The sequence below is a fragment of the Bradyrhizobium sp. SRS-191 genome (genome assembly GCF_024586915.1).
Classification (GTDB): domain Bacteria; phylum Pseudomonadota; class Alphaproteobacteria; order Rhizobiales; family Xanthobacteraceae; genus Bradyrhizobium.
In genome coordinates this window covers 57,672-158,653 of the sequence record NZ_JANBVS010000019.1, presented here as the reverse complement: position 1 = coordinate 158,653, position 100,982 = coordinate 57,672, and the positions used below count along the sequence as shown (strand labels likewise).

General features: G+C 63.9%; 85 protein-coding genes and 1 pseudogene. 55 read left to right on the top strand and 31 right to left on the bottom strand.

Annotated elements, in window-relative coordinates:
* Positions 1–433 precede the first annotated feature (433 nt).
* The 9 genes from NLR35_RS27830 to NLR35_RS27790 all read right to left on the bottom strand — a co-directional run bounded on the left by NLR35_RS27830 (position 434) and on the right by NLR35_RS27790 (position 11,984).
* On the bottom strand, positions 434–2,188 hold the full coding sequence (locus tag NLR35_RS27830) for a hypothetical protein (RefSeq protein ID WP_257169731.1): 1,755 nt from the start codon (positions 2,186–2,188) through the stop codon (positions 434–436).
* Between the two features lie 328 nt (positions 2,189–2,516).
* Positions 2,517–4,136: a benzoylformate decarboxylase gene (mdlC, locus tag NLR35_RS27825; RefSeq protein ID WP_257169730.1), complete on the bottom strand. Its 1,620-nt coding sequence runs from the start codon at positions 4,134–4,136 to the stop codon at positions 2,517–2,519.
* Positions 4,137–4,308: 172 nt separating this feature from the next.
* Entirely contained in the window at positions 4,309–5,157 is an 849-nt protein-coding gene (locus tag NLR35_RS27820) for a MaoC family dehydratase N-terminal domain-containing protein (RefSeq protein WP_257169729.1), read from the bottom strand.
* A 2-nt stretch (positions 5,158–5,159) separates the two neighbouring features.
* Positions 5,160–6,272, bottom strand: a complete 1,113-nt coding sequence (locus tag NLR35_RS27815; RefSeq protein WP_257169728.1) for a CaiB/BaiF CoA-transferase family protein — start codon at positions 6,270–6,272, stop codon at positions 5,160–5,162.
* 9 nt (positions 6,273–6,281) lie between these two features.
* Positions 6,282–7,448, bottom strand: a complete 1,167-nt coding sequence (locus tag NLR35_RS27810; protein WP_257169727.1) for an acyl-CoA dehydrogenase family protein — start codon at positions 7,446–7,448, stop codon at positions 6,282–6,284.
* Between the two features lie 159 nt (positions 7,449–7,607).
* On the bottom strand, positions 7,608–8,207 hold the full coding sequence (locus NLR35_RS27805) for a thiamine pyrophosphate-dependent enzyme (protein WP_257169726.1): 600 nt from the start codon (positions 8,205–8,207) through the stop codon (positions 7,608–7,610).
* Positions 8,189–8,734 carry a thiamine pyrophosphate-binding protein gene (locus NLR35_RS27800; RefSeq protein ID WP_257169725.1) on the bottom strand — a complete coding sequence of 182 codons (546 nt, stop codon included), beginning with the start codon at positions 8,732–8,734 and terminating at the stop codon, positions 8,189–8,191. Before NLR35_RS27800 ends, NLR35_RS27805 begins: the two co-directional genes overlap by 19 nt.
* A 307-nt stretch (positions 8,735–9,041) precedes the next feature.
* Complete coding sequence (locus tag NLR35_RS27795) at positions 9,042–10,313, bottom strand: cytochrome P450 (RefSeq protein WP_257169724.1); 1,272 nt, start codon at positions 10,311–10,313, stop codon at positions 9,042–9,044.
* A gap of 375 nt (positions 10,314–10,688) precedes the next feature.
* Positions 10,689–11,984 carry a cytochrome P450 gene (locus NLR35_RS27790; protein ID WP_257169723.1) on the bottom strand — a complete coding sequence of 432 codons (1,296 nt, stop codon included), beginning with the start codon at positions 11,982–11,984 and terminating at the stop codon, positions 10,689–10,691.
* 226 nt (positions 11,985–12,210) lie between these two features.
* Here NLR35_RS27790 and NLR35_RS27785 point away from each other — a divergent pair, with 226 nt between their 5' ends.
* From NLR35_RS27785 to NLR35_RS27775, 3 genes are all read left to right on the top strand, one after another.
* Positions 12,211–13,383 carry an isovaleryl-CoA dehydrogenase gene (locus tag NLR35_RS27785; protein ID WP_257169722.1) on the top strand — a complete coding sequence of 391 codons (1,173 nt, stop codon included), beginning with the start codon at positions 12,211–12,213 and terminating at the stop codon, positions 13,381–13,383.
* Positions 13,384–13,576: 193 nt separating this feature from the next.
* Positions 13,577–14,716: a DUF898 family protein gene (locus NLR35_RS27780; RefSeq protein ID WP_374940866.1), complete on the top strand. Its 1,140-nt coding sequence runs from the start codon at positions 13,577–13,579 to the stop codon at positions 14,714–14,716.
* Complete coding sequence (locus NLR35_RS27775) at positions 14,691–15,845, top strand: M48 family metallopeptidase (RefSeq protein WP_257169721.1); 1,155 nt, start codon at positions 14,691–14,693, stop codon at positions 15,843–15,845. The genes NLR35_RS27780 and NLR35_RS27775 overlap by 26 nt, the downstream gene beginning before the upstream one ends.
* A 238-nt stretch (positions 15,846–16,083) precedes the next feature.
* On the opposite strand, the gene NLR35_RS27770 is transcribed toward NLR35_RS27775, so the two are convergent.
* Complete coding sequence (locus NLR35_RS27770; RefSeq protein ID WP_374940865.1) at positions 16,084–16,926, bottom strand: DUF2927 domain-containing protein; 843 nt, start codon at positions 16,924–16,926, stop codon at positions 16,084–16,086.
* A gap of 17 nt (positions 16,927–16,943) precedes the next feature.
* Positions 16,944–17,516, bottom strand: a complete 573-nt coding sequence (locus tag NLR35_RS27765; RefSeq protein WP_257169720.1) for a L,D-transpeptidase — start codon at positions 17,514–17,516, stop codon at positions 16,944–16,946.
* Between the two features lie 280 nt (positions 17,517–17,796).
* On the opposite strand from NLR35_RS27765, the gene NLR35_RS27760 reads away from it, so the two are divergent.
* Both NLR35_RS27760 and NLR35_RS27755 read left to right on the top strand, forming a co-directional pair.
* On the top strand, positions 17,797–19,344 hold the full coding sequence (locus tag NLR35_RS27760; RefSeq protein WP_257169719.1) for an acetolactate synthase large subunit: 1,548 nt from the start codon (positions 17,797–17,799) through the stop codon (positions 19,342–19,344).
* A gap of 137 nt (positions 19,345–19,481) precedes the next feature.
* Positions 19,482–19,997, top strand: a complete 516-nt coding sequence (locus NLR35_RS27755; protein ID WP_257169718.1) for a hypothetical protein — start codon at positions 19,482–19,484, stop codon at positions 19,995–19,997.
* Between the two features lie 107 nt (positions 19,998–20,104).
* Here NLR35_RS27755 and NLR35_RS27750 read toward each other — a convergent pair whose 3' ends face one another.
* Positions 20,105–20,302: a hypothetical protein gene (locus NLR35_RS27750; RefSeq protein WP_257169717.1), complete on the bottom strand. Its 198-nt coding sequence runs from the start codon at positions 20,300–20,302 to the stop codon at positions 20,105–20,107.
* Positions 20,303–20,575: 273 nt separating this feature from the next.
* The gene (dinB, locus tag NLR35_RS27745; protein ID WP_257169716.1) at positions 20,576–21,682 is read right to left on the bottom strand and encodes a DNA polymerase IV; all 1,107 of its coding nucleotides are present in this window, start codon (positions 21,680–21,682) and stop codon (positions 20,576–20,578) included.
* 347 nt (positions 21,683–22,029) lie between these two features.
* Here dinB and rnz point away from each other — a divergent pair, with 347 nt between their 5' ends.
* Positions 22,030–22,935 (top strand): ribonuclease Z, encoded by a 906-nt coding sequence (gene rnz / locus NLR35_RS27740; protein WP_257169715.1) that lies wholly within the window; start codon positions 22,030–22,032, stop codon positions 22,933–22,935.
* A 72-nt stretch (positions 22,936–23,007) separates the two neighbouring features.
* Here rnz and NLR35_RS27735 read toward each other — a convergent pair whose 3' ends face one another.
* From NLR35_RS27735 to NLR35_RS27720, 4 genes are all read right to left on the bottom strand, one after another.
* The gene (locus NLR35_RS27735) at positions 23,008–23,292 is read right to left on the bottom strand and encodes a hypothetical protein (RefSeq protein ID WP_257169714.1); all 285 of its coding nucleotides are present in this window, start codon (positions 23,290–23,292) and stop codon (positions 23,008–23,010) included.
* Between the two features lie 860 nt (positions 23,293–24,152).
* Positions 24,153–24,488 carry a helix-turn-helix transcriptional regulator gene (locus NLR35_RS27730; RefSeq protein ID WP_257169713.1) on the bottom strand — a complete coding sequence of 112 codons (336 nt, stop codon included), beginning with the start codon at positions 24,486–24,488 and terminating at the stop codon, positions 24,153–24,155.
* A gap of 15 nt (positions 24,489–24,503) precedes the next feature.
* Positions 24,504–25,031 (bottom strand): GNAT family N-acetyltransferase, encoded by a 528-nt coding sequence (locus NLR35_RS27725; protein WP_257169712.1) that lies wholly within the window; start codon positions 25,029–25,031, stop codon positions 24,504–24,506.
* Positions 25,019–25,333, bottom strand: a complete 315-nt coding sequence (locus NLR35_RS27720) for a DUF1778 domain-containing protein (RefSeq protein WP_257169711.1) — start codon at positions 25,331–25,333, stop codon at positions 25,019–25,021. The genes NLR35_RS27725 and NLR35_RS27720 overlap by 13 nt, the downstream gene beginning before the upstream one ends.
* 863 nt (positions 25,334–26,196) lie before the next feature.
* On the opposite strand from NLR35_RS27720, the gene NLR35_RS27715 reads away from it, so the two are divergent.
* Positions 26,197–27,528, top strand: a complete 1,332-nt coding sequence (locus NLR35_RS27715; protein ID WP_257169710.1) for an integrase arm-type DNA-binding domain-containing protein — start codon at positions 26,197–26,199, stop codon at positions 27,526–27,528.
* On the opposite strand, the gene NLR35_RS27710 is transcribed toward NLR35_RS27715, so the two are convergent.
* The 7 genes from NLR35_RS27710 to NLR35_RS27680 form a co-directional block, all read right to left on the bottom strand.
* Positions 27,473–27,841 (bottom strand): hypothetical protein, encoded by a 369-nt coding sequence (locus NLR35_RS27710; protein WP_257169709.1) that lies wholly within the window; start codon positions 27,839–27,841, stop codon positions 27,473–27,475. The genes NLR35_RS27715 and NLR35_RS27710 overlap by 56 nt on opposite strands.
* 737 nt (positions 27,842–28,578) lie before the next feature.
* Positions 28,579–31,884 (bottom strand): exodeoxyribonuclease V subunit beta, encoded by a 3,306-nt coding sequence (locus NLR35_RS27705; RefSeq protein ID WP_257169708.1) that lies wholly within the window; start codon positions 31,882–31,884, stop codon positions 28,579–28,581.
* Positions 31,881–34,541 (bottom strand): PD-(D/E)XK nuclease family protein, encoded by a 2,661-nt coding sequence (locus tag NLR35_RS27700; protein WP_257169707.1) that lies wholly within the window; start codon positions 34,539–34,541, stop codon positions 31,881–31,883. Before NLR35_RS27700 ends, NLR35_RS27705 begins: the two co-directional genes overlap by 4 nt.
* A gap of 180 nt (positions 34,542–34,721) precedes the next feature.
* Positions 34,722–37,943, bottom strand: a complete 3,222-nt coding sequence (locus tag NLR35_RS27695) for an ATP-binding protein (protein ID WP_257169706.1) — start codon at positions 37,941–37,943, stop codon at positions 34,722–34,724.
* Positions 37,943–38,986: a hypothetical protein gene (locus tag NLR35_RS27690; protein WP_257169705.1), complete on the bottom strand. Its 1,044-nt coding sequence runs from the start codon at positions 38,984–38,986 to the stop codon at positions 37,943–37,945. Before NLR35_RS27690 ends, NLR35_RS27695 begins: the two co-directional genes overlap by 1 nt.
* 482 nt (positions 38,987–39,468) lie before the next feature.
* Entirely contained in the window at positions 39,469–39,975 is a 507-nt protein-coding gene (locus NLR35_RS27685) for a hypothetical protein (protein ID WP_257169704.1), read from the bottom strand.
* Positions 39,976–39,978: 3 nt separating this feature from the next.
* Positions 39,979–41,043 carry an XRE family transcriptional regulator gene (locus NLR35_RS27680; protein ID WP_257169703.1) on the bottom strand — a complete coding sequence of 355 codons (1,065 nt, stop codon included), beginning with the start codon at positions 41,041–41,043 and terminating at the stop codon, positions 39,979–39,981.
* 215 nt (positions 41,044–41,258) lie between these two features.
* On the opposite strand from NLR35_RS27680, the gene NLR35_RS27675 reads away from it, so the two are divergent.
* From NLR35_RS27675 to NLR35_RS27620, 13 genes and pseudogenes are all read left to right on the top strand, one after another.
* Positions 41,259–42,203 carry a CBASS oligonucleotide cyclase gene (locus NLR35_RS27675; protein WP_257169702.1) on the top strand — a complete coding sequence of 315 codons (945 nt, stop codon included), beginning with the start codon at positions 41,259–41,261 and terminating at the stop codon, positions 42,201–42,203.
* Between the two features lies 1 nt (position 42,204).
* Entirely contained in the window at positions 42,205–42,705 is a 501-nt protein-coding gene (locus NLR35_RS27670) for a hypothetical protein (protein WP_257169701.1), read from the top strand.
* Positions 42,702–43,598 (top strand): ATP-binding protein, encoded by an 897-nt coding sequence (locus NLR35_RS27665; RefSeq protein ID WP_257169700.1) that lies wholly within the window; start codon positions 42,702–42,704, stop codon positions 43,596–43,598. Before NLR35_RS27670 ends, NLR35_RS27665 begins: the two co-directional genes overlap by 4 nt.
* On the top strand, positions 43,595–44,764 hold the full coding sequence (locus NLR35_RS27660; RefSeq protein WP_257169699.1) for a hypothetical protein: 1,170 nt from the start codon (positions 43,595–43,597) through the stop codon (positions 44,762–44,764). The genes NLR35_RS27665 and NLR35_RS27660 overlap by 4 nt, the downstream gene beginning before the upstream one ends.
* Positions 44,761–45,327, top strand: coding sequence for a 3'-5' exonuclease (locus NLR35_RS27655; RefSeq protein WP_257169698.1), 567 nt, complete (start codon positions 44,761–44,763; stop codon positions 45,325–45,327). The genes NLR35_RS27660 and NLR35_RS27655 overlap by 4 nt, the downstream gene beginning before the upstream one ends.
* Before the next feature lie 183 nt (positions 45,328–45,510).
* A pseudogene (locus tag NLR35_RS34365) lies at positions 45,511–45,861 on the top strand (tyrosine-type recombinase/integrase); the annotation flags it as partial.
* Positions 45,862–46,229: 368 nt separating this feature from the next.
* Complete coding sequence (locus NLR35_RS27650) at positions 46,230–47,186, top strand: ArdC family protein (protein ID WP_257169697.1); 957 nt, start codon at positions 46,230–46,232, stop codon at positions 47,184–47,186.
* Positions 47,187–47,292: 106 nt separating this feature from the next.
* Positions 47,293–49,419: a ParB/RepB/Spo0J family partition protein gene (locus NLR35_RS27645; protein WP_257169696.1), complete on the top strand. Its 2,127-nt coding sequence runs from the start codon at positions 47,293–47,295 to the stop codon at positions 49,417–49,419.
* 209 nt (positions 49,420–49,628) lie between these two features.
* Positions 49,629–53,942 (top strand): strawberry notch family protein, encoded by a 4,314-nt coding sequence (locus tag NLR35_RS27640; RefSeq protein ID WP_257169695.1) that lies wholly within the window; start codon positions 49,629–49,631, stop codon positions 53,940–53,942.
* Positions 53,942–54,994: a toprim domain-containing protein gene (locus tag NLR35_RS27635; protein WP_257169739.1), complete on the top strand. Its 1,053-nt coding sequence runs from the start codon at positions 53,942–53,944 to the stop codon at positions 54,992–54,994. The genes NLR35_RS27640 and NLR35_RS27635 overlap by 1 nt, the downstream gene beginning before the upstream one ends.
* 339 nt (positions 54,995–55,333) lie before the next feature.
* Complete coding sequence (locus NLR35_RS27630; RefSeq protein ID WP_257169694.1) at positions 55,334–56,266, top strand: DUF2493 domain-containing protein; 933 nt, start codon at positions 55,334–55,336, stop codon at positions 56,264–56,266.
* Positions 56,267–56,436: 170 nt separating this feature from the next.
* Positions 56,437–56,901 (top strand): hypothetical protein, encoded by a 465-nt coding sequence (locus tag NLR35_RS27625; RefSeq protein WP_257169693.1) that lies wholly within the window; start codon positions 56,437–56,439, stop codon positions 56,899–56,901.
* A 548-nt stretch (positions 56,902–57,449) separates the two neighbouring features.
* Positions 57,450–57,770 (top strand): DUF736 domain-containing protein, encoded by a 321-nt coding sequence (locus NLR35_RS27620; RefSeq protein ID WP_006611602.1) that lies wholly within the window; start codon positions 57,450–57,452, stop codon positions 57,768–57,770.
* Between the two features lie 283 nt (positions 57,771–58,053).
* On the opposite strand, the gene NLR35_RS27615 is transcribed toward NLR35_RS27620, so the two are convergent.
* The 5 genes from NLR35_RS27615 to NLR35_RS27595 form a co-directional block, all read right to left on the bottom strand.
* Entirely contained in the window at positions 58,054–59,961 is a 1,908-nt protein-coding gene (locus NLR35_RS27615; RefSeq protein WP_257169692.1) for a UvrD-helicase domain-containing protein, read from the bottom strand.
* Position 59,962: 1 nt separating this feature from the next.
* On the bottom strand, positions 59,963–61,939 hold the full coding sequence (locus tag NLR35_RS27610) for an ATP-dependent endonuclease (protein WP_257169691.1): 1,977 nt from the start codon (positions 61,937–61,939) through the stop codon (positions 59,963–59,965).
* A 410-nt stretch (positions 61,940–62,349) separates the two neighbouring features.
* Positions 62,350–63,012 (bottom strand): SOS response-associated peptidase, encoded by a 663-nt coding sequence (locus tag NLR35_RS27605; protein ID WP_257169690.1) that lies wholly within the window; start codon positions 63,010–63,012, stop codon positions 62,350–62,352.
* 26 nt (positions 63,013–63,038) lie between these two features.
* Entirely contained in the window at positions 63,039–63,476 is a 438-nt protein-coding gene (locus NLR35_RS27600; protein WP_257169689.1) for a hypothetical protein, read from the bottom strand.
* A gap of 166 nt (positions 63,477–63,642) precedes the next feature.
* The gene (locus tag NLR35_RS27595; protein WP_257169738.1) at positions 63,643–63,900 is read right to left on the bottom strand and encodes a helix-turn-helix domain-containing protein; all 258 of its coding nucleotides are present in this window, start codon (positions 63,898–63,900) and stop codon (positions 63,643–63,645) included.
* Between the two features lie 178 nt (positions 63,901–64,078).
* Between NLR35_RS27595 and NLR35_RS27590 the strand changes: the two genes are divergently transcribed.
* The 22 genes from NLR35_RS27590 (at position 64,079) to NLR35_RS27485 (ending at position 84,567) form a co-directional block, all read left to right on the top strand.
* On the top strand, positions 64,079–64,357 hold the full coding sequence (locus NLR35_RS27590; protein ID WP_257169688.1) for a DUF2285 domain-containing protein: 279 nt from the start codon (positions 64,079–64,081) through the stop codon (positions 64,355–64,357).
* Between the two features lie 168 nt (positions 64,358–64,525).
* Positions 64,526–64,714: a transcriptional regulator domain-containing protein gene (locus NLR35_RS27585; RefSeq protein ID WP_306577761.1), complete on the top strand. Its 189-nt coding sequence runs from the start codon at positions 64,526–64,528 to the stop codon at positions 64,712–64,714.
* Positions 64,715–64,772: 58 nt separating this feature from the next.
* Entirely contained in the window at positions 64,773–65,294 is a 522-nt protein-coding gene (locus NLR35_RS27580; RefSeq protein ID WP_257169687.1) for a DUF2285 domain-containing protein, read from the top strand.
* A gap of 137 nt (positions 65,295–65,431) precedes the next feature.
* Positions 65,432–65,734 carry an AlpA family transcriptional regulator gene (locus NLR35_RS27575; protein WP_257169686.1) on the top strand — a complete coding sequence of 101 codons (303 nt, stop codon included), beginning with the start codon at positions 65,432–65,434 and terminating at the stop codon, positions 65,732–65,734.
* A gap of 2 nt (positions 65,735–65,736) precedes the next feature.
* The gene (locus NLR35_RS27570) at positions 65,737–66,618 is read left to right on the top strand and encodes a replication initiator protein A (protein ID WP_257169736.1); all 882 of its coding nucleotides are present in this window, start codon (positions 65,737–65,739) and stop codon (positions 66,616–66,618) included.
* 292 nt (positions 66,619–66,910) lie between these two features.
* Complete coding sequence (locus tag NLR35_RS27565) at positions 66,911–67,375, top strand: DUF2840 domain-containing protein (RefSeq protein WP_257169685.1); 465 nt, start codon at positions 66,911–66,913, stop codon at positions 67,373–67,375.
* Positions 67,372–67,884 (top strand): S26 family signal peptidase, encoded by a 513-nt coding sequence (locus NLR35_RS27560; protein WP_257169684.1) that lies wholly within the window; start codon positions 67,372–67,374, stop codon positions 67,882–67,884. The genes NLR35_RS27565 and NLR35_RS27560 overlap by 4 nt, the downstream gene beginning before the upstream one ends.
* 835 nt (positions 67,885–68,719) lie before the next feature.
* Positions 68,720–70,480 carry a DUF3363 domain-containing protein gene (locus NLR35_RS27555; RefSeq protein ID WP_257169683.1) on the top strand — a complete coding sequence of 587 codons (1,761 nt, stop codon included), beginning with the start codon at positions 68,720–68,722 and terminating at the stop codon, positions 70,478–70,480.
* 18 nt (positions 70,481–70,498) lie between these two features.
* Positions 70,499–72,487 carry a conjugal transfer protein TraG gene (locus NLR35_RS27550; protein ID WP_257169682.1) on the top strand — a complete coding sequence of 663 codons (1,989 nt, stop codon included), beginning with the start codon at positions 70,499–70,501 and terminating at the stop codon, positions 72,485–72,487.
* Positions 72,488–72,497: 10 nt separating this feature from the next.
* Positions 72,498–72,926, top strand: a complete 429-nt coding sequence (locus NLR35_RS27545) for a CopG family transcriptional regulator (RefSeq protein ID WP_257169681.1) — start codon at positions 72,498–72,500, stop codon at positions 72,924–72,926.
* Between the two features lie 153 nt (positions 72,927–73,079).
* Complete coding sequence (locus NLR35_RS27540) at positions 73,080–73,607, top strand: CopG family transcriptional regulator (RefSeq protein WP_257169680.1); 528 nt, start codon at positions 73,080–73,082, stop codon at positions 73,605–73,607.
* A 43-nt stretch (positions 73,608–73,650) separates the two neighbouring features.
* Positions 73,651–75,015 (top strand): MFS transporter, encoded by a 1,365-nt coding sequence (locus tag NLR35_RS27535; protein ID WP_257169679.1) that lies wholly within the window; start codon positions 73,651–73,653, stop codon positions 75,013–75,015.
* A 321-nt stretch (positions 75,016–75,336) separates the two neighbouring features.
* Positions 75,337–76,257 carry a P-type conjugative transfer ATPase TrbB gene (trbB, locus tag NLR35_RS27530; protein WP_306577765.1) on the top strand — a complete coding sequence of 307 codons (921 nt, stop codon included), beginning with the start codon at positions 75,337–75,339 and terminating at the stop codon, positions 76,255–76,257.
* A 2-nt stretch (positions 76,258–76,259) separates the two neighbouring features.
* The gene (locus tag NLR35_RS27525) at positions 76,260–76,577 is read left to right on the top strand and encodes a TrbC/VirB2 family protein (RefSeq protein WP_374940867.1); all 318 of its coding nucleotides are present in this window, start codon (positions 76,260–76,262) and stop codon (positions 76,575–76,577) included.
* A complete protein-coding gene (locus NLR35_RS27520; protein ID WP_257169677.1) occupies positions 76,577–76,840 on the top strand; it encodes a VirB3 family type IV secretion system protein in 264 nt (87 codons plus the stop codon). The genes NLR35_RS27525 and NLR35_RS27520 overlap by 1 nt, the downstream gene beginning before the upstream one ends.
* Positions 76,841–76,848: 8 nt before the next feature.
* Positions 76,849–79,290 carry a conjugal transfer protein TrbE gene (gene trbE / locus NLR35_RS27515; RefSeq protein WP_257169676.1) on the top strand — a complete coding sequence of 814 codons (2,442 nt, stop codon included), beginning with the start codon at positions 76,849–76,851 and terminating at the stop codon, positions 79,288–79,290.
* Positions 79,287–80,015: a P-type conjugative transfer protein TrbJ gene (gene trbJ / locus NLR35_RS27510; protein WP_257169675.1), complete on the top strand. Its 729-nt coding sequence runs from the start codon at positions 79,287–79,289 to the stop codon at positions 80,013–80,015. The genes trbE and trbJ overlap by 4 nt, the downstream gene beginning before the upstream one ends.
* 211 nt (positions 80,016–80,226) lie before the next feature.
* Entirely contained in the window at positions 80,227–81,450 is a 1,224-nt protein-coding gene (gene trbL, locus NLR35_RS27505; protein WP_257169674.1) for a P-type conjugative transfer protein TrbL, read from the top strand.
* 1 nt (position 81,451) lies between these two features.
* The gene (gene trbF / locus NLR35_RS27500) at positions 81,452–82,135 is read left to right on the top strand and encodes a conjugal transfer protein TrbF (protein ID WP_257169673.1); all 684 of its coding nucleotides are present in this window, start codon (positions 81,452–81,454) and stop codon (positions 82,133–82,135) included.
* Entirely contained in the window at positions 82,132–83,100 is a 969-nt protein-coding gene (gene trbG / locus NLR35_RS27495) for a P-type conjugative transfer protein TrbG (RefSeq protein WP_257169672.1), read from the top strand. Before trbF ends, trbG begins: the two co-directional genes overlap by 4 nt.
* On the top strand, positions 83,097–84,299 hold the full coding sequence (locus NLR35_RS27490; protein WP_257169671.1) for a TrbI/VirB10 family protein: 1,203 nt from the start codon (positions 83,097–83,099) through the stop codon (positions 84,297–84,299). Before trbG ends, NLR35_RS27490 begins: the two co-directional genes overlap by 4 nt.
* A gap of 10 nt (positions 84,300–84,309) precedes the next feature.
* Positions 84,310–84,567, top strand: coding sequence for a DUF2274 domain-containing protein (locus NLR35_RS27485; RefSeq protein ID WP_257169670.1), 258 nt, complete (start codon positions 84,310–84,312; stop codon positions 84,565–84,567).
* Positions 84,568–84,638: 71 nt separating this feature from the next.
* Here NLR35_RS27485 and NLR35_RS27480 read toward each other — a convergent pair whose 3' ends face one another.
* A complete protein-coding gene (locus NLR35_RS27480) occupies positions 84,639–87,050 on the bottom strand; it encodes a heavy metal translocating P-type ATPase (RefSeq protein ID WP_257169669.1) in 2,412 nt (803 codons plus the stop codon).
* A gap of 302 nt (positions 87,051–87,352) precedes the next feature.
* On the opposite strand from NLR35_RS27480, the gene NLR35_RS27475 reads away from it, so the two are divergent.
* From NLR35_RS27475 to NLR35_RS27450, 6 genes are all read left to right on the top strand, one after another.
* Positions 87,353–87,709: a hypothetical protein gene (locus NLR35_RS27475; RefSeq protein ID WP_257169668.1), complete on the top strand. Its 357-nt coding sequence runs from the start codon at positions 87,353–87,355 to the stop codon at positions 87,707–87,709.
* A 96-nt stretch (positions 87,710–87,805) separates the two neighbouring features.
* The gene (locus NLR35_RS27470) at positions 87,806–88,198 is read left to right on the top strand and encodes a FixH family protein (protein WP_257169667.1); all 393 of its coding nucleotides are present in this window, start codon (positions 87,806–87,808) and stop codon (positions 88,196–88,198) included.
* 82 nt (positions 88,199–88,280) lie between these two features.
* The gene (locus tag NLR35_RS27465; RefSeq protein WP_257169666.1) at positions 88,281–89,714 is read left to right on the top strand and encodes an efflux RND transporter periplasmic adaptor subunit; all 1,434 of its coding nucleotides are present in this window, start codon (positions 88,281–88,283) and stop codon (positions 89,712–89,714) included.
* Positions 89,711–92,902 (top strand): efflux RND transporter permease subunit, encoded by a 3,192-nt coding sequence (locus tag NLR35_RS27460; protein WP_257169665.1) that lies wholly within the window; start codon positions 89,711–89,713, stop codon positions 92,900–92,902. The genes NLR35_RS27465 and NLR35_RS27460 overlap by 4 nt, the downstream gene beginning before the upstream one ends.
* Positions 92,903–92,957: 55 nt before the next feature.
* Positions 92,958–93,413 carry a cupredoxin family protein gene (locus NLR35_RS27455; RefSeq protein ID WP_257169734.1) on the top strand — a complete coding sequence of 152 codons (456 nt, stop codon included), beginning with the start codon at positions 92,958–92,960 and terminating at the stop codon, positions 93,411–93,413.
* A gap of 12 nt (positions 93,414–93,425) precedes the next feature.
* Positions 93,426–93,908, top strand: a complete 483-nt coding sequence (locus tag NLR35_RS27450; RefSeq protein WP_257169664.1) for a DUF411 domain-containing protein — start codon at positions 93,426–93,428, stop codon at positions 93,906–93,908.
* Between the two features lie 86 nt (positions 93,909–93,994).
* Here NLR35_RS27450 and NLR35_RS27445 read toward each other — a convergent pair whose 3' ends face one another.
* Complete coding sequence (locus NLR35_RS27445; protein WP_257169663.1) at positions 93,995–94,237, bottom strand: hypothetical protein; 243 nt, start codon at positions 94,235–94,237, stop codon at positions 93,995–93,997.
* A 174-nt stretch (positions 94,238–94,411) separates the two neighbouring features.
* Here NLR35_RS27445 and NLR35_RS27440 point away from each other — a divergent pair, with 174 nt between their 5' ends.
* From NLR35_RS27440 to NLR35_RS27410, 7 genes are all read left to right on the top strand, one after another.
* Positions 94,412–95,068 carry a Spy/CpxP family protein refolding chaperone gene (locus tag NLR35_RS27440; RefSeq protein WP_257169662.1) on the top strand — a complete coding sequence of 219 codons (657 nt, stop codon included), beginning with the start codon at positions 94,412–94,414 and terminating at the stop codon, positions 95,066–95,068.
* A gap of 148 nt (positions 95,069–95,216) precedes the next feature.
* Positions 95,217–95,474, top strand: coding sequence for a DUF2933 domain-containing protein (locus NLR35_RS27435; protein ID WP_257169661.1), 258 nt, complete (start codon positions 95,217–95,219; stop codon positions 95,472–95,474).
* Entirely contained in the window at positions 95,474–96,148 is a 675-nt protein-coding gene (locus tag NLR35_RS27430) for an isoprenylcysteine carboxylmethyltransferase family protein (RefSeq protein WP_257169660.1), read from the top strand. Before NLR35_RS27435 ends, NLR35_RS27430 begins: the two co-directional genes overlap by 1 nt.
* Before the next feature lie 13 nt (positions 96,149–96,161).
* Positions 96,162–96,602, top strand: a complete 441-nt coding sequence (locus NLR35_RS27425; protein ID WP_257169659.1) for a hypothetical protein — start codon at positions 96,162–96,164, stop codon at positions 96,600–96,602.
* Entirely contained in the window at positions 96,599–97,306 is a 708-nt protein-coding gene (locus NLR35_RS27420) for an ABC transporter ATP-binding protein (protein WP_257169658.1), read from the top strand. Before NLR35_RS27425 ends, NLR35_RS27420 begins: the two co-directional genes overlap by 4 nt.
* A 4-nt stretch (positions 97,307–97,310) precedes the next feature.
* Positions 97,311–99,674, top strand: coding sequence for an ABC transporter permease (locus tag NLR35_RS27415; RefSeq protein ID WP_257169657.1), 2,364 nt, complete (start codon positions 97,311–97,313; stop codon positions 99,672–99,674).
* Positions 99,675–99,676: 2 nt separating this feature from the next.
* Positions 99,677–100,915 (top strand): efflux RND transporter periplasmic adaptor subunit, encoded by a 1,239-nt coding sequence (locus tag NLR35_RS27410; RefSeq protein ID WP_257169656.1) that lies wholly within the window; start codon positions 99,677–99,679, stop codon positions 100,913–100,915.
* Positions 100,916–100,982: the final 67 nt, after the last annotated feature.

The window sequence follows — 100,982 nt, the reverse complement described above, 5'->3', positions numbered from 1 at the left end:
TGGCAGGTAAGGAGCTCAGAGCGAGGTTCGTCGGACGAGCACAATGGCTCCTCATCGGACGGCAAGCGCGGAGCTGGTAGAAGTAGTTCGTAGCAGAGAAGCGGCACCGCCCTCGCGGCTGCCCCTCACCCCGACCCTCTCAGCGCGCGCTAAACTCGTCGCGGCCCCGTGAAGAACGGGGAGAGGGGGCGCACCGCCAGTTCGGCGAGCGCGACGCAAGCAAAAAAAAGCCCCGCAGGGGACGGGGCTGGAGGCAATGCATGTCGGCGGATGGGGGCCGGGGCGGGTCCCGCGACGGGGTGAGGTCAAGTCCCGTCTCATGATCCGTGATCCCCGGCCGGTCGGCATGCGGCTGGTGATGGCCTTGTTGTCGTTGTCGGGTCCGCGCCGCCCCCCGGGAGCAACCGGGAGAGCGGCGCGGAGCGCCGGGGCCTTATTGTTCGAGCGCGGCGAGCGCTGCGTTGCCGATCTTCTGCGCCTCGGCCCAGGCGGCCTGCGTCGCCTGCTGTGCGGCGGCGTAGCCGGCCTGGATCTGCTGCTCGGCAGCCTCCCGCAGCGCTCCCTCCTGCTGCTCGCCGGTGGCGCGCGCCTGAGTCAGCGCCTGGTTGTCCGCGTTGAGCGTCGCGTTGGCGGCGTTGAACGCGTTGGCGGTGGTCTGCGCCTTCGCCTGCGCGGCCGCCAGCGCGGCCTGGTTGGCGGCGTTGTTGGCGCGCTCGAGCACTTCGGCGGCCTCCTGCGCATCCTGCTTGGCCTGCTGCGCGGCCTGCCGCGCCTGCTCCAGCGCCTGACGGTCGGCATTGACCTTCTGCTCGGCCGCCTCGACCGTCGCATCGATCACGCCGATCTTCTGGTTCAGTGCAGCCTCGACTGTCTTCTGGTTCGCCGACGCGGCGGCGTTGGCGGCCTGGGTCTTCTGCTGGGCGACCGCGCGCGCCTGCTCGCCGGTCTTCAGCGCAGCCTGCAATGCGGCCTGCTCGGCCGCTTCATTGGCCTGCTGGTTGTTGTTGTTATTGTTGTTGCCGTTGCCGGCCGCTGCGCCGCCGCCATTGTTGGCATTGCCGCCATTGCCCGCGGCTGCGCCGCCGCCGTTATTGGCGTTGCCGGCGGCCTGACCGGCCTGCTGACCAGCCTTGGCCGCGGCTTCCGCCGTTTCGCGCGCGGTGTCCTTGGCGGCGTTGGCGGCTTCCTTGGCCTCGTTGGACACGTCGATGTCCTTGTCGAGCTTCTGGAAGGCGGCCTGCAGCGCGGCTGAGGCGGTCGTCAGCTTGGCGGCGTTGGCGGCCGCCGCAGCCTTGTTGGCGGCCGTCGGATTCTTCTCGGCCTGCTCCTGCGCCTCGATGGCTGCGCCCTTCGCGGTCTGCTCGGCCTGACGCGCGGCATCGATGGCCTTGCGGTCGGCGGCGACCTGAGCCTCGGCGGCAGCGGCCTTCTGGGCTGCGGCTGCCGCGGCGGCGTTGGCCTTAGCGACGGCGTCATTGTTCGCCGCCCCCGCAGCAGCGGCAGCCTTGGCCGGGGTTGCGGCAGCGGCAGCCGCCGGCGCCGCGGCGGCCTTGGCAACGGCGACGGTGGTCGTCGCCGCGGCCGGCTTGGCGGTGGTGGTCGTGGTGGTGGTCGCCGCAGCAGCGGCCTTGGCGGTACCGGTGGTCGTCGTTGCGGCCGCGGCGGCGGCGGCCGCCGGCTTGGCGACCGGGGTTGGGGTTGCGGCGGTGGCAACGGTGGTGGGCTTGGTCGCGGTGCCCGTCGTAGTAGTCGCAGCTGCGGCGGCGGCGGTCTTGGCCGCGGTGCTCGCAGCCGCAGTGGCGGCGGTGGTCGCGGCCTTCGCGGCGGCGTTGGCTGCCGCCTTGGCGGCCGAGTTCGCAGCGGCATTGGCGGCGGCCTTCGCGGCGGCGTCGCTTGCCGCCTTCGCTGCGGCCTTGGCGGCCGCGTCCTGGGCCGCCTTGGCTGCAGCCTTCGCGGCGGCGTCCTGCGCAGCCTTGGCGGCCGCCTGCGCCGCCGCCTTCGCTGCAGCGTCCTGGGCCGCCTTCGCGGCTGAGTTGGTGGTGGCCGAGGTGGCGAGCGCCATCGCCTGGGCATTGGCCTGATGCGGCAAGGCCGCGACTGCGAGCGCAGACATGAGGGCAAGCGCGCTGACGTGGCGATAGAGGTCGGTTCTCGATGTCGCCGTTTGAAGGTTCTTCTTGTCCGCCATCAGCTCAACTCCATTGGTACGCTGGATTGGATGGTGGAACCTTTTGATAATGATTTTGGCTTGCAGAATGGTCGGACCTTGCAAGCAGCATGGCGCCGGCCCGCAACCTGACGGCAGGATTTCGCGGTGTTTGCGGCGGAGCGGCTGCGTCGCGATGGCGCAGGGGCGCAGAAGGCTTTCGAAACAAACGCTTGCGGCTGAAACCGGCGGTTGCACCGATGCGGCGGGGCCGTGGGCATTTCGCGGCAGATCACGCCGTCGCCATTGAAGATGCGACGTATTATCGCATCGACAGCAGTTGACAGCGCGTCCGCTGAACGAACAGGGGCTAGCTCTTGGCGTAGAGCAGCGGCACCGCGGAATCGACCATCACCTCGACGAGGCTGGTGCCGTCATGCGCCAGGCTGCGCGCGAGCGCGGCGGGCAGATCGGCCGCGCGGCTGACGCGCACGGCATCGCAGCCCATGCCCTCGGCGAGCTTGACGAAATCGAGGCCGGGTAATTCGAGCCCCGGCACGTTGCGCACCTGCATGACCTGGCTGAACGAGCGCATCGCGCCGTAGCCGGAATTGTTGATCACCACGACCGTCACCGGCAGCTTGCGCTGGGCCGCCGTCCACAGCGCCTGCAGCGAATACATCGCCGAGCCGTCGCCGATCAGGCAGATGGTGCGATCCTTGGGACGCCCCAGCGCCATGCCGACTGCCGCGGGCAGGCTGTAACCGAGGCCGCCGCTCGACATCGTGTAGAACGAGTCCGCGCCCGGCATCGGCATGTATTTATGCATGACGGGGCGATGCGAGGGAATCTCTTCGACCAGCGCGGTCCGGGCGGGCAGGGCCTGCGACAGCGTGTGCAGAAGATAGTCGACAGGGATAGGATCAGCAGGCTTCGGCGCCTCCGGCAGCACGCGGCCGTTCGGCGCGGCGCGCTTCGTGTCCGGCAGCAGCTCGAGCAGCAAAGAGAGGGCGGGGCGCATCGTCGCGATGATGCTGGTGCCGATCGGCGGCACGGCCGCGCCCTCGGCGTCGTCGGTGATCTGATAGAGCGTGGTGGCGCCGTCGAAGATCGCGGCGTGGCCCTCGACATGGAAGGTGAACACCGGCGCGCCGATCACGACGACGAGATCGTGCGGCTTGAGCGCATCGGAGAGCTGCCCCGGCGAGGCGTGCAGAAAACCCTGGAATAGCGGATGCCGCTCCGGGAACGAGCAGCGCGCCGAGAACGGGCTGACCCAGACGCCGGCCTTGGTCTTCTCGGCGACCTGCACCATCAGCTCGACGCAGCCGGCGCGGTCGATGCCGGGGCCGACGACGAGGGCGGGATTTTTCGCCGTGGTGAGCGCGCTCACCAGGTCGTCCATTGCCGTGCGATCCGGGCCGAGCTCGCGGCTCAACTTGCGTGCCGCGATCGGCTGCGCGGGATGCATCCAGTCGTCGATCGGGATCGACACGAAGGTCGGGCCGCAGGGCGGCTGCATCGCGGTGTAGTAGGCGCGCGCGATCGCGCCGGGTACGTCCTCGGGCCGAGCCGGCTCGACGCTGTATTTGACGTAAGGGCGCGGAAACTCCGACGGGCGCTCGGCATAGAGGAACGCCTGCAGCGGCAGGATCGAGCGCGCCTGCTGGCCGGCGGTGATGACCAGCGGCGTCTGGTTGCGATGCGCGGTGTAGATGTTGCCGAGCGCGTTGCCGACGCCGGCGGCCGAATGCAGATTGACGAAGCCGGCATTGCGCGTCGCCTGCGCATAGCCGTCGGCCATGCCGACCACGGAGGCCTCCTGCAGGCCGAGCACGTAGTCGATATCGTCGGGCCAGTCGCTGAGGAACGGCAGCTCGGTGGAGCCGGGATTGCCGAACACTTTTTTGATGCCGAAGGCCCGCAGCAGTTCGAAGGTGGCCTGCTTGACGGTGATGGGCTTGGTTGTTGTTTTCGTTGTCTTGGCCAAAGGCGTTTCCCCGAGTGTCTTTGTGCGTCGTCATTCCGGGGCGATGCGCAGCATCGAACCCGGAATCTCGAGCGGTTCTTTTCCCTCATCTCGAGGTTCCGGGTTCGACGCTCCGCGCCAAATGGCTTCGCCATTGTGTCGCGGCGCGTCGCCCCGGAACGACGGGCTTATATCACCACGTCGCGGTGCCCTTCATCGTCGGCCGGCGCTCGGCGTTGGCGGTCCACAGCTCGAGGCCGCCGTCCTTGTCGGTGGCGTTGACGGAGAATTCGCTGCCTTCGAACAGCGGCTGGAGGCCGCGATAGGCGAATTTGGCGGGCGGCTTGCCCCTGAGCTTGGCGGCGAACTCGACCAGCAGCGCGGCCTGCAGCGGGCCGTGGAAGACGAGGCCCGGATAGCCTTCGACCTTGGTGACGTAGTCGCGGTCGTAATGGATGCGGTGGCCGTTGAAGGTCAGCGCGGAATAGCGAAACAGCAGCACGGGATCGGAGACGTGCGTCTCGCTGTGCTGCGCGACCGGCGGAGGTGGCGGCGCCTTGGGTGAGGCGGCCGGCGCGCCGCCCATGTCGCGATAGACGATGTCCTGGCGCTCGCGGATCGCGACACCGCGCGGCGTCGACACCACATGCTCGACCGCGACGAAGCAGAGCTGGCCGGTCGAGCCGCTCTTCAAGCTGACATCGGTGATGGTGGAGACGCGCGTGGCGACGTCGCCGACGCGCAGGGGATCGATGACCTGCACCTCGCCGCCGGCCCACATCCGCCGCGGCAACGGCACCGGCGGCAGGAAGCCGCCGCGGGTCGGGTGGCCGTCGGGGCCGAGCTGATCATGCGGAAACACCGGCTGGCCCAGGCACCAATGCACCGTGTAGGGCGCGATGTCGCCGGTGACCGGCTCGCCGATGTCCTGGAACAAGGTCGCGCGCAGCCCCTTGGTGAGTTGCGCGGTGACGATGTCGGTGGCCTCGGCGCTGCGGCCGACCCATTGCTTGAGGTGATCGAGATCGAGCGTGTCCGTCATGATCATCCCTTTCGCGGATGGGGCGAGGCGGCTTCGCCGATCGCCGGCACGGCACCATACGATCTGTCGTCGCCGACTACGATCGCCGCCGGCGCCGGGTAGCTGACAACGCCGTTCGGTGTTTCAACTTGGATACGCCTGAGATGCGGATGCGTTGCGAGATCCGCCATGCTGTTGACCTCGGCGAAGGCAATGTCCGCCGCCGCGAGTTTCGCCAGCAGTTCGTCGCGCGACAGCGCGGCGAAGCGATCGGCGACGATCTTGTCGGTGAGGGTGCGGTTGCGGACGCGCTCGACCATGTTGGCGAAACGCGGATCGTCGGGCAGCGCCGGCTGCTCCAGCACCTTGGCGCACAGTGTCTTCCACTCGCGCTCGCTCTGGATCGAGATCAGGATGTCCTTGCCGTCCTTCGAGGTGAACACGCCATAGGGCGCGATCGAGGGATGGGCGAGGCCGATGCGCTTCGGCGCATTGCCGGCTTCCGCGTTGAGCAGGGGCACCGTGAGCCAGTCGGCCATGACGTCGAACATCGAGATCCGGATGTCGGCGCCTTCGCCTGTCCGGCCGCGCCTGATCAGCGCCTCCAGGATCGCCGCATGCGCGGTGGCGCCGGTGGCGACGTCGACGATCGACATGCCGACGCGCGACGGGCCCTCGGGGCCGCCGGTGATCGAGGCGAGCCCGCTCTCGGCCTGGATCAGCAGATCATAGGCCTTGCGATCGGCGTAGGGACCGGTGTCGCCATAGCCGGTGATGGTGCAGCAGATCAGCTTCGGATAGTCCTTGCGCAGCCGCTCGCGGGCAAAACCCATCTTGTCCATCGAACCGGGCTTGAGGTTCTGCAAGAGCACGTCGGCGCCGGCGATGAGCTTCTCCAGCTCGGCGCGGCCGTCGGGTTTGGCGAGATCGACGATGCGCGAATCCTTGCCGCGGTTGAGCCAGACGAAGTAGCTGCTCTGCCCCTTCGCGGCGGCGTCATAACCCCGGGCGAAATCGCCCTCGGGCCGTTCGATCTTGATGACATGAGCGCCCGCATCGGCGAGGCGCGACGAGCAGAACGGCGCGGCCACCGCCTGCTCGACGGCGACGACGGTGATCCCTTCAAGCGGCAGCATCAGAGATCCTTAGTACGAGCGCGGCATGCCGAGCACGTGCTCGGCAACATATGACAGGATCAGATTGGTCGAGATCGGCGCGACCTGATACAGCCGGGTCTCGCGGAACTTTCGCTCGACGTCGTACTCCTCGGCGAAGCCGAAGCCGCCATGGGTCTGGATGCAGGCATTGGCCGCCTCGAACGAGGCGTCGGCGGCGAGCATCTTGGCCATGTTGGCCTCGGCGCCGCAATCCTGCCCGGCCTCGTATTTGCGGGTGGCTTCCCTCACCATCAGCTCGGCCGCGCGCATAGACGCATAGGCCTTGGCGATCGGGAACTGGATGCCCTGATTCTGGCCGATGGGACGGCCGAACACGACGCGCTCCTTGGCGTAGTTGGTCGCTTTCGCAATGAACCATTTCGCGTCGCCGACGCATTCGGCTGCGATCAAAATGCGCTCGGCGTTCATGCCGGAGAGGATGTAGCGGAAACCCTTGCCTTCCTCGCCGATCAGGTTCTCGGCGGGCACGCGCATGTCGGTGAAGAACACTTCCGTCGTGGCATGGTTCATCATGGTGCGGATCGGACGGATGGTCAGCCCGGCCTTCTTCGCCTCGCGCATGTCGACGAGAAACACCGATAGACCGTCGGTGCGCTTCTGCACCTGATCCTTCGGCGTGGTGCGCGCCAGCAGCAGCATCAGATCGGAATATTCGGCGCGGCTGGTCCAGATCTTCTGGCCGTTGACGACGTAGCTGTCGCCGTCCCGCTTGGCCGTGGTCTTCAGCGACGTGGTGTCGGTGCCCGACGTGGGTTCGGTGACGCCGAACGCCTGTAGCCGCAATTCGCCGCTCGCGATCTTCGGCAGCCATTTGGCCTTCTGCTCGGCCGAGCCGTGCCGCAGCACCGTGCCCATCGTGTACATCTGCGCGTGGCAGCCGCCGCCATTGCCGCCGGCGCGCTGGATTTCCTCCAGGATCGCGGCCGCTGCCGACAGCTTCAGCCCGGCGCCGCCATATTCCTCGGGGATTAGCACGGAGAGATAGCCGGCCTGCGTCAGCGCATCGACGAAGGCGGAGGGGTAGGCCATCTCGCGATCCAGCTTGCGCCAATATTCGCCGGGGAACTGGGCGCAGAGCTTGGCCACCGCGTCGCGGATGTCGGCGTAGTCGTCGTGCTGATGCTGGTCTGTCATGTCCTTGTTCCCCAGGCCGCTGTCACACCGCCTGTGGTCTCCCTAGGTTTGTTGCTGATAGCCTATGACGAAGCACGCGGCGCTTGGCAAGCGTGGCATGCCAGCGTTGCAGCGGGTGGTCCCCGCCGCGGTATGGGGATGGAGAGGCGCATCCATGCTCTAGCTGACGGGATAGCCGAGATGGCCGCGGAAGCGGTTCTTGAGGAACACGCCGTCGCGCGGCGGCAAAGCGCGGTCGACATGATCTGTCGAAATGACGACGCGGGCGAAATGCGGACCGGCGCGATCGTGCAGCTTCGGCCTGAAGGCATCGAGCGTCGCATGATCCGCAATCGTGCTGACCGAGGGGAAGCCGGCGCCCGTGGCCATCAGCTCCAGATTGGCGCCGAGACCCGAGTGGCTCATCTGCATTCCCGTTTCGCCGAAATGCGCGTTATCGAGCACCACCACCGAAAGGTTGTTCGGCTTCTTCGCGGCTGATGTTGCGAGGCTGCCGAGCCCCATCAGTTGCTCGCCGTCGCCGGTGATGACCACGACCGGGCGCGATGGCTGCGCCAACGCGAGGCCGAGTCCGATCATGAGGGCGCCTCCCATTGCACCCCAGAGATAGAAATTCGCAGGATGATCGCCGGCGGCGAACACGTCGTAGGACGACGAGCCGAGGCCGCTGACGACCAGTAGGTGTCCGCGATCTCTGAGCAGCGCCTGCACGACGGCGCGACGGTCGAGAGCTGATTTCGTCACTTGCCCTCCGTCCACTTCTTGGCGCCGATCATGCGCTGGGAGATCAGCACCGCGATCGGCTGATCGCTGTCGAAGGCGAGCTTTGCCGCTGCTGCCGCCAGCTCGCCGGCATCTTCAGGGCGTTCCAGCCGGAACACCGTGACGCCCATGATCTCGAACGCCGCCTGCGTCGCCTTGCCCATCGGCACCTGCCACGGATTGAACTCGGCCCACTCGCCGCGCATGGTCACGAAGGTGAGGAACGGGAACCGGCAGCTCGCCAGCAGCGACAGCATGTTGACGCAATTGCCGACGCCGCTCGACTGCATCAGCAGCACCGCGCGCTGGCCGCCGAGCCAGGCGCCGGCCGACAGCGCGACGCCTTCCTCCTCGGTGGTCAGCACGGTGGTGGCGATCGCGGGATCGTCATGCGCGAGGCGGATGAGGCGGGAATGGCCAGCGTCGGGCACGTAGCACAGCTGCCGGACATCGGCCGCCTTCAACGCTGCGTAGATGGCGAGCGGCCAGTCGGGAGCTGTCGTCGGCGTGTCGGAAGCGGCCATGGCGTCCTGCAGTTGGTGAGCACCGATGGTGCAGCGGATGATTTAGCCAGAAACGGCGGCGGTGGCCCATTGAATTTGGTTCACCCGGCCATGCCGGATTATTATAGGCAGCTGTCAACTTGATGGTCGTTCCGGGCCTCATGGTTCGAGACGCCGCTGCGCGGCTCCTCACCATGAGGGGTTGAGATCGGCGCACCTGCCGCCTGGTTCACGTGCCGCTCCGGGTTCGGAACCCGCCCCTCTTGGTGAGGAGCGCCGCAGGCGCGTCTCGAACCATGAGGCCCGGCGTGGGGCCGCGCCCTTTATTTCACCCGGGAATCCGCACCGGCAGCGACTCGTAGCCGCGGACGAAGCTGGAATAGACGCGCTTCGGCTCGCCCACGACCTCAATGCGGTCGAAGCGTTTGAGGATCTCCTGCCAGACGATGCGCAGCTGCAGCTCGGCCAGCCGCATGCCGACGCAGCGGTGGATGCCGAAGCCGAAGGAGAGGTGGATGCGCGGCCGCTTGCGGTCGATGATGAAGGCGTCGGGATTCTCGATCACCTCGCCGTCACGGTTGCCCGAGACGTACCACATCACGACGCGGTCGCCCTTCCTGATCTTCTGGCCGCCCAGCTCGGTGTCGACCAGCGCGGTGCGGCGCATATGCGCCAGCGGCGTCTGCCAGCGGATCACCTCGGGCACCATGGTCTCGATCAGCGCCGGATTGTCGCGCAGCTTCTGGTACTCGGCCGGATTCTCGTTCAGCGCCAGCACCGACGCGGTCATGGTGTTGCGCGTGGTGTCGTTGCCGCCGACGATGAGCAGGATCAGATTGCCCATCAGGTTGTCCGGCGTCATGTGCCGCGTCGCCTCGCTGTGCGCCATCATCGAGATCAGGTCGCGGCCGGGATTGGCCTGGCGCTCCTTCCACATCCGGCCGAACGTCTCGGCGCAGTCGGCCAGCTCGCGCCGGCGCTCCTCCTCGGAGGAGACGATGCCGCTCTTGGGCAAAGCGGTCGAGACGTCCGACCAGCGCGTCAGCTTGCGCCGCTCCTCGAACGGGAAGTCGAATAGGGTCGCCAGCATCTGCGTCGTCAGCTCGATCGAGACCTTCTCGACCCAGTTGAAGGTCTCGTTGCGCGGCAGCGAGTCCAGCACCTTGGCCGAGCGCTGCCGGATCAGCACCGCCATCTCGTCGAGATGCTCAGGCGTGAACATCGGCTGCACCGTCTTGCGCTGCTCGCCATGGCGGGGCTCGTCCATCGCAATGAAGCTCGGCCACTCGTAGCCGGGCGGCACGTCGCGGATCATGATGCCGCCATTGCTGACATCGGACGAGAACAGCGCGTGGCTGGTGTCGACATGCATGATGTCGTGATAGCGCGTCACCGACCAATACGGCTCGATCGGCGCCTTGGTGCAGTAATGCACCGGCGCTTCCTTGCGCAGCCGCTCGAACCACGGCCATATCGTGTCGCTCTGGAACAGCCGGGGCGCGCCGGGATGAAAGTCCTCGATCGGCGTCGAATAGGCCTCCAGCCGCGCCTGGCGCAGCAGATCGGCATGGTCGGAACGAAGCGCGGCCTGGGCGGTCATGGGGTGGTCCTTTTCTGAACAGTCGCTCAAAAATCGAATGACGTCTTCTCGCAATTAAGTCTGATCTATCTCGATGGTAAGAGCCGGAGGCGCCGCCACCGTTGCGCTCGTCTCCGCGTCCCCCTGGATCGGCAGGCACGGTGCACGTGAATGTGCCCTCTCCCCTTGCGGGAGAGGGCATGTAGGACGGTGCCGCGAACTCGGTTAGGTGAGGGGTATCTCTCCACAAGCGTCGCTCGCGGAGAGATACCCCTCACCCGACCGCATGCGTGGATGGGCCGGAGATGCCCTCTCCCGCAAGGGGAGAGGGCACTGTATCGCTCAGCCATTGCGCGGTTCGAGTCGCCCCCGATTCGATTGGTCTCCAAATACAACTTACGCCGCAATCCGCACCGGCAATGTCTCGTATCCCTTCACGAAGCTGGAATAGACGCGCTTCGGCTCGTCCATCACGTCGATATGATCGAAGCGCTTCAGGATCTCTTCCCAGATGATCTTGAGCTGCAGCTCGGCGAGCCGCAGGCCGACGCAGCGGTGGATGCCGAAGCCGAACGACAGGTGGGTTCGGGGGCGGGCGCGATCGATGATGAAGTCGTAGGGGCGTTCGATCGCGCTCTCGTCACGGTTGCCCGAGACGTACCACATCACGACCTTGTCGCCCTTCCTGATCTGCTTGCCGCGGAACTCGATATCCGCGAGCGCGGTGCGGCGCATGTGGGCGAGCGGCGTCTGCCAGCGGATCACTTCCGGCACGAAGCTGTCAAGCAACGCCGGATTGTCCTTGAGCTTGCGGTACTGATCCGGGTGCTGGGTCAGCGCATAGATGCTGCCGGACATCGTGTTGCGCGTGGTGTCGTTGCCGCCGACGATCAAGAGCACGAGATTGCCGAGGAAGTTCTTCGGGTCCATGTTCCGCGTGGCTTCGCTGTGCGCCATCATCGAGAGCAGGTCGCTTTTGGGCGGCTGGTTCTGCCGCTCCTGCCACAGCCGCGCGAAATAGCGCGCGCAGTCCATCAGCTCGGCCTGCCGCTCGTCCTCGGTTGCGACCAGGCCGCCGGGGCCGGGCAGTGTGGTGGCGATGTCGGACCAGCGCGTCAGCTTGCGGCGGTCCTCCCAGGGGAAGTCGAACAGCACCGCCAGCATCTGCGTGGTCAGCTCGATCGAGACGCGATCGACCCAGTCGAACACCTCGCCGACCGGCAGGTTGTCGAGGCATTCGGCGGAGCGCTTGCGGATGTTGATCGCGAGCTCGTCGAGATGCGTCGGCGTGAACATCGGCGCCACCGTCTTGCGTTGCGCGGCATGACGCGGCGGGTCCATCGCGATGAAGCTCTCGCGGCGCAGATCGGGCGGCACGTCGCGGATCGTGATGCCGCCGAGCGCAGACGCCGATGAGAACACCGCGTGGTTGGTCTCGATCTCCATGATGTCGTCGTAGCGAGTGATCGACCAGTACGGACCGAACATCGAATCCCGGCAATAGTGCACCGGGTCCTCGCGACGCAGCCGGTCGAAATAGGGCCAATGCGTGTCGGTGCGGAACAGCTCGGGATTGCCGGGATCGAATTCGGCCAGCGGCAGCGTGGCGGCGCGCCGGGCTGCTTCGTCGATCTCTGGCGTGGCTGCGGCGTCGTGCCGGCGTGCTTCGGCCGGTTTGGCGGTCCCGTGCATGGACGTCTCCCTCAGGCCGGCTTCTTGACGCGTCCGGCGATGTTTCACGCGATTACATCCTGCCCGGGAGCGATGGGCAAGCGCGGAGTTTGACCGGTGCCGAGCCCTCCGGTCTTGTGTCGCAAAGCTGGCATTCGGCCGGATGGAGGGCGTGACAAGCGCCACGGCACGGAATAAGGCTTTGAGCAATTGTTGCAAAGCAGAAGACTAGCAGGAGGCCGCCATCATGATCGCCAACGCGCAGCGCATGTTCAACTTCGACCTTGGCGAGACGGCGGATGCGATCCGCGAGACGGTGGCGAGCTTCTCGCAGGAGCAGATCGCGCCGCGTGCCGCCGAGATCGACCGCTCCAATCAGTTTCCGCGCGACCTGTGGCCCAAGCTCGGCGAGCTCGGCCTGCACGGCATCACGGTCGAGGAGGAGTATGGTGGTGCCGGCCTCGGCTATCTCGAGCACTGCATCGCCATGGAGGAGATTTCACGCGCCTCGGCTTCCGTCGGCCTGTCGTACGGCGCGCACTCCAACCTCTGCGTCAACCAGATCCGCCGCAACGGCAACGCGGCGCAGAAGCAGAAATATCTGCCCAAGCTGATCTCGGGCGAGCATGTCGGCTCGCTGGCGATGTCCGAGCCGCAGGCCGGCTCCGACGTGGTGTCGATGAAGACCCGCGCCGACAGACGCGGCGACCGTTTCGTCCTCAACGGCAACAAGATGTGGATCACCAACGGACCGGTCGCCGAGACGCTGGTCGTGTATGCCAAGACCGATCCGCAGGGCGGCCCGCGCGGCATCACCGCCTTCCTGATCGAGAAGGGCATGAAGGGGTTCTCGACCGCGCAGAAGCTCGACAAGCTCGGCATGCGCGGCTCCGATACCTGCGAACTCGTGTTCGAGGATTGCGAGGTGCCGGAGGAGAACGTGCTGGGCCAGGTCGGCCGCGGCGTCAACGTGCTGATGTCGGGCCTCGACTACGAGCGCGCGGTGCTCGCGGCCGGTCCCCTCGGTATCATGCAGGCCTGCATGGACGCGGTGCTGCCTTACGTGCACGAGCGCAAGCAGTTCGGCCAGCCGATCGGCACCTTCCAGCTGGTGCAGGGCAAGGTCGCCGACATGTACACCACGATGAATGCCGCGCGCGCCTATGTCTACGCCGTGGCCAAGGCGTGCGATCGCGGCGAGACCACGCGCGAGGATGCCGCCGGCGCCATTCTATTTGCAGCGGAGAAGGCGACGCAATGCGCGCTCGACGCGATCCAGCTGCTCGGCGGCAACGGCTACATCAACGATTATCCGACCGGACGGCTGCTGCGTGACGCCAAGCTCTACGAGATCGGCGCGGGCACCAGCGAGATCCGGCGCATGCTGATCGGGCGGGAATTGTTCGAGAAGACGTCATAAAGCTCAGACGGGCTCGCGCCGGCCGGCATTGCGTTCGCACACCGGCCGGATGCAGATATTTTGCGCCACGCCGCCCAGGCCGGTGTTTTTTTCCGGCCGACTTGCGTACAAAAGGAGTCGAACCTTGGAGTCGTCCCGGCGACGAATAACCGGGTCAATTTGTATGTTTTTGCGTAGTTCGGGGGCGTAAGCCGTGAACCAGATGAGTTATGTTCCGCAGCAGCCTCCGCCGCTGCCGTCTTTGCCCGCTACTTTTTCCGGAGCTCGCAGCGAGTTCTTCCGGCTGGTCAGCCGTGGCGCGGCCATCGAGTTGATCACGCTCGGCTTCTACCGGTTCTGGCTGGCGACCGACATCCGCCGGCATCTATGGGTCAACACCGCCGTGGACGGTGATGCCGCCGAATATACCGGGCGTGGCAAGGAGCTCCTGATCGGCTTCCTGTTCGCGATGGCGATCCTGGTCCCGATCTACCTTGCCTATTTCCTCATCACCGTCGAGGCCGAGCGCTTCAAGGCGTTCGCCAGCGTGCCGCTGCTGATCTCGTTCTACGCGTTCGGCCAGTTCGCGATCTATCGCGCGCGACGCTACCGGCTGACGCGCACGGTGTGGCGCGGCATCCGGTTCTGGATGGACGGCTCCGGCTGGGCCTATGCCGGACGCGCGATGCTGTGGACGCTGCTCGCCGTCGTCACGCTCGGTATCGCCTGGCCGTGGCGGACCGCGGCGCTCGAGCGCTACAAGATGCGGCATTCGCATTACGGCAATCTGCAAGGCGACTTCGAAGGCCGCGGCTGGGAGCTGTTCAAGCAGGTCTGGTATCTGTGGTTGATCGCGCCGTTCGCGATGGTGCTGTTTCCGCTGTATCCGTTCGTCTATGCCCAGCTCAAAGCGGTCGAGTGGCGCTGGTGGGTCTCGGGCATCCGCTTCGGCGGCGTCCGCCTGGATTCGACGCTGCCGAACAGCGCCTTCTACGGCCTGTATTGGAAGATCATCGGCTGGATGATGCTGCTGGTCGTGGTCTTCGTCCTCTACGTGGTCGGGGCGTTCGCGCTGGTCGCGACCCTGCTCGGCGGCGGCACCGGTGCGAAGCAGATGCAGGCCGTCGCCAATCATATCGGCCTCCTCGTGCCGCTGGGGATCGGCTACGTCGCGATCATTCTGGCGGCCAACGTCGTGATGCGGCTTTATCTGGTGCGTGACGTCTGGGCGACGGTGCTCGCCTCGGTCCAGGTGCACGGTATCGAGGCCATGGCTGACGTCGCCGCCAAGGGCGACCTGGCCAGCGCGCTCGGCGAAGGGTTTGCCGATGGACTCGACGTCGCCGGATTCTGATCCTGGTTCTGATCCTCGGCTCGACGCGCCGGGCGAGGCTCAAGCGGCGCCGGCTGCGCAGGCTGCTGCGCCCGGCGGTCCCGCCGTCTATTTCGACGGGCTGTCGAACCGGCGCCAGAACGTCATGATCGGCTTTGCCAATCAGCTCGTGATGCGCAGCGCCGACAACTTCGTGTCGTGGCCCTATGAGGACATCCGCCGTGTCGATGGCCCCAGCGGCACGCTCAGGGTCAGCTGCCTCTCGGCCTCGCCGCTGGCGCGGCTGGAGATCCGCGACGCAGCGCTGTCGGCCGAACTGATCGCGCGCTGCAGCCATATCGACCAGCACCGGCTGACGCGCGGCGGCATCGCCCGGATCGTCGGCTGGTCGCTGGCGGCCGCGGCCTCGATCATTGCGGTCGTGCTGTTCGTGATCCCGTTCGCCGCGGAGCGGCTGACGCCGCTCGTTCCGCCGAGCATGGAGAAGCATCTCGGCGATGCCGCCGTGGTGCAGATCCATTCCCTGTTCGGCGACAAGGAGTGCAGCGCGGCTGCCGGGCAGGCGGCGTTTGCCAAGCTGGTCACGGCGCTGCGCCGGCCAGCGGACCTCGACGACGGCATCGGCTCGCAGGTGCTGGATACGCCGATCCCCAACGCGTTCGCGCTGCCGGGCGGGCGCTTCTTCCTGTTTCGCGGGCTGCTCGACAAGGCGAACGACCCCGACGAGGTCGCGGGCGTGCTGGCGCATGAGCTCGGCCATTTGAAGCATCGCGACAATCTGCGGCAGCTCATCCACAACGGCTCGAGCTCGTTCCTGATCGGGCTTCTGTTCGGTGATATCACGGGTGCAGGTGCGGCGGTCTTCGCCTCCCGTTCCATGATCAACGCGTCCTACTCGCGCGAGGCGGAGGAGGCGGCCGACAGCTTTGCGATCGAGGTGATGCACAAGCTCGGACGGCCGACGCGGCCGATGGGCGAATTGTTGTTCCGCATCACCGGCAAGGAGGCGGGAAAGCAGCCCGCGCTGTGGTCGAGCCATCCGCTCACCGAGGACCGCCTCGCCCGCATGCGCGCCGCCGATCGCCCCGCCAGCGGCCCGCCGCTGTTGAGCACGGAGGAGTGGAAGGCGCTGAAGGGGATCTGCAAGTAGCTGAGTTGGCGATGCCGCTGCTGAGTTGCCGGCCCGTTTCGGCAAAACCGGTGTCGTCCCTGCGAACGCAGGGACCCATAACCACCGGCCCTGTCGAGGCAGGCGACTGGCAGCCACGTCCCTCGATAGCATCCGCGGTATGGGTCCCTGCGTTCGCAGGGACGACAGCGGAGTTTGAGGCGGCGTCACGGGCTCCCAGTGGAGCTATTGCCGACTTTGTCGATCAACCGCCTCCCACTCACTCCGCCAGATTGTTCGTCTTCTTCACCCAGGCGCGGACGTCCGTCAGGACGTCCGGCAGCACGGCCTTGACCTCGGCGAGCGTCATGCCCGGCTTGACGCGGGGGTCGTAGAGCAGGTTGAGGATGTACTGGTCGTAGACGTCGAAATAGCCCATCGAGACGTTGTCGTTGAACATCGTCCAGGGCACGCTCGACGTGTCGTTGATCGGCCCGAGCGACTGCAACAGCTCCTCATAGGCGCAGTCGAGGAAGACGAAGTCGCCATTGTCGACGGTCAGGATGACGTCGGAATGTTCGATCTCGAAGGCCTCGTTCTTGCGGAAGCCGGACAGGCATTGCGGATCGAGCGAGGTCTTGATCTCGCGGGCGCGCTCGCTGCCATAGGCCTGGCTGATGGTATGGTAGAGGTCGCGGTCGCGCACCAGCTTGACGCGGACATTGGCGTCGCCGTCGCTGTCGGTCATCGCGATGTCGAGGTTGCGGATGCGGGCGCCGATGTCGCCGACCACCTTGGTGAGCTGCGCCTTGCGGTCGGCCCGGCGGCCGTCGGCGTAGACCCGCACCGGGCCGCTGTATTTCCGGATGCGGTCGACGCGGCCGGCGAGGTGATACTCGGCGCCGAACGCGGTCTTGAAGAATCCGTCGATGATCTCGGCGTCGGTGAAGCTCTTCTTCTCGGCGCGCTGGCGCGCCGCGATGGCCGGGATTTCGGCCGTCGTGGCCGGCAGCGGGATCGTCATGACCGCAAGCCAGCCAAGCGCGACGGCGGCCAGCCGCACGGATCGCCGCCGAGAACCGGCTGGTCCATGATCGGCGAGAGCGGTCCGTCGTCGCGGCATCATCTCGTGCAGAATTGTCAGTTCTTCACGATCACAGTGGTGCCGACCGAAACGCGGTCGTAGAGATCGGCGACGTCGTCATTGGTCATGCGGAAGCAGCCCGACGACACCGCCTGGCCGATCGTCTCCGGCTCGTTGGAGCCGTGGATGCGGTACAGCGTGGAACCGAGATACATCGCCCGCGCACCAAGCGGGTTCTCGATGCCGCCGGCCATGTGGCGCGGCAGGTCCGGGCGGCGGCGCAGCATCTGCGACGGCGGCGTCCAGGCCGGCCATTCCTTCTTGGCGGTGATGCGGTGCACGCCGCTCCAACGGAACCCGTCGCGGCCGACGCCGATGCCGTAGCGCAGCGCCTGGCCGCCCTGCAGCACCAGATACAGCCGGCGCTCGGACGTGTTCACCACGATCGTGCCCGGCGCATACTGGCTCTGGAACATCACGGTCTCGCGCGGGATCGGGCTGACGCTGCTCTGATAGAAGTTCGGCCCGCCGCCGAAGATGTCCCTGGTGTCGAACATTTCCGCCCGCGCCATCCCGGCGCTGACCACTGACGCGACCGCAGCAATTCCCAAAGCAAAACAGCGCTTCATTTCCATCCCCTGGCAAACATCAAATTCCGTTCGCAGACAGGCCATAAACGGTTGCACTTCGCAACCCACGGCGCCGTGAGGCCGGTATGTGGCGGCGGTCCGTGGCCCAAATCCCACGGAATATCCCGCACCTCCCGCGCCCAGCATTCTGTTAGCCAATTCGGCGCATCGGCCGCGCCGTGATGGCAGCAATGCGGCCAGCCCCTTTGACGCCGCAGGCGAACAATGATTGATCTGACGACCATTGCAAATGGCGCGCGGATTCAAACGGGAGAACATGATGAACGGTGCGGAAAGCCTGGTACGGACCCTGGTCGCGGGGGGCGTTGACGTCTGCTTTACCAATCCGGGCACCTCCGAGATGCACTTCGTCGCAGCGCTCGACCGGGTCGAGGGCATGCGCTGCGTGCTCGGCCTGTTCGAGGGCGTGGTCACCGGCGCCGCCGACGGCTATTTCCGCATGAAGGGCACGCCGGCCTCGACGCTGCTGCATCTCGGCCCCGGCCTCGCCAACGGTCTCGCCAATCTGCACAACGCCAAGAAGGCGCGCTCGGGCATCGTCAACATCGTCGGCCAGCACGCCACCTACCACATCGGCTTCAACGCGCCGCTGACCTCGGACATCGAGGGCCTGGCGCGGCCGATGTCCGACTGGGTGCGGACCTCGCCGAGCGCCAAGGCGGTCGCCGCCGACGGCGCTGCCGCGATTGCCGCCGCCAAGAGCGCACCGCCGCAGATCGCCACGCTCATCCTGCCCGCCGACACCGCCTGGAACGAGGCCGACGGCATCGCCCAGGTTCCCACTGACGCGCAGCGCCCGAGCTATTCGGACGATGCGGTCGAGAAGGCCGCGAAGATCCTGCACGCGCACGGTCCCGAGACCCTGGTGCTGATGACCGCGGGCGCGCTGACCGAGCAGGCGCTGACCTTCGCCCAGCAGATCGCCGGCAAGACCGGATGCCGTGTGATGGGCCAGACCTATCACCCGCGCATGGCGCGCGGCGCCGGCCGCTTCTCGATCGACCGCATCCCCTACGTGATCGAGCAGGCGCTGCCGATCCTGAAGAACTACAAGCACATCGTGCTGGTCGAGGCCAACGACCCCGTTGCCTTCTTCGCCTATCCGAACAAGCCGAGCATGCTGAAGGCGGAGGGCACCGAGGTGCACCGCATGACCGCCTGGGGCGAGAACTCGGCCGCCGCGCTCGAGGCGCTGGCCGGCCATCTCGGCGCCAAGCCCGCCGACGTCAAGCCGCAGCCGCTCGCCGAGCTGATCAAGCCCACCGGCGCGCTCAACCACGCCACCATCGCCCAGGCGATCGCCTATGCGATCCCCGAGAATGCGATCATCGTCGACGAATCCATCACCACCGGCCGCGGCTTCTTCCCGCCGACGGCCGCCGCCAAGCCGCATGACTGGCTGCAGAACATGGGCGGCTCGATCGGCTTCTCGACCCCCGTGGCGACCGGCGCCGCGGTGGCCTGCCCGGATCGCAAGGTGATGTGCCTCGTCGGCGACGGCAGCGCGATGTACACGATCCAGTCGCTGTGGACCCAGGCGCGCGAGAACCTCAACGTCGTCACCGTGGTGTTCGCCAACAGGATCTACCAGATCCTGCGCGGCGAGTTCGATGGCGTCGGCGCCGGAGAGCCCGGCCAGCGCGCCCAGGACATGCTCAAGATCGACCGCCCGACGCTCGACTTCGTCGCCATGGCCAAGGGCATGGGCGTGCCGGCCCGCGCCGTCACCTCCGCCGACGAGTTCAACGTCGCGCTGGCCGAGGCCAATGCCGAATACGGCCCTCGCCTGATCGAAGTGCAGATGTAAGCCGTTCCGCCCGCAACCCGGCGGCCGCAAATCGGCCGCCGGCCGGTGGCAGCGTCATCGCCCGCATTTCTGGTTGGCGACTCAGCGCGATCGCGTGTTGATGGTGACGTCTCCATCGTCTGTTTTGTTTGGGCGGCATGCACAGCGAATTGAACCGGCTGATCTCCGCGCTGCAGGAGTTTTACGCGCGCGAACGCTACATCCTTGACCGTGATCTCGGTGAGCGCGCCTTGACGCACCGGCTGTCCGTGCACCTGGAGCGCAACTTCCTCGGCTGGGACGTCGATTGCGACTACAACCGGCTCGACGACCGCACGATGCTGCTGCCGCGCGGCTCGATCGTCTCGACCGACGACGATCTCGCGAAATCGATCTATCCCGACATCGTCGTCCACAAGCGCGCGGTGCCCGACAATCTGCTGGCGATCGAGGTCCGCAAGGCCAGCAACCACCAGCCGCTGGCGCATGACCGCCACAAGCTGATGGCGCTGACCGACCCGCATCTGTGGTTTGCCTATTGGATCGGCGTGCTGGTGATTCTCGACCGGCGCAGCGTGATCACGCCGGAGGTTTATGTCGGGGCGCGGATCGATCCTGTGCTGTCGGCCTGGTTCGCCGGGCGATTGCAGCAGATGGGCCTGGCCCCGGGCTGAGATGGTTTGGCCCGGTCCAAATGAACAAGGGCCGCCCCCGAAGGAGCGGCCCGATCTCGCGACGAAGCGGCGCGCCTGCGAACAGGCCGTGCCTCGTGTGCGGTGCCTTACTTCGACATCGCGTCGCCGGACGACTTCTTCGACGACTTCTTCTTCGTCTTGCTCATCTTCATGTCGTCGCCTCCGCCCATGGCGTCGCCGCTCTTGGCCGCCTGGCCGGTCGTCATCGGCTTCTCGGTCGACTGGGCAAGAGCAGCCGACGAGACGAACGCGAGGGCGGCGGTGGCGATGATCAGTTTACGCATGCGGAAAACCTCCGTGGGTTGGAAACGCCAGGACCTTAGGCGAATTTGCGCCGCGGCGTTCTGACGCAGGAATCAGGAAAACGTGAGAGTTCCGCCCCGCAAAAGTCGCCTTGAGCCGCCGCTGCGGGCGTGGCGGGGGCATTCTGTGACGAATGTGCTGGACGCAGGGAGGTCATGCGCGGACGAGCGAGGTCAAAATGGCCGGGTGCCGCCCTTCAGCTGAGACATCAGGATCGAGCTTGGCGCTGCGAGGGTCTTTTTGCAGTCCATCGCTCAGATCGGCATCGCGAGCTGCGTCGCAACACCGGCATCAGGCTCCTGCAGCGACGACAGCGACACGCCGAGCAGCCGCACCGGCTTGGGCAGCGGCATCTCGGCCTGGAGCAGCGCCAGGGACAGGCGCTCCAGTTCGTCGCGGCTGGCGACCGCCGCGGCAACCGACCTGCTGCGGGTGATGATGTCGAAATCGGCGAACTTGACCTTCAGCGTGATCGTCCGGCCCCTGTTGCCGGTCGCCTCGCAGTGGCGCCAGACCTTGTCGATCAGCGGCTGCAACTCGGCCGCCATCGGCTCGAACTCCGTCAGGTCGGCCGCAAAGGTGTTTTCCGCACCGATGGATTTGCGGATGCGATTGGCCCTGACCGGGCGATGATCGATCCCGCGCGAGATCCAGTAGTAGTAGTTGCCTGCTTTGCCGAAGTGCTGCTGCAGAAAGGGTAGGCTCTGGTTGCGGATGTCCAGGCCGGTATGGATTCCCAGCGCGTTGAACCTGGCAGCTGTTGCCGGACCGATGCCGTGAAACTTGCCGACCGGCAGCTCCTCCACGAACGCCGCGCCCATCTCGGGGGAGATCACGTATTGTCCGTTCGGCTTGCGATGGTCGGAAGCGAGCTTCGCCAGAAACTTGTTGTAGGAGATGCCGGCGGAGGCATTGAGGTCGGTCTCTTCCTTGATCCTGGCGCGGATCTGCAACGCGATGTCGCGCGCCAGCGGAATGCCCTGCAGATTGTCGGTTACGTCGAGATAGGCCTCGTCGAGCGACAGCGGCTCGATGATCGGCGTGTGCTCGGCGAAAATCGCGCGGATCTGCTGGCTGATCGCCTTGTAGACCTCGAAGCGCGGCTTGACGAAGATCAGGTCCGGGCACAAGCGCTTGGCGGTCACCGACGGCATCGCCGAGCGCACGCCGAATTTGCGCGCCTCATAGCTCGCGGCCGCCACCACGCCGCGCTCGCGCGAGCCGCCGACGGCCACGGGCCTGCCGCGCAGCTCGGCATTGTCCCGCTGCTCGACCGACGCATAGAATGCATCCATGTCGATGTGGATGATCTTGCGGATGACCGTCGGCGCGGCATCCGGATCCGGACCGGAGCTTGGCATGGCCGAGATGTATCAGAGCCCCGCGCCGAAGTCTGTCAGCAGGAGCGGCCGGCGCTCAACCGGCCTGTCGAACGAGCGTCGCCTGGAACGAACGTCCATTTGACCCGGTCGTTTGTCCGGCTGTGCCGCTATCGCCGCTCCAATCTCCGCCGTCGTCCCGGCCTCGAGCCGGGACCCATACCCCCAGGGAGCAGTTTGGGGCAGGCTGGTGGCGTCAGGCCGCCGGCGCGCTTGAGTTGCCAAGCGGAGAAGTGGAGCTTCGAATTGATCCCGATGAGACAGCCGGCGCAGGTGCCGTGGACAGAACCGCTGATGCGCCTGCAGCCGGCCGGAATGACAGGACGCCCATGTTCGAGCTGACCTTCCTCGGAACCTCGGCGAGCGTTCCGTCGCAGGACCGCAATCATCCGGGCCTTCTGGTCCAGGCCGGCGGACAGCGGATCCTGATCGATTGTGGCGAGGGCATTCAGCGGCAGCTGCTGGCGAGCGGGGCGGGCTTTCGGCGGCTCGACCGCATCCTGCTGACCCACGGGCATCTCGACCACATCCTCGGTGTTCCCGGATTGTTCTCGACCCTGCGGCTGCGCAGCAGCGCGGACATTATGCACGTCCACGGCGGCCCGGGCACGCTCGATATCGTCATCCGCATGCTCGCAGGGTTGTGGGGCGAGGGCCGCGCGCCGATCCCGCTGCAACTCGTTCCGCTCACGGCCGGGCAGGTCCTCGACACCGGGACGTTCGAGATCAACTGCTTCCCGGTCCGGCATCGCGACACCGACAGCCTCGGCTTCGCATTCGTCAGCCGAGCGCGCCGTCACCTCCTGCCGGAGCGCCTCGCAGATCTCGCCGTGCCGGATGGTCCGCTGCGGAAGACGCTGGCGGAGGGGCAGACGATCACGCTCGACGATGGTCGCAGCATCAATCCGGAGGATGTCCTCGGCCCCCCGCGCGGCGGCAGGAAGCTCGTCATCGTCGGCGACACCGAGACCACCGATGGTCTGCAGGAGCATGTCCGCGACGCAGATCTGCTGGTGATCGAGGCGACCTTTCTCCAGCGCGATGCCGCGACCGCGCGCGACTACGGTCACCTGACGGCTTCAGAGGCCGCTGCGCTTGCGGCATCCGGCAACGTCGGTCAACTCGTGCTGAACCACATCTCGGGCCGGTACACAGACGAGGAGATCCTGGACGAGGCGAGGGCGGTATTTCCGGCCACGCGCATCGCGTCGGACTTCGATCGAGTGACCGTGTAGCTGCTTCTCTGCCGGGCTCAGGGCGCTTCGCTTCCGGTCGGCGGCGGCTCGATCTCCTGATCAGCAATTCGATCAGGCAACACCCGTGCGGCTCGGCTTGATGAGGGCATGCTTGATCGCGCCGATGGCCCAATTCTCGTCGCTGGACGAGAGCCAGCGCCCGAAACGGGCGATGCCGATCGTAAACAGCGGCGGAAGACAGCTCAACAAAGGCATCAGCCAGAGCATGGGATTCTGGCAGTCCTTCAGCAATTCGAGCAGCGGACCATTAATGATGAGAATGAGCCGCACCGTTGTTTTATCTGTCATGCCCTCATGATTCGTCCAATAGAAATTGACTGCGCCAAATGATGCCAATCCTTCTCACTATTCGCTCGCGCGCTTTTCCCAATCGGGACCACATTCAGCGTCAGCGCAGTTGTGCCTTTCACAGTAAGAGCCATAGATTCGAATCGGTTGACCTCTCGGAAACTCCTTTACGTCGAGCGGAGGAATGTTGGCTGAATAGCAGTACTCAGTTAGGTGTCGATCACCAAAAACGTCCGTGTATTTGATGACTCCCATCGCGCCGATCGGGGCTTTCCTGCCGCTCAATGGTGTCAAGTTCAGCGGTCCCATGATAAGCCATCCTGAGGCCATCTGTGATCGCGGTCCGATTACACCCTGCGTAAAGCTTAGTTTATACGGATTTCTTTGTTCGAACGTTTCGCTAGTCGCATAACCCCCGATGAGCATATCAATCGAGAATTTAAGTTGGCTCGTCGGGGTATTCCCTACGTTCTCAATGATTGGATTGATCAGCCACCTAGGAGTCTCTTCATCGTTGGGTCCCTTACCGCCGTAGGTAATCAGTTGAAGGCTATTCGACAGAATGAAAGCGCGGCTTTGTGCGCTGTATGCTCTTTTGGCAGCATTGTATTGAAGGAGCGACACGAATGCGCTCGAAATGGCTACCGCAAGAGTTGTGATGCTTAGGAGAAGTGGAGGTTTTCCACCTCTTGCCTCTGATGCCGCTCTCTTACGGCGATGCTTTACGGAGATCCGTTTGGCCGTATTCCAAACTGAGCTAGGTCGGTTGACTAGCATCTCGCTAGGCCAGCTTTCTCGCCCCGGGGCGCCCATTCCGTTGGTTCATGACGCCTTGCGTTTCTTCGCGCGCGGTTGGGGTGCGTCGTCCCCGCTCGGCCCGGCCTGCACCAAAATATCTAGTGTCACTTTCAGCGCGTCCGCAAGCTTGCGCAACGTTGGAACGTCGCCGCTTTTGCGCCTACCTCGATCTCGGGCAGGTAGCCTTGCGTAGTACCAGCGCGCTTGGCAAGTTTATCTTGGCTCAAGCCGCGCTTCTGACGGGGGAATGCGAGCGGCCTTTTCGCTGCAAGGAATGCATCAAATTCGTCGCTGCTAAAGGTTTCTTCCTCGCCGCTCTCCACGCGAGCGATCGAGTGGCGCAGGGTTTCGGCGTTGGCGGTGTCTTCATTAGCTGCGGCGACCGGTTGATCGTATTCCTTTCGGGACAAGATGACGATGTCATCGCCTTGCGGGGGTTTGGTCATCACGGGTCGTGGACGTTAGCCTAGACCCTTTATTATGGTCTCCATCGGCAGAAACATCGTTTTCGAGCCGCCTGGAAATTCCAAAAAGCCATACTTAACATAAAATGCCATAGCGTTGCGGTCGATGGCATGCACTAATACACCGCGAGCGCCAGCAATTTGAGAGAGCTGCGCGCTTCTTTGTAGTGCGTCTCGTAACATGTTGCCGCCTAGGCCGGTTCCTTGGTGATTGGCGTCGACGGCGAGCCGGCCCAAGAGAATCAATGGCACGGACTCTGGCATATTGCGGCCGAGCCTAGGTGGAACGTCCTTGCGGACCGCGGCGCCGGTCGACATCGCATAATAGGAAATCACCTGGCGTCCCTGGGCGACGACGTAGGTTCTGGCAGATTTGCCCTCGCTTTTCAGCGCTCGAAACTTCAGCCAGTCGTCTAGTGCTTCATTCCCACAGCGGAATTGGCTGAGGTCATGAACCGACGATATCGCACTCGGGGGAGAGATTCTTCCCCCGAGCGCGTCAGATATATCTGTTACTTCTCCCATGGAGCCTTACTCGATAAGAGTTTTTTAAGTGCGGCGTTCGGCTTTGGTGGGTTGTTCAAGGCTTCCATGAAGGCGTCGTGCTGTTCAGGATTCAGCACAAACAAGCGCTGATCCAAAAGTACGTCGATCGCATGTTGCCTTGCGCTCTCCAACATGAACTCAGTACGGGACTTACCGATTGCGGCGGCTGCCGTGTCAATCAACTGGCGGGTATTCTGAGGCACTCGCAGGTTTATGGTGATGGATCGGGTTGTGGTCTCCGTGTCTGCCGAGCGTTGGCGGGCTGCTCCGGCGGCTGACATTGGCTTCGTCCTCTGGTGCGTGGCGGGTTGCTTTTTCTTGGATCTTTGGTTGTGGTTGGGCTTCTTGATGTTCGGAGTACGTGTACGGTTTCCTGTATTCACAACGTGTGTATAAGCTCATATCGTATATACATCGTCAATACGTAAAACCAATAGCGCGAGCGATGGTTCCTCGATGTGGTGAGATGGTTACTACGTTGTGATGGTGGCCGGTCATTGTGCTCTGATGGATGTGTGTACGGCAAATTTCTTCGTAAAATCAGTGATTTCAATCACTTTCCCAGCGGGTCCGCTGAAAGGAACTCGCCCGGTAGCTCGTTCTCGCGGTCTACGCATCGGGGTCAGTGGATCAAAGGTGCGACCCAGCGGGAGCAGCCGGCCGCCCTTCCGGACCAAGCGGCATGCCCTCTTTAGCTCGACTCTTTGTTCTCTTTATGTTCTTTTTCTCCAGAAAATGCGGAGAGGAAGAATGGGCGGATTTAGCGTCCATTCGTTGCACTCTCCTCGAAGCCGGCCGCAGAGATCGAGGGGGCTGAGAATTGAGCGCCGACTGGCTTCGATGGTGGGCGCACAAGGGATCGAACCTTGGACCTCTCCCGTGTGAACCACAATCTCTAGACCGCGGCCAACCCAATCCCGCCACAGTCAAAATCTAGAAAATGCACGTAATGGCAATGGCTTGTGGCGGTTTTGACCACAGTAGGCCATAGCGCGCCTTACTGCATTTTGTGTGCCCCTGTTGTGCCCCCTGAGGATTTTCCCCGGGGGCACACAAGAGAGGGAGAGTTTCAGACCCGGTTTGTTCTGGGGCTGTTTGGCGGTCTCGCGGGGCACACGACGAGACGTCGGAAGGACAGGGATTCATGGCAAAAGCAGCAAGCCAGCTGACACTCACGGACGCTCTCATTCGCGCCGCCTCGTTGCCCCCTGGGAAGGCGCAGCATTACCTCCACGACGACAAGCTGCCTGGTCTGGCCCTCCGCATGCGCGCCACCGGCGCCCGAACCTGGGTGTATCTTTTCACCAAGCCGGGCGTGAGGGGGACACAGCGCAAGACCCTTGGTCCTTGGCCCAAGTTCAATGAGAAGGCTGCGCGCAAGGCGGCGACAATCGCGGCGGGCGAGGTCATCAGAGGCGTTGATCCGAATGACGACAGGCGTGAGGCGAGGCGGCTGCAGGCTGAAGAGAAGCAGCGGACCACCCTGGCAAACCTGATCGCTGAAGAGGGACCCTATGAGACGTCGTTGACCGGGCGGCAGGTCGTCAATTGGCGACCGGCAATGTCTGCGTTGAGACGGGGGCTCAAGGGGCATTTCGACAGCAGCGCCGCGGATCTTACCCGCCGAGAGATCATGGCGGCTGTCGACAAGATCGCCAGGACCGGCAAGCGCGGAGCCGCCAAGGACTTCCGCAAGCACGTGCACACGTTCCTAGAATGGTGTGTCGGCGAAGGTTACGTCGAGCACAATGTGCTGGCCGGCTATCGCGCGCCGAAGGAAACCCGGGCGCAGCGGGTCGGGCGGCGCATGAAAGGGCGGGCACTGACCGACGCCGAGATCGTCAAGGTCTGGTGGGCATGCGGCAAGCTCGGGACATTCGGGCTTCTGACGCGCATGTGCCTGCTCGGAGGCGCGCGTCGCAGCGAGCCAACGATGATCGAGTGGAGGAGGCACGTCATGCAGGACCGCATAACCTTCGATGGCGCCTGGACAAAGATGGGCTTGCACCACGACGTGCCGCGCACTCATCTGGTCGACGAAGTACTGACGGCCGCCAAGCATTTCCAGCGGGCGACCTCGGATTATGTGTTTCCCTCGCCTAAGACCGGCGGGCAGATGTCGGGCTTTACCAAGATGGTGAAGCGCCTCGTCAAGGAAGCGGAAGTAGATAAGTTCACCATGCATGACCTGAGGCGCAGCCTGCGCACCATCATGTCACGCTGCGGCTACGACAACGAGATCCAGCGGCTCTGCGTCGGGCAGAAACCTGGCGGCATCGACCAAGTGTACAATCACGATGAGCAGTGGATCATCCGTAAGATGGCGTTCGAGGCGGCACACGACTACATCGCGGAATTGGTCGGAGCAGAGCGTGCCGGCAAGGTCGTGCGTCTTCAGAGGACGAATCCGCTCGATCCCATCAAGGCTGAGCTGCTTGGCCGTCTTCGCGAGCATTTTGCGGCTGGGGGTGTTTAGCCTCCGTGCGCCCGGATAGATACTCGCGCACCGCATCGACTCGATAAAGCGGGCGGCCGTCGACGTAACGCCATTTGAGCGGATGATCCGGATTGCGCCGCCACTGCTCCAGTGCGCCTGGCGTGCGCCGGATCGCCGCCGCGGTCTCCAGAGCCGTGAGGTTCGAGCTGCCCGGCAAGGCGTCGATATCGAAGCGAGCCGGTGGGGGAACGCCACGGTTCTTGCGCGGCCGCTTGGTGGTGGTCGCGATTTGATCGGAGCTCGTCGATCCAGTTGCGTCGACAGAGGAGGTCACGTCCGTCTTGCCGCCCATACCATTTTCCACAGCTGCAATCGATGCGGCCGATATGATCGTAGGCCGCTTGGAGAGCATAGAAGTGAGCGTTTGACGTAGGGCTGGCGGCGGCCTTGGCGTGCAAAAGGATGGATGGAGAGGGTAGGTGGTATCACAAAACCAGCGCGATAGGCCGGCAGCAGACTGGATCATGCAGTTGGCGGGCTGCTGCGGTCAGGAACGAGACCGTGGACATAATAGGCCGGCTGACCACGAATCTGAGGGTCGGACGTTCGAATAGTTCCGGGCGCGCCAGCTAACCTAGTAGAAAAATCATCAGTTTCTGCTTTGTTCAAAAATGTCCCCAGACCAAAATTCCTGTCTAGTCTGGGGAAGTTTTTGAAGGCCCTGGTGAAGGCTACTGCGCGGCCACAAGATCACCGCCACGATCGTCTTCGCCGTTCGTCAATATCTCTGCGTGCTGATATCCTATGACGCCGGCCTGCCGATGTTCTTCCCCTGTCGCTCTGCAACGTGGCGCAATGCTATTACCGCCGCAGCCCCGAGCGCATCGCCTGGGTCGATGACGGCCCGCTCGGGCGCGAGCTCGTCGCCTTGCCTGACGTCTACGTCGAGAACTTCGACTCGGATGTGCCCACGGTGTTGCGCCCGGCCTTCAATATGCTTTGGAATGCGTTCGGATTCCTACGACGCGTACGATGCCGGTTGGACAAGAACTAGCTGGTCAGAGTTCGGGCCGATGGGCAGTCGTCGGTTCAGCGCGGCTTCTCGACCCATTCGATGCGCCCCGCCGTCATGTAGACGACCGCGCCGCGTTCGGCGCCAAGCATATGGACATACTGGCCAAGCTGGTTGGCGTAGTCGGCGCGCGAGGCGGCGTCGGGATCGACATCGCTCTTCCAATCGAACACGATCTGTGGCCGCCCCGCGACGTAGCGAACCGCGTCGGCGCGCCCCGCTACAAGCCGCTCGCCGTCCTCGGCGAGCCGTCCATAGACCGGCACCTCGGCCATCAACCCCTCCCGGCTCGAGGCCAGCTCCGGCAGCGACCAGGTGCGGAGCGCCGTGTGTGCCAACTCATCGGCATCGAGTGCACTCTCTGGCGCGGCGGCGCCATAGAGTTGCTGCACGAGCAGCGTCGACCGTTGGCGGATCGCCTTGGCGCTGGCTTCGACTTCCCCCGTGACAAGTTCTTCCATGATCTTGTGCAGCACGATGCCGCGCGCCGAACCGGCCCCTTGCACGGTGATCGGCTCGGCGGGCTGATCCCATGCCGTGGCGGCCGGCCTGTCAAAGGTGACTAGGTCGGGGTCTGCATCGCTCGGGCGAATCCAGCGGATGCGTGCGAAGGCGCGCTCGACAACCGCTTGCTCCGTCTCGAATTGCGGGCGAGTCTGCGTGTTCGCCGTCTCGATCGGCCTCGCGAACGGCTTCCTCGCCAAATTCGCAATGTTGAGGTCGGCCACCTGGTCGAGCTGCAAATCAACGGTGCGCGCCCACGAGGCATTCGCGCTCCACGACAAGGCCGGCAAGACCAAGAGGTCCATCGCCCGCGTGCAGGCGACATAGAGGAGCCGCAGGCGCTCCTCGGCTTCCTCCTGCGCTTGCGAGGTCATCGCATCGGCAAGCGCGGGCGGGACGACGTCGCCCAGCATCCAGTGCAGCGTATCGTCGCTGCGCCGGTGCACGAACTGCTCGGGCGGCCGTGCGCCCGACGCGGTGTTGATCGGGATGACGACGGGCCACTCCAGACCCTTCGAGCTGTGGATCGTCACGATCTTGATCGAATGCTCATCGGCGTCGATCACGCCCTCATCGTGGGCAAAACGGCATGACCATTCCTCGTCGACATCGCGCGCAAACTGCCGAAATCCGCGCACCCCATACGCGCGAGCCTTCTCCAGCAGCGCATCGACATTGGCGAGTGCCCGCGACGCCTGGTCAGGGCTTCTCGTCATCAGAATGGCGCGAACCCGCAGACGCTCGACCGCTTCGCCGAGGAGCAACGCAGGCGCGGTGCTGCGGACCCGTCGTTGCAGGTCGCGAAGGATCGTCAGCGTTTCACGCGCGACGGGGTGCGAAACGATGTCCGGGTCGGTGAGTAGGCTCAGGCGCAGCGGCGGACCGTCGCCGTTGGCTTTTGAGGCCAGGGCTTCGGACAGATCGAGCAATTCTTCTTCGGTCAGTCCGACCAGCGGCCCTCGCATGAGTGCACCCAAGGCGATGGTGTCGCGGGAATCGCCAAGCGCGCGCACGAGCGCGACCAGGTCCTGTACCTCTTGCCGCCGATAGAAATTCTTGCCCGCTTGCGAGCTGAAGGGCAGCTCGGCTTCCTCCAAGGCACGTTCGTAACGCCATAGCTCCCGCCCGGTTGGCGCGAGCAGCGCAATGTCGCCCGGGGACAGGAGATGAACGCCGCGATCCGCCCGCCGGATTTTCAAGTTGCCGATCAGACGCGCGCAGGTCTCGGCGACAATCTTCGCTTCCTCGTCGCGAATGTCGTCGACGCGCGACTGCGGAATCACCTCGACTTTGACCTTGACCACGCCGGGCAGGCCATGCTCCGCGCCTTTGCGCGTCGGTTCGAGCGCGACGTAGCCCGACTCCTGACCCTGGAGTGGCGTCTGAAAGCACTGATTGATGTGGCGCAAGATGCCGTCGCAGGAGCGAAAATTCGCCGCTACGGGCACCAGATTGCCGGGGAACTGACGCTCGATCGCGGCGCGCGCCAGGCGGTAGGTCGCGATATCGGCGCCGCGGAACCTATAGATCGCCTGTTTCGGATCGCCGACCATGAAGAGGCGACCGGGCACCAGCCGCCGCTCGTGCCATTGCGGCGCCGGCGCATCAACGCTCGTCAAAAGGAAAATGATCTCGGCTTGGATCGGGTCGGTGTCCTGAAACTCGTCGACGAGCACGCGAGTAAACCGCTTGGCGGCCGCGGCGCGAACCGTCGTTTGGGTACGAAAAACCTCGCGCGTCAGATGCAGCAGATCGTCGAAATCAAGCACGGCGGCGCTGCGCTTGAAGCTCTCGAAGCGCCGGATCAGCTCATCAAGCTCGGCCGAGAAGACGCTGACGATCGCCGTCGCGAGCTGTCCCATGATTTCGCGAAACGCGGTGGCGCAAGCCTCGTAGTGCTCGCTTGCCATAGCAGCGAGCCGCTCGCCTTCGGCTTTTCCAGCTGCGCCCCGCCAGACCCCGAGGCGGCGATAGTCTAAGAGATCGAGGCCGCTTTTCCGCATGATGGCGACGCGAGCTGGATGCGCCAATTCCCACAAGCCCTCAAAATCGGGAACCGGCGCGAACTTGCCGCGAAAGTGCCGCGCTAATTGCTCCAGATCGAGCAGGTCCTGCTCGGCCTCGGCGGGTGCGCCTACGGAGTTGAACCACCGGCGGAATTCCGCCACGGCCTCGCTGAACGCCAGGTCCGAGTCGGTTTCGACCCGCGCCGGCAGCGGCCGCGCAGTCCGGTGCGCCCTCCGGAATTCGGCAAGCTCGCGCAACAGCTCCTCGGCGTGGATCGGATTCCTCTCGGCGGTTTGCGCGATCGGATCGCTGGCCGCCCTCATTCCCGACAGACGGTCCCGCAACCAGCGCTCAAAGATGTTTGCGAAGGCGAGGTCGGCTTGCCCGCGGTCGATAATCTCGGCGCCCGGATCGATTCCCGCCTCGACCGCGTAGATGCGTAGCAGCACATGGCAGAAGCCGTGAATCGTGGTGCAGGTTAGCTCGTCGAAGCGCTTGGCGACTTCCTGCAGCGCTTGAATCTGCTCGCGCGTCGGTCCGCTCGGAAAGGCGAGCCGTAACTCTTCCGGCACGTGCCCGGACAAAATTTCTTGGAGAAAGCGCGCAATGCGCTCCCGCAATTCACCAGCGGCAAATTCCGTGAAGGTGATCGCCGCGATCTCGCGCGGGGGTACGCCGGACGCCAACAGGCACAGCACGCGCCCCGCCAAGAGCGATGTCTTGCCCGTCCCCGCAGCGGCCTCGACCAGCAACGTCGATGCCAGCTCCATCAGCGCGCGAAGGCGTTCGGCTTCGTCCGGCAGATTCGTCATCGTGCGTCCCAGAATTTTGCAAGGCGTCCCGATGCCTTCGCCAGCGCCGATCTCTTGCGGCGCAGATAGGAGGGCGAGGCCGGCATCGCGAGCCGGAGATCATTCTCGGCCGCATCCGCGTCCTGGCCCGGAAGGGCGGCGCCCCGCGTCAGGAATTCAGAGGCGAGAGCGACGAACTCGCTGATCAGCTTCAGCGCGCCATCGAGGTCTTGCAACCGGACTTCGCGCGGCTCGCCGGCCAGATAGAGAAGCCGCGCCACGACGTGGTTACAATCGGGTAGAAGTTGCCGGCAGGCCAGAGCATAGAGCGACCGCTGCAGCTCAGCGCCGCCGCGAATGACAATCAACTCCGCTTTCGGCGGGCTTGATCCGGTCTTGTAATCCGTCACCCGCACCGCTTGCTTGACGCGGCGTAGATCGAGCCGATCGATCGTTCCCTGAATGCGAACGCCCGTGCTCGGGATCTCCACGGGGAGCGCCGGGTCCCACGGTAGCGGCCGTTCCACGCCAAGCGGGATCAAGCCGCCGAACGGCACTTCCGTCCAGCTTTGCGTATCGGCTTCCCTGGTTTCGCCGAACCGCAGGGCGGCCGCCGCAATCTCCGCCGCGTGACGCACCGTGTTGGTCCAGAGGAGCCGCGGCGGTACCGGCTGCTGGAGCGGCCAAGTATCGCGAACAATCTCGGCGGTACCTTTGATCGCGGCCTCGATTTGCTCGGCGCTGGCCGCTACGAGACCTGGCGCGGGTTCGAGCGCGTCAACGGCTCGCCGCAGCAGCTCGTGGACAAGCTTGCCAAGCGCCTCCGGCGCGATCGTAAGCGGCTGTTCGGGCTCTGTCGGCGCCCACCAGCCAAGACCGTATTTCCAGACGAAGCCAAGCGGGGCACGGAGAAGCAGTTGCAGCGAGGTTGGTGATTGCGTGCGGCCGAGCGCACGCGCGATCGCTGGATGGTTGGCGCGGAAACGGCCGTCATGGTCGGTCAGGCCGGTCACATGCCAGTTCCGCCAGCATTGCGATGCCGACTTGATGCCATCGAGCGTCGCTGCTTCGTCCCGGCGTGCCATCAGCCGATCCGCTTCGCTGAACGCATGCTCGGGAACGCGCGCGCGGGCGAGCGCGCGTTCCTTTGGCCCCTCTGCGATCAGCGGACTAGCGCCGAGGCGGTTTCCCTGCGCGTTGCGGCGGCTGCGCGACATGGAGAGGGCGCCGCTCGCGCTGCCGACGACGATTGCAAAGCAACGTCGATCGGCTTGCGGCATCGGATCGGGATCAAGCTCTTTCGCCGCAACGATGTGGTCCGGCAAGATGGCGTCGTCGGTTTCGCCGCGCGGCCAACGTCCGCTGGTCAGGCCGAGGAGCCGCACATAGGGGCGAGGCCACGCCGCGAGATGCGCGGCCGGACCCCATACGACGGAATCGCCCGGATCGTTATCGTCCGCAAGACGAATGTTCTGCAGCGTAAGCTCGATGGCGTGCGCGGGCGCCGCACGCAGCGCCGTCTGCCAAATGGTCTTCGAGCGTCCCCGCAGCAGCAGGGTCTCCGCTTCCAGCGCCGCCAACGGTCCTTTTGCGAGCGCACCGAGAATGGGCAGCAGCGACCCAACCTCGATCGGATTTCCATTGACTTGCAAACCGCGGAGCGCGCGCTCCCAATCCTCCAGTCCGAAGAGCGAGGCGCCGCGCGGCAGAGCCGCAAGCCAGCCGGGCGGAAGCCGGTCCAGTTGCGTGCCTTCTCCGGAGCAGAGCGCAATCAGCCGCCTGACGCGCTGTTCGCTCAAACCGCGCACCAGCACGTCCGCTACGGCCGCGCAACGCTGGCCGTCCCGGACGCTGAGAGCCGGGATGCCGTGCGTGAAATGAATTCGCAGGCCCGTGTCCGCGGCGAGCGCGAGAATGTGTTCATCCCATGATCCCGGCGCCGCCGCCGCCACCGCGATCTCAAACGGTTTCGCAAGCTTCATGCTCAACAGCTTGCGAACCCAGCGAAGAGCCTCGACCGCCTCGTGATGCGGATCGGCGCAGGAGACAATGTCTGCCTTATCGGGAGTCCCATGTAGCGGAACCGGCTTCACCTCGCCAAACCACGAGGTTTCCGCGGACGCTGGCGTCTCCCATTCAACCGGGACGACCTTGCCGAGTGCTTTGACCAGAGGTCGCCACACGGGCGCGATCCACGGGACCCGCTCAATGCGGACCGGCCCCACGAGCACCGGCGCGCGCTCTACGCGCGCGAGCGCCGCCGAGCGCAGGTCGCGTGGCAGCAGAGTTGCCGGAGAAAGTTGCGCGCGCACACGCTCTTCGATGACCGCCAGGTCGAGGAGACGCGGCACAGCGTTGCGCTTGGCGGCCGCCGCCAGATCAATGTCGGCGTTCCATGCTTTCTGCAGGCTGCGCGCGACCGCTCGCGTCATGCCGGGCAGCTCCGCGACCGGATCCAGCTCCTTGAATCCCTTCGCAGCGATCGCCGCTTGGATCGCCGGCTCTAGATGTTCCACCTGCACAGGTTGGACGAACCCGCCGACCAAATGCGCGGCAAGTTGGGGCCAGGTGAGAATCTGCAGCCCGTTTTCGCCCGCGCGCGCGGCCAGGACCCGCCGCATCTGGAATGCGAGCGGCCCTTCGACGATTGCGGTGCTGCGGTGTGTCTTTGCGTCCACGGCCCCTGCCTTTCGCCACCAATGCGACTCTTGGAAGGCCGGCGACCCTAGCGCGTTTTCGCTGCGTTTTGAACGGCATGCGTCGGCACGCCCATCGCTACCGCAAGGCGAGCCGAGCGCGTTGGCTCGAGCCCTTCAGTGTCAATCTTCGGGTACTGGCCCACCTCGTACGCGTCACCTTCAACGTCTCATCGCCGGCAGTTGTTTGATCCAGTCAACAAAATCGGTCAACGAAACGGCTTCGCTCTCCCATACCTCCGAGCGGATGCCGTAGCGGATGTCGTCGACATGTTCGAGATCGAACCCGCTCTTATCGGCGCTCTCGACCGCCTCCTGAATGCCCTCGCGCGCAGGCGCCAACCGGTTGCCGATGCTGGACACGAAGCGCGCGAGCTCTTCGACCCTTTCGGGCGTGAGTTCGTCAATGTCTTCGTTGGCATCGAGAGGGACCACGCAAAGCCAGAACCGGGCTTGATCGCCGCTCGCTTCCTCGCCCTGACGATTGCTCATGCTCACGCTGCCGCCACGTGTCGCCTTGATCTCGATCTTGGCGACCAGCGTTTCGGCCTGCTGCATCTCGATCCAGCCGACATCGGCATAGGAAGCTTCATCAACATAAGCGCCGAGGTCATAGCCTTTGAACTGGGGCTTCACGCGCATGCGCAGCAATAACAAGCGCGATTTGAGCCGCGCGCCGATCAATTCCTCGACGATCTTGCCGAGCTTCTGATTTTGCCTCCAGCGTTGGTCGGCTTCATGGTGCGCTTCGATGTCTTCGATCAGCCGCGCGACGGCGCCCGGATGCTGAGCCGCCAATCGGGCAAGTTGGGCAAGCCTTCTTCGAAGTTCGGTGCTCTGCGACTCGCCCGCTGCAAGCACAGCCTGTTCGAGCACGTTGATGCCGATCAGAGTCAGGAAGTCCGTATGCTCCTCGCTGGTCACAGCATCGGCGAGGCGAGGGTCGTGACGCGTGAGGCGAGCGAGGCTGACGTCCGTCAGGCGTTCCTGGACCTTTGACCGCGGCACCCACTCTCGCTCGCGAATGAAGGCGAGCCATTGACACGGAATGATCTCATGTTCAGCGCCGCATTCGCATTCGACCGCGACGCGCTTTTTCCACGATTTGTCGGCACCAATCACGTAATCTAGAATGAACTGAAGAAATCTTACGGCGCGCTCGCGGCTGCGCAGCGCTTCCTGAAATTCCGTGCCGATGAACGCCAGCTTGCCGACTTCGACCGGCGCAGCGGCGCTGTGCCCATAGCCTTCAAGTTCGAGAGCGAGCATATAGTTTTCGAGCTCGGCCAGCTCTTGGTCTTCTGACGACAGCAACTCAATGACGAGGACCCCGTTCGCCGCCGCCTCGCTCCACGAACTGCTGTCCAGCAGGGGGGCGTAATCGTCGCTTAGGACCGAACCCCTCGGAAACGCGTCCCAGTACGGGCGCGCTTCGTCGGGCCACAGTTCCCGCGGCGCCAAAAGGGTTCCGCGCGACGAGGTCTTGCTGACCATTTCGGATTCGTCGTTGTCCAGCGTGTAAACGGGAATGCCATCCTTCAAGTCGTCCCAGCGCCCCTCGACCGCGAGCCACTGAAACATCGTCAAGCAGGCTGCACGGTATTCCGGCGCGTCGGACGTCGCCTGCGCTTGTCTCTTGAGGCGGTCCTTGGCGTTCGATACCAGCGGCTCACGCGGCTGAACCCGCTTGATGATGCTCTCCGCGCCGATGATGTCCTCATGGACGAGCCGCTTACGAATGGGATCATCCAGCGTCTCCAGTACATTCTTGAGGTCGTCGTCGATCTCCGTGTCGCGGCTGAGCTCGACGCTGGAGCGGAAGGTGCCTTCGGGAGTCTGATCGGGGATCAAGCCATCGAGGCAAGTGGCCCTGTGCGGCTCGGCCACGGCGGAAATCAGCCCATTCAGCCACGCGATGGTTTCGGCTCGCTCAAGTTCGAGGCGTTCGCCTAGATTTTTGAGGCTTCCGATCTCTTTCACATTCGCGATCAGCCGCTCCGGCGTGAGGACGCAGGATTCAATCAGCGGATCGTTGTCGCCCAAGAGGCCAATCCATGCGGCAGCGACGACAGAGCAGCCCTCGGCGACCGCCGCGGCTGGCGCCCAAGCCTCAGCCAAGTTCGTCCCAAGCCGATAAACGCTCTCCCACGTCATGGTCGCGTCGCCGAGCGGGAGGTGTGCGTCGGAGGCTGGCTCGGGGTCCCCGTTTTCCATCCGCACGAGCGGGATGGCCGCAAATTGCCGGATCAGGGAGCGCTGCCAATCGGCATACCAAGGCCTGTCCTCCAGCCAGGCCGGAAAATCAGACACCTCGCTCACATTGAGCAGCAGATGCAAATCGTCAAAGCCTTCTTCGGCGCAGTTTCGCGCCAGCAGGAGAAAGCACGCCGCAGCCTTGGTCAGGAGTCCCTTATTGACATCGCTATTCGGACCGCCGGCCGAGAACACCAGGCCATCCCGGTTCTCTGTGGTCGCGAACAACGGACTGTGAAACACGGCGGGCAGGCCGAGAGTGACGGAGTTCACGAGCGGCAGAAACTTAAACAGCCGCGGCACGTCGCCCGGCAGCCACAGCTCGTAGCCTTCGTCCTCGCGCTCCGAGACTGGAACCGCCGCCCAAATCCCATCCTCTTCGACGACGAAGAAGCGGTCGGACGAGTCAATTCCTTCGATCACCGTGACATAGCCGCCCGCATCAAGCTCCTCAGTGCCTGCGCGCGTATAGCTGTAGCGCTTATCCTGCAATCGGAGCTCAATCGCATCAACGTTGTTATCGAAAACAAGAATGTAAGGAACGGCGTCGAACGGAAAATCGGTCTCAAGCTCGCCGGCGTCAAGTGACCCATCGGCTTGGTAGACGTACTCCGTCCAATCGGTCGGCTTGAACCGTTTTTGATCGAGGATTTGAATCAAAGCGTCGAGCGAACTCTGCATTGCCGCTCCAATCGCTTCGGCGCTTTCGCCGGAGCGGTCCAGCTCGAATTCAAAGCCCTTGCGCACGCCGTCATCGTCGCGCAGGGTCCCCTTAATCCGGACCTTCTTTGAGATGAGGTGCGTCGACAGAAAGCCGCTGCCGAATTTTCCAAGCTGCTCCGGGTTTGATTGCTTCGTCGAGCCATGCAGGATCAGGCTCAGGATTTCTTCTTCCGTGAAATCCCGCCCGTTGTGCGCGAACGTAATCTGCTTCGGCGAGACCGTGACGCGTATCGTCATCGGTCGCGACTCGTCAGGAAAATCCCGCGCGTTCTGAATCAGCTCCCATAGCCACCGTGTCGCGAATTCTGATCGGTGTTCTTCGAGGTCGGCAAGAGCCTTCTTGATCTCTTGCGCGTTGTTACGGTGCAGGATTCTCGTAGCCTTCCGTTGCAGCCGATTGTCACTCACTAGCTTTCCTTAGCCTCGGTTCGTTGGCGCAAGCCCGGCTTCGTACGCAGCTGCCGGAATCCGAACTTGTCCATGATGAGATGGCGCGCGAGCGATTGGACGTTGTGCGCATCGTAAACTGTCAGGCTACGTGCGGTATCGGAAAAGCGGTGGGTTGTCGTCGTGCTTCGCAGCCAGCTTGCGAGCGCCAGCGCATCGATGAGGTGGACGTTCACGTCGCGCACATTGCCGCGCGACCAGTTCGGCTTTCCCGCTGAAGGCGGCGGGCGCTTTTTCTCAATGCGGGTCTGAGGTCCGCGCAACGTCCATATATGGGTATCCGCGATGTCGATGCCAGATTCCTGCAGGCGCTCCTCGAGATCGGCCTTCACAGACGGATTCCAAGTACCGTCTGGCATCTTAGACGGGTTCTTTTGGTTCGCGCGAATTTCGAGGCCAAGCTCCTCGATAGCGGAATAGGCGAGGGTGACGGCGTTGGCGAGGTACACGTGGTAGACTGGATCGGTCTGCACCTGAAATCTTCGCGGCGACTCGCCCGGATGAAGGTCCATCAGATGTGGCGACGATGATTGGTAGCTCAACGCGAGCTTGTGCAGCGCGTAGCTGGACGACCGCATCCGGCTGGCGCTGTTCGCAAGACTGCAGGCGGCTAGAAGCCCCGACTTGCTCATGTACGACCTCGTGCCGGCCGACGCTCCGGCCTCACGCAGTTCGATGCTGAAGGGCTCCGGACCAAAGGTGATCGATCCTTCGAGTACCGCCATCGCTGATATCAGCAAGTTTACCGCACGTTGCGCCTGCGCCGGTCCGGGCGCCCGGATCATGATCTCCATATCGAAGAACACTGGCACGTCGTCCGACACGTAGTTGCCGGTCGCCGCGTGGCCCCGCTCCTCGAACAGTTTCATGGAAAAATCATGCATCTCCTTGAGCGGCCCACGGTACAAGCCCGACTCCTTTTCGAAGGACCAGGCGGCGCCGCGCGAGACGAAGGGGTCACCGGGCGGGTCGTTTGCGAAGAGCGTCGTGTGATAGAGGGGCATGGGCGTCAAGATCGTCACGGATGGATGCGCAGACCGATACGGTAGGGCGGGCAGAGGCTCGGGAATAGTCCGTGCTCGTATAAATTGACCTTTTCCGCCGCTGCTCGCTACATTCGTTAACAGGGAGGGCCAAATGGTGCGTCCGGCGTCGCGCGAAATTAAATTTCGAATCTTGCGCAAAGACGTCCCTAACGAGGAAGCGACCCGGTTAAGCGGGACCGGACGTCATCTACGCCCGCTGGCTGCTTTATCGCGTCTGCTGTCTGCCACTTTTGACCCGATGGGATGAGTTTGTACGCCTCGGCCTTGCGATCGAGGAGCCGGGGCGGCAGCGCCACGCGCAGCATATGGCAAAGGCCTCCACATGGACTGTCATCCAAGGACGAAGCGATGCTGTCCAAGAACGTTGTCGAAGGGCTGCGTGAGGCTTGCCTTGCGATTTCACAGCCACAGCGGCGACCGCTCCAAACGGAAGACACCATCTAATTCCGCCGGAGCTGCTCAGCAAACTGAGCCAACCGCCGCTGCACTTCCTCGGTCGGAAGGCGACAGCGAGGGTGGGCGCAGATTGCGCTAAGCCCATCATGAAGCTGCTCGACTGAAACATGGTTTCCGTCTGCGAGCTGGTCGAGCAGCCATAGCACGCCGTGCATTTCAACTTGCTCGGCGATGGCGAGATTACGCAGCGAGCCATCGCCCGTGAGCAACGTCCACCGTCGTGCCTCGGCAATAGCGAATGCAAATGTGTCAGGCACGGAAAGACGTGCATTCTGCCGCCGCACCGCCGTCGCCCGGCTGACTTCGGGTGGGGTGAGAACCTCGACGCGAAGTCCTAGCGCCACCAGCCGGTCTCCAAGGGGACCGACCAATTCCCTGGCATAGAGCAGGTCCGGCACGGCGAATTCGAAGGGCAGGTGGAACATCTCCTCAAGCAGCTTCCCCCGCTCGAGATCAATCAGAACCGACGTGTCGGAGACGAGGATCGTCACTTGTCAAGCCGCCACCTGATCCAGTCTGGCATCAAGCTCGCGCACGGAAATGCCAAGCAGCTCCGCCGCACGGGATTCTCCGATTAGGCCCTCGGCGAGCGCCCTGTAGCACAATCGCTCGAACCGCTTCGGCTCTTCGAGCGCGGGCTCCATCGTCTCCGGTTCCTTGAAAGGCGCCGTCCTCCATCCTCGCTCGGCAAAGATCTTGAACAACCGGCCGAACGCGGCCTGGTTGATGATGCTGAGATCCTTGCAGCGATAGGCGAGGGCCTGGACGCTGACGCCGAAGCGTTTTTTGAGCGCCACCAGCTCCCCAAGGCTGATCGACGAACGATGAACGCCGACCTCCGCCCGCAGGACGTCGGCCGGCACCAGGAATGCTCCGGCGAAACGATGCGCGGCTTTCTCTTCATCGACCCCGCCGCAGGGAGCAATCACCATGTGGCCGAGTTCATGGGCGAGATTGAACCGCTTGCGCTCCGACCACGTGCTGCGCTTGACGACGATGACGCGCGCGGCCGCACGGTCCCTGCGCCGGACCTTGGCCGCAAGACCATCGATCTCGTCTAGGTCGAGCGACAGAATCTTGATGCCACGCTCCTCCAGCAATTCGGCGAGCTGTGGGATTGGATCGTTGCCGAGACCCCAATCGTCCCGCACCGACCGGGCAGCATCCTCGGCGTCGCGGATGTCTGCAACGGGATGCGGAGCGCTTCGGGGCTGCTCCCATTCGACGCTACGCAACTGTAACAGGTCCTCAACGGCGAGATAGCGCTCGAGCATGTGAATCGCGCGCGCCTGGAGGACGGCTTCTTCCCTAGAGGACGTCCCGACCTTCTTCCGGAAATCCACCCCTTCAAGGGCAATTTCGTCCTCGCTGAGAAGGTATTCCTCCGTGACGTCGAGCGCCCGGGCCAGCGCCATCAGCACGCGCGAGCTCGGCATATCCTCGTTTCTCTCATATTTTCCAATGGCTTGCGCTGAAACGAGATCGTCCATTGCGGCCGCCAGCGCGCGCAGCGACAGGCCCGACGCCGACCGGGCGATCTTGAGCTTGTTTCCGATCATGGCAGCCTCCTGACGATCCGGGTTTCCGACCATATGATTTGGGGATAAATCTGTAAACCGATATCCCTTGAAAAATATTAAGAAACTCGCCACATAGTGATTGGTTCACCATACACAGGCCAATCTTGTAAACCGGGCCGGGCGAGCCGCAAGATGTTGGGGCGGCCATTCGGGCCGGCACAGGACACAAGCCGAACGCGAAAGGGGCGGGGGCAATGGCGTTGAACAATACCGAACTGCGCTACTACGACAGCAATGTCCTGCGCCTGCCTGCCGACAAGCGGACAGAGTATCACGAGCAGGTCGACCGCCTGATCGCTGAATTGCGCAAGAGCGTCCGCGACAAGACCGAAATCAAGATCACCAAGGTCGTGAAGGCGGGCTCGTTTGCAAAATACACGATCCTCCGCAAGACCAGCGCCGATCCGGTGGATGTCGACGTCGTCTTCTACATCTCCGGCCGCGATGTCGACCAGGAAACGCTCGAAAGTCTGAACGACACGATCTACGACCTGCTGACGAAGATCTACCCCAACAAGTCGGTCGAAGACTTCCAGATCCAGCGCAAGGCCGCGACCGTGACCTTCGTCGGCACCGGCCTGAGCGTCGACATAGTTCCGGTCATCGAGGACGAGAACCGACCCGGCTACGGTTGGCAGTTCGACATCAACGACCGATCGAAGATCCAGACCTGCGCTCCCTGCCAGATCAAGTTTGTCCGCGACCGCAAGAGCCAAGACACCGATTTCCGCACCCTGGTGCGCTTGGCGAAGAAATGGCGCAACCATGCTGAACTCAAGCCGCTCAAGTCGTTCGCGATCGAGCTCATCTTGGCTCATGTGCTGGAGGCCCAGGGCAATTCCGGCAGCATCGAGCAGCGCTTCCGGAACTTTCTTCTTTATGTCGCCCAGTCCGGGCTCAAGGAGCAGATCAGCTTTCCCGAGAACACGGCGCCGTTCGGTCAGTTTACCGATCCGGTGGTGATCCTCGACCCGGTCTACAGCCTCAACAACGTGACCAGCCGCATCTCCGAAGCCGAGCGCAAGGAGATCGTCGCGGCAGCCGAGACGGCGTGGGAGGCGGCCAATTTCGCATCGGCCGAAAACGACAATGAGGTCTGGAAGGAGATCTTCGGTCCTCGCTTCAAGACGGAGGATTGAGATGAGCCAGACCAGAAGCGCCACCACCAGTGCGACCTACACGGTCGTCGACATCGAAAACGTGGTCCATCGCGTGACGGCTGACCTCATCATGATCGCGGACAGCACCGGCGCATGGACGCCGGCCGAGGCCGCCGACTACGCCCATGATATCGAGGTGCTGGCCAAGGCCGGATACCTCGCCTTTGTCGACGTGACGCTGCTGAGCTACGGCGTTGAGCAGAAGGCTGTCCGTTTCGATGTCGACACCGACGCCGGGTCGCTGACCACGAGCCGTCCGGGCGGCGTGCTGTGGCCGAAGGTGGCAGGGGCCAGCTTGCGCATGATTCTCGGCTATACCGATGACTACACCAACACCGCCCGCGAAGCGATAAAGGGCAAGCTTAAAATCGGTTGGGTGCCTTCCTACGACGACACCAGCCACACCTCGCTGATGTCGTCGGGCAGCCGCAACTACGTCAGCAGCGCCTATGGCGTGCAGAGAAAGGATTGGGCCGCGTGAGCCAGCCGAGCATTTTTGACTCCGAAATACCGCTTCCCAGCGAGGCGTTGGTCAAGCGTGAAAACATCTTGCTGGGCTTTGCCGCCCGATACGCCCGCGTCTATGACCAGCTTCGCCTCCTGCTCAATGTCGGCGGACTGGCTGATTGGAACCGAAAACATCATGGCGGCAAGCTCGCGATCTGCGACCTTGTCGCCGAGCAGTACCCGCTCGTCATCTTCCACGGCGATGTCGGAACCGGCAAGACCGCAATGGCCGAGTGCATCGCCAACAAGCTCATCTCGGAAGCCAGAAGCGAAGATTCGATCCTCTTCAAACTGTCGAACCGCGTGCGCGGCGGCGGCATGGTCGGCGAGATGGGAACGCTGATCGCCGAGGCCTTCCGCAAGGTGATCCAGTCTGCCGGCAAGAGCCGGCGCGCCATCCTGATCATCGACGAGGGCGACAGCCTCGGGGCATCCCGCGCGCAGGACCACAGCCATCACGAAGACAAAGTCGCGGTCAATACGCTGATCCAGGGTGTCGACGATCTCAGACAGTATGGCGGCCGCATTGTCGTCATCCTCTGCACCAACAGGCTCTCGGTCCTCGACCCGGCGCTTCGGCGGCGCGCGGCCATCACCGAAGAATTCAAGCGCCCATCGGACGACGAGCGGCGCCAGCTCTTCCAGATGGACCTGGCGGGCCTGAGCCTGCCCGCCTCGCAAATTGCAGAACTTGTGGCGGCGACCGGCGCGCGCGGGAGCCATCCGGCCTGGACCTATTCGGATATTCGCACGCGCCTCTATCCGGCCGCGCTCGCCAAGGCTTACCCGCAGCAGCCGCTGCGCTTCGAGCACCTAAAGTCCGCGGCCGCGGCGATTCAGGCCTCGCCGGTGATGGAGGATAAATGATGGCGCGTTCTCCCCTTTGGGGCCGTCGCATCCATATCAGCGGCAGCGTCGTTGACAACGCAGCCATCGCTGCCTCGGCCGATGTCAACGCGGCGAGGGAGCTGATCGCCAGCTTGGTCAAGGAACTCGTCAAACGCGGCGCCAATTTTGTCGTGCCGGTTGATGCCGAGCCGGTTCGCAAGGTCGACGGCCTGCCGATTTGCTTCGACTGGCTGGTCTGGGAGGCTATCAAGGATAATTTGACGCTGCGCCCGCGGAACTTGCCGGGACCGCTTGCGGTCGCCGTGCAACACCACAAGACGGAAGACCAGATTCCGCAAGCCTACATCAAGCTCTGGGATGAGCTCCGGGCGTCGACGTTGGTCAAGATCGAGAATGCAGCACACTGGAACATGGCCAGCAAGCGCATGGAGGCGCAGGCGCGGTTCGGCGACATTCTCCTCGTACTGGGCGGCGGGGAGGGCGTGTTGTTTCTTGCTAACCTCTATCATGACGCAGGCAAGCCCGTTATCCCCCTCAATCTTCCGCTGTGTCCTGAAGCAACCGGGGCGCGGCGGCTCTACAATCTTGGGCTGACGACCAACCAGAGCCGGCGGTTGTTCCAGATCGCGGACGACGGCGACGCCCACGACTGGATCAACAAGATCCGGTTTCCACCCCGGCAGGTGATCGCGGACCGCGTTTCTGTGCTGATCGAACTGCTGGAGTCCTTGGAGAAACCCAAAGCGTTTGCCGTGCGCCTCCTCAATCCGGACCTGCCCGACTACAACGACGTTCAGTATTTTTTCGACACCGTGGTCCAGCCCGTGATCGAGGGAGAGCTCGGCTATCGTCTCGTCGTGATCGACGGCCGTCAGGCCTATGAGCATTCGAGGATCGACCAGGAGATATTTGCCAAGCTTCATCGCAGCAGCGTTGTCCTGGCCGACATCACCGGCGCACGACCCAACTGCTTCCTCGAACTTGGTTATGCTCTCGGCCGCAGCCTGCCCACCATGGTCATGGTGCGTGAGGGATCGAGCCTGCCCTTCGACATTACGACCCTTTCCGGATTACATTGGAAGACAACCGGCACCGTAGAGGACAGGCGTCGGGCCTTTCGCGAGCATTGGCAGGCGATCCGCAACAGGCCATCTCTTGTGCCGACGGAGTCACTCATCTCATGAGCAGCAAACGCGAAGTCTTTGTCTCGGTCGATGTCGAGGCAGCAGGTCCGATCCCGGGGGAATACAGCCTGCTGTCGATCGGGGCCTGCGCCGTCTTCGAGCCGGAAAAGACGTTCGCGTGCGAACTGAAGCCGATCAACAGAAATTTCGATCCGAAGGCATTGGAGGTGACCGGCTTTTCCTTGGACGAGCTGGCGCGGACGGGGCTTACCCCTTCCAGAGCCATGCAAGGCTTTGCCAAATGGCTCTCCACGTTATCCGATTCCGCCGGAACGCCGGTGTTCGTAGGCTTCAACGCGCCGTTCGACTGGTCGTTTGTGAACTACTATTTCCATCGCTTTGGCGATGGTAATCCTTTCGGCTTCACCGCGCTCGACATCAAGGCGTTCTACATGGGGGCGACCGGCTGCCGCTGGGCCGACACGCGTTCGAGCAAGATTGCCGAAATGGTCAAGCCGGCTTTGATCGGGACGCACGATGCCTTGCACGATGCGCTGTATCAGGCGGAGATATTCCGACTGATCTGGTCCCAACTGATCAAAAGCACGGGACGACAGAGTTAGCGCTAGCTCCACCCGAAATGTGACCGGAGTGGGCCGAGGGCAGTGTGCGGATTGCCCACCAAAACTAGGATACAATTCGAGATACAAATTCTGATATAGTAAAGCTATGATTGTCTTGAAATTGTAGCTGCGGCGGTGGGCGGGGAACGGGATGGAATTCGATGATCTAATCTCGATGGCGGCCACGCAAACATCCAGTTGTTGGGAAAGGGTCGGAAGGAGCGCGTCATCCCACTCTGGAACGAAACAGCCCGCGTTTTGCGTGGATGGTTTCGCGAGATCGACGACGCGCCGAATGCAATCATCTTCCCAAGCGCTCGGAGCCAGCAACCGTCATGCGATGGAGCAAACTATATTCTACGCCGAGCTGTCGTCAAAGCGACGGCATGTTGTTCAAGTTTGGCGAAGAATTCGGTATCGCCACACGTCATCTGCCATAGCACCGCGATGCATCTGCTCCAGTCCGGGGTCGATCTTGCTGTCATCGCTTGTGGCTCGGCCACGAGAGCATCCAGACGACGAACATCTACCTAACTGCCGATTTGGCTTCCAAGGAAAAGGCTCTTGAAAGGCTCGATCCCGTAACCGGAAGATTCTCTCGCTACAGACCCACAGACAGGTTTATCGCGTTTCTCGCCACCCTATGATTATGCGGCGAGCCGCGCGTACCAAGCTGTTCGGCTCCTCTAACGAATCGACGCCTCAAAGCTGGGTGCTCGGCATAATCGAGCACTCGGCATGAGCTTCTATCCCTGGCGCTGGCGAATGCCGCGGGCTGGGAAGCCCGCTGCTGGCTTCGAAGATCCAGCGACATCGTCGTAGAGGGGGAGTGCGGGCCGCTTTTGCCGTGACGGGTTGGAGACGGCGAGAGAGGCTCGCTGTGCCCGTCGCGGAGGTCCGCGATGCAGGGACAGAAGGTTGGGGTGCGTGCCGGCCAAGGCCGGGCGAGCCTTTATGAGGAGATCACAAACAAGATCGCTGCCGAGTTGGAGGCGGGCCGGCTGCCCTGGGTTCAGCCATGGGGAACACAGGCGGCGAAGGCGCAACTCGCCTTGCCGAGGAATGCTGTGACCTGGAGGCCCTACTCCGGGATCAACGTTCTGATCCTTTGGGGAGCCGTCATCGAGCACGGGTTTGCCGGACAGAACTGGCTGACGTTCCGGCAGGCGCTGTCTCTAGGCGGCCATGTTCGGAAGGGTGAGTGCGGGATCACGGTCGTCTATGCTGACCGCTTCATTCCTTCAGATGAGCGGCAGCGCGCTCGCGAGACTGGCGGCGAGGCACAGGCCATTCCGTTCCTGAAGCGGTTTACGGTCTTCAACTCCGACCAATGCGACGGTCTGCCGGAGGATATCGTGACGGCGGCGGCGCCACGGCCGGCCGGTGCGATCCAGCCCGTGGTGGAGTCGCTGATTGCGAACAGTGGCGTCGACTTCCGGATTGGCGGTGACCGCGCGTTCTATGTGCCGGCAGAAGATTTTGTGCAGGTGCCGCCGCCTGCGGCGTTCTTCGAGCCGATCAACTGGCACCGCACGGCCTTGCATGAGCTCGCGCATGCCAGCGGTCATTCGTCGCGGCTGGACCGTGATCTTTCGGGCCGGTTCGGCAGCCGCAAATACGCGTTCGAGGAGCTGATTGCCGAGATCGCGTCCGCCTTCAGCTGCGCCGCGCTCGGTATCGTGCCGACCGTGCGTCATGCCGACTATATCGGCTGCTGGCTCGATGTCCTGCGCGAGGACAATCGCGCCATCGTCCGTGCGGCGAGCCAAGCGAGCCGTGTGGCCGATTATCTCCTCGGCTTTGCACCCGGAGCGGCTGGCGTCGTTGAGGCGATCAAACCGGACTGCGCCGCGGCCTGAGCATCGTGCTCTGCGAGCAGAGCAGAGGAAGAGGGCGAGAGGTGCTCTGCGACGGGTGAAGGCCTGAGAGAGAGGCTCCGGGCCGCCCGTCGCGGAGAACCAAGACATGACCAGAGTCGCCCAGAAGATCACGCTGTCGCCCTCGCGCGACATTCCCTTCAACAAGCTGGTCCTGAGCCAGTCCAACGTACGTCGCATCAAGGGCGGCATTTCCATCGAGCAGTTGGCGGAGAGCATTGCCGAGCGGACGCTGCTGCAAAGCCTGAACGTCCGGGCCGTCGTCGATGCGGAGGGCAAGGAAACCGGGATGTTCGAGGTGCCGGCGGGCGGCCGTCGCTACCGCGCCCTCGAACTCCTGGTCAAACAGAAGCGGATGACGAAGACGCAAGCTGTACCTTGCGTGGTACGGGACCAGGGCTCTGCTCTGGACGACTCGCTCGCCGAAAACGACCAGCGGGTCGGCCTGCATCCCCTCGACCAGTTCCGTGCATTCCAGGCGCTGCGTAAGGGCGGCATGAGCGAGGAGGAGATCGCGGCGCGGCATTTCGTGGCGGTTGCGGTCGTCAAGCAGCGGCTGCGGCTGGCTGCGGTCTCGCCGGCGCTGCTCGATGTCTACGCCGCCGACGGCATGACGCTCGAGCAACTGATGGCGTTCACGGTGACTGCGGATCATGGCCGCCAGCAGGAGGTCTGGGACAAGGTCAGCCGCTCCGGCTGCGACGAGCCGTATCAGATCCGCCGTCAGCTGACGGAGCAGACGGTGCGGGCGTCCGATCGCAGGGCTCAGTTCGTCGGGCTTGCGTCCTACGAGGCGGCCGGCGGGATGGTGCTGCGCGATCTGTTCGAAGCGGATGACGGAGGCTGGCTGCAGGATGTCGCGCTGCTCGATCGGCTCGTGGCAGAGAAGCTGCAGGCCGAAGCCGAGCGGGTTGGCGCCGAGGGCTGGAAGTGGATCTCGGCCGCCGTCGACTTCCCGTTCGGACACACCCATGGCTTGCGCGAACTTGATGGAGAGCCGGCCCCGCTCGCCGCAGACGAGCTGGCCTCGATCGAGGCGCTGAAGACCGAACTGGCCAAGATCGAGGCGGACTATGGTCAGGCTGACGAACTGCCCGACGACGTCGATCAGCGTCTCGGCGAGATCGAGGCGGCGCTGCAGTCGTTCGATGAGCGGCCGGTGATCTACGATTCCGCCGAGATGGCGCGGTCCGGAGCCTTCGTCAGCATCGACTCGGAAGGCCGGCTCCGCGTCGCGCGGGGCTTCGTCCGCCCCGAGGATGAGGTCGTGGCGTCCAGCGATCAGACGGATGCCGGAGCCGGCGCAGACGGCGACGACCGGCTCGGCATTCCCGATGCGAAAGCCCGCACCGGTTCGCCTGCGATCGAGATCGGCAACACCGATGCGGAGGCGGCGGATGAGGACGGGGAGGATCTTGAGCGTCCTTTGCCGGATCGCCTGATCACCGAGCTGTCGGCGTATCGCACGCTCGCCCTTCGCGATGCGCTCGGCCGAGAGCCGTCCATCGCATTCCAGGCCGTGCTGCACAGTTTTGTGCTGGCGACGTTCTATCCGTTCGGCTCGGCGCTCAATTGCCTGGAGATCTCGCTGCGCACCCCGAGCTTTCCGGCACAGCCGCCTGGCCTGCAGGACAGCATTCCGGCCAAGGCGATCGCCGCCCGACATGCGGCCTGGAAGGCGAAGCTGCCGGCCAGCGATGAGGATCTCTGGGCGGCGCTGACGGTGATGGACGGGACGGCTCAGGCCGAGCTCTTCGCCCATTGCGCCGCGCAGGCGGTGAACGCCATTTCCGAGCCGGCCAACAGGGTGCAGCAGGGACGGCTGTCGGCGCATGGTGTTCGCGGCCGTCTCGAACAGGCGGACCGGCTGTCGCGCGCCGTCGGGCTCGACATGATCAGCGCCGGCTGGAAGCCGACCGTGGACAATTATCTCGGCCGCGTCACCAAGCACCGCATCCTGCAGGCGGTCCGCGAGGCCAAGGGCGAGGCCGCGGCGCAACTCGTCGACCACCTGAAAAAGCCGGACATGGCGCGCGAAGCCGAGCGGCTGCTCGAAGGCAGCCGCTGGCTGCCGGAGCCGCTGCGTGGAGCGGAGACCGAGGTGACCGCCGAGTCTGAACGCGGCGATGCCGAAAGCCTGCCGGCGTTCCTCAGCGAGGATGAGGAGGCGGTGGAAGGCGCTGACGAAGTCGAGGAGATCGTCGCCGCGGAATGATGCACATTCCGTAGGGCTGATCGCCATTCGCGAAGACATCGATGATGGAAGCCCGGCCAGATCGGCCGGGCTTTTGTCATCTAGGCCGTGATCTCTCTGAGAGCGGCCGAGAGTGAGAGAGGGGGAGGCGCGCGGGTGAGGTCGCCGGACAAGAGAGAGCTTCGGCGGCGTCCCTCCGCTTCCTCTGCTCTCCTTGAAGGTCCTCCGAGATGGTTACCAACGCGAGCTGCCCTACGGCATCCTTTGCGCTCCTTGCACGCGCCCAAGCCGTCCTCCGTGCTGCCCAGTTGCTGCTGCCAAGCCTCACCCGCGGTGAGCGGATCGATGCAAGGTGTCTCCGCCTGATCATGCAGCGCGCGTTCGGCAGCAGTGATGCCGATGGGAGCTGGGACTGGAAGACGGCGTACGAGGCCTGCGAGATCGCTGCTGTCCTGTTCCTGGCCAAATATGGTCCGGCAATGATCAAGGCCAGCAATGGCGTGCCCTCCGCCATGCTGCCGATGGTTGCCAAGATCGCAGCGCTGCTGCCAAGCCATACCAGGCGTTCGCTGGAGAGCCAGAGCTTCCAGCAGTTCTCGACGCCGCTGCCGCTGGCGCTCGCCGCGGCCGCTGCTGCGCAAGTGACGTCGGCCGATCGCGTGCTCGAGCCATCCGCAGGGACGGGGAGTCTCGCCATCTTCGCCGAGCTGGCGGGTGGCTCGCTGCTGCTCAACGAGCTCGCTGCAAGCCGCGCCGCTTTGCTCGATCTGGTGTTTCCGGGCGTGAGCGTGACGCGCTTCGACGCTGCGCAGATCGATGACCATCTCGATCGCGCCTGGGTTCCAAGTGTCGTCCTAATGAACCCGCCGTTCTCGGCGACCGCCAATGTGGATCGCCCTCTGACGGATACAACGTTGCGCCATCTGTCTTCGGCGCTGGCGCGGCTCGGAGATGGTGGGCGACTGGTCGCTATCACCGCCGCCGGATTTGCGCCGGACAATCCGACATGGGCCGACGCCTTTATGCACCTGCAGCAGCGCGGCCGTCTGGTGTTCTCCGCTGCGATCGATCGCGCTGTTTACGCGCGGCAGGGGACCACAACCACGACGCGGCTGCTGGTGATCGACAAGCAGCCGGCGCTGGATCCTCGTGTCTTTCCGCAATCGGCCGGCATGGCCTCTGACGTCAGGATCTTGCTTGATTGGATCACCGCGCTCGTGCCTCCGCGGCTGCCCATGGCAGGCCGTTTCGTGGCTGAGGTCAGCGAGCGCGCGATGCTCCGCCCGAGGGAGAGCCGAGCAACGGTCCCTCGGTCCTCTCCACCGTCGTCCGCGAGCTTGGAGCCAGACGGAAGCGAGCTCGTCTATGAGTTCGTGAAAGACGCGCCGGAGCAGGAAATCCGTCTGACTGACGCGCTATACGAGGGATATCAGCTGCAGTCGATCCGGATTCCCGGCGCGAAGCCTCACCCAACGAAGCTCGTGCAATCCGCGGCCATGGCGTCCGTTGCGCCGCCCAAGCCGACTTATCGGCCGCATGTGTTGCCAAGGCTCGTCACCGATGGCGTGCTGTCGGACGCTCAGCTGGAGAGCATCATCTATGCCGGCGAGGCGCATGATGGCTTCCTGGCGGGCTCGTGGGCTGTCGACGAGACCTTTGACCAGGTCCGTGCGACCAGCGAGGATGCCGAGGGCGCGGTGCGCTTCCGGCGCGGCTGGTTCCTTGGAGATGGCACGGGTGCCGGGAAGGGCCGCCAGGTCGCGGGCATCCTGCTCGACAATTGGCTGAAAGGTCGACGCAGGGCGATCTGGATCAGCAAGTCAGACAAGCTGATCGAGGACGCGCAGCGCGACTGGGCGGCGCTCGGCATGGAGCGTTTGCTGGTCACGCCGCTGTCGCGCTTCCGCCAAGGCACGCCGATCCGGCTCGATCAAGCCATCCTTTTTACGACCTACGCCACGCTACGGACCGACGAGAAGGCCGAGAAGCTTTCGCGCATCCGCCAGATCGTCGACTGGGTGGGGCGGGATTTCGACGGTGTGATCATCTTCGATGAGAGCCATGCGATGCAGAACGCCGCGGGCAACAAAGGCGACCGAGGCGAGCAGGCGGCCTCACAGCAGGGCCGCGCTGGCTTGCGGCTGCAGCACGCACTGCCCAATGCCCGCATCGTCTATGTCTCGGCCACCGGGGCGACCACCGTCCACAATCTCGCTTACGCCCAGCGGCTCGGCCTGTGGGGCGGCGCGGACTTCCCGTTTGCGACGCGGGCGGATTTTGTGGCGGCGATCGAGGAGGGCGGGGTCGCCGCCATGGAGGTGATGGCCAGGGATCTCAAGGCGCTCGGCCTCTACACCGCGCGGTCGCTTTCCTTCGAAGGAATCGAGTACGAGCTCCTTGAGCACAGGCTGACGGAGGAGCAGGTCAGGATCTACGACGCCTACGCCGAGGCATTCGCGGTCATTCACAACAATCTCGAAGCCGCGATGCGCGCGGCCAATATCACCGGCGCAACCGGCACGCTGAATGCGCAGGCCAAGTCTGCGGCGCGTTCGGCCTTCGAATCCGCCAAGCAGCGCTTCTTCGGGCATCTGCTGACCTCGATGAAGACGCCGACGCTGATCAACGCGATCAAGCGCGATCTCGACGCCGGCCATGCTGCGGTCATCCAGATCGTCTCAACCGGCGAAGCGCTGATGGAGCGACGGCTGGCCGAGATCCCGACCGAAGATTGGGGCGATGTCCAGGTCGACATCACGCCGCGCGAGTATGTTCTGGACTATCTCGCCCATTCCTTTCCGGTCCAGCTCTACGAGCCGTTCACCGACGGCGAGGGCAATCTCTCGTCGCGTCCCGTCTACCGTGACGGCCAGCCGGTCGAGAGCCGCGAAACGGTCGTGCGTCGCGACCAGATGATCGAGCATCTTGCCTCGCTTGCTCCGGTGCCCGGTGCACTCGACCAGATCGTCCAGCGGTTCGGCACCGATGTGGTCGCCGAGGTCACGGGACGATCGCGGCGGATCGTCCGAATCCGGGATCGGCTCGCCGTCGAGACCAGAGCGGCATCGGCCAACCTCGCGGAGGCTGCCGCCTTCATGGATGACCAGAAGCGCATCCTTGTGTTCTCGGATGCCGGCGGCACCGGGCGCAGCTATCACGCCGAGCTCTCGGCCAAGAACAGGCGGTTGCGGGTGCACTATCTGCTGGAGCCGGGCTGGAAGGCGGATGCCGCGATCCAGGGGCTCGGGCGGACCAACCGCACCAACCAGGTGCAGCCGCCGCTGTTTCGCCCCATCGCGACCGACGTGAAGGCGGAGAAGCGCTTTCTCTCGACCATCGCGCGCCGGCTCGACACATTGGGCGCCATCACCCGCGGCCAGCGCCAGACCGGCGGGCAGGGGTTGTTCCGGCCCGAGGATAATCTCGAAAGCCCGCACGCCCGCGATGCCCTGCGTCAGCTCTACGGGCTTCTGGTTCGTGGCCAAGTCGGCAGCTGTTCGCTGCAGCGGTTCGAGCAGGCGACGGGCTTGAAGCTGACGGACGACAATGGCCTTCGCGATGAGCTGCCGCCGATCACGACGTTCCTGAACCGGCTGCTGGCGCTGACGATCGAGCTGCAGAACATCCTGTTCACGGTGTTCGAGCAGTTGCTGGCTGCGCGGATCGAGGGTGCGATCGCGTCCGGGACTTACGATGCCGGCTTGGAGACGCTGCGTGCCGAGAGCTTCGTCGTCACGGAGCGGCGCACGATCTACAGCCATCCAGCAACCGGCGCCGAGACTCATCTCGTCACCATCACGCAGCGTGACCGCAACCGGCCGATGCCGTTGAACGAGGCCTTGGAGCGGCTCCTGCAGCGCCGCGCCGTTCCGCTGCGCAATGTTCGCTCGGGGCGGACGGCGATCCAGGTGCCGGCGCCGAGCTTGTTGCTGGACGACGGCGAGATCGAACAGCGCGTCCACTTGATCGGACCGATGGGCCGCCAGACGCTGCCGCTTGCCAGGCTCGCGGAGCAGGGTTGGGTGCAGGCCGATCGTGAGCAGTTCGAGACGGGCTGGAGTGCGCAGCTCGCGTCGATTCCGGAGTTCACGAACAGCAAGATCTACCTCGTCACGGGGCTCCTATTGCCGATTTGGAAGCGCCTCCCTCAGGAGTCGACGCGGGTCTACCGCCTGCAGACTGATGCTGGCGAGCGCATCATCGGCCGCAAGGTCCCGCTCAGTTGGGTGGCCGCAATGTCGGCGGAGAGACGGGTCCTCGCAGCTGAGGAGGGGTTTTCAGCCGTGCTGCGCGACGGCTATGTGCTCGAGCTTGCTGAAGGCCTGCAGCTGCGGCGCGTCCGCGTCATGGGCGCCAACAGAATCGAACTGTCGGGCTTCTCTGAGGCGCTGCGGGACCGTCTCAGGGCCTACGGGCTGTTCGGCGAGATCATCTCCTGGAAGCTGCGGATGTTCGTGCCGACCGATGCGGGTGGCGCGGCGATCCTGGCCAGGGTTCTGGAACGGTTTCCGATTGCGCAGGTCCGTGGGCGGGAGCAGCCATGATGACCGGCGACGCATCCGAATTGGCGCGCCGCCTCGCGTGTGAGGCCGAGGCGGTCTGTCGCCACTATCTCTCCAATGGCCGGCGCGAGGGGCGCTATTGGCTGGTCGGCGACATCAACAATACGCCCGGCCGCTCGCTGTTCGTGCGGCTGCATGCGTCGTCGAAGGGGCCGGCCGGCAAATGGACTGATGCCGCGACCGGCGAGCACGGCGATCTGCTCGACGTTATCGGGACGACATGCGCACTGCGCAGCTTCCGCGAGATTGCTGAGGAGGCGCGGCGCTTCCTGAAACTGCCTCGCTGGCAGCGGGAGCCGCCGATTGAAGCCAAGTTTCCCCGGCGTTCGCGCGACCCGATCAAGGCGGCTCGCCGGCTCTTTGCGATGTCTCAGTCGCTGACCGCGACGCTTGGCGAAGCTTATCTGCTCAATCGTGGCATCGATCCGCCTGTCAATGCTGCGGCACTCCGGTTCCATCCGCAATGCTTCTATCGGCCGGAGGACGCGACGATTGTCGAGACCTGGCCGGCCCTGATTGCCGCCGTGACCGACCTTGATGACCGCATCACCGGCGTTCATCGCACCTGGCTCGATCCCGACGGCTTTGATGATCGGCGGCTCGGCAAGGCGCCGATCGAGACGCCACGGCGGGCGATGGGCGATCTGCTTGGCAACGCCGTTCGCTTTGGTCTTGCCGACGATGTCCTGGCGGCTGGCGAGGGCATCGAGACCATGCTGTCATTGCGGACCGTGCTGCCGTCCTTGCCCGTTGCCGCAGCACTCTCGGCCAATCATCTCGCCACTCTGCTCTGGCCGGCGACGCTGCGCCGGCTCTATGTCGCTATCGACGCTGACCATGCTGGTATCACGGCTGCAGAAGCGTTGAGCGCACGTGCGCTCGACGCCGGCATCGAGGCGATCGTCGTGTGCCCGCGCTTGGAGGACTTCAACGAAGACCTGCGTGTGTTCGGGAAAGCCCAGCTCCGGGACATGCTACGCCACCAGTTACTGCCTGAGGACGTCGCGCGGTTCAGGGACGTGATCCCGGCCTAGTCGTCGGCTCGATGCGGGCTGCCCTGTGCTCATGACACGTGGGTACGAGCAAGAGGACTTCTTCTGTGGCTCGTGAAAGCCGCACCTAGGCCTTCTGAGAGCGCGATCGGACGGCAGGCGGTCCGGTCCGGCAATGGCGGTTCGCGGCTATTTTCCGCCGGCCCGCGCGCGGGCCTTTGCATCGCGAAGCAAAATAGCCGCAAACCGCCATCCTCCGCTGTCGCTCCGGCCCGCTGCTCGAAGGGATCAGCGGGTTCTGGTCCGGTCCGCCCACCGTCTTGGAGATCGCTATGGAAGGCCGCGATCGGCGCGGCTCTTACGATCACAGACGAGGTCCCCATGTCCGACCAGCACGAGATGCGTGAGCCGCATGACACCCGGTCGACGACCGACGACGCCTTGGCCGAACTCCAGCTCCATGGCTACCGGCCGTTCGACGACGAGCCTGATCCGCGGCCGCTGCCGGAGGGCAGGGCCATCACCGGCGCAATCGCCGACATCTTCGACGCCCTGGTGGCGACGCTCTCCGACACTCGCCTCGAGCCTGAGCTGAAGGATCTCTTGTGGTCGACGGTCAACCTGTTCCACCGCGCGACGATGCGCATCGAGCGTGAGCTCGACGACAACGAGCAGGCGCAGCGTTCGAGCCAGCGTGAGCAGAATGGCTCGGAGGTCCGCTCGGTCGAGCTCGAGCGCCTGACGACGGAAGGGCTGTCACTGGTCGAGCGCCGCAACATCATGGAGCTGTTCCGTGATCTCGCTACCGAGGCCTTTGAACTGCATACGCGATCACCCTGGCGCCCGCGATCGGGTTCGCAGGTCAACCATCGCACGCTGACAGCCGCCATGATCGACTCCCGCGACTTTCTCGCCGCCAAGCGCCGCGCCGAGACCGAGGTCATGCTGCCGCAGGGGCCAAAGATCGCACTCACCGGCGGGCCGGACTTCAACGACGTCGCACTCATCTGGGACCGGCTCGACAAGGTCCACGCCAAGCATCCCGACATGGTCCTCCTGCACGGCGGCTCGCCAAAAGGCGCCGAACTGATCGCCTCCAAATGGGCAGCGAACCGGAAGGTGCCGCAGATCGCCTTCAAGCCCGACTGGACGAGGCACAACAAGGCCGCCCCGTTCAAGCGCAACGACGCCATGCTGGAGACGCTTCCCATCGGCGTCATGGTCTTCCCCGGTTCGGGGATCCAGGGCAACCTTGCCGACAAGGCCCGTCGCCTCGGTATTCCCGTCTGGACCTTCGGGAAGGGCGGCGCGTGAGCGCCGTCAACCCCTCAACGCTCCGCCGATCTCACAACGCGTCGAACGCTGATCGAGCGCCGGCTCGACTCTCCGCAACTTTGTCCAAATCAGGACGCATATTATTCGGATCGCGCCGCGGTGGTGGTGGAAGGCGCATCCCGTCATAGCTTTGCACGGAGGCCACCACCATGCTTGCGATTGCTCTCATCCTTGGACTGTTCAGCGTCGGACTATTGTGCCGTGCGCTGTTGAAGCTTGCCGTTCACGCCCTCCCGTTCTTCGCTGCGGTCAGCACCGGCATGGTGGTCCTGAATGCCGGCGTCGGGATCGGCTGGGTATTTTTGGCCGGCCTCACCGCGGCGGCCCTCACCCTGACGGGCGGCCGGGTTCTGTTTGCAACTTCGCGATCCCTGCTGATGCGCGCCTTCGTGGCAGCTGCCTTTCTCGTCCCGGCGGCGATGGCCGGCCGCTACACGGCGTTGGGAGTTGCATTGCTTGCAGGGCCTTCACCATTCTGGTGCGAGATCATCGGATGGTCGGGTGCACTCCTGGTCGCCGGATGCGCTCTGCACCGGTTGCTTAGTCACGATCTGCCCCGCCCGTTACAGCCTGAGCAGGACGGCGCTCGGTCTCTCCACTCCTCGCGGCTGTGAACCTGGACCGAGCAGAGCTACCTGCGGCTCGAACGGTCGGCGACGATGGAGTTCGGGGGCAGGGATGCGCTCGTGCTGGGCGAAAGCGAGCTACGACGTTCTGGAGCTAGCGACCCACTGCTGAGCGATCCTTACATCGCGGGGAATCGGCTGACTGGCGTATGGCAAATTCGTTGACGCGGGACTGAGATCGACACTCGCTTTTCTTGTCGGCGGTTTCTGATCGTACGCCTGGTTCATCGGACGTCTTGTGCGGACGAAGCCCGCCATGTCTCTCCTAGAAGCTGATCGGGGCGGCGACGCACCTTGCCTCGTGATGGCTTGAACTGGCCGAAGACCGGCTACGCCTCGATCGCCTGAGCGCAACGCCGCCGGCCAACTTTCTTCCCCTGGGCGGAGCCGCCCATTCCTCGCGGGACAAGAAAGTTCTTCGGCTGCGTCCTCCGCTGCCGCTTCAGCCCTTCGGGTGCGCCGTCGATCGCCGTTCGCCCGAGATGCGCCATCGAGGCCGCGGTGGTCGCGGCCCGAACCAGCCAAGGAGAGACAACATGGCTTCCATCGGTTCCTTCAAGAAGGTCGGCGACGATTTCCAGGGCGAGATCATCACCCTGAGCCTCAAGGCCAAGGGCGTGCGCATCGTCCCCGAAGCCAACCGCTCCAGTGAGAACGCGCCGAGCCACCGCGTCTACGCCGGCCGGGTCGAGATCGGTGCCGCCTGGGCCCGCCGCTCCGAGGAGGGACGCGACTATCTCTCGCTCAAGCTCGACGACCCCTCGTTCAACGCCCCGATCTACGCCAACCTGTTCGACGACGAGGGCGGCGAAGGCTACACGCTCCTGTGGTCGCGGCCGCGCAAGACGGCGGAGTGAGGCGATCGCGCCCCGCTCGGATCGTCCGGGCGGGGCACGTCCGACCTCTATCGGACATTTGTCGAGCTAGCTGCTCTTGGCCAGTCGAGATTCACAGCGGACGCGGCCCAATCAAACGGAAAGATCTGAGATGGGCCAGAGGCGGCGCCGCGCCGCAGCCAAGTTTCCGACCGGTGAGAACGCAAACGCCATCTTGGCAAATTAATCAGAAGATCGCTGTGCATTGTCCGGTTCAATCCGCTCAGCGAATTCAACAAGGTCGAAGGCGGCGATGATGCCGCGCTTAGGGCGTCTTCTTTGAGATGGTCTTGACGCCTGCGTTGCCCAGCAGCGTATAGAGCGGAGCGATTGCGGCGCGATTTCCCCGCGCAGCGCAGTAAGAGAAAATGACGCGCTGCTTTGCGCGCGTGAACGCGACGAAGAATCCGCACATTTCTTCCTTGGTCTGCGACCTAAATGCAAACCATGCATCATCATCGAGGCCGACAAAGATTACCGTGTGATATTCGAGACCCTTACTCTTGTGGATGGTCATGAGCGGCACAGCGTGTTCGCCCTCATAGGCGTCCAGTGCGTCCGTCCAGTTCTTGGCTGCCTTGCACGACGTTTCAAGGTGACGCGTCACGGCGTCAATTACCTTGAGCAGCCAATCGCCTTGCCGATAGTCCGGTGACGACGCGACGATGTGCTGGCGGCCAACGAAATCCAAAAGCGTCATCACGATCGCTTCCGCTTCGGCATGCGCTGCGGGCGGATTTGGATGCGTCGCGGCAAAGACCGTTGATAGCTTGTCGAGACCCGAGGCGACCTTGGCGCGCGCATCGTCGTCGTCTAGCGCGAGGGCACGCATGAAACACACAGCGTCGAGGCAGTCCGTCCAGAAGCGGCCTGCCCGCCTCGCGCTCACAAGGCGCAGCAAATCGATGACCATTTCCGATACCGGCTCTCCCAGCAGCTCCTGCAACGCAACCTCACCGACCGTCTCCGCTTCGTTGCGCAGCTGAATTCCCACGGCAGCGAAGCTTGGGGCCAAAATCTTCATATAGTTCGCTGCGCGGACGCGTACCAGAATGCAGAAGTCTCTCTGCTTCAGGGCGTACGTCTTCATCTCGCTCGCGACATATGCTGCAAGCGCTGCAGCCTCAGCTGCCACACTGGGGAAGTCCCACACCTCGCAACTGCTTCCTGTGACGGATGCGGCCGTCTTTGAGGATGGCTTGATGGTCTTAGTGTCGATGGCACGCGCCAAAACTTCTTGAATGCGAACGAGGTCAGGCGACGAACGATAGTTATTTTGAAGCGGCGTGCGCTGCGCTTTGAAATCAGCCTCGAACGCCGTGAAGGGATCGTCCATCGCCATCGCAAAGCGCATAATCTGCTGCTTGTTGTCGCCGACCGCCGTTACGAGCGTATTCGATCCAAGGAATAGCGCCTTCACGAGGTCGTATTGAACCTGCGTGGTGTCCTGAAACTCGTCCATGAAGAGGTGGGAGTAGGTCAGCTGGACAGCCTGCCGCACCATTGGATTCGTGTGGACAAGGTGAGCTGCAAGCCGACCGATCATGGCGAAGGTCAGGTAGCTGCGCGGGTCGCCATGAAGCCATGCCTGCCAGAACTGATCCGCCGCCCATTCGCCCGGTGATGGGTTTGCCACCGGACGGGACGATAGCGGGCGCGACACGATCCAGCGCTTCTCGAACGTCTTGACCGAGAGCGCCATGATGTCGGTCACGGTCCCGACCGAGGCGGGTGGCGAAAGTGAGCGAAAAAAGTCGCGAAGAATGGAGTCGCGGCTTTGGGTCACCACGTCATAGTCCGGCGTTGGCCGCCAGTCTGGCGGAAGCGCTTGCCCGAACCGGTCGACAAGGCTTTTGGCGAAAGCGTCAATGGTGAATGAATCAAACCGATGTGCCTGTTCCGGATGGCAGCGCGCCGAAACACGTTTGGCAATGTTGAACGCGGCGTCGCGCTTGTAGCTCAATGCGAGAATGCGCTGAGGTCGGGGCGACACGCCGCATTGAAGAAGGTAGGACGCGCGTTGCGCAAGGAGTTCAGTCTTGCCCGAGCCAGGTCCCGCAATGACAGACCGATGGTTGCAAGACCGCACTACCTCGAACGCGTTGTCCTCCAGCGAATCGATGCCGGCAGGCGTCCAGTCCTCGGGACGGACGTGACGACGCAGCAGTGTCATATCAGTCTCGCTTGAGGTTGTCGCTGATGTGGTTCAGCAGATTGCGATAGGTTTCCGGCATCGCCGTCTCCAGCTTTTCTTCATCGAGGTGCGCGAAAGCCCGCAAGTGGGTCGCCGGTTTGCTGTGTGTGAGGAAGTGATAGCGGTACGCTGGCATGTGTGCGTCGTAGCCAGGATAGACGGTCTTGTAGGCGTCGAGCCCAGGCCCGTTCTCGCCGAGCACAACCTTGGCGGCATTCTCGGGCGTCATCTTCGGGCCGCCGCCCTTCGGAATCGCGGCCTTATAGGCATCGGGATAGGCTTTCAGCATGGCCATGTCGAGATCGAGTGGTGTGGAGAAATAGACGCCGTAGGAAGCAATGAATTCAATCCACCCAGGAAGGCTCTCGTATGCGTCCCATTCGTGCATTTCCTCAAACTCTGCGGGTGTCAGCACGGAACCATTATCGAGTTTCAAGAGCTCAGTGCGATCAGCGCCGTTCTCGATCAGGTACCCAAGAGCAGTCTTGATGCGGCCGAAGCCGCCGCCTTCGCGGCCGAGGTCGAGGTCGAGCAGCGTTGCGAACGGGATGTCGAGCCCTTTCAACAAGCGCCAGAAGTGCTGAACGTGCCGACCGCCGAGCGGCGCGATTGCGACGAACGACGGGTCGAACAAAAATCCGTCGGCTTCGGCAAGCTTCGGAAGAACTAGCCGCTCGGAATCGCCTTCAACCAGCAGCACAAAGCGCGCGAAATAGAGCTCCGGAAACGCGAGCATAGCGCCACGTACGAATTTGATGGCTTCTTCGTCTTTTTCCGGCAGCGTCACGGTCTTTACCGTGGTGAGCCGGGTCTTCTCGTCGCAGCGGCAGTATCGGACCTCAGTTGGATCAACGCGGCTCAGCACGGCGGGCGAATGGCTCGTAATAATGGCTTGAGCCGTGTTACCTCCAATGATCGACCGGGTCTGGCTCACGATGCGGGAGAGGTAATACGGTGAAAGGTGGTTTTCTGGCTCCTCCATCGCAAAGATGCTAAGCGCCGGAATTCGCAAATCATCCGTGCGGAAGCCTTTGATCTTTCCGGCGACAGCGTCCTTCTCTAGATCGAATACGGCCGCGGCCAATGCGAAATAGAACAGCGACTGCTGACCATCACTGAGTGCGTCCAAGCCGCGCTGGATCGATGCCGGTCCCTTATTGAAAAGCACCTGAATGCGCGCGATGACTTCCTCGAAGCGCTGGCTGGTGAGCGTCAGCGCCGGATCGGTGTCGGTCTTCTCGTCGTGAAGCTCTTTCCAACGTTCGGATAGTGCGCTGCTGATTGCCTTGATCGCTGCTTCGCCGCCAAAAGCGACGGAGAGAGTCTTCGTCGCGGACTCGACCGTTCCCTTGGTTTTTGCCGACCACTCAATGGCCCGCAGTAGCCGGGCGGCGAGCGCGCCCGTCGAGGCGCGAATTTGGGCTTGGGCGTCACGTGCGGCGGGTGTGTAGTACACCTGGATATTGCCGCGATCGAGAGGCGCGACGACACGCCTGTCCGCATCGGTGATCTTTTCGTCGAGTTTATCGACCCAGTAGAGATTCTGAGTAACTTCGCCCTCGGCCGTTCCGTCATCTTCCCATTGCGCTTCGAGGCGCATCCGGCACACAGGCGTTGTGCCGGGCCCTGCCAATTGCATGTGCTTGAACGCAGGCGCTACGGTGTGTGCGGTCGCCGGTCCTTTGGCGAGTTCGGGGAGCGCTATGATCACGTCAATGAACATGGCTCGAGTTGTCCGATCATCTGGGGGAACATCGTGCGGCAGATGAAAGTCGGAACGTCGCACCGTTCGCTGCGCGCGCGTCACTCCGAACAGCTTGCACAGCGCCTGAAGGACGGTCGTCTTACCCGAGGCGTTTGGGCCGACTATGGCCAGTAGGTCGCTTCCGAATTCAATCGTGTGCGGGTTGGAGCCGAAACAGCGGAAGCCGGCAAGTGACATAGACTGGAGACGCATAGACCCGCTCGCTCTCGTTGAAAGCGGGCACAATACAATCGTTTCGATGGTTCAGGAACCCGGCGGCCAAAGTATCCCTGTGAATCTTGGAGTCTTGGCCAGCACGGCAACTTCGGACAGATCCTCAATGCTCAGGCCAGTCCGATCTAATCGTTGGCGACTTGCATCGAAAAGCTTAAGCATGACGATGCTGCAGGCGTCCCTCCGAAGAGCAAAGACAGACTGCTGGTCGAATATTGGACATCGCCAGCGGCGTTCGCCGGTACGCAGTGAGCTGCAAGCAGCTATATTGACAAGCAATCGCTCACCTTTGCTTCTTGCCGTGAGATTGGAAAGAGCCCTGAGCAGTTGCGAGGCTGTGAGCAGCTAGGAGCAGCCGGATATTTGCCCGGTTCATTCTTTGGCTGGGATCAGATCGCGGACGGATCTTCCTTAGCGGAGCCACGCGCCACGATCTCGAGCGCATCACCTCCGAGTGGGCGCTGCAACGCCTTGGCCTCATCCCAGGGCGCTCGCAGCCACACGTCGCGCTCTTCATCGGTCAGCAGAATAACCGGCATCGCCTTCGGGTGGATCTGGGCGACGACCACATTGGGCTCGGTGGTCAGGAATCCATAGACCAGGTGAGGTCCGGGGATCGGCTTCGACTTCGTTCCGCGCTCGCCTTTGAACTCGGTCCAGATCCCGGCGAAGCAGGTCAATGGGCGCCCTTCGGACAGCGCGAACCAGACCACGTCCTTCTTCTTCGTGTCCGGGTTCGGCTGTGGCGCGAATTCGGCGAAGCTATTGAAGGGGACCAGACAACGGTTTTCCGGCTTCAGCCAACCGCGCCAGTGAGGTGAGGACGTGTTGCGAATATTAGTCACCGGAGGGCCGCCGGTGCGCGGGGGCGGCGGCATACCCCAGCGCATGAGCACCATCTCCCGGTCTGCATCGGCGCCCCGGATCACGGGCGCCGGGTAGTCCGGGAAGACGCCCGGCATCGGGGCGAGATTGCCCTCGTAGCGGCGAACGACGCGGAACAGCTGGGCGATGGCGGCTTGGTTGGTCGTGATGCTGTAGAGATTGCACATCGGCGTTCAACGCTCTCCTGGTGCGATCATCGCTCTGTGGCCATATGGCTCGAATAGATGTGACGCTCGGTCGTCCTGAGATCGATCTCTGCACCGCAGAAGCACCGTGATCGGCCTGATCGGTTCTGCGTTGGCAAGCGGCAGCCAGCGTCCCACATCGCGTATTTCCAGGCTGTGAATGCGCGATGTCGGCGCCACTCGTCGAAGTCTTCCGGAGAGCGGCGGGAGACGAAGGCGCTCCATGCGAGCTCAAAGGCCGAGCGTGCTTCCGTGAAGGACGGCGCCGTGCCGATCGTCTGCTCACCAGGACGGCTACCCGGGTAGAAGCCGCAGAACCATTGCCAGGCCGGTGATCCAAAAGAGCCCTTGTTCCTGGCGATGGTGCCCGCTTCGATGTCGCCAAAATAGATGCGCCAAGTCTCGTCTGGCGCTTCAGGATCGCGGCGGCGGGTGAGGGCGGTCATGCCCCATTGATTCCAGCCCACTGGCTGAAAAGGAAGCCGCTACGTCTGGAGTGGGGGCCAGCCTATCCCCCAAGCTCTCGTCGGAGATCGATGCGGAACCCGGCCGTGCCTCTTAGGGCAACGTTTACAGAGGATTGCGGCGCCAAATTTTGAGCACCCTTTGGCATTACCGGTTCTGAATACGGCGCGCTTTCTTCTTGGAATCAACAGCAGGCGGCGCCGGCTTCAATAGGTCTGCCGGCTCGACGCCGAGGCCACCCGCGAGAGCGGCGAGCACGTCGATCGAGACGGCATTACGGCTTCTTTCAATCATGCTGATATAGGTCCGATCGATATCGGCGCGATGGGCGAGCTCTTCCTGCGAAACGCCTTTGCTTCGGCGCAGGCGCTTCAAGTTGGCGGCCAGGACGTCTCGGATGTTCATCTCCAAGACAGCACAGGCTTGTCGAGTATTTCACCACGGAGTATTTTCTACAAAACGAGACCAAATGATTGAATCCGTTGGCTAATGGTGGCCGGCTTAGATCTCGGGCAGGTCTCGTCTCGCTTCTCCGCTCGGCCAAGTACGATCGTTGTGTTTTGCCTTAGTAGGTTTCTGACCGATGCCCTTTCCCCCGCTCGATCCCGATGTCGCCGACACGGCGCCGACCGATCCCTTTCTGACGCCCTATGACGAGGAGCACCTCGTCACGTATCTGCGCCTCCTCGACGCGGAGGCGGACAATGCGGACTGGGAGGAGGTCGCCCAGATCGTTTTACACATCGATCCGAGCAAGGAACCCGAGCGAGCGCGGCGCGCGTATGACACCCATCTGGCGCGCGCCAAGTGGATGTCGGAGGAGGGCTACAATCACTTGCTGCGAGGGTCTCCTGAGACCTGACGTTGTGCAACCAGTGCGGAACTCAGTCGTTTCAAGCAATCGTGTAGTTAGATTCAATCGATAGTCCGCACTACTTTACCGATACGAGTCCGAAATCTGCACTGCAATCATAAATGGTGCCATCATTGGGATATTGCGTTGCAGTCCTAACCTGATGAGGACTGAACGATGTCGGAATTCGATTGGCGTGCACCCAAGGCCTACGCGAACATGCACCGCGCGGACCGTCCAGGATTTGCTTGGGAATACGTTCGCCGATCACCGAACTATCGTGCGCAATTCTCGTCGATAGTTCATCCTGATCGCAATCCCTCAGCCAGATTCCGAAAACACTGGGGGTTGATATTTCGCAGCTGACCCCGCCCTCTCCTTCGACGCTCAGATCATCTTCTGGGCACCCGAGCGGTTGTCGACCGTGCTGGCGCTGACTGAACTCGACAAGCGCATGCCGGTCGTCACGCCGACGGTGAAGCTTCCGTCGTTTGCGCCGGAGCAGCTCCGGCTTGCGCCGGACGGCTGGCATGTCGTCGTGCGCATAGGTGCAAATGAGCATCGCGTTTGGCTGCAGAGGAAGCCGCTCACGACGGTGTCCTATGCCGTGCTGCTGCCGTATGACCAGGACTTCAAGGCGCGCAATGAAGCCGCCAACCGGCTCTGGCGTGCGCTTCGGGCGCGGCCGCCTGGTCCTGCCTCGGATGGCTTGTCCGAGCAGCGCCGAACGCGCCTCGTGCTGACGTTACGCGCGCTCGATGGCTGGCAGCAGGGCAACAGCTATCGCGCGATCGCGGAAGTGCTGTTCGGCGCGGCGCGCATTTCCGCGCGCAGCTGGAAGACGCATGACGTACGCAGCCGCACCATTCGTTTGGTGAAGAACGGCCTAAAGCTGATGCGCGGCGGCTATCACCAGCTGCTGCGTCCACCACGCAAGGACGAATAGATCGATACTCGATCGAAGGGTGCCGGAACTGGCACCCTCGATCTGCGGCATCCCCCTTCGCTGGCCTACGCCTCCATCATGACCGTCGACGCGCTGACCTACGCGACAGCGCGCTCGATTGTCCTGGAGGTTGCCAAATGCCCGAGACCCTGGCCGGCCTGCCGCCGCGCTTTCTTCGTACGCCCGAGGCTGCGCGCTATCTCGGCCTGTCCGGCCGCACCTTGGAAAAGCACCGGACCTACGGCACGGGGCCGGCCTATCGCAAGATCGGCGGCCGCGTCGTCTACGCGATCGATGACCTGAAAGCCTGGGCCGACCGCGGCACCAAGACGTCGACCGCCGATCCCGGACAGGGGACCGTGCTGCCGGCCAAGAGGCATCCGGGTCTCATTCCCTATGCAGGGCAGGTGCGTCGCGCGTCGCGGGCAGGGCGGGCTTGAACGTGCGAGGTTTGCGCAAATCCGAGCGCGCGCAGCTTGATCTGTTCCGCGCTCTTCCGGGCGATCTGGCGCCACGTGATGCGCAGGATCTGATGGCCTATCCGTTCTTCTCGCTCGCAAAGAGCAAGCGCGTGGTGCCGATCGATTTCCGCGCGGGATCCGTCGCGATCCGCGTCGAGGCGGTCCCGGAACACGGGATGGCGACGATATGGGACGCCGACGTTCTGATCTGGGCGGCGTCGCAAATCGTCGAAGCGCGTGACGCCGGACTGAAGACGTCGCGCCTGATGGCGGCCACGCCATATGAGATCCTGAACTTCGTCGGGCGTGGCACAGGCGTGCGCGATTACGACCGTCTGAAAGCGGGTCTCGACCGTCTGCAGTCGACGACCGTGCTGACTTCGATCCGTCAGCCGACAGAGCGGCGGCGGCATCGCTTCTCCTGGATCAACGAGTGGAAAGAGACAGCAGACGCGCACGGAAAGCCGTCCGGGCTGCAGCTGATCCTGCCGGATTGGTTCTACTCGGGCGTCGTCGACGACGCGCTCGTGCTGACGATCGACCGCCAATATTTCGCGCTGACGGGCGGTTTGGAGCGCTGGCTTTATCGCCTCGTGCGCAAGCATGGTGGTCACCAGGACGGCGGCTGGAGCTTCGATCTCGGTTATCTCCACGCCAAGTCCGGCAGCCTCTCGCCGCTCAAGCATTTTGCCTATGACCTGCGCGAGATCGTCCGCCGCCAGACATTGCCCGGCTACGAGCTCGTGCTCACGCGGGATCCGAACGGAACCGAGCGGCTGAACTTCACGGCCGTGGTTACGGACCCCGTCGCGCGGCGCTTCGCCAGGCATCATCCCTCGAGCCCCGCGGTGGACAAGCTGTGAATTGTCTCGTGCTATCGGGGACCGCAAGGCTCGTGCTATCGGGGACCGGATCCTCGTGCTATCGGGGACCAAAACCGGCCTTAAGTGTTTGGCTTGTCGCGCGTTTTCGGCCCTCTAACTTACCTAACTGCAAAATCCTTCGGATTTTGTCTAACGGACCCCGTCCGCGGCCCATCTGCGGACGCGCAAGCTCCTGGCGCTGGAGGTCCTCGGAGACCTCTGAGGCTGGCCTTGCGGGCTCGTGCAGGGCGATCAGCGCCGTCCGTGTCCCCTCGAGCCGAGAGGTGCGCCGATGAGCGAGCTGACGCGCGTCCAGCTGCTATGGCTGCAGGGCAAGATCGAGAACCGCATCCGCTTTGGCCGAACGGCGCAAGAGCTGCGGCTCGATCACTATCGCCGGGTGGTCTCGTTCACGCCCGGTAGCGTGTTTGCGTTCGTTCGCTGGTCGTCGAACGCCTATGGCACGGTGCTGTCGCGGATCGACATTCTGCAGGCCGTGCGGGCCGGCGAGGCGTGCGCGACCGTGCCCTTCGTCGGTCCTGGAGCGGCCATTCTGCTGCAGACGTTTGGCTGGCCGAAGGTCGAGCGGGTGCTGCAGCACATCGACGCGATCGAGGCGCTCGGTATCGATCCGGCTGACGTTGCACCAGATCATTGGCGGCACGTTCAGAACCGGCTGGCGAGCAACGAGCCGCCGCGTCCGTACACGCCGCTGCGGCATCGCGCCTGGCTCCACCGCCGGAGCGTGATGCCATGACAAAGCGGCTCCCGATCGTCATCGCCATGTTTGCCGGGGCGTCGCTCTTGGCCAGTGCTGGGCAGCTCGGACCGCGTCCGCTGTTGATCTGGAACGCGTCCGAAAGCGTGCCGATTGGGCTCTATGCGGTGCAGCCGGTCCGTCAATGGTACGTCACCGAGCTCGTCGTAGTTCTGCCGCGGGCGGCACTCGCCGAATGGCTGGCTGATGGTGGCTATCTGCCGAATGGCGTGCCGATGTTGAAGCGCGTTCTTGCTATTCCCGGCCAGACCGTCTGTCGTCGCGACCATGCAATCGCGGTCGATGACGTCGAGGTCGGCATCGCGCGAGAAAGCGACAGCCGTGGTCAGCCGCTGCCGGATTGGCAGGGCTGCTGGATCATTGGCGATGGCCAGCTCTTCCTCATGAACTGGCAGTCGGACAGCTCGTTGGACGGCCGATATTTTGGTCTGACTGCGACGTCGGACGTCATCGGACGTGCAGTTCCCGTGTGGACCAGGGAGCCGTGATGATGCACTCGGTCTGCGCTCGGCTTGCAAAGGAACTGCCTGATCTGGAGCACTGGCACCGCGGTGCGCGCGCTCTTAGCAGCGCTGCTAGCACCAGTGTTAGCACTAGTGCTATCGCCCATTCCGGCATCGTATCCGGCGGAGTTGATGCGCCTATATGCCGGCTGCCGCTCGACGAGTTGATCAGGCGATCGAGAACTCGGAGCGCTGCCGCAGTGCATCTCGCGTGCGCTTTTGGCGCCGCGTCCGCCTGCATAGTTGGTCGTTACCCGCACGATGGAGATGACCGAGTGGCGCGGTACGGCGGTCTCGCGGGTGACGCTGGGACAGCACCTCTTCTACGGGGTAGCCTTCTCGTTTCGGCTTTTCGTTTGCGCCGATTTCTGCATGTTTTCTGCACGGTTGGACGTCGTTCTCCCGTCAACCGTCCGCGCAATGTTGAACAGCGCCGCGATATCCCCGATGCGCGACAGCTGACGAATGTATGGGCTTCCAACGTCACGGTGTGCGAACGGAACGACTGGACGCTTCACATATCGGTGGCAGCGATCGTTCGCGACTTGTTTCGTGGCCGCCGTTGCTTCTCCGGGCTATCCGGGACTACGACACAAGGCGCGAACCTGCGAACTAATAGGGTCGAAGGGGGGCGGGCGGAAGCGGCCGACGTTTCAGGGCAAGATAAAAACGGCTCGCCGGTTGAACAGCAAGCCATTGACATGGCTTGCGTTCAACCGTGCCGGTCGGTCGGAGCGCGTGCCGCGCTCTGTGTTTTCAGTAGCGAGATCAATGTTGTTTTCGGCACCGTAGCTGAAGCCTCCGCCGTGAGGCACCGCGCATGAGCACGCACGAGCGCGAGTTCCGCATCCGTCCGGGGCGCATTCGCCAGGGGCGTAACCCTAAGGCGAAGAGCTTCATCAACCGCGTGCTGCGCGCAGCGAATGCGTCGGGTCACGTCGCTCCGTTCTCGGTGATCAATGGCCGCCATGCAGTGCGCGCCCATTCGACCTTTGGACGCGGCCGGATCAGCTTCAGCCGTGAGCGTCTGTTCGCCCCCGCGCGTCGCGTCACGGTCAAGGCCCGCATCGCAAGGCACAAGGGCCGGGCGTTTCGGTCAGCACCTCTGGCGACGCATCTGGCCTATCTCAAGCGGGACGGGGTGACGCGCAGTGGCGAGCCGGCAAGGATGTTCGATGCCGCGGGTGATCAGGCGGATGAAGCCGGCTTCGAGGCGCACGGCAGGGGTGACCGGCATCATTTCCGGTTCATTGTCTCGCCCGAGGACGCGGCCGACATGGTGGACCTCCGAGCGTTCACCCGCGACCTGATGCGGCAGATGGAGGCCGATCTCTCGAGCCGGCTGGAGTGGATAGCCGTCGACCATTGGAACACGGATAACCCGCACATCCATGTGCTCGTCCGCGGCGTCGACGAGACGGGCGCGGATCTCGTCATCTCCCGCGACTATATCAGCCGCGGCCTGCGCTCTCGCGCCGAGGAACTGGTTGCGCTCGAGCTCGGGCCGAAGCCGGAACACGAGATCCGCCACGCGCTGGAGACGGAGATCACGGCCGATCGCTGGACGCGGCTCGATCGCGAGATCCGGATGGCGGCCGACGAGGTCGGCGCCATCGATCTTCGTCAAGACGTTCCTGGTCTTCCGGATCGGCAAGTCGTCGGACTGATGCGCGGACGTCTGCAATATCTCGAGCGCCTGGGGCTCGCGACGGCGGCCGGCTCGAACGAGTGGCTGGTCGAGCTCGGGGCCGAGCGGAAGCTCCGGGAGCTCAGCACGCGCGGCGACATCATCAAGACCATGCATCGGGCGTTCGCTGTCCGCGGCGAAGAGCGGGCTATCGCGGATTTCGCGATCGATGGCTTTGATGACCGATCGCCGATCGTCGGCCGGCTGGTCGACCGTGGGCTGCATGATGAACTGACGGGCGAAGCCTATGCCGTGATCGATGGCGTCGATGGCCGGGCGCACCATGTCCGCTTCCGCGGGGTTGAAGCCTTTGCGCAGGCGCCGGCGGTCGGAGGCATTGTCGAGGTCCGTCGCTTCGGTGGACCGGACGAGGCACGGCCCACTCTGGTGCTGGCGACGCGGTCGGATCTCAGCCTGGCCGATCAGGTCACGGCCGAGGGCGCGACCTGGCTCGATCATCGGCTGGTCGAGCGGGAGCCCATGCCGCTGGCCCATGGTGGCTTCGGGGCCGAGACGAGGGACGCGCTCCGGGCCAGGGCCGAGCATCTCGCAGATCAAGGCTTGGCCAGGCGGTTAGGTCAGCGGATCGTCGTCCAGCGGGATCTCTTGAAGACGTTGCGGCAGCGAGAGCTTGACGCTGTCGGCGCCAAATTGTCGGCCGAGCTCAAGGTCCCGCATCTGCCGGTCGCGGCCGGTGCGCCGATCGCCGGGACCTACCGCCAGCGGCTCGTACTCGCCTCCGGTCGCTTTGCCATGGTCGACAATGGTCTCGGCTTCTACCTCGTGCCGTGGTCGCGCGAGATCGATCACCGGCTCGGCAAGTCCGTCACGGGGCTCGCCAAGGCCGGCGGCATCGAGTGGCAGCTTGGTCGTAAGCGCGACCTCGGTCTCTAGTCCAATCGGGAGGGATACATGCCTGCGACCAAGATCCTCTGGGGGCAACTGCTTGCGGTCACGTTGATCGTTCTCGTCGCGATTTGGGGCGCGACCGAATGGACGGCGTGGCGGCTTGCGTTCCAGCCGCGACTGGGACCGGCGTGGTTCACCCTTGCGGGATGGCCGGTCTATTGGCCGCCCGCGTTCTTCTGGTGGTGGTTCGTCTATGACGCTTACGCGCCGGGTGTGTTCACCGAGGGCGCGGCCATTGCCGCGCTCGGGAGCCTCATGGCGGTCGCGGCCGCGATCGGCATGTCGGTGTGGCGGGCGCGGGAGGCACGTATCGTTGCGACCTACGGTTCGGCGCGATGGGCCGAGCCGGGGGAGGTGGAGAAAGCGGGGCTGCTCGGTGACGACGGTGTCGTGCTGGGGCGGCTCGGGCCACGCTATCTGCGTCACGATGGACCAGAGCATGTGCTGTGCTTTGCGCCGACGCGATCCGGCAAGGGCGTAGGACTCGTGGTGCCCTCGTTGCTGACCTGGTCAGGATCTGCCATCGTGCACGACATCAAGGGCGAGAACTGGCAGCTGACAGCCGGCTTCCGCGCGCGTCATGGCCGTGTCCTGCTGTTCGACCCGACCAATCCGAATGCCTCGGCCTACAATCCCCTGCTGGAGGTTCGGCGCGGAGCCTTCGAGGTGCGCGACGTCCAGAACGTTGCTGACGTGCTGGTCGATCCCGAAGGGTCGCTCGACAAGCGCAACCATTGGGAAAAGACCAGTCACTCGCTGCTGGTGGGCGCCATCCTGCACGTGCTCTATGCCGAGGCCGACAAGACCTTGGCCGGGGTCGCTGCCTTCCTGTCTGATCCGAAGCGGCCGATAGAGGCCACGCTCATGGTCATGATGGTGACGCCCCATCTGGGCGAGGCGGGGCCGCATCCGGTGATCGCGTCGACCGCGCGCGAGCTCCTGAACAAATCGGAGAATGAACGATCGGGCGTGCTGTCGACCGCGATGTCGTTCCTGGGGCTCTACCGCGATCCTGTCGTGGCCGAGGTCACCGGCCGCTGCGATTGGCGTATCGCGGACTTGATCGCGGGCGAGGAGCCGGCCACCCTGTATCTGGTGGTCCCGCCCTCGGACATCTCCCGCACCAAGCCGCTCATTCGTCTGGTGCTGAACCAGATCGGTCGTAGGCTGACGGAAGATTTGCAGGCGCGGGAGCGGCGCCATCGCGTGCTGATGATGCTGGACGAGTTTCCGGCGCTCGGTCGGCTCGACTTCTTCGAGTCTGCGCTGGCGTTCATGGCGGGCTACGGGATCAAGAGCTTTCTGATCGCGCAGTCGCTCAATCAGATCGAAAAGGCCTATGGGCCGAACAATGCGATCCTGGACAACTGCCACGTCCGTGTGAGCTTCGCGACCAACGATGAGCGGACCGCCAAACGCGTCTCGGATGCGCTTGGCACCGCCACCGAAATGCGCGCGATGAAGAACTATGCCGGTCACCGTCTGGCGCCTTGGCTCGGTCACCTCATGGTCTCCCGTCAGGAAACTCCACGGGCGCTTTTGACGCCGGGGGAAGTGATGCAGCTGCCGCCTGCGGACGAGATTGTGATGGTCGCCGGCGCACCGCCGATCCGGGCGAAGAAGGTTCGCTACTTCGAGGACCAGCGGCTGGTCTCACGGATCCTGCCGCCGCCGGCCATCGTCCGATCAGAGACGTTGCGGCGGGTAGACGACTGGTCGGCTCTGGTGCCGGTCGCGTCGGGGCTGTCCAAGTCCGAGGAGAGATCTGCCGTCGGCGCGGATCAGGCCAATGGTGGCTTGCGCCGGGAGCCGGAGTTGCCGGAGCACGTCGCGATCGCGAGTGAAGCGACAAGCGTCGATCCCGCAGACGAGTTCTCTCTCGTGCTCGATGACGACGACCAGATGCCACCTTCGAGCGGCGGGCGTGATTCCACGATGGCGGGTGTTGCGCGGCAAGCCGCGCTCGATCCCGGCGACGACCTCGGTCTATGAGGACAGTCCGATGCGCGATCGCATGAATGTCTACTTCCCGCCCGAGCTGCTGAAGCAGATCACGGAGCTCGCCGATCGCAAGAAGCTGTCGCGCTCGGCGATCGTGGAGGCAGCGGTGCTGTCGTTCCTGTCGCCCGACGGGGCTGACCGGCGCGAGGCGGCGTTCACCCGCAGGCTCGACCGGATGTCTCGGCAGATACAGCGCCTCGAGCGCGACGTCGGCATTCTCGCCGAGACGCTCGCGCTGTTCGTCCGCTTCTGGCTGACCGTGACGCCGCCGCTGCCGAACGAGGCGCAGTCTGCGGCGCAACTCAAGGGACGTGAGCGGTTCGAAGGCTTCGTCGAGGCGCTCGGCCGGCGCCTGCAGAAGGGGCAGAGCTTTTTGCGGGATATCCCGGAGGATTTTGTCAGGAAGCCGTCGGAGGAGCAGGGGGCTTGATTCCAAGTGTCGTTTGCCGCGGAGGCTGCGGGCCTGGCCGACGGTGCATCTGCGCCAGAGCTTCTTTTCATTCGCCTTACTGCGACAGTCGGCGGCTCATGCGTGCGATCAAGGGAGCGGTGATCTATCGACGGACCAAATGGGGTCCGAACGATGAAGAAAAAGATCACTCTGCAGCTCTCCGACGACATTCTCGAACGCCTCAAGAGCGCCGCCGGCGAGCGATGCGTGAACCGCGCGATCCTCGTCGAGAAGGCGCTGGATCGCTTCCTCGCCGAGCCGATGGATGGCGGAGCGCCGCCGCAGGACCGTCTTGCCGGCTTGGAACAACAGCTCGAGGGAATTCAGCGCGATTTGAGGGCGCTCAATGACACGGTCGCCCTTCACGCCCGCTATCACCTGGCGTTGACGTCGATTGCGCGCGACGGAGCTGCTCCAGCTTCGCCTGATGGTGTTGGCGAGGCACGTCATACTCGGCTCGGTGAGGTCGAGGTTCGCGAGCATGTAACGGTTGGTCATTCCTTCCAGCAGGAAGACGAGGACTTGCCGTTCGGTGCTCCGAGCCGGCGCGCAAGCCACGCTCGGACCGCTGCTCCGATCGCCGAAGTGTCCTGGGGCATGCCTGCCGCCGGGGAGGGCGGCGAGGATCCCTTTCGCCTTGCGCAGGAATCAATGCGCTGAGCACCAGCATGGAAGAGAGTCCCGGGAGATTAAACCGGACTACATGTTCGGCAGGAGAGGCGCTGACGCCAAGGTCTGTGGTGCCGCAATCCCCGGCTGGGCCCTCGTGGCTCTGGTGTTCATGCCATTCGCGGCTGGTTATTTCCTGTCGTACCTGTTTCGGACGATCAATGGTGTGGTCTCCGAGCGCCTCGCCTCCGAGCTTGGGCTGAATGCGGCCGACCTCGGTTTGATCACGGCGGTCTACTTCCTTGTGCTTGCGGCTGCCCAGATTCCTGTCGGTGTCATGCTTGATCGCTACGGTCCGCGGCGGGTTCAAAGCGCTTTGCTTCTGGTGGCTGCATTGGGCGCAGCCGCGTTCGCGCGGTCGACCGGACCGCTCTCTCTGCTCATGTCGCGCGCTGTGATCGGGTTGGGCGTCGCGGCGGCTCTCACGGCAGGCCTGAAGGCGATCGTTCTCTGGTTCCCGCGCGAGCGTGTGGCGCTCGTGAACGGGTACATGGTCATGCTCGGTGCGCTCGGCGCCGTCGCCGCCACGCTGCCGGCCGAAGCCGTTTTGGCTCGGACCGGATGGCGAGATCTGTTCGATATCCTGGCGGTGACCACAGCGGGCACGGCAATCCTGATTTTCTTCCTGGTCCCGGAGCGCGGCGTCGAAGGTCCCTCCGCAACAGCTGCAGGTGGTCTGCGCGATATTCTGACCGATAGGCGGTTCTGGAAGATCGCGCCGCTCTCGGGGGCCTGCATCGGATCTGCGTGGTCGATGCAAGGCCTCTGGGCGCCTGCCTGGCTGAAGGACGTGGAGGGCATGACACGGACGGAGGTGGTGACGGCGCTCTGTGCGACGGCAATCGCGCTGAGTCTCGGTGCCTGGCTGCTTGGCATGATCGCGAGTTGGACGCGCCGGAAAGGGATCAAGCCGGAGACATTGCTGGCGTTCGTGGCGGTCCTCTTCATCCTGGCTCAACTGACGCTGGTGTTCCGACTGCCCATTCCGTCGATCGGTCCGTGGTTGATGATCGCCATTGTTGGTTCGGCGACCGTACTGAGCTTTGCGATCATCTCGGATTACTTTCCGAAGGAGATGGCCGGGAGGGCCAACGGCGTTTTGAACGTCGTGCATTTTGGGTGGGGCTTCTTCGCTCAATACGGGACCGGCTTGTTGGTGGCGCAGTGGTCTCAACAAAACGGCCACTACCCCGTCGTTGCCTATCAGGTCGCGTTCGGTGTGAATGTTGCGCTACAGGCAGCCGCATTTGTTTGGTTCACGATTCCATCCGGAAGTAGGAAGCCGGAGTTGTCAGATGATCCACAAAGCTTTGTAGTTGAAGAGGATCTACGCGAGTCCGCATCGGCTTTCGAATTGCCGGTTCTGACCGAGGATCCGGCAACTCATGGCAGGTGGTGAGCACCACGGGCTAGAATTCGTCTTCAGCACCTCTGAAGGCTACAGCGCATCAAACTCGGATTGCACAAGCGTCCGCTCTCCATGGGGACGAAATGCGGCGGCGGCATGCACGGAGCAATGCGCGCGTCTGTCGGGCACTCGGTGGCCTGATCTACGCTTTTCTTCGCCAGGATACGCAGATAGCAGACACGGCCTTGCTCGGTTGGAGATCCTGCATTCTTTGATCGTCCCGTTCGCGCGGTGACGTGGGCACGCGTCACGAGTTGGAGATCAGGGGTGGCCAACATCGTTCAAACGCAGTTCGCTTCGCGTGGCGCACGGATGCTGCGGACCGCCTTGGGCCCCGCGATCGAGCTTCTTCTCGACGACGCGGCCGTTGTCGAGGTGATGCTCAATCCGGATGGCCGGCTTTGGATCGATCGCCTTGCATCGGGCCTGGCTGATACGGGCGAGACAGTGTCCGCCGCCGACGGTGAGCGGATCATCCGTCTCGTGGCTCACCATGTCGGGCTCGAGGTCCATGCCGGATCGCCCCGTGTGTCGGCGGAATTGCCGGAGACGGGCGAGCGGTTCGAGGGGCTGCTTCCGCCTGTTGTCGCTGCACCGACCTTCTCCATCCGCAAGCCGGCCGTGGCGGTCTTTACCCTCGGCCATTACGTCGCTGATGGGATCATGAGCTTGGTGCAGGCTAGAGGATTGCGGAAAGCTGTCCTCGATCGCTGCAACATCCTGGTCGCTGGCGGCACGTCGACAGGCAAGACGACGCTGACGAATGCGCTGCTGGACGTGGTCGCCGGCACCTCAGATCGCGTTGTGCTGATCGAGGATACCCGTGAGCTGCAGTGCCGCGCGCCCAATCTGGTGGCGCTTCGGACTAAGGACGGCGTGGCGTCGTTGTCCGATCTGGTGCGCTCGTCGCTTCGTCTGCGTCCTGATCGCATTCCGATCGGAGAGGTGCGAGGTCCTGAGGCCCTCGACCTGCTGAAGGCCTGGGGCACTGGGCATCCGGGCGGCATCGGAACCATTCACGCAGGCTCTGCGCTGGGCGCGCTCCGGCGGATGGAGCAACTCATCCAAGAGGCCGTGGTGACTGTGCCGCGCCCCCTGATCGCCGAGACCATCGACGTCATCGCTGTGCTGACAGGCCGTGGTTCGGAGCGGCGGCTGAGCGAGCTCGTGCGCGTCGAGGGGCTCTCTGAATCCGGAGACTACATTTTCGCACCCCTGGGAGATCACTGGTGACGATGCAGATGAGACCACAATCGGCGCGTTTTGCTGTAGCGGCGGCGCTCGCACTGCTGATCGATGCTCCGGCCCACGCGGCAGGATCAAACATGCCTTGGGAGCAGCCGCTCAATCAGATCCTGCTCTCGGTCGAGGGACCGGTCGCCAAGATCATCGCCGTGATCATCATCATCACGACGGGCTTGTCACTGGCATTCGGCGAGACGTCGGGCGGCTTCCGCCGGCTGATCCAGATCGTGTTCGGGCTCTCCATCGCCTTCGCCGCCTCGAGCTTCTTCCTGTCGTTCTTCTCGTTCGGCGGCGGGGTGGTGATCTAATGGATGACGAGGTCAAAGGATTCGCAGCTCCTGTCCATCGCTCTTTGACCGAGCCGGTCCTGCTCGGTGGTGCGCCGCGCTCGGTTGCGATCGTCAACGGCACGCTGTCGGCCGCGCTCGGCCTCGGGCTGCGGCTCTGGTTCTTCGGTCTGCTGCTCTGGCTCGTCGGTCACATGATCGCGGTGTGGGCCACCAAGCGCGATCCGTCCTTTGTCGAAGTCGTCCGCCGTCACCTGCGTATTCCCGGTCATCTCGGTCAGTGAGGCCTGCTATGTTCAATCTTGCCGAATATCGCCGTACTAACATCCGCCTTGCGGATTTTCTGCCTTGGGCGGCTCTGGTCGATGAGGGTGTCGTTCTCAACAAGGATGGCTCGCTGCAGCGGACAGCGCGGTTCCGGGGACCGGATCTAGAGAGCTCGGTCGAATCCGAGCTGGCCGCAGTCGCTGCTCGTCTCAACAACGCACTGCGCCGGCTCGGATCGGGCTGGGCTGTCTTCGTCGAGGCGCAGCGGCATTCGGCGGGAGCCTATCCGCCTTGCATGTTCCCGGATGCTGCTTCCGCCCTGGTCGATGCCGAGCGCAAGGCGCAGTTCGAGGAGGAGGGCGCCCACTACGAGTCGAGCTATTATCTGACGTTTCTGTATCTGCCGCCGCGTGAGGACGTGGCCCTTTCCGAACGCGTGCTGTACGAGGGCCGGCCGCAATCCGATGGCGTCAATGGCCGGGAGATCCTCCGCAGCTTCATTGACCGAACCGATCGCATCCTGCAGCTGATCGCGGGTTTTATGCCGGAATGCGGCTGGCTCGGTGATGACGCCGTGCTGAGCTATCTGCATTCGACCATCTCGACCCAGCGTCAGCGGGTTCGTGTTCCAGAAATCCCGATGCATCTGGATGGGCTGCTCGCGGACCAGCCGCTCACATGCGGGCTCGAGCCGATGCTGGGATCGGTTCATCTGCGCGTCCTGACCATCGTCGGCTTTCCCTCTGCCACCACGCCGGGAATCCTCGACGAATTGAACGGCCTTGCCTTCGCCTACCGCTGGTCGACGCGCGCGATCATGCTGGACAAGCAGGATGCCGTGAAGCTGATCACTCGCATTCGCCGGCAATGGTTCGCCAAGCGCAAATCTCTGGCGGCGATCCTGAAGGAGGTCATGACCAACGAGGCCGCTAGCCTCGTCGATACCGACGCCCACAACAAGGCTGTTGATGCCGATGCGGCGCTGCAGGACCTCGGCTCCGACGAGATCGGGCAGGCCTATGTCACGGCAACGGTGACGGTCTGGGATCCTGACCCGGCAAGAGCGGACGAGAAACTCCGGCAGGTCGAGAAGGTCATCCAGGGCCGCGACTTCACCTGCATGGCGGAGAGCGTGAATGCCGTCGAGGCTTGGCTGGGGGGCCTGCCGGGGCATGTCTATGCCAACGTCCGGCAGCCGCCGCTTTCGACGTTGAATCTCGCGCACATGATCCCGCTGTCAGCGGTCTGGGCCGGCGAGACCCGCGATCATCATCTGAAGGCGCCGCCGCTGTTGTTTGGCCGCACCGAAGGTGCAACTCCGTTCCGGTTCTCGCTGCATGTCGGCGATGTCGGTCATACGCTAGTGGTCGGACCGACCGGCGCCGGCAAGTCGGTGCTGCTGGCGCTGATGGCGTTGCAGTTCCGCCGTTATCCCGGCGCGCAGATCTTCGCCTTCGACTTTGGCGGCTCCATGCGGGTTGCGACGCTCGCGATGGGTGGGGACTGGCACGATCTTGGCGGCGCTCTGTCGGTCGAGACAGAGACGGCCGTGGCGCTGCAGCCCTTGGCTGGCATTGACGATGTGGGGGAGCGCGCCTGGGCGACGGATTGGATCGCGGGCCTCCTGGTGCGCGAGAAGATCGTTGTGACGCCCGAAGCCAAGGAACATCTGTGGTCCGCTCTGACCTCGCTGGCGTCGGCGCCTCTAGCAGAGCGGACTTTGACCGGTCTGTCGGTCCTGCTGCAGTCGAACAGTCTGAAGCGGGCGCTCAAGCCGTATTGCCTCGATGGCGCGCATGGACGCCTGCTGGATGCCGACCATGAGGCGCTCGGTAACGGATCGGTCCAGGCGTTCGAGACCGAGGGGCTGATCGGGACCGCGGCCGCACCTGCGGTGCTCGCTTATCTTTTCCACCGGATCGCGCGGCGGCTGGACGGCCGCCCGACGCTTTTGATCATCGATGAGGGCTGGCTCGCGCTGGATGACGCCGACTTCGCCGGGCAGTTGCGGGAGTGGCTGAAGACGCTGCGCAAGAAGAACGCCTCCGTTGTCTTCGCTACCCAGTCGCTCTCCGACATCGATGGCTCCCCGATAGCGCCTGCGATCATCGAGAGCTGCCCGACCCGGATCATGTTGCCGAATGAGCGGGCGATCGAGCCGCAGATCACCGCGATCTATCGCCGCTTCGGACTGAACGATCGGCAGATCGAGCTCGTCAGCCGTGCGGTGCCGAAGCGCGACTATTACTGCCAGTCGCGTCGGGGCAACCGGATGTTCGAGCTCGGCCTTGGTGAGATCGCGCTGGCCTTTGTGGCCGCCTCGTCCAAGGCGGATCAGGCGGCCGTCTCGGAGGTCTGCGCCACCGCCGGGAAGGAGGAGTTCGCATCCGGCTGGCTCCGGTACCGCAATGCGGGCTGGGCTGCGGATCTCATTCCAAGTCTCGACAATCTGGAGGCCCGCTCATGATCCGGTCCGTCAGATGGGCGGCATCCGCCGCGGTGGTGCTCCTGGTCTCGGCCACGCCGCTGCGGGCGCAGCTGGTTGTGTTCGACCCCAACAATTATGCGCAGAACGTGCTGACAGCCGCGCGTGAGCTGCAGCAGATCAACAATCAGATCCTGTCGCTGCAGAACCAGGCGCAGATGCTGATCAACCAGGCGAAGAACCTGGCGAGCCTGCCATACTCCTCGCTGGCGCAGCTGCAGCAGTCGATCCAGCGCACGCAGGATCTGCTCAAACAGGCACAGCGGCTGGCCTACGACGTGCAGCAGATCGATCGCGCGTTTGCGACGACTTATGCGCCGGCGACGAGCAATGCGACCGCCCAGGACCTCGTCAACAACGCCCAGTCGCGGTGGCAGACCTCGGTGGCTGCGCTGCAGGATGCGCTGAAGGTGCAGGCCGGCGTTGTCGGGAATCTCGATGTTATCAGGAGCCAGTCAGCGGCTCTGGTGACGGCGAGCCAAGGCGCGACCGGTGCGCTGCAAGTAACCCAGGCCGGCAACCAGATCCTGGCATTGCAGGCGCAGCAGCTCGCAGACCTTACGGCTGCGGTTGCGGCACAGGGCCGCGCACAGAGCCTAGATACGGCGCAGCGCGCGGCTGCCCAGGATCAGGGACGCGAGCAACTGCGGCGCTTCCTGGCGCCAGGGCAGGGCTACCAACCCTCGAACGTGCAGATGTTTCACTGATGGCAGACCTTCGATGCCGATGGCTGGTGGCGGCCGTGGTTGCTGCTGGCGCTTCGATCAGTCTCGCATCTTGCGTCATCCCGCTCCGGGGAGACGGCGGTGCGCACGGTGCGTCGAGACGGCACAACGCTGCGCTCGTGCCGGAGAACCAGCCTCGCTCCTTTGATGAAGCGCAGCGGCTCTCTCTGCCACAGGTCGGGGAGAGCGGGCGATGACCGGGACGGGGGTGATCGACCAGTTTCTGGAGACCTTTACCCGAGCGATCGACTCCGGCTTCGGCCTGCTCGGCGGCGAGGTCGGCTATCTCGCGACCACGCTGGTTGCGATCGATATCACATTGGCGGCGCTGTTCTGGGCGTGGGCTGGCGAGGACGACGTCATCGCCCGCCTGGTGAAGAAGACCCTGTTCGTCGGTGTCTTCGCCTATCTCATCGGCAACTGGAACAGCCTTGCCCGCATCGTCTTCGAGAGCTTCGCTGCGCTCGGCTTGAAGGCGTCGGGCTCGGCGCTGTCGACGGCCGAGTTCCTGCGGCCGGGCAAGATCGCCCAAGTCGGCCTCGATGCCGGGCGGCCGCTGCTGCAGGCGATCTCGAGCCTGATGGGCTATGTCAGCTTCTTCGAGAACTTCGTCCAGATCGCGGTTCTCCTGTTTGCCTGGATGGTGGTGCTGCTCGCCTTCTTCATCCTGGCGATCCAGCTCTTCGTCACCCTGATCGAGTTCAAGCTGACGACGCTCGCCGGTTTCGTGCTGATCCCGTTCGGCCTGTTCGGCAAGACCGCGTTTGCTGCCGAGCGCGTGCTCGGCAACGTGATGTCCTCCGGCATCAAGGTTCTGGTGCTCGCTGTCATCTCCGGCATCGGCTCGACCCTGTTCGCCCAGATCACGCAGGCCGCAGCGGGTGATCAGCCGACGATCGAGAGCGCCATGACCCTGGTGCTGGCCTCGCTGTCGCTGCTCGGCCTCGGGCTGTTCGGGCCCGGCATTGCCAATGGTCTCGTCTCCGGCGGACCCCAGCTCGGGGCAGGGAGCGCCGCCGGCACGTCGCTGGCCGCGGGCGGCCTCGTTATTGCGGCTGCCGGTGCCGCAGCGGGGACCGTTGGACTCGCGGGCGGCGCCATCGCGGGCTCTGGCCGTGCCGCGACTGCTCTCCGCTCTGGAGCGTCCGCCTTGCGCGGAGGAAGTGCAGGCGGAACTGAGGAGGCGGGGTCTGTTGCGAGCCCGCTCCGTCAGCGGACAGCGGCCGAGAGCGCCGGCACCGCCATCTCCGGCCAGGCCGAGAGCCACGGCACGAGCGCCACGTCGCCGCGATGGGCGCAGCGGGTGAAGGCTGCGCGCGCCATTCACCAGGGCGCTTCAACGACGACGCAGGCCGTACGCAACGCCGAGCAAGGCGGACAGGGCGGCTCGGTCGATCTCTCCGAGGGGAAATCCTGACATGTTCAAGCGTCCGTCTGTTCATTATGGCAGCACGCCGGAGCCGGTTACGCCCTATCAAAGGGCTGCGCAAGTTTGGGACGAGCGTATCGGCTCGGCGCGCGTGCAGGCCAAGAATTGGCGGCTGATGGCGTTCGGCTGTCTGGGGCTCGCCGCAGGATTTGCATCGGCCCTGATCTGGCAGTCCACCCGCGGCACGGTGACGCCTTGGGTGGTCGAAGTTGGTCATCTGGGCGAGGTCCAGCGCGTGGCGCCCGCCATTGCGGATTACAAGCCGACGGATCCGCAGGTGGCCTTCCATCTCGCCCGTTTCATCGAGGATGTCCGCGGCCTGCCCGCCGACGGCATCGTGCTGCGCCAGAACTGGCTGCGCGCCTATGACTTCGCGACTGATCGCGGCGCGGCCGCACTTAACGACTACGCCCGGTCCAACGATCCGTTCACGAGGCTCGGCAAGATCCAGGTCTCGGTCGAGGTCTCCAGTGTGATCCGGGCTTCGCCCGACAGCTTCCGGGTCGCCTGGGTGGAGCGCCGCTACGAGAACAGCGCGCAGAGCGCGACAGAGCGCTGGACCGCGATCCTCACGATCGTGCTCGCCATGCCTGACAATACCGACCGGCTGCGCAAGAACCCGCTCGGTGTCTATGTCCATGCCATCAACTGGTCGAAGGAACTGTCGCAATGACCAAGCCGATCGCCGGGCCATCACGCGCGCGATGGATGACTGCGGTTGCGATCATCATTCCGTTGAGTGGCTGCGCAACGACCTCGCCGCCCAAGATCAGCTACGACAGCGACGTACCCGCTCTGCCTGCACCGCCTGCCGTTGTGGACGACAGGATCAAGCCTCTGCATCTGCCGCCGCCGTGGAAAGTGTCCTTGGGCGGCAGGAGCGGCGCCAAGGAAGAGACGGATCCGCTGGATCGGGTCGAGATGGCCAATAGCGCCGCGCGTGCGGAGCCAAGGAAGCGGGGGTATTTCAACGCGGCGCAGATCTATGCCTACAGTCCCGGCGCGCTCTATCAGGTCTATGCAGCGCCAGGGCAGATCACCGATATCATGCTCGAGGAAGGTGAGCAGCTCACGGGCTCCGGTCCGGTCTCCGCCGGTGACACGGTACGCTGGGTCGTTGGCGATACCGAAAGCGGGGCAGGCGACACTCGCCGCGTCCACATTCTGGTCAAGCCGACGCGTGCGGCCATCGAGACCAATCTCGTCGTCAACACCGACCGGCGAACCTATCTGATCGAGCTGCGGTCCCGTGAAAAGCCCTACATGCCAGCCGTCGCCTGGTACTATCCGCAGAATACGGAGACCAGAGCGCGGCAGGCGATGCTGAGGCCAGAGCTGCCCGATCCGGCGCAACGGCGTTTCCGATATCGGATCGAGGGCGACGACCCGCCTTGGAAGCCGGTCAATGCTTATGACGACGGCCGCAAGGTCTATATCGAATTTGCCCGCGGCATCGTGCAGGGCGAGTTGCCGCCGTTGTTCATCGTTGGTGCTGACGGATCGCCCGAGCTCGTCAACTACCGGACCTTCCGCAACGTGATCATCGTCGATCGGCTGTTCGCCGCGGCTGAATTGCGCCTCGGTGGCGAGTCGCAGCAGAAGGTCAGGATCGTCAGGACTGATGGAGCGTCCCAGTGACCGGCGAGAACGAGGCGGCGCCGGCCTCGCCCGTGACGTCGGCAACGGACCAGGCGGGGCAGCGCGCAACGGCGATGCGCCTGAAGGGAGATCCGCCACCGATCACCCGTCTGTCACGCAAGGTCCTGGCGGGCGGGAGCGCGCTGGCCCTGCTATTGATCGCAGGGGCCGTCATTTGGGGGTTGCAGGCCAACAAGCCGCGACAGGCCGGTCCCGACGAGCTTTATAGCACCGATCATCACGAAATGGCCGATGGGATCTCGGGGTTGCCGCGCGACTACGCCAGCGTTCCGAAAGATGTTCCCAGCTTGGGGCCGCCGCTTCCCGGTGATCTCGGCCGACCAATGCTCGCAGCGCAAGGGCAGGCATCCGCCGTTCCGGATCAAGATCAGCAACGTCGCGATCAGGAGACGGAGGCGGCGCGCGTCAGCCGGCTGTTTGCAACGACCACCGTCCGAGAGACGCAGCCGCCGGTGAATCCGACGCCGGCCGCTGATCGGCCGGGTATTCCGCCCACGATGGAGGATCCATTTGCCCAAAACGGGCAGGATCGGAAGCTCGCCTTTGTCAATGCGCCGGTCGATCGCCGGACAACGAGTCCGGACCGCATCACGCGGCCGGCTTCTCCTTACGTGATCCAGGCCGGCACCCTCATTCCCGGCGCTCTGATCACCGGCATCCAGTCCGATCTGCCGGGACAGATCACCGCCCAGGTCACCGAGAACGTCTTCGATACTCCGTCGGGACGTGTCCTCTTGGTGCCTCAGGGAGCGCGGTTGATCGGAGTTTACGATAGCCAGGTGACCGCCGGGCAATCGCGCGTACTGCTCGTTTGGACAAGGTTGATCATGCCCAATGGCCGCTCGATCGTACTTGAACGGCAGCCGGGGGCTGATGCGGGCGGCTACTCAGGTCTGTCCGACGAGGTAGATAATCATTGGAAGCAGCTCGTTGGTGCTGCACTGCTGTCGACGTTGCTTTCGGTCGGGAGCGAGGTGAATGGCGGCGCGAACCAGAACACCAATAACGCCGCGATCATCCAGGCGCTGCGCCAGGGCTTTGGCAATGCCATGAGCCAGACTGGCCAGCAGTTCGTGCGGCAGCAGATCAACACCCAGCCGACCCTGACGGTGAGACCGGGATTTCCGGTGCGGGTCATCGTCAACCGGGATCTCGTGCTCGAGCCGTATCGTGGATAGGAAACAGCGCATGAAGCTGAAGATAACAGCGTTGCCGGACGAGAGGCCGGTCAAGATCACGGTGGAGATCCCAGCGGGAGTACATCGCGACCTGCTGATTTATGCCGAGCTCATTGCATCTCAGTCCAGTCAAGAGGTTGTAGATCCCGGCCGCTTGATGGTCGCCATGGCCAGGCGCTTCATGGGGGCGGATCGTACATTCTTGAAGTTGAAGAGCCGGTCGACAGAGCCCTCCCTCAACAAGCAATCCACTCGTTCATCGAATTAGCTGCGCACGGAGCCGTTTGGAGCACCGTGCGCAAAATGACATGCGTCCTGGTCGCGCCTCGAGCAGTCGCTTCAAATCCGTACTGTCCTCAGGCGTAGTGCGTTGCCGACCACGCTCACCGAAGACAGCGCCATCGCCGCTGCCGCGACAATGGGCGACAGCAGAAGCCCGAACGTAGGGTAGAGCACGCCGGCGGCAATAGGGATTCCGGCCGCGTTGTAGGCGAAGGCAAAGAAGAGGTTCTGCCGAATGTTGCTCATCGTTGCGCGCGACAGGCGCCGGGCGCGGATGATGCCGGTGAGGTCACCCTTCAGGAGGGTGACGCCGGCGCTTTCCATTGCGACGTCCGTCCCGGTGCCCATCGCGATGCCGACCTCGGCGGCGGCCAAGGCCGGCGCGTCGTTGACGCCGTCGCCCGCCATCGCGACGATCCGCCCTTGCTTCTGCAGCTTGGCGACCACGGCGCTCTTCTGATCGGGCAGGACCTCGGCTTCCACGTCGGCGATCCCGAGCCGGCGCGCCACGGCCTCGGCGGTGGTCCGGTTGTCGCCGGTGAGCATGATGACCTTGACGCCTTCTGCTGCGAGGTCACGCAGCGCTTCTGGTGTGGAGCTCTTGACCGGATCGGCGATCGCCATGATGCCTGCGAGTTTGCCGTCCACCGCCATGTTGATGACGGTCGCACCTTCGCCGCGCTGGCGCTCGGCCTCTGATTCCATCGATGAGACGTCCACTCCTTGCGAGCGCATGAAGGCGGCGTTGCCGAGCAGCACTTTCTTGCCGTCGACCGTTCCGAGTGCCCCCTTGCCGACCGGTGAATCGAATTCCTGCACCTCGGCCGTCTGGATGCCTCGCTCTTTGGCTGCGTTCACGATCGCATCGGCGAGAGGATGCTCGCTGGCGCGCTCGACACTGGCGGCGAGCCGCAGAACCTCGGCTTCCGAGTAATCTTTGGCTGGGATCACGGCGACGACCTTCGGCTTGCCTTCCGTCAGGGTGCCCGTCTTGTCCACGACGAGGGTGTCGATCCGCTCCATCCGTTCGAGAGCCTCGGCGTTCTTGATCAGGACGCCGGCCTGGGCACCCCGTCCCACGCCGACCATGATCGACATCGGAGTGGCGAGCCCGAGCGCACAAGGGCAGGCGATGATGAGGACGCTGACGGCGGCGACGAGCCCGAACGTGAGACGCGGCTCGGGACCATACGCCGCCCAGGCGGTGAACGCAGCGAACGCAATCACGATGACCGCTGGCACGAACCAGCCGGCGACTTGATCCGCGAGGCGCTGGATCGGCGCGCGGGAGCGCTGTGCTTGCGCCACCATCTGCACGATCTGGGACAGCATCGTATCACTGCCAACTTTCTCCGCGCGCATGACAAAACCACCCGAGCGGTTGAGCGTACCGGCAATCACCTTGCCGCCGACCTCTTTGCTGACGGGCATGGATTCGCCGGTCACCATCGATTCGTCGAGAGACGAACCCCCCTCGATGATCGCGCCGTCGACGGGGACTTTCTCTCCTGGCCGCACCCGCAGCCTGTCGCCGACCTGAAGCGCCGCAATCTGCACTTCTTCATCGGAGCCGTCGGCGCCGATGCGGCGTGCCGTTTTCGGCGCGAGGTCGAGAAGTGCTTTGATCGCGCCCGATGTCGCCTCTCGTGCTCGCAGTTCGAGTACCTGGCCGAGGAGGACGAGCACCGTGATCACGGCCGCGGCTTCGAAGTAGACCGCGACGGCTCCTTCATGCGCTCTGAAGGTGGCGGGGAAAGCGCCCGGCACGACGGTGGCCACCACGCTGTAGACCCACGCAACGCCAGTGCCCATGGCGATCAGCGTGAACATGTTGAGATTGCGGGTCAGAACCGATTGCCAGCCGCGGACGAAGAACGGCCAACCGGCCCACAACACGACAGGCGTGGCGAGAAGGAGCTGGATCCAGTTCGAGAGCGACTGATCGAGCCAGCTGTGTCCGCCGATGAGGTGACCGCCCATTTCGAGGATCACGACGGGGACGGCAAGCACGAGACCCGCCCAGAACCGGCGAGTCATGTCGATCAGTTCGGGATTCGGCCCGGCGTCTGCGCTGGCGAGTTCGGGCTCGAGCGTCATGCCGCAGATGGGACAATTGCCCGGCCGGACCTGACGGATCTGCGGATGCATGGGACACGTGTAGATCGTGCCGTCCGGCACGTCCGGCGGCGCCTGCTGCGCCTTCCCGTGGGCGTACTTCGCAGGATCACTTTCGAATTTCGTCTGACACCGCTCCGAGCAAAAATAGAAAGTCTCTCCAGCGTGCTCGAGCTTGCGGCGAGCGGTCGCGGGATCGACCTGCATCCCGCAGACGGGGTCCAACACCGTACCATCGGCGTGACCGTGTCGATGGTGGGAATGGTCGAGAGGGCGCGCATCGGCAGAGGAGTGGGAGTGCGCACGACCACGTCCGTGGTTCGTACCGGTCATTGCGGCGTCTTGCTTAACCATTGCTCGCTCCGTGCCTTGCAGGAATTACCCTGGGGGGGTATATGTTGGCCGTGCGGGAGGACATCAAGACTTTCGGTCAGAAGCGCTTCGACCGGATCAAAGGCCGAGTTCACGGGGTCCGGCGGTCCGTGCTGCCTGTCAGTGCCGTAAAATCGCCGAACTGGTGGATGTCCTAGACCAGATGCACCAACGGTAGCCGACGGCGCTCACGAATGCTTGACCCGGATCAAGGACTGCGTGGAATGCCGAGGTATGATAATGGGAGCCGCACTGCGGCCGAAAGGTAAGGTCAGTACATTTCCATGCGGCTCGTCCGTACCATCCTCGCATTCGCGATCGCCGTCTCGCTGGCGGTGCTGCCGCTCGGCGCCACGGCCGGCGCGCATGCGATGTCGTCGGACGGCATGAAGATGGCGGATCATGCCGATATGTCGATGGACGAATGCTGTCCGGATGACATGGACGCAAAGGCCTCTCACACCGACAGTCACAAGTGCGGAATGGGCTTCTGCTGTATCGGCGGCGCCATCGCACTTGGCGACGTGACGCCGATCGCTTTCGGTGTTGCTGCCGTATCAGCAAAGAAGCTTGCAATCCCCTCGGACCAGGTCGCCAACGTTCGCGGCGCCAGTCCTCCGTTCCGACCCCCACGAATCTGATCTCGCAGAATCCGCCGGGCAGCACGCTTGCTCGCGACGAATCTGACGTGTGCGCCTGCAGCGCCACGGCCGAGATCAATTCATGAGGACAGAACAATGCTTTCCAAGCTCACCACCGCGGCCCTTGCCGCCACCCTTTCGCTTGCCGCTTCGGTCGCCATGGCCGGCGCCGGCGACTTCGCTTTCGAGCCCGTTAGTCCGGAGATGAAAAAGGGCGACGACGTCACGCTCGCCGTTCGATTGATGAACAAGCGGACCGGCAAGCCGGTGTCGGATGCGGTCATCTTCAAGACCCGCGTCGACATGGCGCCCGACGGCATGGCCGATATGGAGTCGCCGGTTTCTCCGCTGCCCTCGAAAGAGCCGGGCGTTTACGCCTTCAAGACGGACCTGCCGATGGCCGGCCGCTATCAGGTGACGCTGTCGGCGAAGGTGCAGGGTGAGCCGGAGACGGTCACCGGGAAGGTCATCGTCAAGGCGACCAAGTGAGCGCTGGGGCGCCGCTCGGCGGCGCCCCGACATCCCCAATTCACGATCACATGGACGCGCTTGATCGCGCGCGGAACACGCCATGAAGACGCTGCGTCTCCTGACGACGGCCCTGGCGCTGGGCGGGGCCTTGGCTCTGGTCGGCTCCTGGCATCTGAACGGCGGGCCCTGGCCTGCACACGCCGACCTGACTTCTCCAGCGGCTGCCGCGGACGGAAGTCCACTTTACTACCGGGATCCCGGTGGAGCTCCGGCTTGGTCGGCGGTGCCGAAGAAGGACGCGCAAGGGCGCGACTATCTGCCGGTCTACGAAGATGGACCGGCGTTCGAGCAGCCGAAGGCGAAGTCGCAGCCGCAGGCGAATGCCTCGCGAAAGATCCTGTACTACCGCAATCCCATGGGACTGCCGGATACCTCGGCGGTGCCGAAGAAGGATCCCATGGGGATGGACTACGTCCCTGTGTACGAAGGCGACGAGACCGACGACGGCACGGTGAAGCTATCGCCGGGCAAGATCCAGCGCACCGGCGTGAAATCCGAGCCCGCCGAACGGCGCAGCATCAGCGTGGCGGTGAAGGCGCCCGGCACGATCCAGCTCGACGAGCGGCGAATCTCGGTGATCGCGATGCGCTCGGAGAGCTTCGTTCAGAAGGTTGCTGACGTCACGACCGGCACCCGCGTGAAGGCCGGGCAGCCGCTGATGGAGATCTACAGTTCTGCAATCGCGGCCGCCGCGGCGGAATACCTCTCCACGATCAACTCGAAAATCGTGGGGGGCGTGGAGTCCTACGGCCGCGGTTCGCGCCAGCGCTTGACCAATCTGGACGTTCCTGAGCCCGTGATCACCGCCATGGAGAAGTCCCATGTCGCGCCCGTGACCGTGCAATGGACCGCGCCGCGCGACGGAATCGTGCTCGAACGCAACGCGGTGGAGGGCATGCGTGCCAATCCCGGCGACGTGCTGTTCCGGATCGCGGACATTTCGCTGGTGTGGGCGCTGGTCGACGTCGCCGAGCGCGACCTCGGCACCATCGCGGTGGGACAACCCGTCTCGATCCGAGCTCGCAGCTTTGCGGGCCGGACGTTCTCCGGAAAGATCGCCGTGATCTATCCGCAGGTGAACAAGGACACCCGCACCGCTCGCGTTCGGATCGAGCTTTCCAATCCGGACGTAGCCTTGCTGCCGGACATGTATGTCGATGCCGAGATCAATACGGCCGATGCCTCTCCGGTCGTTGCGGTGCCGGAGAGTGCGGTGCTCGACACCGGCGCTCGGCAGGCCGTTCTCGTCGACAAGGGCGAAGGCAAGTTCGAGCCGCGGGACGTGAAGCTTGGACGCCGGGGCGGCGGCTACATCGAAATCCGTGACGGTCTCAAGGAAGGTGAGACGGTCGTCACCTCCGCGAACTTCCTGATCGATGCAGAAAGCAACCTCAAAGCCGCCCTGAAGGGCTTCGCCGACGGGAGCCCGTCATCGGATGCCACGGGTGGACATGCCCATGGAGAGCACAAATGATCGCCCGCATCATCTCCTGGTCGGCGCGCAACCTGCTGCTCGTCCTGTTCGGCACCGGCTTCGCGGCGGCCGCTGGACTCTACGCGTTGGTCCATCTCCCGCTCGATGCCATCCCGGATCTCTCCGATACGCAAGTGATCGTCTATACCGAGTATCCCGGCCAGGCACCGCAGGTGATCGAGGATCAGGTCACTTATCCCCTGACCACGGCCATGCTGACGGTGCCGAAGTCGAAGGTGGTGCGTGGATTCTCGTTCTTCGGCGTGTCGTTCGTCTATGTGATCTTCGAGGACGGCACCGACATCTACTGGGCGCGCTCGCGGGTCATGGAGTTCCTGAACAGCGCCACCTCGCGTTTGCCTGCCGGCGTTACACCGACGATCGGTCCCGACGCCACCGGTGTCGGCTGGGTCTACCAGTACGCTGTGATGTCCAAGGAGCTGAACCTCGCTGACACGCGCACGATCCAGGACTGGAATCTCAAATTCGCGCTGGCCAAGGCGGGCGGCGTCGCCGAGGTCGCCAGTATCGGCGGCTTCGTCAAGCAGTACAACGTGATCCTCGATCCGCAGCGGATGCGCGACCGCGGCATCAGCATGCAGAAGGTTCGGGATGCGATCCGGGCTTCGAACGCCGACGTCGGTGGTCGGACCGTGGAGCTCTCCGAGTTCGAATACGTCATCCGCGGCAAGGGCTACCTCAAGAGCATCAACGATCTCGGCAACATCGTCCTGAAGACCTCCGGCGGCACGCCTGTGCTGTTGCGCGACGTTGCCAGCGTCGAGCTCGGGCCCGACGAGCGGCGCGGCATCGCCGAGCTGAACGGCGAGGGGGAGGTTGCCAGCGGCATCGTGCTGCAGCGGTTCGGTGTCAACGCGCTGGACGTCATCGAGAACGTCAAGGCGCGGTTCAAGGAGATCGCCAGCAGCTTGCCGAGTTCGGTCGAGATCGTGCCGGTCTACGACCGCTCTAACCTGATCTACGCCGCGATCGACACCCTGAAGCACACCCTGCTCGAGGAAAGCATCGTCGTGGCGATGGTCTGCGTGGTCTTCCTGCTCCATGTCCGCAGCGCGCTCGTCGCCATCCTGATGCTGCCGGTCGGCGTACTGATGGCATTCGGCGCGATGAAGCTGCTGGGCCTCGGCTCCAACATCATGAGCCTCGGCGGCATCGCGATCGCGATCGGCGCCATGGTGGATGCGGCCATCGTCATGATCGAGAACGCCCACAAGCATCTGGAGCGGGCCAAGCCCGGTCAGTCGCGCGTCCAGGTGCTGATCGATGCGGCCTCGGAGGTCGGGCCGGCGCTGTTCTTCAGTCTGCTCATCATCACCGTATCGTTTATGCCGATCTTCACGCTGGAGTCGCAGGAGGGGCGTCTGTTCAGCCCGCTCGCGTTCACCAAGACGTTCTCGATGGCTGCAGCCGCTTTGTTGTCGGTGACCCTTGTGCCCGCGCTGATGATCATCTTCGTTCGCGGCAGGATCGTTCCAGAGCACCGCAACCCCATCAACCGCTTCCTGATCTGGATCTACCGGCCGGTCATCAAGGGTGTGCTACGGGCGAAGACGTTGGTCATCCTGGCCTCGCTGGCCGTGCTGGCCATTTCGATATGGCCCGCGCGCCAGCTCGGGACCGAGTTCATGCCATCGCTGAACGAGGGCACGCTGCTCTATATGCCGACCACGTTGCCGGGCATCTCGGTCACCAAGGCGGCCGAACTGATGCAGACGCAGGACCGGATCATCAAGTCGTTCCCGGAGGTCGCCTCGGTCTACGGCAAGGCGGGACGAGCGGCGACCGCGACCGATCCTGCTCCCACCGAGATGTTCGAAACCGTAGTCAACCTGAAGCCGAAGGAACAGTGGCGCCCTGGCCTCACCGTCGATGGGCTGATCGCGGAGATGGATAAAGCGCTGCAATTCCCCGGCGTGTCGAACGCCTGGACCATGCCGATCAAGGCGCGCATCGACATGCTCTCGACCGGGATCCGAACGCCGATCGGCGTCAAGGTGATGGGTACAGATTTGGTCGAGATCGATAGGCTGGCCAAGCAGATCGAGCGTGTCATCAAGGCGGTCCCCGGGACGTCGTCCGCCTACGCCGAGCGCGGCATCGGCGGCTACTATCTGGAGATTGCGCCCGATCGCGAGGCGCTCGCCCGCTACGGCATCCTGATCCAGGATGTCCAGGACACGATCGCCGCGGCATTGGGTGGCCAGACGGTGACCACGACGGTCGAAGGCCGGCAGCGGTTTACGGTCAACATGCGCTACCCCCGCGACCTCCGCGACAATCCCAAGGCCATCGCCAGCGACATTCTGGTGCCGATGCCGGCGGGCGGTGCTGTGCCGCTGGGCGAGGTGGCAACGGTCGAGCCGGCGCGCGGACCGACCTCTATCCGCACCGAGAATGGGCAGCTGGCGACCTACATCTACGTCGACATCAGGGATCGGGACATCGGGAGCTACGTCGCCGACGCGCAGCGCGCCGTGACCGAAAGCATTCAGTTTCCGGCCGGATACTACGTGGTCTGGAGCGGTCAGTATGAATATCTGCAGCGCGCCGCGGCCCGTCTGAAGATCGTCGTGCCCGTGACGCTGACAATCATCTTCCTGCTATTGTACCTCAATTTCAGGGCTCTGACAGAGACGATGATCGTCATGCTCTCGCTTCCGTTCGCGCTGGTGGGCGGCATCTGGATGATGTGGTGGCTCGGCTTCAATCTGTCGGTTGCCGTCGCTGTCGGATTCATCGCGCTCGCAGGTGTCGCCGCCGAGACCGGCGTGGTGATGCTGATCTATCTTGATCACGCGCTCGCCGAGGTCAGGGCGTCGCGAGCTGCCGAGAGCCGCGCGCTCACCCGGCAGGATCTCCATGCGGCGATCATGGTAGGAGCTGTCGAGCGCGTGCGTCCGAAGATGATGACGGTGGTGGCCATCATGGCGGGCCTGCTGCCGATCATGTGGAGCACCGGCACGGGCTCCGAGATCATGCAGCGCATCGCGGTGCCGATGATCGGCGGCATGATCTCGTCGACTCTGCTGACATTGATCGTCATCCCGGCCATCTTCGGCCTCGTGAAGGGCCGGGGCCTCCCGCCCGGCGGGGCGGGCGACGTCGCCCTTGAGGGGCTTCCCAACCAAACCACGAGACCGGCGCCCGTTCCGCAAGCGGCCGAGTAGGCCGAATCTGTGTCTTTTATCACCACGACAACTAGGAGATTGAGTCTTGAATAGGATCTCTCGTATCGGAACGCTCGCTGTCGCTGTCTGTCTAGCGACCGCTACGGCCTCACGCGCCCATGAGCACGGCAATCACGCATCCTACTCGGCCGGAGAGCCAGGCGATCCGGCGCAGCCCGCGCGTACCATCGAGATCGCGATGAATGAGATGGATTACGCGCCGAGCCGCATCGAGGTGAAGCGGGGCGAGCAGATCAGGTTCGTGCTGCGCAACGTGGGGACTGAGGATCATGAATTCCTGCTGGCGACCACAAAGGAGAATTTGAAACACGCGGCCGTGATGAGGAAGCATCCGCACATGGAGCACGACGAGCCGAACGGTGTCCGCGTCGGGCCGAAGAAGACCGCGGAGGTGCTGTGGAAGTTCACGAAGCCCGGGACATTCGAATTTTCGTGCCTCATTCCGAACCATCGGGAGTTCGGGATGACGGGACATGTGACGGTCAAGTAAACGGAGCGCGCGATGAAACATGAAGCCTATCCGCTCACCCGCCGGTCGGTCCTGTCGCTTGTCACGGCCGGAATGCTGGCGGTGCCTGTGGCCGCGGCATTTGCTGAGGAGGTGATCGTCAGGGTGCACAAGGACCCGAACTGCGGCTGCTGTTCAGGCTGGGTGCAACATCTGCGCGACGCCGGATATGCCGTAAAGGTAGACGAGACCTCCGACCTGGAGTCGGTCAGGGCACATCTTCATGTTCCCGCGAACTTGGCGGCATGTCACACGGCCGAGGTCGCAGGCTACGTTGTCGAAGGGCACGTGCCTGCCGCGGCCATCCGTCGCCTGCTCCTTGAGCGCCCAAATGCGCTGGGAGTCGCCGTACCCGGCATGCCGACCGGATCACCCGGCATGGAGGGCGGTCGCCCCGTACCCTATTCGGTCGTGCTGTTCGGGGCGGACGGACAGCGGCCGTTCATGCGCTTTGTCGGAGACCGGGCGGTCGGCTGACGCCATGGTGGGCGTGCCGATGCCGACCGGTTTACTGCCGCGCTCCGTCCGCGATGGTTCGTTGCCGTCACGGACGGAGGAATACGCTACTTCTTGTCGCCCATGTGGTGCGGCTGCGAACTGGTCGGGCCGCCCGTGTAGTGATGACCTCCGGACGCTCCGTCCTTGGTGGACCCACCCGTGTCCTTCTTCCCCATGTGATGAGGGACTTCAGTCTTCGGACCGCCGTTGTAGTGGTGACCGTTCTTCTCCGTGTCAGCGCTTTGCGCCATGGCGGGTACGGCAAGTGCGGCGCCGGCGACGAGGGCAATTAATGTTCTGGTGATCATCTCAGTTCTCCCGGTGAATGATCCGCGATCGAAGCAGAGTGCGCGAGCGGAACTTTGTTGCAGCACAAGTTCAAATCAGTTGGCCCCCGCAGCTCGACACATTGACGTGAATCAATGGATCGACGCTGAATGCAGTCATCCTGAGGACTGACCATCCTCATCCAGGAGTTTGCCATGCGTGCTTTGACCTTTGCTGCTGCACTCCTCGTCACGACACTCGGACACGCCGCCTGGGCGCAATCGGCCGCCGAACACGAAGGGCATCATCCCGACCAGAAGCAGGAACAGGCGAAGGCAAAGGCGGATCAGCCTGCGCCGACGGGCTCTCCGAGCATGAATGGCGGTGGGATGATGGGCGGGAGGATGCCCATGATGGACATGGCGAAGATGATGGAGATGATGCGTCCGTCCGGCGACGGAATGGGCATGGATAGTATCGATCACATCGAGGGTCGGATCGCGTTCCTTCGGACCGAGCTCAAGATCACCGATGCGCAGCAGCCCACCTGGAACGCCTTCGCCGATGCGCTGCGGACCAATGCCAAGACGTTGGGGGAGATGCGCGGCTCGATGATGTCGCAGCAGGGCGCCGGTGCTGCTGGTCTGGTGGAAAAGCTCGCGTTCCAGGAGAAATGGCTCGCGGCTCGGCTCGAAGGCACCCGCGCGATGAAATCGACGCTTACGAACCTGGTCTCGGCGTTTTCCGACGAGCAGAAGAAGGCGGCTGACGAGCTGCTCGCGCCGCAGATGGGCATGATGCCGATGATGTCCGCAATGCGGGGCGGGGCGACAATGGGCATGGGCATGCAGCGCGGCAAGCCGATGCAATAACCTGCAAGGGCAGGATTTGCTCCGGCGGTCCCCGTTGGAGGGCGCCAACGAACAAGGGCCAGTGAGTCTTGCGGCCTGCCGCTGCTGATCGCGCGCAACAATGATGGCAACGGCGCCGCTAAGCCTCATCAACGAGAGGAGCCAGCCCATGTCGGTGCAGGACCATCCCGCGTATCGAGAGCGCCCTCATCGGGGCATGTCCACGAAATCCAAGGCCGGCTTTGTTCTGATCGGGTTCCTCATCATCGCCGGCGCGCTCTTGTTCACCGAGCACAGGGCGCACGTGCTCGGGGTTCTGATCTGGGCGCCGCTGCTTGCCTGCCCGCTGATGCACTTGTTCATGCATCACGGCGGCCACGGCCACCATCACGCCGAGCCCCAGCCGCCTGACGGAAGGAGGCAGTGATGCACGACACAGCGCCGGCCTACGGCCTTTGGAGCCTGGTCATCGTCAACTCGGTGGTCTTCATCCTGTTTGCCTACAGCTTTTTCAAGCCGCAGACGTCGCGTGACTGGCGCTCCTTCAGCGCTTTCAGCGCCTTCCTGGTGGCGCTGTTCGTGGAGATGTACGGCTTCCCGCTCACCATCTACTTCCTGTCGGGCTGGCTACAGTCGCACTATCCGAATGTTGATTGGTTCTCGCACGACGCGGGTCACCTCCTTGAGATGCTGTTCGGCTGGAAGACCAATCCGCATGCCGGACCGTTCCATATCCTGAGCTTCATCTTTATCGGTGCGGGCTTTCTGTTGATCTCCGCCGCCTGGCGGGTGCTGTACGATGCGCAGCAGACCCGCAGCCTTGCGACCACCCGTCCCTACAGCTACGTCCGGCACCCGCAGTATGTCGGCTTCATCCTCGTCATGTTCGGCTTCCTGCTGCAGTGGCCGACGATTCTGACGCTGGCGATGTTTCCGGTGCTGACCGTCATGTACGTGAAGCTGGCGCGCGGCGAGGAGCGGGATGCGCGAGCGCAATTCGGCGCAGCATACGACCTCTACGCCGCCGAGGTGCCGGGATTCATTCCGAAGATCGGCCGTGTTCTGGGGCGGGCGCCCTCGAGCGACTACCGCCACGGCTGATGGAGATGTCCCGATGCGCAAGGAAGCAGCTCGGTGGACGCTTTCCTCCCTCCTGCTCGTCGGATCGGGAGTCCTGCTGATCGGCGTCGGCCTCTACTTCCTGTTCGTCCGGCCGTCGCTGCTACCCGAGGACGTCAGGTTCATGAAACTGACCCCCGCCGAGCTGCAACTGGTCGGGGACAGACTAGGATCGTGGCTCCTTCACGTGTTTCGCGTGATGGGCGGCTACATCGTCGCCACGGGCGTTCTCGCGGTCACCTTGGCGACCACGTCCCTCCGCGATCACCATCCAATTGCTGCAATCGGCTCCATGGTCGCCGGTGCAGCCTCGATCGGCCTGATGGCGGCCGTCAACTTCATGATCGCTTCCGATTTCAAGTGGGTTTTGCTGGGAATGGCCTTGGTATGGGCGCTCAGCCTGGCAGCCTTTGCGTGGGAGGCAGCCCGTTCATGACACAACCTGTCTTCACCGCGAAAGGACTGACCAAGACCTATGTCTCCGGCGAAGTGAAGGTGCATGCCCTGAACGATGTCCATCTCGAGATCGCCGAGAAGGAGGTGGTCGTCCTGCTCGGGCCGTCCGGCAGTGGCAAGACGACGTTGCTCAACATCATGGGCGGTCTCGACCGGCCGACCAGCGGTCGGCTGTTCTTCCGCGAGCTTGATCTGACAGATCTCGAAGACCGCGAGCTCACGAAGTATCGCCGCGACCACGTCGGCTTCGTCTTCCAGTTCTACAATCTGGTGCCGAGCCTCACCGCCTACGAAAATGTGGCCCTGGTGACGGAGGTTTCCAACCAGCCGATGCGACCCGCGGACGCTTTGGCTTTGGTGGGCCTGGAGGAGCGCATGCACCACTTTCCGGCCCAGCTATCCGGCGGCGAGCAGCAGCGCGTGGCGATCGCCCGCGCGATCGCGAAGCGCCCGGCGGTGCTGCTCTGCGACGAGCCGACCGGCGCGCTGGATTCGAAGACCGGCATTCGCGTCATCGAGGCGCTGCTGGGTGTGAACAAGCAGCTCGGCACCACGACAGTCATCATTACGCACAACGCCAGCATTCAGGAGGTCGCCGACCGGGTGCTGTTCTTCGCCGACGGCCGGATCTCCAGGATCCAGAAGAACGAGACACGGCAGGAAGCGACCGAGCTCACGTGGTGACGGCATGACGGCGCTCGACATCAAGCTGTTCCGGGACGTCGGGCGGCTCTGGGCGCAGGTGCTCGCCGTAGCGCTGGTCGTCGCAGGGGGCGTGGCGACGCTCGTGCTCGCGGTTGGCTCCCATCGATCGTTGGAGGAGACCCGGGTCGCGTACTACGAACGCTACGGCTTCGGCGACGTATTCGCTCAGGCCAAGCGCGCCCCCAAGGCGCTCGCCGGCAGTATCGGCGAGATACCCGGCGTCGCCGCCGTCGACACCAGGATCGCCAGGCTCGCATTGCTGGACATTCCCGGCTTCTCGGAGCCCGCCAGCGCGCAGTTCGTTTCGCTCCCCGACAGTGGCGAGCCGCATCTCAACCGGCTCTACATACGCTCCGGGCGCCTTCCCGAGCCGGGACGGACGGAAGAAGTGGTGGTCAATGAACCCTTCGCCCGGGCCCACCGTTTCTCGGAAGGGGCGCGGTTCTCGGCCATCCTGAACGGGAAGAAGCGCGAGCTGGTCATCGTCGGCACGGCGCTGTCACCGGAGTTCGTCTATACCGTTGGGCCGGGCGATCTGATGCCGGATGACCGTCGCTACGCCATCGTATGGATGTCGGAGAAGGCGCTCGCCGGCGTCTACGATCTCGACGGCGCCTTCTCGGCGGTGTCGGTCAAGCTGCAGCCCGGCGCATCCGAGCGCGAGGTGATCGCGCGGCTCGACGCTTTGCTCGACCCATACGGCGGGCAGGCGGCCCACGGCCGGAAGGACCAGACCTCGCACGCCTGGCTCGATCATGAGCTCGACATGCTCAACAACATGAGCCGGACGCTGCCGCCGATCTTTCTGCTGGTGGCCGCGTTCCTGGTCAATCTCACCTTGAACAGGCTGGTCGCGCTCGAGCGCGAGCAGATCGGTCTCCTGAAGGCGCTGGGCTATTCCGATGGCAGCATCGTGCTTCACTATTTCAAGTTCGTGGCGCTGATCGTCGTGATCGGAGTGACCCTGGGCGGTATCGCCGGCACTTGGCTCGGACTTCGCGTCACCGCGCTATTCGGCGAGTTCTTCCACTTCCCGTTCCTGGTGTTCGCGAAGTCGCCGGACCTTTACATCACAGCAGGCGCGCTCAGCGCGAGCGCCGCTGGGATAGGCGCGCTGCGGGCGCTGCGGGAAGTGGTGAAGCTGCCGCCCGCCGTCGGCATGCAGCCGCTGGCCCCGCCGGTCTATCGGCGGCTGCTGCCGGCGAGCATCCAGCTCGACCAATTCGTATCGCAGCCGACACTGATTATGATCCGCAACATCGCGCGGCATCCCGTCCGGGCCGCGTTCACGACGCTTGGTATGGCGCTCGCCACCGCGATCCTGGTCGTCTCGCTGTTCACGCGGGACACCATGGAGCAACTGATCGACGTAACTTACTTCCTCGCCGACCGGCAGGACGCGACCATAGGCTTTTCGGAGAAGCGGATCGAGAACGTTGTGGAGCAGGTGAGCCGGCTTCCGGGCGTTCTCGCCGCAGAGCCGTTCCGGGAAGTGCCCGTCCGAATCCGCCATGGCAACGTCGAACGGCGGATCACGATCAGCGGCCGGCCCGTGAATGCCGACCTCAGGCGCATCATCGACGCCGACCTCCGGCCCGTCGTGCTTCCTGAGACGGGCCTCGCGATCTCCAGCATGCTCGGTCAAATCCTCGGAGTCGGGGCCGGCGACACCGTCGAGCTCGATCTGCTCGAGGGCGCCCGTCGCACCGTGACGATGCCGATCGTGGCTACAGTCGAGGACTATTTCGGCATCAGGGGAATGATGGACATCGAGGCGCTTCGGAAGCTGATGCGCGAGGCGCCCGTGGTGAACAGCGTGAACCTCAGCCTCGACGAGAACCGGAAAGAGGACTTCTACGCGGCGGTGAAGTCCATGCCGACGGTCGGCGGCGTGGCGCTGCAGCGCGTGTCCCTTGCCAATTTCCGCAAAACGGTCGCACTGCTCATCACGACCATGGCGAGCATCTACACTGGGCTCGCCGCCGTGATCGCGTTCGGCGTTGTCTACAACAATGCGCGGATTTCGCTCTCCGAACGCGCCCGTGAGCTGGCGAGCCTGCGGGTGCTGGGCTTCACGCGCGGCGAGGTTCTGCGCATCCTGCTGCTCGAGCTCGCGATCCTCACGCTGATCGCGCAGCCGCCAGGGTGGGTGATGGGTTATGGCCTCGCATGGGTCATGAAGACAAACCTTGCCGGCGAGCTGATGCGCGTCCGGCTGGTGGTGGAGCATTCGACCTACGTCATCGCCACGTCCGTGGTTGTATTGGCTGCGGTCGCCTCCGCAGCGGTGATCCGCCATCGCATCGATAAACTGGACCTCGTCGCGGTCCTCAAGACACGAGATTAGCCATGCCAGCAAGGTGGACCAAACGTATCGTCGGTGCTGCGGCTATGGGCGCGATCGCAACTGGACTCATCTGGTTCGGCTGGCCCCGACCGGTGCTGGTGGATCTTGCGACCGTCACGAAAGGGCCGATCGAAGTCACCGCCGAGGATGACGGGAAGACCCGCGTCCGTCACGTCTATACGGTTTCTGCACCGATCGCAGGCAAGGTCCTCAGGATTTCGCATCCGCTCGGCGAGCAGGGTCCATCCCTTCACGTCGGCGACGAGGTCGTAGCCAATCAGACCGTCGTCGCCCTGATGCAGCCGACGCTTCCGGGCTTCATCGACGTGCGCTCGCGCGACCAACTTCAGGCCGAGGTGCTGGCTGCGGACGCCGCAATTCAGCAGCAGGAAGCTGAGGTGAAACGGATCGAAGCCGCGCTGGACTTCTCCCGGACTGAATTCCAGCGGGCCCAGGCGCTCCTGCGCACGCAGTCCACCTCGGCACAGGCCTTCGACAAGGCAAAATTCGATGTGGCCACCAACGAGGCCGCCCTGGCCAGCGCGCAGGCTCAGGTCGATATGCGCCGCGCGGTGCGAACCAGCCTGGCGGCCCGGTTGATGGACCCCGCCAACGCCGTGCCGGCCGCGGAGCTGACGTGCTGCGTTCGGGTGCTCGCGCCAGCGAGCGGACGGGTGCTGAAGATCATTCAGGACAGCGAAGCGACGGTTCTGCCCGGGACACCGCTGGTCGACATAGGGAACCCCCTCGATCTGGAGGTCGTGGCCGACTTGCTGTCGACCGATGCGGTCCAGATCAAGGCGGGAGCGCCTGTCCGGATCGACGGCTGGGGCGGACAGCCCATCAAGGGGAAGGTGGTGCGCGTTGACCCCGCCGGCTTCCTGAAGGTCTCAGCCTTGGGCATCGAGGAGCAGCGGGTCCGCGTGACGATCGATTTCGCGGATCCACCGGAAACCTGGAGCTCGCTTGGCCACGACTACCGGGTCGTCGTCCGCGTCACCACGTGGAGCGCTTCGGAGGCACTGACCGTGCCAATAAGCGCCTTGTTCCGAAAGGGCGACCAGTGGGCCGTTTTTGCCGATGACAACGGCCGGGCCAAAGTCGCCCTCGCAAGCATAGGCCATCGAAACAGCCGGTTGGCAGAGGTCATCTCCGGGCTCGCTGCAGGCGATCGGGTCGTGCTCCACCCCAGCGACCGGATTACAGATGGAAGCCGGATTGCGCAGCGGGATGAACGTTGAGAGAGCAGCGTATGCGAGGGAGGAATGCACCGCGATGCGAGTTCGTCGGCGGCACTAAGTATTCGAT

Excerpts from the sequence above, each read along its gene's own strand:
- NLR35_RS27480 (WP_257169669.1), bottom strand. The coding sequence starts at position 87,050 with ATGGTTAAGCAAGACGCCGCAATGACCGGTACGAACCACGGACGTGGT.
- NLR35_RS27705 (WP_257169708.1), bottom strand. The coding sequence starts at position 31,884 with ATGACGAATCTGCCGGACGAAGCCGAACGCCTTCGCGCGCTGATGGAG.
- NLR35_RS27520 (WP_257169677.1), top strand. The coding sequence starts at position 76,577 with ATGGATGACGAGGTCAAAGGATTCGCAGCTCCTGTCCATCGCTCTTTG.
- NLR35_RS27815 (WP_257169728.1), bottom strand. The coding sequence starts at position 6,272 with ATGCTGCCGCTTGAAGGGATCACCGTCGTCGCCGTCGAGCAGGCGGTG.
- NLR35_RS27710 (WP_257169709.1), bottom strand. The coding sequence starts at position 27,841 with ATGGGCGGCAAGACGGACGTGACCTCCTCTGTCGACGCAACTGGATCG.
- NLR35_RS27690 (WP_257169705.1), bottom strand. The coding sequence starts at position 38,986 with ATGCCCCTCTATCACACGACGCTCTTCGCAAACGACCCGCCCGGTGAC.
- NLR35_RS27625 (WP_257169693.1), top strand. The coding sequence starts at position 56,437 with ATGCTTGCGATTGCTCTCATCCTTGGACTGTTCAGCGTCGGACTATTG.
- trbL (WP_257169674.1), top strand. The coding sequence starts at position 80,227 with ATGACCGGGACGGGGGTGATCGACCAGTTTCTGGAGACCTTTACCCGA.
- NLR35_RS27660 (WP_257169699.1), top strand. The coding sequence starts at position 43,595 with ATGATGGCGCGTTCTCCCCTTTGGGGCCGTCGCATCCATATCAGCGGC.
- NLR35_RS27560 (WP_257169684.1), top strand. The coding sequence starts at position 67,372 with ATGACAAAGCGGCTCCCGATCGTCATCGCCATGTTTGCCGGGGCGTCG.
- NLR35_RS27675 (WP_257169702.1), top strand. The coding sequence starts at position 41,259 with ATGGCGTTGAACAATACCGAACTGCGCTACTACGACAGCAATGTCCTG.
- NLR35_RS27465 (WP_257169666.1), top strand. The coding sequence starts at position 88,281 with ATGAAGACGCTGCGTCTCCTGACGACGGCCCTGGCGCTGGGCGGGGCC.
- rnz (WP_257169715.1), top strand. The coding sequence starts at position 22,030 with ATGTTCGAGCTGACCTTCCTCGGAACCTCGGCGAGCGTTCCGTCGCAG.
- NLR35_RS27800 (WP_257169725.1), bottom strand. The coding sequence starts at position 8,734 with ATGGCCGCTTCCGACACGCCGACGACAGCTCCCGACTGGCCGCTCGCC.
- NLR35_RS27415 (WP_257169657.1), top strand. The coding sequence starts at position 97,311 with ATGACGGCGCTCGACATCAAGCTGTTCCGGGACGTCGGGCGGCTCTGG.
- NLR35_RS27785 (WP_257169722.1), top strand. The coding sequence starts at position 12,211 with ATGATCGCCAACGCGCAGCGCATGTTCAACTTCGACCTTGGCGAGACG.
- NLR35_RS27680 (WP_257169703.1), bottom strand. The coding sequence starts at position 41,043 with ATGATCGGAAACAAGCTCAAGATCGCCCGGTCGGCGTCGGGCCTGTCG.
- NLR35_RS27470 (WP_257169667.1), top strand. The coding sequence starts at position 87,806 with ATGCTTTCCAAGCTCACCACCGCGGCCCTTGCCGCCACCCTTTCGCTT.
- NLR35_RS27615 (WP_257169692.1), bottom strand. The coding sequence starts at position 59,961 with ATGACACTGCTGCGTCGTCACGTCCGTCCCGAGGACTGGACGCCTGCC.
- NLR35_RS27550 (WP_257169682.1), top strand. The coding sequence starts at position 70,499 with ATGCCTGCGACCAAGATCCTCTGGGGGCAACTGCTTGCGGTCACGTTG.
- NLR35_RS27450 (WP_257169664.1), top strand. The coding sequence starts at position 93,426 with ATGAAACATGAAGCCTATCCGCTCACCCGCCGGTCGGTCCTGTCGCTT.
- NLR35_RS27820 (WP_257169729.1), bottom strand. The coding sequence starts at position 5,157 with ATGACGGACACGCTCGATCTCGATCACCTCAAGCAATGGGTCGGCCGC.
- NLR35_RS27725 (WP_257169712.1), bottom strand. The coding sequence starts at position 25,031 with ATGGGAGAAGTAACAGATATATCTGACGCGCTCGGGGGAAGAATCTCT.
- NLR35_RS27430 (WP_257169660.1), top strand. The coding sequence starts at position 95,474 with ATGCACGACACAGCGCCGGCCTACGGCCTTTGGAGCCTGGTCATCGTC.
- trbG (WP_257169672.1), top strand. The coding sequence starts at position 82,132 with ATGACCAAGCCGATCGCCGGGCCATCACGCGCGCGATGGATGACTGCG.
- NLR35_RS27410 (WP_257169656.1), top strand. The coding sequence starts at position 99,677 with ATGCCAGCAAGGTGGACCAAACGTATCGTCGGTGCTGCGGCTATGGGC.
- NLR35_RS27720 (WP_257169711.1), bottom strand. The coding sequence starts at position 25,333 with ATGTCAGCCGCCGGAGCAGCCCGCCAACGCTCGGCAGACACGGAGACC.
- NLR35_RS27730 (WP_257169713.1), bottom strand. The coding sequence starts at position 24,488 with ATGACCAAACCCCCGCAAGGCGATGACATCGTCATCTTGTCCCGAAAG.
- trbB (WP_306577765.1), top strand. The coding sequence starts at position 75,337 with ATGCTGCGGACCGCCTTGGGCCCCGCGATCGAGCTTCTTCTCGACGAC.
- NLR35_RS27475 (WP_257169668.1), top strand. The coding sequence starts at position 87,353 with ATGCGGCTCGTCCGTACCATCCTCGCATTCGCGATCGCCGTCTCGCTG.
- NLR35_RS27810 (WP_257169727.1), bottom strand. The coding sequence starts at position 7,448 with ATGACAGACCAGCATCAGCACGACGACTACGCCGACATCCGCGACGCG.
- NLR35_RS27485 (WP_257169670.1), top strand. The coding sequence starts at position 84,310 with ATGAAGCTGAAGATAACAGCGTTGCCGGACGAGAGGCCGGTCAAGATC.
- dinB (WP_257169716.1), bottom strand. The coding sequence starts at position 21,682 with ATGCCAAGCTCCGGTCCGGATCCGGATGCCGCGCCGACGGTCATCCGC.
- NLR35_RS27795 (WP_257169724.1), bottom strand. The coding sequence starts at position 10,313 with ATGACCGCCCAGGCCGCGCTTCGTTCCGACCATGCCGATCTGCTGCGC.
- NLR35_RS27425 (WP_257169659.1), top strand. The coding sequence starts at position 96,162 with ATGCGCAAGGAAGCAGCTCGGTGGACGCTTTCCTCCCTCCTGCTCGTC.
- NLR35_RS27760 (WP_257169719.1), top strand. The coding sequence starts at position 17,797 with ATGAACGGTGCGGAAAGCCTGGTACGGACCCTGGTCGCGGGGGGCGTT.
- NLR35_RS27460 (WP_257169665.1), top strand. The coding sequence starts at position 89,711 with ATGATCGCCCGCATCATCTCCTGGTCGGCGCGCAACCTGCTGCTCGTC.
- NLR35_RS27540 (WP_257169680.1), top strand. The coding sequence starts at position 73,080 with ATGAAGAAAAAGATCACTCTGCAGCTCTCCGACGACATTCTCGAACGC.
- NLR35_RS27585 (WP_306577761.1), top strand. The coding sequence starts at position 64,526 with ATGTCGGAATTCGATTGGCGTGCACCCAAGGCCTACGCGAACATGCAC.
- NLR35_RS27670 (WP_257169701.1), top strand. The coding sequence starts at position 42,205 with ATGAGCCAGACCAGAAGCGCCACCACCAGTGCGACCTACACGGTCGTC.
- NLR35_RS27445 (WP_257169663.1), bottom strand. The coding sequence starts at position 94,237 with ATGATCACCAGAACATTAATTGCCCTCGTCGCCGGCGCCGCACTTGCC.
- NLR35_RS27590 (WP_257169688.1), top strand. The coding sequence starts at position 64,079 with ATGCCCTTTCCCCCGCTCGATCCCGATGTCGCCGACACGGCGCCGACC.
- NLR35_RS27790 (WP_257169723.1), bottom strand. The coding sequence starts at position 11,984 with ATGCACGGGACCGCCAAACCGGCCGAAGCACGCCGGCACGACGCCGCA.
- trbF (WP_257169673.1), top strand. The coding sequence starts at position 81,452 with ATGTTCAAGCGTCCGTCTGTTCATTATGGCAGCACGCCGGAGCCGGTT.
- NLR35_RS27545 (WP_257169681.1), top strand. The coding sequence starts at position 72,498 with ATGCGCGATCGCATGAATGTCTACTTCCCGCCCGAGCTGCTGAAGCAG.
- NLR35_RS27435 (WP_257169661.1), top strand. The coding sequence starts at position 95,217 with ATGTCGGTGCAGGACCATCCCGCGTATCGAGAGCGCCCTCATCGGGGC.
- NLR35_RS27575 (WP_257169686.1), top strand. The coding sequence starts at position 65,432 with ATGCCCGAGACCCTGGCCGGCCTGCCGCCGCGCTTTCTTCGTACGCCC.
- NLR35_RS27555 (WP_257169683.1), top strand. The coding sequence starts at position 68,720 with ATGAGCACGCACGAGCGCGAGTTCCGCATCCGTCCGGGGCGCATTCGC.
- NLR35_RS27750 (WP_257169717.1), bottom strand. The coding sequence starts at position 20,302 with ATGCGTAAACTGATCATCGCCACCGCCGCCCTCGCGTTCGTCTCGTCG.
- NLR35_RS27645 (WP_257169696.1), top strand. The coding sequence starts at position 47,293 with ATGACCAGAGTCGCCCAGAAGATCACGCTGTCGCCCTCGCGCGACATT.
- NLR35_RS27420 (WP_257169658.1), top strand. The coding sequence starts at position 96,599 with ATGACACAACCTGTCTTCACCGCGAAAGGACTGACCAAGACCTATGTC.
- NLR35_RS27595 (WP_257169738.1), bottom strand. The coding sequence starts at position 63,900 with ATGAACATCCGAGACGTCCTGGCCGCCAACTTGAAGCGCCTGCGCCGA.
- NLR35_RS27635 (WP_257169739.1), top strand. The coding sequence starts at position 53,942 with ATGACCGGCGACGCATCCGAATTGGCGCGCCGCCTCGCGTGTGAGGCC.
- NLR35_RS27610 (WP_257169691.1), bottom strand. The coding sequence starts at position 61,939 with ATGCGTCTCCAGTCTATGTCACTTGCCGGCTTCCGCTGTTTCGGCTCC.
- NLR35_RS27535 (WP_257169679.1), top strand. The coding sequence starts at position 73,651 with ATGTTCGGCAGGAGAGGCGCTGACGCCAAGGTCTGTGGTGCCGCAATC.
- NLR35_RS27620 (WP_006611602.1), top strand. The coding sequence starts at position 57,450 with ATGGCTTCCATCGGTTCCTTCAAGAAGGTCGGCGACGATTTCCAGGGC.
- NLR35_RS27630 (WP_257169694.1), top strand. The coding sequence starts at position 55,334 with ATGTCCGACCAGCACGAGATGCGTGAGCCGCATGACACCCGGTCGACG.
- trbJ (WP_257169675.1), top strand. The coding sequence starts at position 79,287 with ATGATCCGGTCCGTCAGATGGGCGGCATCCGCCGCGGTGGTGCTCCTG.
- NLR35_RS27650 (WP_257169697.1), top strand. The coding sequence starts at position 46,230 with ATGCAGGGACAGAAGGTTGGGGTGCGTGCCGGCCAAGGCCGGGCGAGC.
- NLR35_RS27770 (WP_374940865.1), bottom strand. The coding sequence starts at position 16,926 with ATGCCGCGACGACGGACCGCTCTCGCCGATCATGGACCAGCCGGTTCT.
- NLR35_RS27655 (WP_257169698.1), top strand. The coding sequence starts at position 44,761 with ATGAGCAGCAAACGCGAAGTCTTTGTCTCGGTCGATGTCGAGGCAGCA.
- NLR35_RS27565 (WP_257169685.1), top strand. The coding sequence starts at position 66,911 with ATGAGCGAGCTGACGCGCGTCCAGCTGCTATGGCTGCAGGGCAAGATC.
- NLR35_RS27605 (WP_257169690.1), bottom strand. The coding sequence starts at position 63,012 with ATGTGCAATCTCTACAGCATCACGACCAACCAAGCCGCCATCGCCCAG.
- NLR35_RS27600 (WP_257169689.1), bottom strand. The coding sequence starts at position 63,476 with ATGACCGCCCTCACCCGCCGCCGCGATCCTGAAGCGCCAGACGAGACT.
- NLR35_RS27715 (WP_257169710.1), top strand. The coding sequence starts at position 26,197 with ATGGCAAAAGCAGCAAGCCAGCTGACACTCACGGACGCTCTCATTCGC.
- trbE (WP_257169676.1), top strand. The coding sequence starts at position 76,849 with ATGTTCAATCTTGCCGAATATCGCCGTACTAACATCCGCCTTGCGGAT.
- NLR35_RS27765 (WP_257169720.1), bottom strand. The coding sequence starts at position 17,516 with ATGAAGCGCTGTTTTGCTTTGGGAATTGCTGCGGTCGCGTCAGTGGTC.
- NLR35_RS27640 (WP_257169695.1), top strand. The coding sequence starts at position 49,629 with ATGGTTACCAACGCGAGCTGCCCTACGGCATCCTTTGCGCTCCTTGCA.
- NLR35_RS27775 (WP_257169721.1), top strand. The coding sequence starts at position 14,691 with ATGGACTCGACGTCGCCGGATTCTGATCCTGGTTCTGATCCTCGGCTC.
- NLR35_RS27440 (WP_257169662.1), top strand. The coding sequence starts at position 94,412 with ATGCGTGCTTTGACCTTTGCTGCTGCACTCCTCGTCACGACACTCGGA.
- NLR35_RS27525 (WP_374940867.1), top strand. The coding sequence starts at position 76,260 with ATGCAGATGAGACCACAATCGGCGCGTTTTGCTGTAGCGGCGGCGCTC.
- NLR35_RS27830 (WP_257169731.1), bottom strand. The coding sequence starts at position 2,188 with ATGGCGGACAAGAAGAACCTTCAAACGGCGACATCGAGAACCGACCTC.
- NLR35_RS27755 (WP_257169718.1), top strand. The coding sequence starts at position 19,482 with ATGCACAGCGAATTGAACCGGCTGATCTCCGCGCTGCAGGAGTTTTAC.